Source organism: Streptomyces sp. NPDC104367 (genome assembly GCF_055583825.1).
Map to the genome: position 1 here is coordinate 115,344 of NZ_JBVJND010000011.1, position 111,390 is coordinate 226,733.

At 72.5% G+C, this 111,390-nt stretch carries 105 protein-coding genes and 1 tRNA gene (2 of these 106 running past the window's edge); 54 read left to right on the forward strand and 52 right to left on the reverse strand.

The genetic code is table 11. The features are described from left to right. Positions 1–277, forward strand: partial view of an SCO2400 family protein gene (locus tag ACZ619_RS18550; protein ID WP_469599881.1) — the final stretch only. 653 nt of this gene lie to the left of the window's left edge; only the last 277 of its 930 coding nucleotides appear in the window; the start codon falls outside the window, past its left edge; its stop codon occupies positions 275–277. 106 nt (positions 278–383) lie between these two features. On the opposite strand, the gene ACZ619_RS18555 is transcribed toward ACZ619_RS18550, so the two are convergent. Further along, positions 384–833 carry a MarR family winged helix-turn-helix transcriptional regulator gene (locus tag ACZ619_RS18555; RefSeq protein ID WP_469599883.1) on the reverse strand — a complete coding sequence of 150 codons (450 nt, stop codon included), beginning with the start codon at positions 831–833 and terminating at the stop codon, positions 384–386. 91 nt (positions 834–924) lie between these two features. On the opposite strand from ACZ619_RS18555, the gene ACZ619_RS18560 reads away from it, so the two are divergent. Continuing rightward, positions 925–1,923: an NADP-dependent oxidoreductase gene (locus ACZ619_RS18560; RefSeq protein WP_469599885.1), complete on the forward strand. Its 999-nt coding sequence runs from the start codon at positions 925–927 to the stop codon at positions 1,921–1,923. Between the two features lie 65 nt (positions 1,924–1,988). Here the strand turns inward: ACZ619_RS18560 and ACZ619_RS18565 are convergent, their stop codons facing one another. Next, positions 1,989–3,149: a serine hydrolase domain-containing protein gene (locus tag ACZ619_RS18565; RefSeq protein ID WP_469599887.1), complete on the reverse strand. Its 1,161-nt coding sequence runs from the start codon at positions 3,147–3,149 to the stop codon at positions 1,989–1,991. 209 nt (positions 3,150–3,358) lie between these two features. On the opposite strand from ACZ619_RS18565, the gene ACZ619_RS18570 reads away from it, so the two are divergent. Next, entirely contained in the window at positions 3,359–4,150 is a 792-nt protein-coding gene (locus ACZ619_RS18570; RefSeq protein ID WP_469599889.1) for an EI24 domain-containing protein, read from the forward strand. 49 nt (positions 4,151–4,199) lie between these two features. On the opposite strand, the gene ACZ619_RS18575 is transcribed toward ACZ619_RS18570, so the two are convergent. Next, entirely contained in the window at positions 4,200–5,480 is a 1,281-nt protein-coding gene (locus ACZ619_RS18575) for a pyroglutamyl-peptidase I (RefSeq protein WP_469599891.1), read from the reverse strand. 141 nt (positions 5,481–5,621) lie between these two features. After that, on the reverse strand, positions 5,622–6,206 hold the full coding sequence (locus tag ACZ619_RS18580) for a TetR/AcrR family transcriptional regulator (RefSeq protein ID WP_469599893.1): 585 nt from the start codon (positions 6,204–6,206) through the stop codon (positions 5,622–5,624). Between the two features lie 104 nt (positions 6,207–6,310). Here ACZ619_RS18580 and ACZ619_RS18585 point away from each other — a divergent pair, with 104 nt between their 5' ends. Beyond that, positions 6,311–8,737, forward strand: coding sequence for a glycoside hydrolase family 3 protein (locus ACZ619_RS18585; RefSeq protein ID WP_469599895.1), 2,427 nt, complete (start codon positions 6,311–6,313; stop codon positions 8,735–8,737). Positions 8,738–8,827: 90 nt separating this feature from the next. Here the strand turns inward: ACZ619_RS18585 and ACZ619_RS18590 are convergent, their stop codons facing one another. Further along, positions 8,828–9,802, reverse strand: coding sequence for an aldose epimerase family protein (locus tag ACZ619_RS18590; RefSeq protein ID WP_469599897.1), 975 nt, complete (start codon positions 9,800–9,802; stop codon positions 8,828–8,830). Positions 9,803–9,835: 33 nt separating this feature from the next. Beyond that, positions 9,836–10,732 carry an SGNH/GDSL hydrolase family protein gene (locus ACZ619_RS18595; RefSeq protein ID WP_469599899.1) on the reverse strand — a complete coding sequence of 299 codons (897 nt, stop codon included), beginning with the start codon at positions 10,730–10,732 and terminating at the stop codon, positions 9,836–9,838. A 252-nt stretch (positions 10,733–10,984) separates the two neighbouring features. On the opposite strand from ACZ619_RS18595, the gene ACZ619_RS18600 reads away from it, so the two are divergent. Beyond that, positions 10,985–11,479: a DUF3145 domain-containing protein gene (locus tag ACZ619_RS18600; protein WP_123977426.1), complete on the forward strand. Its 495-nt coding sequence runs from the start codon at positions 10,985–10,987 to the stop codon at positions 11,477–11,479. 79 nt (positions 11,480–11,558) lie between these two features. On the opposite strand, the gene fabF is transcribed toward ACZ619_RS18600, so the two are convergent. The 5 genes from fabF to ACZ619_RS18625 all read right to left on the reverse strand — a co-directional run bounded on the left by fabF (position 11,559) and on the right by ACZ619_RS18625 (position 16,501). Then, positions 11,559–12,821, reverse strand: coding sequence for a beta-ketoacyl-ACP synthase II (fabF, locus tag ACZ619_RS18605; RefSeq protein WP_469599901.1), 1,263 nt, complete (start codon positions 12,819–12,821; stop codon positions 11,559–11,561). A gap of 85 nt (positions 12,822–12,906) precedes the next feature. Beyond that, positions 12,907–13,155, reverse strand: a complete 249-nt coding sequence (locus ACZ619_RS18610; protein ID WP_046425089.1) for an acyl carrier protein — start codon at positions 13,153–13,155, stop codon at positions 12,907–12,909. A 90-nt stretch (positions 13,156–13,245) separates the two neighbouring features. Continuing rightward, the gene (locus ACZ619_RS18615; RefSeq protein WP_469599903.1) at positions 13,246–14,277 is read right to left on the reverse strand and encodes a beta-ketoacyl-ACP synthase 3; all 1,032 of its coding nucleotides are present in this window, start codon (positions 14,275–14,277) and stop codon (positions 13,246–13,248) included. Positions 14,278–14,294: 17 nt separating this feature from the next. Next, positions 14,295–15,206 carry an ACP S-malonyltransferase gene (locus ACZ619_RS18620; RefSeq protein WP_469599905.1) on the reverse strand — a complete coding sequence of 304 codons (912 nt, stop codon included), beginning with the start codon at positions 15,204–15,206 and terminating at the stop codon, positions 14,295–14,297. A gap of 89 nt (positions 15,207–15,295) precedes the next feature. Then, positions 15,296–16,501: a PucR family transcriptional regulator gene (locus tag ACZ619_RS18625; protein WP_469599907.1), complete on the reverse strand. Its 1,206-nt coding sequence runs from the start codon at positions 16,499–16,501 to the stop codon at positions 15,296–15,298. 73 nt (positions 16,502–16,574) lie between these two features. Between ACZ619_RS18625 and ACZ619_RS18630 the strand changes: the two genes are divergently transcribed. Continuing rightward, complete coding sequence (locus ACZ619_RS18630) at positions 16,575–17,228, forward strand: pirin family protein (protein ID WP_469600091.1); 654 nt, start codon at positions 16,575–16,577, stop codon at positions 17,226–17,228. A 69-nt stretch (positions 17,229–17,297) separates the two neighbouring features. Here ACZ619_RS18630 and ACZ619_RS18635 read toward each other — a convergent pair whose 3' ends face one another. Next, positions 17,298–18,122, reverse strand: coding sequence for a serine hydrolase domain-containing protein (locus ACZ619_RS18635; RefSeq protein WP_469599909.1), 825 nt, complete (start codon positions 18,120–18,122; stop codon positions 17,298–17,300). Between the two features lie 19 nt (positions 18,123–18,141). After that, positions 18,142–18,612, reverse strand: coding sequence for a GNAT family N-acetyltransferase (locus ACZ619_RS18640; protein WP_469599911.1), 471 nt, complete (start codon positions 18,610–18,612; stop codon positions 18,142–18,144). A 97-nt stretch (positions 18,613–18,709) separates the two neighbouring features. Here ACZ619_RS18640 and ACZ619_RS18645 point away from each other — a divergent pair, with 97 nt between their 5' ends. Beyond that, positions 18,710–19,231: a MerR family transcriptional regulator gene (locus ACZ619_RS18645; protein ID WP_469599913.1), complete on the forward strand. Its 522-nt coding sequence runs from the start codon at positions 18,710–18,712 to the stop codon at positions 19,229–19,231. A 15-nt stretch (positions 19,232–19,246) separates the two neighbouring features. Here ACZ619_RS18645 and ACZ619_RS18650 read toward each other — a convergent pair whose 3' ends face one another. The 3 genes from ACZ619_RS18650 to ACZ619_RS18660 form a co-directional block, all read right to left on the reverse strand. After that, positions 19,247–20,095, reverse strand: coding sequence for a DUF4429 domain-containing protein (locus ACZ619_RS18650; RefSeq protein ID WP_469599915.1), 849 nt, complete (start codon positions 20,093–20,095; stop codon positions 19,247–19,249). 67 nt (positions 20,096–20,162) lie between these two features. Continuing rightward, positions 20,163–21,380, reverse strand: coding sequence for an alpha/beta hydrolase (locus tag ACZ619_RS18655; RefSeq protein ID WP_469599917.1), 1,218 nt, complete (start codon positions 21,378–21,380; stop codon positions 20,163–20,165). 103 nt (positions 21,381–21,483) lie between these two features. Continuing rightward, positions 21,484–22,110 carry a TetR family transcriptional regulator gene (locus tag ACZ619_RS18660; protein ID WP_469599919.1) on the reverse strand — a complete coding sequence of 209 codons (627 nt, stop codon included), beginning with the start codon at positions 22,108–22,110 and terminating at the stop codon, positions 21,484–21,486. A gap of 66 nt (positions 22,111–22,176) precedes the next feature. Between ACZ619_RS18660 and ACZ619_RS18665 the strand changes: the two genes are divergently transcribed. Then, positions 22,177–23,796: an MFS transporter gene (locus tag ACZ619_RS18665; RefSeq protein WP_469599921.1), complete on the forward strand. Its 1,620-nt coding sequence runs from the start codon at positions 22,177–22,179 to the stop codon at positions 23,794–23,796. 296 nt (positions 23,797–24,092) lie between these two features. Here ACZ619_RS18665 and ACZ619_RS18670 read toward each other — a convergent pair whose 3' ends face one another. Continuing rightward, positions 24,093–24,914 carry a potassium channel family protein gene (locus ACZ619_RS18670; protein ID WP_469599923.1) on the reverse strand — a complete coding sequence of 274 codons (822 nt, stop codon included), beginning with the start codon at positions 24,912–24,914 and terminating at the stop codon, positions 24,093–24,095. A 115-nt stretch (positions 24,915–25,029) separates the two neighbouring features. Further along, on the reverse strand, positions 25,030–27,777 hold the full coding sequence (gene aceE, locus ACZ619_RS18675; RefSeq protein ID WP_469599925.1) for a pyruvate dehydrogenase (acetyl-transferring), homodimeric type: 2,748 nt from the start codon (positions 27,775–27,777) through the stop codon (positions 25,030–25,032). Positions 27,778–28,191: 414 nt separating this feature from the next. On the opposite strand from aceE, the gene ACZ619_RS18680 reads away from it, so the two are divergent. The 6 genes from ACZ619_RS18680 to ACZ619_RS18705 all read left to right on the forward strand — a co-directional run bounded on the left by ACZ619_RS18680 (position 28,192) and on the right by ACZ619_RS18705 (position 32,821). After that, positions 28,192–28,629, forward strand: a complete 438-nt coding sequence (locus ACZ619_RS18680; RefSeq protein ID WP_469599927.1) for a DUF3052 domain-containing protein — start codon at positions 28,192–28,194, stop codon at positions 28,627–28,629. A 121-nt stretch (positions 28,630–28,750) separates the two neighbouring features. Then, positions 28,751–29,209: a peroxiredoxin gene (locus ACZ619_RS18685; protein WP_469599929.1), complete on the forward strand. Its 459-nt coding sequence runs from the start codon at positions 28,751–28,753 to the stop codon at positions 29,207–29,209. A 152-nt stretch (positions 29,210–29,361) separates the two neighbouring features. Next, the gene (locus tag ACZ619_RS18690; RefSeq protein WP_469599930.1) at positions 29,362–29,937 is read left to right on the forward strand and encodes a TerD family protein; all 576 of its coding nucleotides are present in this window, start codon (positions 29,362–29,364) and stop codon (positions 29,935–29,937) included. 141 nt (positions 29,938–30,078) lie between these two features. Continuing rightward, positions 30,079–30,654 carry a TerD family protein gene (locus ACZ619_RS18695; RefSeq protein ID WP_469599932.1) on the forward strand — a complete coding sequence of 192 codons (576 nt, stop codon included), beginning with the start codon at positions 30,079–30,081 and terminating at the stop codon, positions 30,652–30,654. Positions 30,655–30,807: 153 nt separating this feature from the next. Then, positions 30,808–31,953: a DUF475 domain-containing protein gene (locus ACZ619_RS18700; RefSeq protein ID WP_469599934.1), complete on the forward strand. Its 1,146-nt coding sequence runs from the start codon at positions 30,808–30,810 to the stop codon at positions 31,951–31,953. Between the two features lie 130 nt (positions 31,954–32,083). Next, positions 32,084–32,821: a TerD family protein gene (locus ACZ619_RS18705; RefSeq protein WP_469599936.1), complete on the forward strand. Its 738-nt coding sequence runs from the start codon at positions 32,084–32,086 to the stop codon at positions 32,819–32,821. Positions 32,822–32,843: 22 nt separating this feature from the next. Here ACZ619_RS18705 and ACZ619_RS18710 read toward each other — a convergent pair whose 3' ends face one another. Continuing rightward, positions 32,844–33,629, reverse strand: a complete 786-nt coding sequence (locus ACZ619_RS18710; protein ID WP_469599938.1) for a TerD family protein — start codon at positions 33,627–33,629, stop codon at positions 32,844–32,846. Positions 33,630–33,805: 176 nt separating this feature from the next. Between ACZ619_RS18710 and ACZ619_RS18715 the strand changes: the two genes are divergently transcribed. From ACZ619_RS18715 to ACZ619_RS18725, 3 genes are read left to right on the forward strand one after another with little or no spacing between them, the layout of a single operon-like run. After that, a complete protein-coding gene (locus ACZ619_RS18715) occupies positions 33,806–34,978 on the forward strand; it encodes an HpcH/HpaI aldolase/citrate lyase family protein (RefSeq protein ID WP_469599940.1) in 1,173 nt (390 codons plus the stop codon). Positions 34,979–35,007: 29 nt separating this feature from the next. Further along, the gene (locus tag ACZ619_RS18720) at positions 35,008–37,488 is read left to right on the forward strand and encodes a phosphoribosyltransferase (protein ID WP_469599942.1); all 2,481 of its coding nucleotides are present in this window, start codon (positions 35,008–35,010) and stop codon (positions 37,486–37,488) included. Next, complete coding sequence (locus tag ACZ619_RS18725; RefSeq protein WP_469599944.1) at positions 37,488–38,303, forward strand: HAD family hydrolase; 816 nt, start codon at positions 37,488–37,490, stop codon at positions 38,301–38,303. Before ACZ619_RS18720 ends, ACZ619_RS18725 begins: the two co-directional genes overlap by 1 nt. A 21-nt stretch (positions 38,304–38,324) precedes the next feature. Here the strand turns inward: ACZ619_RS18725 and ACZ619_RS18730 are convergent, their stop codons facing one another. Further along, a complete protein-coding gene (locus ACZ619_RS18730; RefSeq protein WP_469599945.1) occupies positions 38,325–38,561 on the reverse strand; it encodes an FmdB family zinc ribbon protein in 237 nt (78 codons plus the stop codon). A 592-nt stretch (positions 38,562–39,153) separates the two neighbouring features. Between ACZ619_RS18730 and ACZ619_RS18735 the strand changes: the two genes are divergently transcribed. The 3 genes from ACZ619_RS18735 to ACZ619_RS18745 all read left to right on the forward strand — a co-directional run bounded on the left by ACZ619_RS18735 (position 39,154) and on the right by ACZ619_RS18745 (position 43,892). Continuing rightward, on the forward strand, positions 39,154–41,262 hold the full coding sequence (locus tag ACZ619_RS18735; RefSeq protein WP_469600093.1) for a transglycosylase domain-containing protein: 2,109 nt from the start codon (positions 39,154–39,156) through the stop codon (positions 41,260–41,262). A gap of 52 nt (positions 41,263–41,314) precedes the next feature. Beyond that, on the forward strand, positions 41,315–42,610 hold the full coding sequence (locus tag ACZ619_RS18740; RefSeq protein WP_469599947.1) for a polysaccharide deacetylase family protein: 1,296 nt from the start codon (positions 41,315–41,317) through the stop codon (positions 42,608–42,610). Between the two features lie 109 nt (positions 42,611–42,719). After that, complete coding sequence (locus ACZ619_RS18745) at positions 42,720–43,892, forward strand: amidase domain-containing protein (protein WP_469599949.1); 1,173 nt, start codon at positions 42,720–42,722, stop codon at positions 43,890–43,892. On the opposite strand, the gene ACZ619_RS18750 is transcribed toward ACZ619_RS18745, so the two are convergent. Together ACZ619_RS18750 and ACZ619_RS18755 are read right to left on the reverse strand one after the other, a co-directional pair. Next, positions 43,880–44,422 (reverse strand): DUF4383 domain-containing protein, encoded by a 543-nt coding sequence (locus ACZ619_RS18750; RefSeq protein WP_469599951.1) that lies wholly within the window; start codon positions 44,420–44,422, stop codon positions 43,880–43,882. The two genes, ACZ619_RS18745 and ACZ619_RS18750, sit on opposite strands and share 13 nt — an antisense overlap. A 79-nt stretch (positions 44,423–44,501) precedes the next feature. Beyond that, positions 44,502–45,815: a hypothetical protein gene (locus ACZ619_RS18755; protein ID WP_469600095.1), complete on the reverse strand. Its 1,314-nt coding sequence runs from the start codon at positions 45,813–45,815 to the stop codon at positions 44,502–44,504. A 267-nt stretch (positions 45,816–46,082) separates the two neighbouring features. Here ACZ619_RS18755 and ACZ619_RS18760 point away from each other — a divergent pair. Continuing rightward, a tRNA-Val gene (locus ACZ619_RS18760) sits at positions 46,083–46,154 on the forward strand. 98 nt (positions 46,155–46,252) lie between these two features. Here the strand turns inward: ACZ619_RS18760 and ACZ619_RS18765 are convergent. Both ACZ619_RS18765 and ACZ619_RS18770 read right to left on the reverse strand, forming a co-directional pair. Next, positions 46,253–46,504 (reverse strand): hypothetical protein, encoded by a 252-nt coding sequence (locus tag ACZ619_RS18765; protein ID WP_469599953.1) that lies wholly within the window; start codon positions 46,502–46,504, stop codon positions 46,253–46,255. A gap of 98 nt (positions 46,505–46,602) precedes the next feature. Beyond that, complete coding sequence (locus ACZ619_RS18770) at positions 46,603–47,052, reverse strand: winged helix-turn-helix transcriptional regulator (RefSeq protein ID WP_469599955.1); 450 nt, start codon at positions 47,050–47,052, stop codon at positions 46,603–46,605. Between the two features lie 270 nt (positions 47,053–47,322). Here ACZ619_RS18770 and ACZ619_RS18775 point away from each other — a divergent pair, with 270 nt between their 5' ends. After that, the gene (locus ACZ619_RS18775) at positions 47,323–48,522 is read left to right on the forward strand and encodes an MFS transporter (RefSeq protein WP_469599957.1); all 1,200 of its coding nucleotides are present in this window, start codon (positions 47,323–47,325) and stop codon (positions 48,520–48,522) included. A 6-nt stretch (positions 48,523–48,528) separates the two neighbouring features. Here the strand turns inward: ACZ619_RS18775 and ACZ619_RS18780 are convergent, their stop codons facing one another. Next, a complete protein-coding gene (locus ACZ619_RS18780; RefSeq protein WP_469599959.1) occupies positions 48,529–48,858 on the reverse strand; it encodes a hypothetical protein in 330 nt (109 codons plus the stop codon). A gap of 242 nt (positions 48,859–49,100) precedes the next feature. Here ACZ619_RS18780 and ACZ619_RS18785 point away from each other — a divergent pair, with 242 nt between their 5' ends. Continuing rightward, complete coding sequence (locus tag ACZ619_RS18785; RefSeq protein ID WP_469599961.1) at positions 49,101–49,685, forward strand: phosphoribosylanthranilate isomerase; 585 nt, start codon at positions 49,101–49,103, stop codon at positions 49,683–49,685. Between the two features lie 109 nt (positions 49,686–49,794). On the opposite strand, the gene ACZ619_RS18790 is transcribed toward ACZ619_RS18785, so the two are convergent. Beyond that, positions 49,795–50,742: a ketopantoate reductase family protein gene (locus tag ACZ619_RS18790; protein ID WP_469599963.1), complete on the reverse strand. Its 948-nt coding sequence runs from the start codon at positions 50,740–50,742 to the stop codon at positions 49,795–49,797. 90 nt (positions 50,743–50,832) lie between these two features. Between ACZ619_RS18790 and ACZ619_RS18795 the strand changes: the two genes are divergently transcribed. Beyond that, entirely contained in the window at positions 50,833–51,063 is a 231-nt protein-coding gene (locus ACZ619_RS18795) for a DUF2277 domain-containing protein (RefSeq protein WP_469599965.1), read from the forward strand. Between the two features lie 55 nt (positions 51,064–51,118). Here ACZ619_RS18795 and ACZ619_RS18800 read toward each other — a convergent pair whose 3' ends face one another. The 4 genes from ACZ619_RS18800 to ACZ619_RS18815 form a co-directional block, all read right to left on the reverse strand. Further along, positions 51,119–51,730 (reverse strand): DedA family protein, encoded by a 612-nt coding sequence (locus tag ACZ619_RS18800; RefSeq protein WP_469599967.1) that lies wholly within the window; start codon positions 51,728–51,730, stop codon positions 51,119–51,121. A gap of 505 nt (positions 51,731–52,235) precedes the next feature. Beyond that, positions 52,236–54,146 carry an FAD/NAD(P)-binding protein gene (locus ACZ619_RS18805; RefSeq protein WP_469599969.1) on the reverse strand — a complete coding sequence of 637 codons (1,911 nt, stop codon included), beginning with the start codon at positions 54,144–54,146 and terminating at the stop codon, positions 52,236–52,238. Between the two features lie 104 nt (positions 54,147–54,250). Continuing rightward, positions 54,251–55,876 carry an alkaline phosphatase D family protein gene (locus tag ACZ619_RS18810; RefSeq protein WP_469599971.1) on the reverse strand — a complete coding sequence of 542 codons (1,626 nt, stop codon included), beginning with the start codon at positions 55,874–55,876 and terminating at the stop codon, positions 54,251–54,253. Positions 55,877–56,037: 161 nt separating this feature from the next. Next, positions 56,038–56,682, reverse strand: coding sequence for an HNH endonuclease family protein (locus ACZ619_RS18815; RefSeq protein ID WP_469599973.1), 645 nt, complete (start codon positions 56,680–56,682; stop codon positions 56,038–56,040). Between the two features lie 413 nt (positions 56,683–57,095). On the opposite strand from ACZ619_RS18815, the gene ACZ619_RS18820 reads away from it, so the two are divergent. From ACZ619_RS18820 to ACZ619_RS18835, 4 genes are all read left to right on the forward strand, one after another. Further along, entirely contained in the window at positions 57,096–57,677 is a 582-nt protein-coding gene (locus ACZ619_RS18820; RefSeq protein WP_469599975.1) for a TMEM165/GDT1 family protein, read from the forward strand. Positions 57,678–57,820: 143 nt separating this feature from the next. Beyond that, positions 57,821–58,477: an HAD-IA family hydrolase gene (locus ACZ619_RS18825; protein WP_469599977.1), complete on the forward strand. Its 657-nt coding sequence runs from the start codon at positions 57,821–57,823 to the stop codon at positions 58,475–58,477. Between the two features lie 184 nt (positions 58,478–58,661). After that, on the forward strand, positions 58,662–59,825 hold the full coding sequence (locus tag ACZ619_RS18830) for a DUF2330 domain-containing protein (protein WP_469599979.1): 1,164 nt from the start codon (positions 58,662–58,664) through the stop codon (positions 59,823–59,825). A gap of 110 nt (positions 59,826–59,935) precedes the next feature. Then, positions 59,936–60,607 carry an O-methyltransferase gene (locus ACZ619_RS18835; RefSeq protein WP_469599980.1) on the forward strand — a complete coding sequence of 224 codons (672 nt, stop codon included), beginning with the start codon at positions 59,936–59,938 and terminating at the stop codon, positions 60,605–60,607. A gap of 25 nt (positions 60,608–60,632) precedes the next feature. Here the strand turns inward: ACZ619_RS18835 and ACZ619_RS18840 are convergent, their stop codons facing one another. Beyond that, a complete protein-coding gene (locus tag ACZ619_RS18840; RefSeq protein ID WP_469599982.1) occupies positions 60,633–61,022 on the reverse strand; it encodes a hypothetical protein in 390 nt (129 codons plus the stop codon). A 101-nt stretch (positions 61,023–61,123) separates the two neighbouring features. On the opposite strand from ACZ619_RS18840, the gene ACZ619_RS18845 reads away from it, so the two are divergent. Both ACZ619_RS18845 and ACZ619_RS18850 read left to right on the forward strand, forming a co-directional pair. Continuing rightward, a complete protein-coding gene (locus ACZ619_RS18845) occupies positions 61,124–61,555 on the forward strand; it encodes a DnaJ family domain-containing protein (protein WP_469599984.1) in 432 nt (143 codons plus the stop codon). Between the two features lie 68 nt (positions 61,556–61,623). Further along, a complete protein-coding gene (locus ACZ619_RS18850) occupies positions 61,624–62,121 on the forward strand; it encodes a GNAT family N-acetyltransferase (protein ID WP_469599986.1) in 498 nt (165 codons plus the stop codon). Here ACZ619_RS18850 and ACZ619_RS18855 read toward each other — a convergent pair. Next, positions 62,114–64,159 carry a DHA2 family efflux MFS transporter permease subunit gene (locus ACZ619_RS18855; RefSeq protein WP_469600097.1) on the reverse strand — a complete coding sequence of 682 codons (2,046 nt, stop codon included), beginning with the start codon at positions 64,157–64,159 and terminating at the stop codon, positions 62,114–62,116. The genes ACZ619_RS18850 and ACZ619_RS18855 overlap by 8 nt on opposite strands. A 162-nt stretch (positions 64,160–64,321) precedes the next feature. Here ACZ619_RS18855 and ACZ619_RS18860 point away from each other — a divergent pair, with 162 nt between their 5' ends. Beyond that, entirely contained in the window at positions 64,322–65,350 is a 1,029-nt protein-coding gene (locus ACZ619_RS18860) for a peptidoglycan-binding domain-containing protein (protein ID WP_469599988.1), read from the forward strand. Positions 65,351–65,405: 55 nt separating this feature from the next. On the opposite strand, the gene proP is transcribed toward ACZ619_RS18860, so the two are convergent. Further along, positions 65,406–66,785 (reverse strand): glycine betaine/L-proline transporter ProP, encoded by a 1,380-nt coding sequence (gene proP / locus ACZ619_RS18865; protein WP_469599990.1) that lies wholly within the window; start codon positions 66,783–66,785, stop codon positions 65,406–65,408. A gap of 359 nt (positions 66,786–67,144) precedes the next feature. On the opposite strand from proP, the gene ACZ619_RS18870 reads away from it, so the two are divergent. Then, positions 67,145–69,181 (forward strand): bifunctional glycosyltransferase 87/phosphatase PAP2 family protein, encoded by a 2,037-nt coding sequence (locus ACZ619_RS18870; protein ID WP_469599992.1) that lies wholly within the window; start codon positions 67,145–67,147, stop codon positions 69,179–69,181. A gap of 34 nt (positions 69,182–69,215) precedes the next feature. Here ACZ619_RS18870 and ACZ619_RS18875 read toward each other — a convergent pair whose 3' ends face one another. After that, a complete protein-coding gene (locus tag ACZ619_RS18875; protein WP_469599993.1) occupies positions 69,216–70,385 on the reverse strand; it encodes a steroid 3-ketoacyl-CoA thiolase in 1,170 nt (389 codons plus the stop codon). A gap of 262 nt (positions 70,386–70,647) precedes the next feature. Between ACZ619_RS18875 and ACZ619_RS18880 the strand changes: the two genes are divergently transcribed. Continuing rightward, complete coding sequence (locus ACZ619_RS18880; protein WP_469599994.1) at positions 70,648–71,883, forward strand: cytochrome P450; 1,236 nt, start codon at positions 70,648–70,650, stop codon at positions 71,881–71,883. A gap of 114 nt (positions 71,884–71,997) precedes the next feature. Here ACZ619_RS18880 and ACZ619_RS18885 read toward each other — a convergent pair whose 3' ends face one another. The 3 genes from ACZ619_RS18885 to ACZ619_RS18895 form a co-directional block, all read right to left on the reverse strand. Continuing rightward, complete coding sequence (locus ACZ619_RS18885) at positions 71,998–72,681, reverse strand: YoaK family protein (RefSeq protein WP_469599995.1); 684 nt, start codon at positions 72,679–72,681, stop codon at positions 71,998–72,000. Between the two features lie 161 nt (positions 72,682–72,842). Beyond that, entirely contained in the window at positions 72,843–73,256 is a 414-nt protein-coding gene (locus ACZ619_RS18890; RefSeq protein ID WP_469599996.1) for an aggregation-promoting factor C-terminal-like domain-containing protein, read from the reverse strand. Between the two features lie 432 nt (positions 73,257–73,688). Then, entirely contained in the window at positions 73,689–74,765 is a 1,077-nt protein-coding gene (locus ACZ619_RS18895) for a hypothetical protein (RefSeq protein ID WP_469599997.1), read from the reverse strand. Positions 74,766–75,022: 257 nt separating this feature from the next. On the opposite strand from ACZ619_RS18895, the gene ACZ619_RS18900 reads away from it, so the two are divergent. From ACZ619_RS18900 to ACZ619_RS18915, 4 genes are all read left to right on the forward strand, one after another. Further along, positions 75,023–75,604: a helix-turn-helix domain-containing protein gene (locus tag ACZ619_RS18900; RefSeq protein ID WP_469599998.1), complete on the forward strand. Its 582-nt coding sequence runs from the start codon at positions 75,023–75,025 to the stop codon at positions 75,602–75,604. A 106-nt stretch (positions 75,605–75,710) separates the two neighbouring features. After that, entirely contained in the window at positions 75,711–76,283 is a 573-nt protein-coding gene (locus ACZ619_RS18905) for a hypothetical protein (protein ID WP_469599999.1), read from the forward strand. After that, positions 76,283–77,680: a DUF6545 domain-containing protein gene (locus tag ACZ619_RS18910; protein WP_469600000.1), complete on the forward strand. Its 1,398-nt coding sequence runs from the start codon at positions 76,283–76,285 to the stop codon at positions 77,678–77,680. The genes ACZ619_RS18905 and ACZ619_RS18910 overlap by 1 nt, the downstream gene beginning before the upstream one ends. Beyond that, on the forward strand, positions 77,673–79,178 hold the full coding sequence (locus ACZ619_RS18915; protein ID WP_469600001.1) for an NAD(P)/FAD-dependent oxidoreductase: 1,506 nt from the start codon (positions 77,673–77,675) through the stop codon (positions 79,176–79,178). The genes ACZ619_RS18910 and ACZ619_RS18915 overlap by 8 nt, the downstream gene beginning before the upstream one ends. 49 nt (positions 79,179–79,227) lie before the next feature. Here the strand turns inward: ACZ619_RS18915 and ACZ619_RS18920 are convergent, their stop codons facing one another. Continuing rightward, entirely contained in the window at positions 79,228–80,304 is a 1,077-nt protein-coding gene (locus ACZ619_RS18920; RefSeq protein WP_469600002.1) for an MBL fold metallo-hydrolase, read from the reverse strand. Between the two features lie 192 nt (positions 80,305–80,496). On the opposite strand from ACZ619_RS18920, the gene ACZ619_RS18925 reads away from it, so the two are divergent. Both ACZ619_RS18925 and ACZ619_RS18930 read left to right on the forward strand, forming a co-directional pair. Next, entirely contained in the window at positions 80,497–81,954 is a 1,458-nt protein-coding gene (locus ACZ619_RS18925) for an aldehyde dehydrogenase (RefSeq protein ID WP_469600003.1), read from the forward strand. A gap of 6 nt (positions 81,955–81,960) precedes the next feature. Continuing rightward, entirely contained in the window at positions 81,961–82,194 is a 234-nt protein-coding gene (locus ACZ619_RS18930; protein WP_469600004.1) for a ferredoxin, read from the forward strand. Positions 82,195–82,253: 59 nt separating this feature from the next. Here ACZ619_RS18930 and ACZ619_RS18935 read toward each other — a convergent pair whose 3' ends face one another. Together ACZ619_RS18935 and ACZ619_RS18940 are read right to left on the reverse strand one after the other, a co-directional pair. Continuing rightward, the gene (locus tag ACZ619_RS18935) at positions 82,254–82,880 is read right to left on the reverse strand and encodes a maltokinase N-terminal cap-like domain-containing protein (protein WP_469600005.1); all 627 of its coding nucleotides are present in this window, start codon (positions 82,878–82,880) and stop codon (positions 82,254–82,256) included. A 354-nt stretch (positions 82,881–83,234) separates the two neighbouring features. Then, a complete protein-coding gene (locus ACZ619_RS18940) occupies positions 83,235–83,876 on the reverse strand; it encodes a TetR family transcriptional regulator (RefSeq protein ID WP_469600007.1) in 642 nt (213 codons plus the stop codon). Between the two features lie 220 nt (positions 83,877–84,096). Here ACZ619_RS18940 and ACZ619_RS18945 point away from each other — a divergent pair, with 220 nt between their 5' ends. From ACZ619_RS18945 to ACZ619_RS18955, 3 genes are read left to right on the forward strand one after another with little or no spacing between them, the layout of a single operon-like run. Beyond that, a complete protein-coding gene (locus ACZ619_RS18945; protein WP_469600008.1) occupies positions 84,097–85,518 on the forward strand; it encodes a glycosyltransferase family 4 protein in 1,422 nt (473 codons plus the stop codon). Beyond that, positions 85,512–86,336 carry a class I SAM-dependent methyltransferase gene (locus ACZ619_RS18950; protein ID WP_469600009.1) on the forward strand — a complete coding sequence of 275 codons (825 nt, stop codon included), beginning with the start codon at positions 85,512–85,514 and terminating at the stop codon, positions 86,334–86,336. Before ACZ619_RS18945 ends, ACZ619_RS18950 begins: the two co-directional genes overlap by 7 nt. Beyond that, the gene (locus ACZ619_RS18955; protein WP_469600010.1) at positions 86,333–87,403 is read left to right on the forward strand and encodes a prenyltransferase/squalene oxidase repeat-containing protein; all 1,071 of its coding nucleotides are present in this window, start codon (positions 86,333–86,335) and stop codon (positions 87,401–87,403) included. Before ACZ619_RS18950 ends, ACZ619_RS18955 begins: the two co-directional genes overlap by 4 nt. Before the next feature lie 5 nt (positions 87,404–87,408). Here the strand turns inward: ACZ619_RS18955 and ACZ619_RS18960 are convergent, their stop codons facing one another. Beyond that, entirely contained in the window at positions 87,409–87,702 is a 294-nt protein-coding gene (locus ACZ619_RS18960; protein WP_469600011.1) for a hypothetical protein, read from the reverse strand. Positions 87,703–87,851: 149 nt separating this feature from the next. Between ACZ619_RS18960 and ACZ619_RS18965 the strand changes: the two genes are divergently transcribed. Then, entirely contained in the window at positions 87,852–88,418 is a 567-nt protein-coding gene (locus ACZ619_RS18965; RefSeq protein ID WP_469600012.1) for a hypothetical protein, read from the forward strand. Here ACZ619_RS18965 and ACZ619_RS18970 read toward each other — a convergent pair. From ACZ619_RS18970 to ACZ619_RS18990, 5 genes are all read right to left on the reverse strand, one after another. Beyond that, positions 88,415–89,425, reverse strand: a complete 1,011-nt coding sequence (locus ACZ619_RS18970) for an LLM class F420-dependent oxidoreductase (protein ID WP_469600013.1) — start codon at positions 89,423–89,425, stop codon at positions 88,415–88,417. The genes ACZ619_RS18965 and ACZ619_RS18970 overlap by 4 nt on opposite strands. 99 nt (positions 89,426–89,524) lie before the next feature. After that, positions 89,525–90,325 (reverse strand): hypothetical protein, encoded by an 801-nt coding sequence (locus ACZ619_RS18975; protein WP_469600014.1) that lies wholly within the window; start codon positions 90,323–90,325, stop codon positions 89,525–89,527. Positions 90,326–90,477: 152 nt separating this feature from the next. Beyond that, on the reverse strand, positions 90,478–91,398 hold the full coding sequence (locus ACZ619_RS18980) for an N-acetylmuramoyl-L-alanine amidase (RefSeq protein ID WP_469600015.1): 921 nt from the start codon (positions 91,396–91,398) through the stop codon (positions 90,478–90,480). 22 nt (positions 91,399–91,420) lie between these two features. Then, positions 91,421–92,068, reverse strand: coding sequence for a class I SAM-dependent methyltransferase (locus ACZ619_RS18985; RefSeq protein WP_469600016.1), 648 nt, complete (start codon positions 92,066–92,068; stop codon positions 91,421–91,423). Between the two features lie 114 nt (positions 92,069–92,182). Next, positions 92,183–93,937 carry an MFS transporter gene (locus tag ACZ619_RS18990; RefSeq protein WP_469600017.1) on the reverse strand — a complete coding sequence of 585 codons (1,755 nt, stop codon included), beginning with the start codon at positions 93,935–93,937 and terminating at the stop codon, positions 92,183–92,185. A 215-nt stretch (positions 93,938–94,152) separates the two neighbouring features. Here ACZ619_RS18990 and ACZ619_RS18995 point away from each other — a divergent pair, with 215 nt between their 5' ends. The 3 genes from ACZ619_RS18995 (at position 94,153) to ACZ619_RS19005 (ending at position 96,887) form a co-directional block, all read left to right on the forward strand. Then, entirely contained in the window at positions 94,153–95,343 is a 1,191-nt protein-coding gene (locus tag ACZ619_RS18995; RefSeq protein WP_469600098.1) for a lipid-transfer protein, read from the forward strand. 186 nt (positions 95,344–95,529) lie between these two features. Continuing rightward, positions 95,530–96,069, forward strand: a complete 540-nt coding sequence (locus ACZ619_RS19000; protein ID WP_469600019.1) for a SigE family RNA polymerase sigma factor — start codon at positions 95,530–95,532, stop codon at positions 96,067–96,069. Next, the gene (locus ACZ619_RS19005) at positions 96,069–96,887 is read left to right on the forward strand and encodes a hypothetical protein (protein WP_469600021.1); all 819 of its coding nucleotides are present in this window, start codon (positions 96,069–96,071) and stop codon (positions 96,885–96,887) included. Before ACZ619_RS19000 ends, ACZ619_RS19005 begins: the two co-directional genes overlap by 1 nt. 25 nt (positions 96,888–96,912) lie before the next feature. On the opposite strand, the gene ACZ619_RS19010 is transcribed toward ACZ619_RS19005, so the two are convergent. Then, complete coding sequence (locus ACZ619_RS19010) at positions 96,913–97,545, reverse strand: response regulator (protein ID WP_469600100.1); 633 nt, start codon at positions 97,543–97,545, stop codon at positions 96,913–96,915. A gap of 245 nt (positions 97,546–97,790) precedes the next feature. On the opposite strand from ACZ619_RS19010, the gene ACZ619_RS19015 reads away from it, so the two are divergent. Next, complete coding sequence (locus tag ACZ619_RS19015) at positions 97,791–99,362, forward strand: alpha-L-arabinofuranosidase B (RefSeq protein ID WP_469600023.1); 1,572 nt, start codon at positions 97,791–97,793, stop codon at positions 99,360–99,362. Here ACZ619_RS19015 and ACZ619_RS19020 read toward each other — a convergent pair. Beyond that, entirely contained in the window at positions 99,340–100,554 is a 1,215-nt protein-coding gene (locus ACZ619_RS19020; RefSeq protein WP_469600025.1) for a sensor histidine kinase, read from the reverse strand. The two genes, ACZ619_RS19015 and ACZ619_RS19020, sit on opposite strands and share 23 nt — an antisense overlap. 386 nt (positions 100,555–100,940) lie before the next feature. Between ACZ619_RS19020 and ACZ619_RS19025 the strand changes: the two genes are divergently transcribed. Genes ACZ619_RS19025 through ACZ619_RS19035 form a run of 3 tightly spaced genes read left to right on the forward strand, consistent with a single transcriptional unit; the run spans position 100,941 to position 103,859 of the window. Continuing rightward, entirely contained in the window at positions 100,941–101,798 is an 858-nt protein-coding gene (locus ACZ619_RS19025; protein ID WP_469600027.1) for a MaoC/PaaZ C-terminal domain-containing protein, read from the forward strand. 29 nt (positions 101,799–101,827) lie between these two features. Next, positions 101,828–102,904: a Zn-dependent alcohol dehydrogenase gene (locus tag ACZ619_RS19030; protein ID WP_469600028.1), complete on the forward strand. Its 1,077-nt coding sequence runs from the start codon at positions 101,828–101,830 to the stop codon at positions 102,902–102,904. Positions 102,905–102,914: 10 nt separating this feature from the next. Continuing rightward, positions 102,915–103,859 (forward strand): 3-oxoacyl-ACP reductase, encoded by a 945-nt coding sequence (locus ACZ619_RS19035; protein WP_469600030.1) that lies wholly within the window; start codon positions 102,915–102,917, stop codon positions 103,857–103,859. A gap of 94 nt (positions 103,860–103,953) precedes the next feature. Here the strand turns inward: ACZ619_RS19035 and ACZ619_RS19040 are convergent, their stop codons facing one another. Both ACZ619_RS19040 and ACZ619_RS19045 read right to left on the reverse strand, forming a co-directional pair. Beyond that, positions 103,954–104,106, reverse strand: coding sequence for a hypothetical protein (locus ACZ619_RS19040; protein WP_469600032.1), 153 nt, complete (start codon positions 104,104–104,106; stop codon positions 103,954–103,956). A 96-nt stretch (positions 104,107–104,202) separates the two neighbouring features. Then, complete coding sequence (locus ACZ619_RS19045; protein ID WP_469600034.1) at positions 104,203–105,444, reverse strand: hypothetical protein; 1,242 nt, start codon at positions 105,442–105,444, stop codon at positions 104,203–104,205. A 188-nt stretch (positions 105,445–105,632) separates the two neighbouring features. Between ACZ619_RS19045 and ACZ619_RS19050 the strand changes: the two genes are divergently transcribed. The 3 genes from ACZ619_RS19050 to ACZ619_RS19060 are packed head-to-tail and all read left to right on the forward strand — an operon-like array spanning position 105,633 to position 108,662. Further along, positions 105,633–106,472: a Nif3-like dinuclear metal center hexameric protein gene (locus ACZ619_RS19050; protein ID WP_469600036.1), complete on the forward strand. Its 840-nt coding sequence runs from the start codon at positions 105,633–105,635 to the stop codon at positions 106,470–106,472. Then, positions 106,469–107,212 carry a zinc ribbon domain-containing protein gene (locus ACZ619_RS19055; RefSeq protein WP_469600102.1) on the forward strand — a complete coding sequence of 248 codons (744 nt, stop codon included), beginning with the start codon at positions 106,469–106,471 and terminating at the stop codon, positions 107,210–107,212. Before ACZ619_RS19050 ends, ACZ619_RS19055 begins: the two co-directional genes overlap by 4 nt. A gap of 19 nt (positions 107,213–107,231) precedes the next feature. Then, positions 107,232–108,662 carry a bifunctional RNase H/acid phosphatase gene (locus ACZ619_RS19060; protein WP_469600037.1) on the forward strand — a complete coding sequence of 477 codons (1,431 nt, stop codon included), beginning with the start codon at positions 107,232–107,234 and terminating at the stop codon, positions 108,660–108,662. Here the strand turns inward: ACZ619_RS19060 and eda are convergent. After that, positions 108,634–109,281, reverse strand: coding sequence for a bifunctional 4-hydroxy-2-oxoglutarate aldolase/2-dehydro-3-deoxy-phosphogluconate aldolase (gene eda, locus ACZ619_RS19065; protein ID WP_469600104.1), 648 nt, complete (start codon positions 109,279–109,281; stop codon positions 108,634–108,636). The two genes, ACZ619_RS19060 and eda, sit on opposite strands and share 29 nt — an antisense overlap. An 87-nt stretch (positions 109,282–109,368) precedes the next feature. Then, a complete protein-coding gene (gene yaaA, locus ACZ619_RS19070; protein ID WP_469600039.1) occupies positions 109,369–110,151 on the reverse strand; it encodes a peroxide stress protein YaaA in 783 nt (260 codons plus the stop codon). Positions 110,152–110,286: 135 nt separating this feature from the next. On the opposite strand from yaaA, the gene ACZ619_RS19075 reads away from it, so the two are divergent. Beyond that, a protein-coding gene (locus ACZ619_RS19075; RefSeq protein ID WP_469600041.1) for an RNB domain-containing ribonuclease crosses the window boundary here: on the forward strand, positions 110,287–111,390 show its 5' portion. It continues 333 nt past the right edge of the window; only the first 1,104 of its 1,437 coding nucleotides appear in the window; the start codon lies at positions 110,287–110,289; the stop codon falls past the right edge of the window.

Here is a 111,390-nt window from a genome sequence, read left to right on the forward strand (position 1 = left end):
CCCGTCCGGCACCGCGGGCCCCGCCTCGGCGGACCCCTCCGCGTCCCCGTCCCCCTCCTCGTCCGAGGACAAGGCGTCCGGCTCCCCGTCGGCGTCCCCGAAGGACACCTCGGCGCAGTCGGCCACCACGGGCGCGGGCGCGGCCACCGGGGCCCCCGCGGCGACGGCGACGGGCACGGCCGGCTCCACCCCGACCGCCACCCCGACGGCCGGGGACCCCGCCCCGGAGCCGTCCCCGACCCGGACGTGCAGCAGGTTCCTGTGGTGGTGCACGTAAGGGGCGTCGCGTCTCCCGTGGCTCCGCCCATGCAAATCCAGCAAACGCGACGCCTGTGGTGCGCGCCGGCGGGCGACCGTCGTCCCGGCCGGTCCGCCCCGCGCGTTCACGCCGTCAGCATCCTCCGCAGCAGGTCCCGCAGGGACTGCCGCTCCTTCTCCGACAGCCCCGCCAGCGGCTCCCGCGCGAAGCGCAGCCCGTCGCGCAGGTCGCGTGCGACCCGGCGGCCCTCGTCCGTCGCCGCGGCCAGCTTCACCCGGCGGTCGCCCGGGTCCGGCCGCCGCTCCACGAGCCCGCGCGCCTCCAGCCGGTCCACGATCCCGGTCACGTTCGACGGCTCGCACTTCAGCTTCTGCGCCAGTTTCCGCATCGGCAGCGGCTCCAGCGAGAGCAGGCTGAGCAGCCGCGCCTGCGCCCCGGTGAGCGTGTGCTCGCCCGCCGCCTCCTCGTAGTCCGCGTAGAAGCGGGCCACGACGTCCCCGATCAGCTCGACGACCTCCAGGGTCAGGGCGTCCGGTCGGCGGGTCTTCGCGGTGCTGGACTGTGAGGTGGACATGGACTCCAGGATACCCCGTTACTTGACATCCTGAAATATTCAGGCGCATGGTTGTTTCAGATACTGAAGTAATTCGGAAAGGCGCACTGTCATGATCAACCGCGAGTGGCACCTGCTCAGCCGTCCCGTCGGCTGGCCGAAGCCCGAGGACTTCGCGCTGGTGGAGGCGGAGGTTCCGACGCCGGGTGAGGGACAGGTGCTGGTACGGAACAAGTACCTCTCCGTCGACCCGTACATGCGGGGCCGGATGAGTGCCGCGAAGTCCTACGTCGCCCCCTTCGAGCTGGGCAAGGTCATGCAGGGCGGCGCGGTCGGCGAGGTCGTCGAGTCCCACGCCGAGGGCATCGCGGCCGGCGACCACGTCCTGCACTTCTTCGGCTGGCGCGAGTACGCCGTCGTGGACGCGAAGAACGCGGTCAAGGTCGACGCCGGCGCCGCGCCCCTGTCGACGTACCTCGGCGTCCTCGGCATGACCGGCCTCACCGCCTACGCGGGCCTGCTGCGCACCGCCTCCTTCAAGGAGGGCGACTCCGTCTTCGTGTCCGGCGCGGCCGGCGCGGTCGGCAGTCAGGTCGGCCAGATCGCGAAGCTCAAGGGCGCCTCGCGGGTGATCGGCTCGGCCGGCTCCGACGAGAAGGTCAAGCTGCTGGTCGAGGAGTACGGCTTCGACGCCGCGTTCAACTACCGGAACGGCCCGGTCGGCGAGCAGCTCCGGGCGGCCGCGCCCGACGGTGTCGACGTGTACTTCGACAACGTCGGCGGGGAGCACCTGGAGGCCGCGATCGGGCAGCTGAACCGGGACGGCCGGATCGCCGTCTGCGGCATGATCTCCGTCTACAACAGCACCGAGCCGGTCCCCGGCCCGAAGAACCTCGCCCGGCTCATCCAGACCCGCGGCCGGATCGAGGGCTTCCTGGTCGGCGACCACTACGACCTCCAGCCGCAGTTCGTCGCCGAGGTCGGCCCGTGGGTCGCCTCCGGGCGGCTCAAGTACCGCGAGACGGTCGCCGAGGGCATCGAGAACAACCTGGAGGCGTTCCTCGGGGTGCTGCGCGGCGACAACACCGGCAAGATGATCGTCAAGCTGTAGGACCGGCGGGCGAAGGCCGCACCTCCCGACGCGGGGTGCGGCCTTCGGGCCGCGGGCCGGTCCGCCTAGCGGGTGCCGAGGGCCGCCCCGTGCACCGCCCGCACCAGCCGGTCGTTCTCCGGCGCCGCCCCGCCCGGGAACGCGAAGCGGCGCCTGGTGTAGCCGTAGGCAACCCCGCTCCTCGGGTCGGCGAAGCCCTGGGAGCCCGCCGCGCCGCTGTGGCCGATCGTGCCCGCGCCCAGGACCGGGTGCCAGGTGTCCGCGGTGGCCTGGAAACCGAGGCCGTACGACTTGTGGGCGCGGGCCACCAGGTCGTACCCGACCGAGTGGATCTGGCCGAACTCCGCCACCGTGTCCTCCTTCAGCAGCGGCGCCTCGCCGTCGATCTCGCTGAGCAGCGCCGCGTACATCCCGGCCAGCCCGCGCGCCGACGCCACCCCGCCGAACGAGGCCGGACCCCTGGCGCGGACCCGCGGGTCGTTGGGCAGGGCCGCCAGGTCCGTCGGCTCGGCCGTGTGCTCGTTGAAGGCGATCCCCGCGAGGGTCTGCGGGCCGGACGGGGCGGAGTCGAGGAGCGCCCGCTGCCCGGGGGTCGGCAGCAGGGGCAGCGTGCTCCGGAAGCGGGGCTCGTGCGCGGCCGGCAGGCCCAGGAAGAAGCCGAGGCCGTACGGCGCCCGGACCCGCTCCTCGTACACGTCCTGGAGCGTGCGGCCGGTCGCGCGCCGGACCACCTCGCCGGTGAGGGCGCCGATGACGAGCGCGTGGTAGCCGAAGGCCGTGCCGGGGCGCCAGAACGGCCGCTGGTCGGCGAGGCGTTCGGCCATCGCCCGGTCGTCGGCCAGCTCCTGCGGGCTGAACCCGGTGTCGGTGCCGATCAGGCCCGCCCGGTGCGCGATCAGGTCCCGCAGGGTCAGCGCGCCCTTGCCCTCCGCGCCGAACTCCGGCCAGTAGTAGGTGACTTTGCGGTCCAGTTCCAGTGTGCCGTCCTGGACCAGCATCGCCACGACGAGATGCGCGGCGCCCTTGGTGGACGAGAAGACGCCGTAGAGGGAGTCGCCGTCGGCCCCCTCGCCGGCCCACAGGTCGACGACCCGCCGGCCGTGCACGTACGCGCACAACTGCCCCTCGTAGTCGGCCGGTTCGCCGGCGACGAAGGCGGCGAACTCCTCGCGCACCGCTTCGAAGCCCTCCGCGACCGTGCCCCGGACGGTGATCTGCTGCGTCATCCGCTCTCCTCAACCGAGCCGCCGTGAGCGGCTCCCATCGTGAACAACGCCCTACCCACCTGGGCGAACTGCCTGCAGGTTCCTGGGATCGGTACGGCGGGACGTACCCGTTCGACTCAACAACGGCTCGACGACCGCTCGACGGCGCCGGGCGGGTCCCGGCGCCGGGGTCGCCCCGGACGGCCGAGGCCGCCGGTAAAGTTTTCGCCATGCGTGATCTCGGGGCGGGTTTCGGATATCTCCTCAAGGGCCAGCGGTGGGTCGGCAGGCACGGCAGGCAGTTCGGTTTCGGCCTGCTGCCGGGCCTGATAGCCCTGTTCCTCTACCTGGCGGCGCTGGTCTCGCTGGGCATATGGGGCGAGGACTTCGTCGGCTGGGCCACCCCGTTCGCCGACGACTGGTCCAGCCCCTGGCTCGGCCTGTTCCGCGGCCTGCTCACCGTGGTGCTGTTCGCCCTCGGCCTCCTCCTCGCCGTCCTCACCTTCACCGCCGTGACCCTGCTCATCGGCCAGCCCTTCTACGAGAACCTCTCCGAGAAGGTCGACGAGGACGTCTCGCCCGACGGCACCGCGCCCGAGTCCGGGCTGCCGTTCTGGCGCGAGCTGTGGATCTCGGCCCGCGACAGCGCGCGCATCCTGGTCCGCGCCCTGCTCTGGGGCGTCCTGCTCTTCGCCCTCGGCTTCCTGCCGTTCGTCGGGCAGACCGTCGTACCGGTCGTCGGCTTCTTCGTGACCGGCTTCTTCCTCACCGAGGAACTGACCGCCGTGGCCCTCCAGCGCCGGGGCGTCGACCTGCGCGCCCGGCTCGCCCTGCTGCGCGCCCGCAAGACCCTGGTGTGGGGCTTCGGCACCCCCCTGGGACTGGCCTTCCTGGTCCCCTTCGTCGCGGTGTTCCTGATGCCGGGCGCGGTCGCCGGCGCCACCCTCCTCGCCCGCGACCTGCTGGACGAGGAGACGGCGACGGAGCGCGACGAGCGGGACGGCGAACCGGTCACCCCCTGACGCGGCCGGTCACCCCCTGACGCGGCCGGTCACCCCCTGACGCGGCCGGTCACCTCCCGAGGCCCGCGTCCGCCGCGACCGTCAGGATCGCCCGCACCTGCTCGATGATGTCCACCCGGTTGCGCTCGAACTCCGGGTCGGTCACCTCGGTGGTGTTGCCGGCGCCGAACTCCAGCACCGGTGTGTGCACATGGCCGCCCGGGAGCGTGTCGTGCAGCCCGAGCCGGTCGCGCAGCAGGGTGGCCCGGTAGGCGATCTCGTTGGAGAGGTAGTTCCCGCCGCCCCCGGCCCGGGCCGTCGACCCCGCACTCGGCCCGTCCGCCCGGACGACGGGACCGGTGCCGCCCGCCGGGATCTCGGTCACCTCGGTGTGGTCGTACACCGGGAAACGCCCCGTCCGCGCCGCGACGATCGCCGCGTACGGGAGTGTGGTGACCGTCCACTGCGGCTGCGAGGCCGGGTCGGCGACCGGGACGGTCTCCGTACGGCTCAGGTTCTCGTTGTCCGGGTAGCCGCCCCGCCAGGCCCCGTTGGTCCGCTCCACGTCGAACCGCCCGGCCCGGCCCTGGCTCACCGTCACGAACAGGTCCGCCCTCCGCAGGTACGGCCGCAGCGTCCGCTCCACGGTCCCGGCCGCGAAGTCGTCCCAGCGGACGGGGAAGACGGCCGTCTCCACCCGCGCCGGCCCCGCGGCCGTCCGCACCACCGTCCCGTCCAGCGCCAGTGCGCTCGCCCCCGAGGGATTGGAGATCCGGATGTCGCGGTCGAGCGTGAACGGGTCGAACCCGGTGACGAGGATGCGCCGCAGGCGCCCGCCGGACCGGTGCAGGTCCGTCTGCCCCCGCGAGGTCCGCTCCAGCACATCGAGCAGACCGGCCCGCTGGGTGTCGCTCAGCCCGAACTCCGGCACCCAGGTGCGTACTTCGCGGGTCATGCCGAGCCGCGCCCAGTACAGCGGCCGATCGTCGTCCCGGCTCAGGCCCGCCCGTCGCCCACCGCCCCCACGAGGAAGCGCTTCGTGCCTTCCTGATGCGGCCGGCCCGCGCCCCTGTGCCCGGTCCACGGCCCGCCGCCACAGCGCGGACCCCTGCCGCAGGACGATCCGCCGGGCCTGTGCGTAGGAGTGCGCGCCGCCGAGCGCCCGCGCGAACTCCGTTGCCACGGTGTCGAATCCGGACCGCCGCAGGATCTCCCGCGGGACCGCCCTGTCGAGCCGCTGCTCCTCGACGGTGGGGGAGGGGGCGGCCTCGGCGTGCGCCGCGGTGGGCGCGAGCGCCCCGGCCATGAGGGCGATCCCGAGGACGCCGATCCGAACACGCAGGGAATGCAAGGGAGTTGGCCTTCCGTCGCCGTGGGGTGCGTGGTGCCGTCCGGGGCGCAGTATCGCGTGCGCGGCCGGTGGGCGCCATGGGCCCTTGCGGCGGGCGGCGGGCGGCGGGCGTCGGTGGCGGCGGCCGGGCGGCCGGGCCGCTCAGTCGACCGGTTCGCCGAGCAGGCGCAGGAAGTCGCGGAACGCCCCCGGCATGTCCACCGATTCGGGGTCCAGCAGCCACTGGTACTGGAGGCCGTCCATCACGGCGATCAGCAGCGGGGCGGTGCGCTCGGGCGTGAGGCCGTTGGGGAGGCGGTCGCCGTACTCGGTGCGCAGGGCCGTCGCCATGGACCGCCGCACCTCGCGGTACCGCTCGGTGAAGTAGTCCCGCGCCGGGTGACCCTCCGTCACGCTCTCGCCGAGCAGCGCGGAGAAGGTCTGGATGACGCCCGGCCGCATCGCGTTGTACTCGACGAGCGAGGTGAGCAGGTCGATCCGCCACCGCTCGCCCGCCGGCATCGCGTCCCAGCGGTCCCGGTCCTGGAGCACCGCGACCAGCAGCGCGTCCTTCGTCGGGAAGTGGTGCAGCAGCCCCTGCTGGGTGAGCCCGACGCGCTCCGCGACCGCGGCCAGACTCGCGCCCCGGTAGCCGCGCTCGGCGATCACCTCCAGTGCGGCCCGCACGATCTCGGTCCGCCGCTCCGCACTTCTGACCCGCTCGCCCATGACGTCACCGTACGACATCACCGGACGCCAATTATAACGGCGATATAACGAAACCTACCGGTCTACAGGTAATCGGTGCAGGATGGGGAGTGCCCAGGAGGCTTCGACGAGGAGGTATCGCGGTGACGGAGACGGATCGGACCAGGGACGCACGCGAGGCGGCGGTGGAGGCGGCGCTCGCGCGGCTCGACCTCGACGCCAAGACCCGGCTGCTGGCCGGACAGGACATGTGGAGCCTGCCCGCCCTGCCGGAGATCGGCCTGGGGTCCCTCGTGATGTCGGACGGCCCGATCGGGGTGCGCGGCGTCCACTGGACCGCCGAGGACCCCTCCGTCGCGCTGCCGTCGCCGACCGCCCTCGCCGCCGCCTGGGACCCCGCGCTCGCCCACCGCGCCGGTGTGCTGCTCGCCCAGGAGGCCCGCCGCAAGGGCGTCCACGTGCTGCTCGCCCCCACCGTCAACCTGCACCGCTCCCCGCTCGGCGGCCGCCACTTCGAGGCCTACAGCGAGGACCCGTACCTGACGGGGGCGATCGGCTCCGGCTACGTGTCCGGCGTCCAGTCCGGCGGCGTCGGCACCACGGTCAAGCACTTCGTCGCCAACGACGCCGAGACCGACCGCTTCACCGTCGACAACCTGGTCTCCGAACGCGCCCTGCGCGAGCTGTACCTGGCGCCCTTCGAGGCGATCGTCCGGAACGCCCACCCGTGGGGCATCATGACCGCCTACAACCAGGTCAACGGCACCACGATGACCGAGCACCACTACCTGGTCAACGAGGTGCTGCGCGGGGAGTGGGGCTTCGACGGCTTCAACGTCTCCGACTGGATGGCCGCCCGGGACACCGTCGGCGCCCTCGACGGCGGACTGGACGTCGCGATGCCCGGCCCGCGCACCGTCTACGGCCCCGCGCTCGCCCAGGCCGTCCGCGACGGCAAGGCCGAGGAGTCCACGGTGGACGCGGCCGTACGGAACGTACTGCGGCTCGCCGCCCGCGTCGGCATCCTCGACGGCGCCGAACCCGCCGTCACCGAACCGCCCGCGGCCGTCGACGGCACCGCGCTCGCCCGCGAGATCGCCCACCGCTCCTTCGTGCTGGTGAAGAACGACGGCGCCCTTCCCCTGCGGCCCGGCACGGTCGCCCTCTCCGGCGCCGCCGCCCGCGACGCCCGGATCCTCGGCGGCGGCTCCGCCACCGTCTTCCCGGCCCGGGTCGTCTCCCCGCTGGACGGCCTCACCGCGGCCCTGCCCGAAGGCGCCCTCGGCTACTGCCTGGGCGCCGACCCGAACACCGAACTCGTCGTCGGCGACCGGGGCTTCGACCTGCGGGCCGTCTGCCGCGACGCCTCCGGCACGGTCATCGGCACCGGCTCCGCGCCCGGCGGCCAGGTCCAGTGGCTGGGCTCCGACCTGCCCGACGGCGTCAGCCACGACACCCTGCACACCGTCGAGCTGACCGGCACCTTCACCCCGCGCGAGACCGGCACGCACACCTTCGGCATCCGGGGCGTGGGCGCGTTCACACTCGCCATCGGCGGCACGACGTACTTCGACGACACCCAGCGGCCCGAGGGCGACGACCCGTTCGCCGCCTTCTTCGGCGCCCCCGTGCCCGTCGCCGCCCCCGCGCTCACGGCCGGCGAGCCCGTGGAGATCACCTTCACCCATGTGGTGGAGGCCCCGAAGGACACCTTCCTGGAGAACGTGATCTTCGCCCTCGCCCACCAGGACCCGCAGCGCGACCCGGACGAGCTGATCGCCGAGGCCGTCGAGGCCGCCCGCGCCGCCGACACGGCGGTCGTCGTGGTCGCCACCACCGACCGCGTCGAGTCCGAGGGCTTCGACCGCACCGGTCTGCGGCTGCCCGGCCGCCAGGACGACCTGGTCCGCGCCGTCGCCGCCGCCAACCCGAACACGGTCGTCGTGGTGAACTCCGGCTCCCCGGTCGAACTGCCCTGGCGCGACGAGGTCGCCGCCGTGCTGCTGTCCTGGTTCCCCGGCCAGGAGGGCGGCGCCGCCCTCGCCGACGTCCTCACCGGCGCCGAGGAGCCGGGCGGCCGCCTCCCCACCACCTGGGGCGACCTCGCCGACGCCCCGGTCACCCAGGTCGTCCCCGAGGACGGCACCCTGCCCTACACCGAGGACCTCCTCATCGGCTACGCCGCCTGGGACCGGGCCGGCCGCACCCCCGCCTACCCCTTCGGCCACGGCCTCGGCTACACCACCTGGAAGTACGAGTACCTGGAGGTCGAGGGCGACACCGTGCGGGTGCGGGTGCGCAACACCGGCGACCGGCCCGGCCGCGAGGTCGTCCAGCTCTACCTGGCCCCGGTGGACCCCACGGCCGGCACCGACCGCCCGGCCCGCCGGCTGGCCGGCTTCGCGGGCGCCACGGCGGCCCCCGGCGAGAGCGTCGAGGTCACCATCGAGATCCCGCGCCGCGCCTTCGAGATCTGGGACGGCTCGTGGGTGTTTGTGAAGGGTTCGTACGAGATCGCTGTGGGCCGCTCGATCACGGACCGCCGCCTCACGGCCACGACTAAGGTCTGATCCGGGACAAGTCCCCCCTGAGCAGCCCCGGTCCGAGACCTGACCCTCGGACCGGGGCTCGTCCGTGCCGGGACCGGCCCGGCGCCCGCGTCAGTCGCGCACGCCGAAGCCGTAGACCGTCTCGGAGCGATACACCTCGCCCGGCTCCAGACGGGTGCTCGGGAACTCCGGGCGGTTGGGGGAGTCCGGGAAGTGCTGGGTCTCCAGGGCGATGCCGTCCCCGGGGGAGAAGGGGCCGTCGAGGTGGTCGGCGGTGTAGAGCTGGATGCCGGGCTCGGTGGTGGCCACCGTGAGGGTGCGGCCCGAGGACGGCTCGTACAGCTCGGCGATCTCCACCGCGGCCGGGGTGACGCCCTTGTCGAGGACGAAGTTGTGGTCGTAACCGGAGCCGACCTTGCGGGCCGTACGGAAGTCGAAGCGGGAGCCGGAGACGTCCGCCGGCTCACCGGTCGGGATCAGGTCGCCGTCCACCGGGGTGTACCGCGAGGCGGCGAGCCGCAGTTCGTGGCCGCCCGCGTTCCCGGAGCCCGCCAGGTTGAAGTAGCTGTGGTTGGTGAGGTTCACCACGGTCGGCGCGTCGGTGACCGCCTCGTAGGAGATCCGCAGCGCCCCGGACGCGTCCAGCGCGTACGTCACGGCGGCCTCCAGCCGCCCCGGGAAGCCCTCCTCGCCGTGCGGGCTCACCCGCGTCAGCCGCACCCCGTGCTCGACGCCCTCCACGTCCCACACGCGCTTGTCGAAGCCCCGGGAGCCGCCGTGCAGGGAGTTGGGCGCGTTGTTGGGCTCCAGGGCGTAGGTGACACCGTCCAGCGGGAAGCGGGCCCCCGCGATCCGGTTGGCGTACCGGCCGACCAGAGCGCCCAGGAACGGGCCCGGATGCTCCAGGTAGCCGTCCAGAGCGGCGAACCCCAGCACCACGTCCGCCGTCCGCCCGTCCCGGTCCGGGACCTCGGCGGACTGCACGATCCCGCCGTACGACAGGATCCGCACCCGGGTGCCCGCGCGCTCCAGCGTCCAGCGGTGCACCTCGGTGCCGTCGGAAAGTGTGCCGAAAAGTTCGCTCATGTGGGAAACCCTAGGTCACGCCCCGTGGAATCCCTAGGTGACCGGGTCCTTCGCGGTGATGGCCCGGTAGGCGATCGCCGCCAGCCTGGACTGGCCGTCGGTGCTCGGGTGGAACCAGTCCCAGCGGCTGAGCTGATCGGCGCCGAAGCGGTAGTCGTACACCGCGCCGCCGTCGAACCGGCACCGCCGGTCCTTGGCGCAGACCTGCTCCAGCACCCTGTTGTAGTCCTCCACCCGCCGCTGCACCCTGTCCCGGCGCAGGGTCGCCGCGCCCGTCAGGTCGTCCGCGTCGGCCAGCATGGACGGGCAGATGCCCAGCTTCCACACCTGCTTGCCCAGCGGGTTGGTCCGCCCCTCGGACCACAGCCGCTTCAGGTTCGGCACGCTCGCCACGTACACCTGCGTCTTCGGCAGCGCCTCGCGCAGGGTGCTCATCGCCTCCTCGAACTGGGTGCGGAACCCGGCCACCGAGGTCATCGCCCGCACCGACGTCCGACAGGCGTCGTTCGCGCCCACCATCACCGTCACCAACTGCGGCCTGCGCACGGCCGCGTCGGCCATCTGCCCGGACAGATCGGCCATCCGGGCGCCGGTCTGCGCGTAGTTCCAGCTGTTGTCGGCCGCCTTCGCCCGCCCCAGCAGCCGTACCGCCAGACTGTCCACCGCCTCGCTGGTGCCGGTCGCCCAGGACACCTCCGGGCAGTCCGAGAGCACCGTGCAGGCGTCGAAGCCGCGCGTGATGGAGTCGCCCACGGCCGCGATCGAGGCCGGACTGCGGTCCCACACCTGCACGGCCCGCGAGGCGCGGGAGCTGTCACCGCCGGGCGCGGCCGAACCCCCCACCACGTCGCACCCGGCCAGCGCCAGCGCGGCCGCGGCGGCGACGACACCGGCCAGGGCACGCGAACGCCGGCGCCGCTGCTCGCTCATACCCCGCTGGTCCTCTCCGTCGGTCCGAATCGTCCCCCCTCATGACAACGCACGGGAGTTCCCACCCCGCGCCGTGCAACGGACCGGCCCGTACAAGCGTCCCCCTGGGTGAATGGCGGGGTTTCCTGGCACCGGGACCGACGGTACGTCACACTCCTTGCGCCACCTCACGGTAGCCTCGCCATCAGCGCGGCCGTCGTGCCACTGCCGCCAGCCAGTCCGCAAGATGTCCCGCTCTGCCCGGAGGTTCCGGTGACGACACGTGGAGTTCTGTACGTGCACTCCGCGCCGCGCGCGCTGTGCCCGCACGTCGAGTGGGCCGTCGCCGGGGTGCTCGGCACGCGCGTCAACCTCGACTGGATCCGCCAGCCGGCGGCGCCCGGCACCTGGCGCTCCGAGTTCTCCTGGCAGGGCGAGGTCGGCACGGCCTCCAAACTCGCCTCCGCGCTGCGCGGCTGGCACCTGCTGCGCTTCGAGGTCACGGCCGAACCGTGCGCCAAGGCCGAGGGCGAGCGCTACAGCTGCACCCCGGACCTCGGCATCTTCCACGCGGTCACCGGGATCCACGGCGACATCCTCATCCCGGAGGACCGTCTGCGGGCCGCCATGACCCGCTCACAGCGCGGCGAGACCGACCTGGAGGCCGAGATCGCCAAGCTCCTCGGAAAGCCCTGGGACGACGAACTGGAGCCTTTCCGCTACGCGGGCGAGGGCGCCCCGGTCCGCTGGCTCCACCAGGTGGTGTGACCGGCCCGCCCCCGGACATGCGCAAGGGCCCCCGCCGACCGGCGGGGGCCCTTGCGTCTCACGTCTGCCGGAGCGTTCCTCAGATGGTCCGGAACGCCAGCACCACGTTGTGTCCGCCGAAGCCGAACGAGTCGTTCAGCGCGGCGATCCGGCCCTCGGGCAGCTGCCGGGCCTCACCGCGCACCACGTCCGCGTTGACCTCGGGGTCGAGGTCGTCCAGGTTGATGGTCGGCGGAGCCGTCCGGTTCACCAGCGCCAGGATCGACGCGACGGTCTCGATGCCGCCGGCCCCGCCCAGCAGGTGACCCGTCATCGACTTGGTCGCCGAGACGGCCATGTGGTCGACGTCGTCGCCGAACACCTTGCGCAGCGCCTTGATCTCGGCGACATCGCCCTGCGGCGTCGACGTGGCGTGCGCGTTGACGTGCACGATCTCCGCCGGCTTCAGGTCCGAGTTGTCCAGCAGGTTCTGCAGCGCGTGCGCGATGCCGTTGCCCGACGGCTCCGGCTGCGTGATGTGGTGCGCGTCGGCCGAGATGCCCTGGCCGACCGCCTCGACGTAGATCCGGGCCCCGCGCGCCTTCGCGTGCTCCTCGGACTCCAGGACGATCACGCCCGCGCCCTCACCGAGGACGAAGCCGTCACGGCCCGAGTCGTAGGGACGCGACGCGCCCTCGGGGTCGTCGTTGTTCTTGGACATCGCCATCATGTTGCCGAACGCGGCGATCGGCAGCGGGTGGATCGCCGCCTCCGTGCCGCCGGCCACGACGACGTCCGCACGGCCGGTGCGGATCATCTCGATGGCGTACCCGATGGCCTCGGCGCCGGAGGCGCAGGCCGACACGGGGGTGTGCACACCGGCCCGCGCACCCAGCTCGATACCGACGTTCGCGGCCGGCGAGTTGGGCATCAGCATCGGCACGGTGTGCGGGGAGACACGGCGTACGCCCTTCTCCTTGAGCACGTCGTACTGGTCGAGCAGGGTCGTCACACCGCCGATGCCGGAGGCGATGACGGAACCGACCCGGTCGGGGTCGGCGGACGCGTCCTCACCGGCCCTGGCGGTGAATCCGGCGTCCTTCCAGGCCTCGCGCGCCGCGATCAGCGCGAACTGCGCGGACCGGTCCAGCTTGCGGGCCTGCGGACGCGGGATGATCTCGCCGGGCTCGACGGCGACCCGCGCCGCGATACGGACGGGCAGCTCGGCCGCCCAGTCCTCCTCCAGGAGGCGGACGCCGGACTTACCGGCGACCAGGGCCTCCCAGAACGAAGCTACGTCGCCACCCAGCGGTGTGGTTGCGCCGATACCGGTGACGACCACGGTGCGATTGGTCGGGCTCATCGGGAATTCTTTCTCCAACGGATACGGGATTCGACGGCGCCACCGCCGGGTGGCGGGGCAGTGCAGCCGGAGGCTGCCTAGGGCCTCAGGCCTGGTGCTTGAGGATGTAGTCGGTCGCGTCGCCGACGGTCTTGAGGTTCTTGACGTCCTCGTCCGGGATCTTGACGTCGAAGCGCTCTTCAGCGGCGACGACGACCTCGACCATGGACAGCGAGTCGACGTCCAGGTCGTCGGTGAAGGACTTGTCCAGCTGGACGTCCTCAACCGGGATGCCGGCGATCTCGTTCACGATCTCGGCGAGACCTTCGACGATCTCTTCCTGAGTGGCGGCCATGTCAGGCGCTCCTTCTTAGATGTTCCAGACGGTTGCTGCGGTGTTGCAGTCGGCGTTCCCGCACCGGATGCATGATCCGGCACGGAGTGCCTAGGGGAGGGTAACGACAGTGGCGGCGTAGACGAGACCCGCCCCGAACCCGATGACGAGCGCGGTGTCACCGCTCTTCGCCTCGCCGGTCGCCAGGAGCCGCTCCATAGCGAGCGGGATCGAGGCGGCCGAGGTGTTGCCGGTGGTGCGGATGTCACGGGCGACCGTGACGTGCTCCGGCAGCTTGAGAGTCTTCACCATCGAGTCGATGATGCGCACATTGGCCTGGTGCGGGATGAAGACGTCCAGGTCGTCCGCAGTGAGTCCGGCGGCTTCCAGCGCCTCCTTGGCGACCTTCGCCATCTCGAACACGGCCCAGCGGAACACCGCCTGGCCCTCCTGCGTGATCGCCGGGAACTTGATGTTCCCCGCGCTGTCCAGGGGCAGGTTCGTCACGTCACCGACGTGGAACCGGTCCCAGGGCACGGTCTGCTTGATGGTCTCGGACTTGTCGCCCTCGGAACCCCACACGGTCGGGCCGATCGCCGGCTCCTGCGAGGGGCCGACCACGACCGCGCCCGCGCCGTCCCCGAACAGGAAGGCGGTGGCCCGGTCCTCCAGGTCGGTGAGGTCGCTGAGCCGCTCCACGCCGATCACCAGCACGTACTCGGCGGAGCCCTCCACGACCATGCCCTTGGCGAGCGTGAGGCCGTAGCCGAAGCCCGCGCAGCCGGCCGAGATGTCGAAGGCGGCGGCCTTGTCCGTGCCGAGCTTGTCGGCGATCTCGGTGGCGACGGCCGGGGTCTGGCTGAAGTGCGAGACGGTGGAGACGACCACGGCGCCGACCTGCTCGGCGGAGATGCCCGCGTCCGCGATCGCCTTGCCCGCGGCCTCGACCGACATCGCCGCGACCGTCTCGTCGGGGCCCGCCCAGTGCCGGGTCTCGATGCCGGAGCGCGACCGGATCCACTCGTCGGACGAGTCGATCTTCTCGAGGATCACCTCGTTCGGCACCACACGGGTCGGGCGGTAGCCGCCGACACCGAGGATGCGCGCGTACGGGGCACCCTTGCTGGGCTTGATCTTCGACATCGCAGTGCGCTCCTAAATCAGCTGTGCTCGGCGATGAGCTCGCGGGCCGCGTCGAGGTCGTCGGGGGTCTTCAGGGCCAGCGTCCGCACGCCCGGCAGGGCGCGCTTGGCCAGACCGGTCAGGGTGCCGCCCGGGCACACCTCCAGGAGGGCGGTGACGCCGAGCTCCTGGAAGGTCTCCATGCACAGGTCCCAGCGGACCGGGTTGGCCACCTGGCCGACCAGCCGCTCGACGATCTCGCCGCCGGCGGCGACGGTCCGCCCGTCCTTGTTGGAGACGTAGACGACCTTCGGGTCGGCGGGCGAGAGCTCCTTGGCCGCCTCGGCCAGCTTGTCGACGGCCGGGCCCATGTGGTGCGTGTGGAAGGCGCCGGCGACCTTGAGGGCGATGACCTTGCGGACGCCCTCCGGCTTGTCCTCGGCGAGCACGGCGAGCTGCTCCAGGGTGCCGGCCGCGACGATCTGCCCCGCGCCGTTGATGTTCGCCGGGGTCAGGCCCAGCTTCTCCAGGTGCGCGACGGAGACCTCCGGGTCGCCGCCGAGCAGCGCCGACATGCCGGTCTCGGTGATCGCGGCGGCCTCGGCCATCGCCAGACCCCGCCGCCGTACGAGGCGGAGCGCGTCGGTGTCCTCCAGGACGCCCGCGAAGGCGGCCGCGGTGAACTCGCCGACGCTGTGCCCGGCGACCGCGCCGGGCACGAAGTCACCCAGTGCCGCGCCGGAGACGAGCCCGGCGGCGACGAGCAGCGGCTGCGCGACCGCGGTGTCCCGGATCTCGTCCGCGTCCGCGTTCGTGCCGTAGTGCACCAGATCGAGACCGATGGCGTCCGACCAGGCACGCAGACGGTCCTCGACACCGGGAAGGTCGAGCCAGGGGGTCAGGAAGCCAGGCGTCTGGGCGCCCTGGCCGGGAGCGACGAGTACGAGCACTCTCACACTCTCTCTTGGGGACGGCCACGGCCGCCCGTGGGGACAGGGACGAAGAACACGAAGGGGTTTTGTGGACCCCCGACAAAACGCTATGCCTGGGGATCTCCATCGACCAGACGCCCCAGGATCAGCGCGATCCGCAGCGTGAAGGCGGATCGTACATCGGACGGTGACCATCCGGTGACGTCAGTCACACGTCGAAGCCGGTAGCGCACGGTGTTCGGGTGGACGAAGAGCATCCGGGCGGCGCCCTCCAGACTGCTCGCCTGCTCCAGATAGACGCTCAGTGTTTCCAGGAGCGCCGAACCCGCTTCTTCCAGTGGTCTGTAGATCTCCTCCACCAGCTGCTCGCGCGCGCTCGGATCGCCCGCGATGGCGCGTTCCGGCAGCAGATCGTCCGCCAGTACCGGGCGCGGCGCGTCCTGCCAGGCGGAACACGCCTTGAGGCCCGCGGCGGCGGCCTGCGCGGACCGCGTGGCGGCCAGCAGATCGGGTACGACGGGCCCGGCGACGACCGGTCCGGCGGCATAGGGCCCGATCAGCGATTTGGCGACGGCCAGCGGGTTGTCGTTGCCGCCCGCGATGACGACGAGCCGGTTCCCGAGCACGCCCGTCAGCACCTGGAGCTTGGCGTGCCGGGCGGCCCGCCGGATGGCCTCGACGGTCAGCTCGCTGTCCCCGTCCGGCGCGGTCCCGAGCACCACGCACACGTTGTCCGGCGAGTTCCAGCCGAGGGCCGCGGCCCGGCTCACCGCGCCCTCGTCGGCCTCGCCGCTCAGCACGGCGTTGACGACCAGCGACTCCAGCCGGGCGTCCCAGGCCCCCCGTGCCTCGGCGGCCTGGGCGTACACCTGGGCGGTGGCGAAGGCGATCTCCCGGGCGTACACCAGCAGTGCCTCGCGCAGCACGCTCTCGTCCCCGGGGGCGGCCACCTCGTCGATGGCGCTCTCCATGACCTCGATGGTGGTCCGCACCATCTCCACGGTCTGCCGCAGCGTGATCGCCCGCGTCAGCTCCCGCGGCGCGGTCCCGAACACGTCCGTCGAGATCGCCTGCGGGGCGTCGGGGTGCCGGAACCACTCGGTGAAGGCCGCGATGCCCGCCTGGGCCACCAGTCCGATCCAGGAGCGGTTCTCCGGGGGCATGGCCCGGTACCACGACAGGGTCTCGTCCATGCGCGCGATGGCCTGGGCGGCGAGACTGCCGGACGACCTCTCCAGTCGCCGCAGGGTCGCGGAGTGCGGGTGGACCTCATGAGCCGAGGGGTCGGACTTGCGCGTTACGGGTTCGGGCACGTGGACAAGACTGCCTTATCGGGACGGCGGTCTGCGCCGCCGGGTGCCGACTGCGGTCTACGGTGGGGCGGTGATGGACGTCAGGCGCGCGGCGGAGCGCTACCCCGGGGGAGACCCGGCGGCCGGGATCGAGTCCCGGCACGCCTTCTCCTTCGGCCCGCACTACGACCCCGGCAACCTGCGCTTCGGCGCGGTCATCGCCTGCAACGAGGAGCGGCTGGCACCGGGTGCCGGCTTCGACGAGCATCCGCACAGCCACACCGAGATCGTGACGTGGGTGGCCGAGGGGGAGCTGACCCACCGCGACTCCGAGGGCAACGAGACGGTGGTCCGCCGCGGGGACGTGCAGCGCCTCAGCTCGGCGGGGGGCGTCCGGCACGTGGAGCGCAACGACGGCGAACTGCCCCTGGTCTTCGTCCAGATGTGGCTGGCGCCGGTACGCCCCGGCGGCGAGCCGGCGTACGAGATCGTGCGCGGCATCGCCGACTCGACGCCGTACGCCGTCCCGGAGGCGGGCGCGATGCTGCACGTCCGCCGGCTGGCGGCGGGGGAGCGGACGGCGGTACCGGACGGGGCGTACGTCTACGCGCACGTGGTGCGCGGCGAAGTACGGCTGGGCGGAGAGCCGTTGGGGCCCGGGGACGCGGTGCGGATCACGGCGGCCGAGGACGTGTCGGCGCACGCGCTGACGGCGGCCGAGCTGCTGATGTGGGAGATGACCGGGTAGCCGCGCCTCGCGGCCGGCCGCGGGCCGGTGGGGGCGGGCCGCGCGGTTCCCCGCGCCCCCGGCGCGGCACTAGTTCCGTGACTCCTTCAGTACCGCGTCCGTGAACGCCGGCCATGCCCCGGTCGCCCAGGGGCCGAAGGGGCGGTCCGTCAGCGCCGCGCAGGCCACGCCCGCGTCGGGGTCCACCCAGAGGAACGTGCCGGACTGGCCGAAGTGGCCGAACGTCCGGGGCGAGGACGAAGCGCCCGTCCAGTGCGGCGACTTGGAGTCCCGGATCTCGAAGCCGAGCCCCCAGTCGTTGGGGTTCTGGTGGCCGTAGCCCGGCAGCACGCCCTTCGTGCCGGGGTAGTGGACGGTCAGCGTCGCCTCCGCCACCGTCCGCGGGTCCAGCAGCCTCGGCGCCTGGAGCTCCGCCGCGAAGCGGAGCAGGTCGGAGACCGAGGACACGCCGTCCTTCGCCGGGGAGCCGTCGAGCGACGTGGACGTCATGCCGAGGGGCTCCAGCACCGCCTGGCGCAGGTACTCGGCGAAGGGGATCTCCGTCGCCCTGGCGACATGGTCCCCGAGCACCTCGAACCCGGCGTTGGAGTACAGCCGCCGCTCCCCGGGCGGCGCGGTCACCCGGTGCTCGTCGAAGGCCAGCCCCGAGGTGTGCGCGAGCAGATGCCGTACCGTCGCCCCCGCGGGCCCGGCCGGCTCGTCCAGCTCGACCGCGCCCTCCTCGTACGCGACGAGCACCGCGTACGCGGCGAGCGGCTTGGTGACGGAGGCCAGCGGGAAGCGGTGACCGACCGGTCCGTGGCCGCCCAGGACGGTTCCGTCGGCCCGCACGGCACCCGCCGCGGCGGTGGGCACGGGCCAGTTCTCGATCAGCGCGAGGCTCTGCAAGGACATGCCCACGACCCTAAGCGGCTCAGAGCGGCAGGATCATCGTGGGGTCCGGCTTGTGGACGAAGCCGAGCGCCGTATAGAGGGGCTCGGCCTCGGCGGACGCGGTCAGCATGACCTGGCCCGCGCCCCGCTCCCGGAACCAGGCCAGCAGCTCCTCCATGCACGCGCGGGCGTACCCGCGACGGCGCGCGGCCGGGTCGGTGGCCACGCTGAAGACGTACCCGGCCCGCCCGTGCGGGCTGCCCGCCCTGCCGATCCGGTAGTCGACCGTCCCGGCGACCAGCGCCGCCAGCGCCCCCGGCCGGTCCGGATGGTCCACGACGAACGCGGCGAAGTCGCCGTCCGCCCCGCCCAGCCGCTCCACGAGCCCCGGCAGCGCCTCGGCGTGCCACCGGGTGGAGACGTCCCCGCCGGGGAGCGCGTCGATCATGACCTGGCGCAGACGCAGCACTTCCGGTGCGTCCTCGGGGGTGGCACGGCGTACGAGGCTCATGTCCGTGCACGCTAGCCAGCGGCCGTCACCCGCGTCGCGGTATTTCTTACCGGGTTCCGCTTGCTTGGAGTGCACTCGAAGGTCATAGCGTTGGTGCATGACGGTGATGCAGACCACGACCGCGGCTCCCACCGAGCGGCAGACCCCCGCCCCCGCCGACATCTGCTCCGCCCCACCCCGGCGGCACCCGCGTCCCGAGGGCCAGGACCGCTACACGATCAGCGAGGTCGTCGCCTTCACCGGCCTGACCGCCCACACCCTGCGCTGGTACGAGCGGATCGGGCTGATGTCCCACATCGACCGCTCCCACACCGGCCAGCGCCGCTACACCAACCGCGACCTGGACTGGCTGGACTTCGTGACCAAGCTCCGGCTGACCGGCATGCCGGTGGCGGACATGGTGAGGTACGCGGAACTGGTGCGGGAGGGCGAGACGACCTACGGCGAGCGCCGGGAACTGCTGGAGCAGACCCGCCGGGACGTCGTGTCGAGGATCGCGGAGCTGCACGACACCTTGTCGGTCCTGGACCGCAAGATCAGTTTCTATGAGACGGGCGGTGACCGCAGCGGCCCGTCGGGGGCGCGGGGAACCGCGCGGCCGGCCCCCACCGGCGGGTAGCCGGAGTACGGCCCGTCACAACTCCGCCAGCAACTCCGCCTTCTTCGCGGAGAACTCCTCGTCGGTGACCAGCCCCGCCTGGTGCAGCTCCCCCAGATGGCGGATCCGCTCGGCGATGTCGGCCGGGTCGCGGCGCCCGGCGGGCGCCGGCAGCGCCGCCGCCCCCTTCGCCCGCACCGCCTCCAGCACCGCCGCCGCGAACGGCAGCGACTCGTGCACGGGTCCGTACCCCAGCCCGAACACCACCGTCGCCGGGTCCTGGTCGGGCTGCGCCGGCTGCGCCCCCGCGGGGTCCCGCCGCAGCAGCCGCAGATGCCCCTCGAAGACCTCCGGCGAGCGCCACTGCACGCCCCCGAGGTCGGCGACCGCGAAGCTCTGGTCGCCGGCCCTCCACTTGGCCGTGGACGCGCCCGTCCAGGACCACCGGAAGTGCACGGCGCCGCCGTCGAAGCTCGCCTTCCCGTCGTAGGCCTTGAACTGCCGGGGTGCCTCGGGGGCGGCCACCAGGAACCGCTCCACCGGGCCGGACCCGGTGAGCAGGGGGCGCAGTTCGTCGGCGTAGTACTCCGCGAGCGTCTCGTGCTCGGCCGGCAGGACCAGACGGTAGGGGTCGCTGCCCTCCTTCAGCTGTCCGGCCGCCGCCTCCACGAGCGGGTCCGCGCCGGGACGCGGCTCGGCACGCAGAACGACCGTGCCCCGTTTCCCGGCCGTCAGCGTCACGCCCGCCAGCGCGGCCAGCGGCACCCGGCGTTCACCCAGCGTCTGGAACAGCTTGGGTGTTCGAATCCCCTGTTCGTAACGGATGAGCACGGAGTCGGACTCGAACTCCCAGGCGGCATGAAATCCGGCCAGTACGTCACCCATGCGGCTCATCGTATGTGGCACGTGCTCGTCAGTCCCATCCCCGTGCGCACCGCACTTCCTGCTGTCTCTACGCGCGTCCGGCCGTCGACGTGCCGGACAAACCCGTCCGGCACCCGTCATCGTCGTGGGCGCACGTCACCGCGCCGTACTCGCCGACCCCGATGTCGGCGAGGTTGCGCAGACTGTCCGTGCCCGGCTCGAAGTAGCCGGCGTGTCCCTGTGCGTCGCGTGCCGACAGCACGCGTGCCCCGAAGGAGGCGGAGACCGGGTCGGCGCCGTGGCCGAGCCCGCCGAGCTCCAGGTAGGGGACGTCCTGGATCCAGTCGGTGGCGTCCCGCATCGCCCACACCCGGGCCGAGGTGTCCAGGTGGGAGGCCTTCTCGACCCGCATCCCGGGGCTCGCGGCCACCGCTATGTCGGCCACCCGGCGCGGCATGCCGTGCGCGGCGACCCCGCAGACCACCGAGCCGTAGCTGTGGCAGAACACCGACACCGGCGTGATCCCGGGCAGCGCCCGCAGCAGCGCGTTCAGGCGTACGGCGCCCTCCCCGGCCGCCATGCCCGTCGCCGCGCCCACCCCGAGGCCGTCCGGCGCGGTGTAGTCGGCCCAGGCGATCACCGCCGTACGGGTCGCCGGGCTCGCCGTGCGCTCCGCCGCGTACAGCGCCCTGGCCATGCCGACCGGCGCGGTGTACTTGCGGTTCGTCTTCTGGAAGGTGAGCAGGTCGGTGTCGACGCCGGGGACGACGACGGAGATCCGATCGGCCCGGTTCAGGTCGCCGAGGACCTCCGCGACCCGGCCGTCGCCGTCGGGGTCGAAGGCGAGGATCTGCCGGCCCTTGGCCAGCAGCGCCTCGTAACGGTGCATCCGGCGGCCCGCGTCCTGCTGCCCGGCCGCGGTGAGCCGCGGGTCGTGCATGCGTTTCCGCTCCAGCCGGCGCTGCTGGTCGAGGGCGATGCGGTTGGCGCGGTAGCGCAGTCCGACCGGGGCGCCGTTCAGGTTGCCGACCACGAGGGGGTAGCGGTGCGCCAGCCGGTCGCGCTCCTGCGCGCCGAGCGAGGCGAAGAAGCGGGCGAGCCGCGCGGGGGACTCCACCGGGTCCGGCAGGTGCAGCCCGTGGACGACGCCGTGGCCCCACTTGTCCAGGGAGGCCTGTAGCGCACTGGTCTCACGGTGGCTGCGCAGGGCGGTCCAGCCGGTGGTCGCGAGCATCACGAACACCACGGCCAGAGCGAGCAGCGCGCGCCAGACGTTGAGCGGCGGGGAGGTGTCGAAGGAAGTCACTGGGAGGACACACTAGGAGAACGAAGGGGTCTCGCGGTAACCGAGTGACGGTTATCACGTTTCGGCAAAGGTGAGGCTCGTCCCAGGCCGCCGACGACCTGTGTCAGCCCTTGCGCCAGGTGTCGGCGAGCGCCGGTCCCAGCTGATCGAGGCAGGCCGCGGTGAGTTCGCGGATCGCCGTGGCGCTGAAGTCCTCACCGACCGACCACTGGCGCTCCGTCACCCGGATCACCGCCCCGAAGACGGCGACCACGAGCCGGGGCCGGGGGTCGCTCTCCGGGTCGACGCCCTCCCGTTCGGCGACGATCCGGGCGATCTCCTCCTCGGTCTCGGACTGGCGCCGCAGATGGGCCGCGTGCAGCGCCGGGGTCGCCTCGATCATCTTGTACGTGCGCATCAGCAGCTCGACCGGGACGTACCGCTCGACGGCCTCCTCGATGCTGTCCCAGCCGTCCATGACGGACCGGCGCAGCGCCTGGAGCGGTGTCTCCTCGGGCGGCCGGCCGCGCACCGCCTCGACGTAGTGCGCCTCCGCGAGCCGGGGCACGAAGAAGGCCACGTCCTCCTTGCTGGCGAAGTAACGGAAGAACGTGCGCTGCGAGACGTCCACGGCCCCCACGATCTCGTCGACGGTGGTCCGCTCGTAGCCCTGGGTGACGAACAGTTCGAGCGCGGAGCGCAGCAGCGCGTCCCGGGTGCGCTGCTTCTTGCGTTCGCGCAACGTTTCCATGCCTGACAGTTACTGACTTGTGAATTTGTTTGTCAACTGTCAGAGGCTGTCACTAGCCTCGCGGGCATGACTAGTCAGACCACGATCGACGCGGCGGGGTCGGGGGACGGGGCCTCGGCGGCCGCACCGCAGCGGCCGCCGGCCTCCGGCCTGCGCGGCCACCCCTGGTTCACCCTGATAACGGTCGCCGTCGGGGTCATGATGGTGGCCCTCGACGGCACCATCGTGGCCATCGCCAACCCGGCGATCCAGAAGGACCTCGGCGCCACCTTCGCCCAGGTGCAGTGGATCACCAACGGCTACTTCCTCGCCCTCGCGGTCTCCCTGATCACCGCGGGCAAGCTCGGTGACCGCTTCGGCCACCGGCAGACCTTCCTGATCGGCGTCGTCGGCTTCGCCGCCGCCTCCGGCGCCATCGGCCTGTCCGACAGCATCGGCCTGGTCGTCACCTTCCGGGTCTTCCAGGGCCTGTTCGGCGCGCTGCTGATGCCGGCCGCGCTCGGTCTGCTGCGGGCCACCTTCCCGGCCGAGAAGCTCAACATGGCGATCGGCATCTGGGGCATGGTCATCGGCGCCTCCACCGCGGGCGGCCCGATCCTCGGCGGTGTGCTGGTGCAGCACGTCAGCTGGCAGTCGGTGTTCTTCATCAACGTCCCGGTGGGCGCGCTCGCCCTGGTCCTCGGCGTCGTGATGCTGCTCGATCACCGCGCCGAGAACGCCCCGCGCTCCTTCGACCTCCTCGGCATCGCCCTGCTCTCCGGCGCGATGTTCTGCCTGGTCTGGGCCCTCATCAAGGCGCCGACCTGGGGCTGGGGCGACGGCAAGACATGGGCCTTCATCGCCGTCTCCGTCCTCGGCTTCGCCCTCTTCTGCCTGTGGGAGACGAAGGTCGGGGAGCCGCTGATCCCGCTCGGCCTGTTCCGCTCGGTCCCGCTGTCGGCGGGCGTGGTGCTCATGGTGCTGATGGCCATCGCCTTCATGGGCGGCCTGTTCTTCGTGACGTTCTACCTCCAGAACGTCCACGGCATGGACCCGGTCGACGCCGGCCTCCACCTCCTGCCGCTCACCGGCATGATGATCGTCGGCTCCCCGCTGGCCGGCGCCGCGATCACCAGGCTCGGCCCGCGCGTCCCGCTGGCCGGCGGCATGGCGGCCACCGCGATCGCCATGTACGGCATGTCCACGCTCAAGGCGGACACCGGCAGCGCGATCATGTCCCTCTGGTTCGTGCTGCTCGGCCTCGGCCTCGCGCCGGTCATGGTCGGCGCCACCGAGGTCATCGTCGGCAACGCGCCGATGGAGCTCTCCGGTGTGGCCGGCGGCCTCCAGCAGGCCGGGATGCAGATCGGCGGCAGCCTCGGTACGGCCGTCCTCGGCGCCGTGATGGCCTCCAGGGTCGACAACGACCTGCCGGGCAACTGGACCGACGCGGGGCTGCCGAAGCTGACCCCGGCCCAGCTCGCCCAGGCCTCCGAGGCGGTCCAGGTCGGGGTCGCGCCGGTCGCCCAGGGCACGCCCGCGCAGATCGCCGCGAAGATCACCGGCGTCGCCCACGACACGTTCATCTCCGGCATGAGCCTCGCCTCGCTGGTCGCGGCGGGGGTGGCGGCGGTCGCCATCCTGGTCGCGCTGCTGACGAAGCGCGGCGAGAACGCGGACGCCGGTGCGGGTGTGGGGCACATCTGACGCCGCATCAGACTTCGGCGTCGGACGCCGACATCTGACGCCGACATCTGACGCCGACATCTGACGCCGACATCTGACGGCGGTATCTGACGCCGATTCGGGCGGAGTTCACCTATCAGGGTGACTCCGCTAAAGATTCCTCGCCCTCGGCACGCGCCGCAGGTCACAGTTAGTCAAGTCCTCCGCAGGGCATGGGGACGGGCTGTCCGGGTTGCGGCGCGCTGCTGGAGGGGGGTGGCGCGCCGTCGCCCGGCCGCGGACCGGTGGGGGCCGGTCGCGCCGCGCCCCTGACGGGGCTACTCGGCTGCCGGCAGCCGAGTAGCCCGGGCGGTCCGGGCGGCGCAGCGGCACCCCGCAGGCGCCGGTGGGCGCGACGCCGTGACCTCGGCTCGGACGCCCTCGCACAGGCCGGTCACCTCGGCCCTGAGCGCCCGTACCTCCTCGGCCAGCAGCTCGATCGCCTCGGTCTGCCGCCGTTCCTCCACGTCGTCCTTCTCGAACCGCGCGATGAACCAGGTCGCGATGTTCGCCGTGACCACACCGAGCAGCGCGATCCCCGACAGCATCAGGCCCACCGCGATCATCCGGCCCAGCCCGGTCGTCGGCGCGTGGTCGCCGTATCCCACCGTCGTCATCGTCGTGAACGACCACCACAGCGCGTCACCCAGCGTGCGGATGTTCCCGTTCGGCGAGTCGCGTTCCACCGACAGCACGGCCAGCGACCCGAACATCAGCAGGCCGACGACCGCGCCCACGACGTACGTCGTCAGCCGGATCTGCGAGGCCATCCGCGCCCGCCGCCCCACCAGGGTCAGCGTCGCCACGAGCCGCAGCAGCCGCAGCGGCTGGAGCAGCGGCAGCACCACCGCGCACAGGTCTATCCAGTGCGTCCGCACGAACTCCCTGCGGCGGGGCGCCAGGCCCAGCCGGACCAGGTAGTCCAGGGCGAAGGAACCCCACACCACCCACTCCGCGCCCGTGCACGCGGCGGTGAGGACGTGCCCCGCGGAACCGTCCACGATCGGCAGCGCGTAGGCGACGGCGAAGGCCACCGCGAGCGCCAGCAGCGGACGTTGGGTGTGCTGCTCCCAACGCGCCTGCGCCGTTTGTTGCTTCATGCGGGCATCGTAAGGAGACAGCCGAGGCCGGCGGGGGCGCGTCCGCGCCCCGAAAGGGGCGCGGGGAACTGCGCGACCGGCCCCCACCGGCCCCCGCCGGCCTCCTCGCGGAGCGCTATGCGTCGCCGCCCGCCGCGCCCGGGTGAGCCGCCGTCACGTCGAGCAGCTGGTACCGGTCGATGGCCTGCTTCAGCACCGAGCGGTCCAGCCTGCCCTCGCGGGCCAGCTCGGTCAGCACCGCGACCACGATCGACTGCGCGTCGATGTGGAAGAAGCGGCGCGCCGCGCCCCGGGTGTCGGCGAAGCCGAAGCCGTCGGCGCCCAGCGACTGGTACGTGCCCGGCACCCAGCGCGCGATCTGGTCCGGAACCGATCGCATCCAGTCGGACACGGCCACGAACGGACCCTCGGCGCCGCTCAGCTTCCGCGTCACGTACGGGGTGCGCTGCTCCTCCTCCGGGTGGAGCAGGTTGTGCTCCTCGCAGGCCACGGCCTCGCGGCGCAGCTCGTTCCAGGAGGTGGCGGACCAGACGTCGGCCTTCACGTTCCAGTCCTCGGCGAGGATCCGCTGCGCCTCCACGGCCCACGGGACCGCCACGCCGGACGCCATGATCTGCGCCGGGAGCGTGCCCGCCGTGCCCGCGCTGATCCGGTGGACGCCCTTGAGGATGCCCTCGACGTCCACGTCGGCCGGCTCGGCCGGGTGCTGGATCGGCTCGTTGTAGACGGTCAGGTAGTAGAAGACGTCCTCGCCGTGGGGGTGCTCGGCGTCGCCGCCGTACATACGGCGCAGGCCGTCCTGGACGATGTGCGCGATCTCGTACGCGTACGCCGGGTCGTAGGCGACGCAGGCCGGGTTCGTCGAGGCCAGCAGCTGGGAGTGGCCGTCCGCGTGCTGGAGGCCCTCGCCGGTCAGGGTCGTACGGCCGGCGGTCGCGCCCAGTACGAAACCGCGCGCCAGCTGGTCGGCCATCTGCCAGAACTGGTCACCGGTGCGCTGGAAACCGAACATCGAGTAGAAGACGTAGACCGGGATGAGCGGCTCGCCGTGCGTGGCGTAGGCCGAGCCCGCCGCGATCAGGGAGGCCGTGCAGCCCGCCTCCGAGATGCCGTCGTGCAGCATCTGGCCGGTCGGCGACTCCTTGTAGGCGAGCAGCAGGTCGCGGTCGACCGCCTCGTACTGCTGGCCGAGCGGGTTGTAGATCTTCGCGCTCGGGAAGAAGGAGTCCATGCCGAACGTGCGGTACTCGTCCGGCGCGATCAGCACGAAGCGACGGCCGATCTCCTTGTCCCGCATGAGGTCCTTGAGAAGGCGCACAAAGGCCATCGTCGTCGCGATGGACTGCTGGCCGGTGCCCTTCTTCACGGTCGCGTACGTCTTGTCGTCCGGCAGCGCGAGCGGCTGGGAGCGCACCACGCGCGTCGGGACGTACCCGCCGCACTTGCTGCGCTGGTCGTGCATGTACTGGATCTCCTCCGAGTTCCGGCCCGGGTGGTAGTACGGCGGCGGGCCGGACTCCAGCTCCTTGTCGGAGATCGGCAGGTGCAGGCGGTCGCGGAAGCCCTTGAGGTCGTCGACCGTCAGCTTCTTCATCTGGTGCGTGGCGTTGCGGCCCTCGAAGTTCGGGCCCAGCGTCCAGCCCTTGATCGTCTTGGCCAGGATGACCGTCGGCTGGCCCCTGTGCTCCGTGGCCGCCTTGAACGCCGCGTAGATCTTGCGGTGGTCGTGGCCGCCGCGGCCCAGGTGCAGGATCTGGTCGTCGGTCATGTTCGCGACCATCGCGCGCAGCCGGTGGTCGTCGCCGAAGAAGTGCTCGCGGATGTACGCGCCGGACTCGGTGGCGTAGGTCTGGAACTGGCCGTCGGGGGTCGTGTTCATCCGGTTGACGAGGACGCCGTCGCGGTCCTGGGCGAGCAGCGGGTCCCAGGTGCGGTCCCAGACCAGCTTGATCACGTTCCAGCCGGCGCCGCGGAACTGCGACTCCAGCTCCTGGATGATCTTGCCGTTGCCGCGCACCGGGCCGTCCAGCCGCTGCAGGTTGCAGTTGACGACGAAGGTCAGGTTGTCCAGGCCCTCGCGGGCGGCGATGGACAGCTGGCCGAGCGACTCGGGCTCGTCCATCTCGCCGTCGCCGAGGAACGCCCAGACGTGCGACTTGGAGGTGTCGGCGATGCCGCGCGCCTGCATGTAGCGGTTCATCCGGGCCTGGTAGATCGCGCCCAGGGGGCCGAGGCCCATGGAGACCGTCGGGAACTCCCAGAAGTCCGGCATGGAGCGCGGGTGCGGGTAGCTGGAGAGGCCGTCCGGGTACTTCGACTTCTCCTGGCGGAAGCCGTCCAGCTGCTGCGCGGTGAGCCGGTCCAGGAGGAACGCGCGGGCGTAGATGCCGGGGGAGGCGTGACCCTGGAAGAAGACCTGGTCGCCGCCGTCGCCCCCGTCCTTGCCGCGGAAGAAGTGGTTGAAGCCGACGTCGTAGAGGGAGGCGGAGGAGGCGAAGGTGGCGATGTGGCCGCCGACCCCGATGCCCGGCCGCTGGGCCCGGGAGACCATCACGGCCGCGTTCCAGCGGGTCGCGTTCAGGACCTTGCGCTCGATCTCCTCGTTGCCCGGGAAGAAGGGCTCGGCGCGGGTCGGGATCGTGTTCACGTAGTCCGTGCTGCGCATCTCGGGTACCGCCACCCGCCGCTCGCGGGCGCGCTCGATCAGGCGGAGCATCAGATAGCGGGCCCGCTCCCGGCCGCGCTCGTCCACGGCGGCGTCGAGCGAGTCGAGCCACTCCTGGGTTTCCTCGGGGTCGAAGTCAGGAACCTGACTCGGAAGGCCGCCAATGATGATCGGGTTGCGATCGGATCCGGAAGCCACGCTGTTCCTTACCTGTCAGAGGGGCACTGATTCCCTGCTTTTCCCTGCGTTTCCCCGCACCGCTGTCCATCGTCCACCCCGGGACAGCACGCGTCATCTCTACCGCGAGGTAACTCGGGACCGGCCAAAACGCAACGATACGCCCGAGGTGTGACGCGCTTGGCAAACTCGTTCGACCGTCGTATGTGAGGATGATTCCGAAAGGCGCATTGCGGGCAAAAGGGAGTGGTGTGCGCCACACCCTTCCGCGATACGGTGCCGGGAGTTGCGGCGACACGGCCGGGATCGTCACCGTTTCGGCGGTCTGAACGGCCGGGTACTTGCGCGATCCGTCCCGCCCGTGTGGACTACGGCCAATGCTTCGCGCACGCGCGTGGCTGAGTTCATCACCAAGACATGATCAGGAGGCAACCCGTGAGCGCGACCGCGGACCACGCGGAGGAGCGGACCACCCCTGCCGTCAGGCTGGGGTTCCAGCCAGACCAGGTGGTCCAGGAGATCGGCTACGACGACGACGTCGACCAGGAACTCCGCGAGTCCATCGAAGAGACCATCGGCGGCGAGCTGATGGACGAGGACTACGACGACGTGGCCGACGCCGTGGTGCTCTGGTTCCGTGAGGACGACGGCGACCTGACGGACGCGCTGGTCGACGCCCTCGGCTACCTCGAAGAGGGTGGCTCGATCCTGCTGCTGACGCCGAAGACCGGCCGCGACGGCTACGTCGAGCCGAGCGACATCGGCGAGGCGGTCACGACCGCCGGCCTCTCGCAGACCAAGAGCGTCAGCGTCGGCAAGGACTGGAACGCCAGCCGCCTGAACACGCCGAAGGGCGCGGCCAAGAAGCGCTGACCGCCCCACCCGTGGACGGACCGGACTCCCGGTCCGTCCACGGGCCCGCCGTGATCGCCCCCGAGGGTCGCCGCATAGGGTGGTCTCACCCGAACAGGCCCTTACGAAGGGATGCACCACGATGGCGATCCAGGTCGGCGACAAGGCACCCGACTTCGAGCTCAAGGACAACCACGGCCGGACCGTGAGGCTGTCCGACTTCCGGGGCGAGAAGAACGTGGTGCTCCTCTTCTACCCCTTCGCCTTCACCGGCGTCTGCACCGGTGAGCTGTGCGAGCTGCGCGACAACCTCCCGAAGTTCGCGGACCGCGACACCCAGCTGCTCGCCGTCTCGAACGACTCCGTCCACACCCTGCGCGTCTTCGCCGAGCAGGAGGGTCTGGAGTACCCGCTGCTGAGCGACTTCTGGCCGCACGGCGAGGTCTCGCGCGCCTACGGCGTCTTCGCCGAGGACAAGGGCTGCGCCGTCCGCGGCACCTTCGTCATCGACAAGGAGGGCGTCGTGCGCTGGACCGTGGTCAACGCGCTCCCGGACGCCCGCGATCTCGGCGCGTACGTGACGGCGCTCGACGCCCTGTAGGCCGGGTGGGTCCCCTAGGGGGCGACACCCGGTGATTCTTCGGGGTCCAGGGCCTGCGGGGTGCGGGAACCCGTCACTAGGATCGAGACGTTGATCCGGTATCCGAAGCACCACTGGGGCTCCCCGCCCCTGGACACCACATGGGAGGACTCGTGGGAGTCAGTCTCAGCAAGGGCGGCAACGTATCGCTGACGAAGGAGGCCCCCGGCCTGACCGCGGTCCTCGTCGGTCTCGGGTGGGACGTCCGGACCACCACCGGCACCGACTTCGACCTGGACGCCAGCGCGCTGCTGCTGAACTCGGCGGGCAAGGTCGCCAGCGACCAGAACTTCGTCTTCTTCAACAACCTCAAGAGCCCCGACGGCTCGGTGGAGCACACCGGCGACAACCTCACCGGTGAGGGCGAGGGCGACGACGAGGCGATCAAGGTCAACCTGGCCGCGGTCCCCGCCGACGTCGACAAGATCGTGTTCCCGGTGTCGATCTACGACGCCGACAACCGCCAGCAGTCCTTCGGGCAGGTCCGCAACGCGTTCATCCGTGTGGTGAACCAGGCCGGCGGTGCCGAGATCGCCCGCTACGACCTGTCCGAGGACGCCTCGACGGAGACCGCCATGGTCTTCGGCGAGCTGTACCGCAACGGCGCCGAGTGGAAGTTCCGCGCCATCGGCCAGGGCTACGCCTCGGGCCTGCGCGGCATCGCCCAGGACTTCGGCGTCAACGTCTGAGCCGTCCGGACGCCCCGGCCGCCCCCGAGGACCGGCGTCCGGGCCGTTCGAAAGTCCGCTCTGTCCGGCGCCGCACCGTTTACGGTCGGCGCCGGACGCGCAGGACAACCGGAGAAGCACCGCTAGGGGAGGACCAGCACAATGGGCGTCACACTCGCCAAGGGAGGCAATGTCTCCCTCTCCAAGGCCGCACCGAACCTCACCAACGTCATGATCGGACTCGGCTGGGACGCCCGCTCCACCACCGGCGCCCCCTTCGACCTGGACGCCAGCGCCCTGCTGTGCCAGGGCGGACGGGTGCTCGGCGACGAGTGGTTCGTTTTCTACAACCAGCTCACGAGCCCGGACGGCTCGGTGGAGCACACCGGCGACAACCTCACCGGTGAGGGCGAGGGCGACGACGAATCGATTCTGGTCGATCTGCCCAAGGTCCCGGAGGGCTGCGACAAGATCGTCTTCCCGGTCTCCATCCACATGGCCGACGAGCGCGGCCAGACCTTCGGCCAGGTCTCCAACGCGTTCATCCGGGTGGTCAACCAGGCCGACGGCCAGGAGCTCGCCCGCTACGACCTCAGCGAAGACGCCTCCACCGAGACCGCCATGATCTTCGGCGAGCTCTACCGCTACCAGGGCGAGTGGAAGTTCCGCGCCGTCGGCCAGGGCTACGCCTCCGGGCTGCGGGGCATCGCGCTCGACTTCGGCGTGAACGTCTCATAGGACCTTCACAGCCGGATGTGGGGGCCACCCCACCCACAGGACGCCCGGGCCCTCTAGAATCCGGTCAACAGTGAGTAAAGCCGAGTACGGCGCGGGGGAGAGCATCCCCGGACTCCGTCGGGGCGGTACCCCCAAAAAACGATTGGGTAGCCAGTGCTTCTGAAAACCTTCGGCTGGTCGTTCGCGATCACCGCGCTCGGCCTGGTCGCCGCGGTCTTCTACGGGGGGTGGGAGGCCTTCGGCATCGTGGCCATCCTCGCCGTCCTCGAGATCTCCCTGTCGTTCGACAACGCGGTCGTCAACGCCGGGATCCTGAAGAAGATGAACGCCTTCTGGCAGAAGATCTTCCTCACGGTCGGCGTGCTCATCGCGGTCTTCGGCATGCGGCTGGTCTTCCCGGTCGTCATCGTCGCGGTCACCGCGAAGATGGGCCCCGTCGAGGCCGTCGACCTCGCGCTCAACAACAAGGACCGCTACCAGGAGCTCGTCACCGACGCGCACCCGGCGATCGCCGCCTTCGGTGGCATGTTCCTGCTGATGATCTTCCTCGACTTCATCTTCGAGGACCGTGACATCCAGTGGCTGCGCTGGATCGAGCGCCCGCTCGCCAAGCTCGGCAAGGTCGACATGCTGGCGGTCTGCATCGCGCTGATCGTCCTGCTGATCACCTCCTTCACCTTCGCCACCCATGCCCACCAGCACGGCGGCGGCCACGTCGACAAGGCGCAGACGGTCCTGATCGCCGGTATCGCCGGCCTGATCACCTACATGATCGTCGGCGGTCTCTCCGGGTTCTTCGAGGACCGCCTCGAAGCCGAGGAGGAGCGCGAGCACGAGGAGGAGGAAGAGGCCGAGCGCACCGGCAGGCAGAAGTCGCCCGTCCTGCTGGCCGGCCAGGCCGCGTTCTTCATGTTCCTCTACCTGGAGGTCCTGGACGCGTCCTTCTCCTTCGACGGCGTGATCGGCGCCTTCGCCATCACCAACGACATCGTGCTGATGGCGCTGGGCCTGGGCATCGGCGCGATGTACGTCCGCTCGCTCACCGTCTACCTGGTCCGCCAGGGCACCCTCGACGACTACGTGTACCTGGAGCACGGTGCCCACTACGCGATCGGCGCCCTGGCCGTCATCCTGATGGTCACCATCCGGTACGAGATCAACGAGGTCATCACCGGCCTGGTCGGCGTCGTCCTGATCGCCTGGTCGTTCTGGTCCTCCGTGCGGCGCAACCAGCGGCTGGAGGCCGCCGAGGGAAAAGCGGGAGCGGACGAGAGGGCTGAGGTCTCGTCCGGCGTCTGACGGGCGGCCCGGAGACGCGACCGGGCCGAAAAGGAGGGTGTGACACCCTCCAGGTTGAGGAACGCTTCGTTCGGGGCGGCCGACTCGGTCGGCCGCCCCGTGGCGTCGGGAAGAGTCTCTGGGGGCGGGAATGGGTTTCTTCGACGGGCTGCGGGGCGGGAAGGCGGCCGAGTTCGACTCGGGCAGCGCCGCGTCCAACGCCATAGAGCTCACCAAGCGGCACCAGCAGGTGTCCCTCACCAAGCAGGGCGCGGCCACCGGCAACCTGCGCGTCAACCTGACCTGGCGGATGCGGACGCCGGACTTCGACGGCGCGCAGCGCACGAGCCTGTTCCGGCACCCCTTCAAGGCGCTCCGGCCGCCGGAGGTGCTCGGGCACGGGCAGAGCATGGTCAACGTCGACCTCGACCTCGGCGCGCTGTACGAGCTGTCCGACGGGACCAAGGGGGTCGTCCAGCCGCTCGGCGGCCTGCTCGGGGACGTGAACGCACCGCCGTACGTCAAGCTCAGCGGCGACGACCGGTTCGGGTCCGCGTCCGGCGAGACGATGTACGTCAACCTCGATCACCGGGACGACATCAAGCGGCTGCTGGTCTTCGTGTACATCTACGACCAGACACCGGCCTTCGACCGTACGCACGCGATCGTCACGCTCTACCCGAGCAACGGGCCGCGGATCGAGATCGGCCTGGACGAACGGCATCCGCAGGCGCGGTCCTGCGCGGTGGTGATGATCGAGAACGTGAAGGGCGAACTGGTCGTCCGGCGCGAGGTGAAGTTCGTCTACGGCTTCCAGGGCGAGCTGGACCGGCTGTACGGGTGGGGGCTCCAGTGGGGGCGGGGGTACAAGGCGAAGGCGGACAAGTAGTCCGCCTCCGGGCCCGGGAGGGTCACCGCCCGATGAACTGCGGCCCCTGCGGCGGCAGCCGGAAGTCCGTGTTCGGGACCGTCGTCACCGGGACGGGGGCCGGGGGCGGGTAGCCGTAGCCCGACGGGGCCTGCGGCTGGGGATAGCCGTAGGCCGGCTGGGCCGCCGAGGTGGGCTGGGGGTAGCCGTAGGCGGGCTGGGCGGGGACCGAGGTCGGCTGTTCCGGCGGCAGGGGCTGGGAGGGCGGGGGCTCCTCCATCGGCTCCGACTCGTCCACCGAGATGCCGAAGTCCGTCGCCAGGCCCTTGAGGCCGTTGGAGTAGCCCTCGCCGAGCGCGCGGAACTTCCAGCTCTCGCCCCTGCGGTACAGCTCGCCGCAGATCAGGGCCGTCTCGGCGCCGGTCTCCGGCTTGACGTCGAAATGGGCCAGCGGCTCGCCGTCGGGCACCGTGGCGTCGTACAGCAGGATGCGCAGGGAGGGTACGTGCTCGAACGGGATGCCGTCCGCCGACGCGACCAGGAGGATTCGGCCGACGCTGGGCTCGACACCGGGGAGATCTGTCTGGATCGTGTCGGTGAGGCCCTCGGCCACCCGCTTCTTGCCGAGCCGCCAGACCTTCCCGGAGGGGTGCCGGGGCTGGTTGTAGAAAACGAAGTCCTCGTCGGAGCGCACACGACCGTCGGGGCCGAGGAGCAGCGCCGAGGCGTCGACGTCAGGGACCCCCTGCCCGGGTGTCCAGTGCAGCACGGCCCGGACCGTGGTGACATCCAGCGGGACGTTCGACCCCTTCAGCATCGCGTGCGTCATGCGGTCATCCTGCCCTCTAGGTGCTGGTCACGACAATGCGGGGGCCCCCGCGACCGACACGGGCGGGTTACCTGAAATTCATGCCCGGCGGGAACCCTCGACATGGCTTTGTACGTACTATTACCGGCCACCCTTTACCCATTTCACAGGCTCGGCCCACGCCATGGGGGAGTTTTATGCGTCATTTCGGGCACATCGCCTCTGAGGTGCGACAGCGTCTCTTCCACCAGGAGCCGTGCGAGTTCACCGCCGACTCCCCGGCCCGGCTCCTCGCCGCGGCCCTGGGGGCCACGCTGTACAGCCCGGCCACCCGGCCGAAGCTCGCCGACGACATCGTCAAGCAGGCCGGGCTCGGCGTGGTCTCGATGGTGCTGTGCCTGGAGGACTCCATCGGCGACGAGGACGTGCCGGCCGGCGAGGAGAACCTCGTCCGGCAGTTCGCGGACCTCGCCGGGCGCGAGCGGGCCGGCGCGGAGCTCCCGCTGCTCTTCATCCGGGTGCGCGCACCCGAGCAGATCCCCGACCTGGTGCGGCGGCTGGGCGCGAGCGTGTCGCTGCTGTCCGGCTTCGTGTTCCCGAAGTTCACCGAGGAGCGCGGCATCCCCTTCCTCCAGGCACTGGACGGCGCCTCGGTGAGCAGCGGTCGCCGGCTCTTCGGGATGCCCGTCCTGGAGACACCGGAGCTGATGTACCGCGAGACGCGCGTCGACGCCCTGGAGGGCATCGCCCGCGCCGTCGACAAGTACCGCGACAAGGTGCTGGCGCTGCGCCTCGGGGTCACCGACTTCTGCTCCTCCTACGGGCTGCGGCGGGCCCCCGACATGACCGCCTACGACGTCCAGATCATCGCGTCCGTCATCGCCGACGTGGTGAACATGCTGGGGCGGGCCGACGGCACCGGATTCACGGTGACCGGGCCGGTGTGGGAGTACTTCCGGGTCCCCGAGCGCATGTTCAAGCCGATGCTGCGGTCCAGCCCCTTCCTGGAGGGCGAGGCCGTGGAGCTGCGCGAGCGGCTGATCGAGCACGCCATGGACGGGCTGCTGCGGGAGATCTCCCTGGACCAGGCCAACGGGCTGCTCGGCAAGACGTGCATCCACCCGTCCCACGTCATCCCCGTGCACGCGCTGTCGGTCGTCAGTCACGAGGAGTTCTCCGACGCCCAGGACATCCTGAGGCCGGAACGCGGCGGCGGGGGTGTACTCCGGTCGGCCTACACGAACAAGATGAACGAGGTGAAGCCGCACCGGGCCTGGGCCGAGCGGACCATGCTCCGTGCCGAGGTGTTCGGCGTCGCCAACGAGGACGTCGGCTTCGTGGAGCTGCTCGCCGCCGGGATACCCGGGTGACGAGCCCTAGGGGACGACACGAGGAACCCATGAACATCGCAGTGAACCAAGGGGTCTGGTCCGGCAGCTGGGTCGCCGAGCGCCTCGGCGTCGAACTGGTGGGCGACGACGGCCTCACGGCCCTGCTGGGCCTCGCCCTGCGCCGCAACCCCAAGCGGGCCCACCTGCTGGTCTCCAACGTGCTCGGCAAGCACGTCCCGCAGTCCCCGTCCGTGGTCTACGGCCACGGCTTCGCCCTGGGCCGCCGGGTCCGCGACCTGCTCGGGGAGCGGGAGGCGGGGCGGGCCGTCGTCCTCGGGTACGCCGAGACGGCCACGGGCCTGGGCCACTCGGTGGCGGACGGGGTCGGTCTCGCCCCGTACCTGCACTCCACGCGCCGCCCGGTCGCCGGGGTCGAGCCCGCGGGCGGCTTCGAGGAGTCTCACTCGCACGCGACCTCGCACCTGCTGCTGCCGGAGGACCCCGCCCTGCTCTGCGGCGAGGGCCCGCTGATCCTCGTCGACGACGAGTTCTCCACCGGCAACACGGTCCTGAACACGATCCGCGACCTCCACGCCCGCTATCCGCGGAAACGTTACGTCGTGGTGGCTCTGGTCGATATGCGCTCACCGGCCGACGCGGAGCGGCTGACGTCGTTCGCCGCGGAGATCGGCGCCCGGGTGGACCTGGTGGCGGCGGCGTCGGGGACGGTGAAGCTGCCGGAGGGCGTCCTGGAAAAGGGACAGGAACTGGTGGCCCGGTACGAGGAGGGCGGCGGGGCGGGTGCGGCGCCGTCCGGCCCGCGCGCGACCGGCGACCGCACGACCCCCCACGCGCCGCACCTCACCCGCGTCGACCTGCACTGGCCCCACGGCCTTCCCGACGGCGGCCGGCACGGCTTCACCCCGGCCCACCGGATGCGCCTGGAGTCGGCCCTGCCCACCATGGCCGCGAGGCTCGCCGAGGCGCTGCCGCCCGGCACCCGCCGGGTCCTGACGCTCGGCTTCGAAGAGCTGATGTACGCCCCCCTCCGGGTCGCCCGCGAGCTGGAGGCGCTGGTGGCCGCCGAGGTGCGGTACTCCACCACCACCCGCTCGCCCGTCCTGGCCGTCGACGACCCCGGCTACGCCATCCGCACCCGCCTCGTCTTCCCGGCCCACGACGACCCCGCCGACGGCCCCGGCGACCGCTACGCGTACAACGTCGCCGGCGCCGGCTTCGACGCGGTCGTCCTGTTCGTCGACTCGGCCGGCGACACCCCCGAACTGCATGCCCCCGACGGTCTGCTGGCCCGGCTCGGCGAGCATGCCCCGCACGTCCTGCTCGCGGTCGTACCGTCGTACGCTCCCGCACCGACCGAAGAGAGCCCCGCCATGCTGCCCGAGCCCCTCCGCGGCCCCGCCTTCTCCTCGTACCCGCCGGAGGACGTCGGCTGGCTGCTCCAGGACCTCTCGGACGTCACGCTGGAGGCGCCCACCGAGGAGCGCGAGGAGGCGATCCAGAGCGGCGGCGCGCACTACGCCGAGTCGCTGCCGGTGGAGTACCAGCCGAGCGAGCGGTACCAGGCCCTCTTCCACGCGGCCCTGGAGACCTCGGCCGCGCGGATCGCGCGGGCCGTCGGCGTCGTCACCGAGACCGTGATGGCCGAGCGGTCGCCGCGCCCCGTCCTGGTGTCGCTGGCCCGGGCCGGGACCCCGGTGGGCGTGCTGATGCGCCGCTGGGCGCAGTTCCGCTACGGCACCGACCTGCCGCACTACGCCGTGTCCATCGTGCGCGGCCGCGGCATCGACGCCAACGCGCTGCGCTGGCTGGCCGCGCACCACGACCCGCGGGACGTCGTCTTCGTGGACGGCTGGACCGGCAAGGGCGCCATCACCCGGGAACTCGCCGACGCGATCGAGGAGTTCCAGGAGCGGGAGGGCGTCTCCGGTTTCGACCCGGAGATCGCGGTGCTCGCCGACCCCGGCTCGTGCGTGCGGACGTACGGCACCCGGGAGGACTTCCTGATCCCCTCCGCCTGCCTCAACTCGACCGTCTCCGGGCTGATCTCGCGGACCGTGCTGCGGACCGACCTGGTGGGGCCGCACGACTTCCACGGCGCCAAGTTCTACCGCGAGCTGGCCGGGGCCGATGTGTCGGTGGCCTTCCTGGACGCGGTCGCCGCCCGGTTCGGCGAGGTCGTGGACGCGGTGGACGCGGCCGTGAAGGAACTCGTCGTCGCCGACCGCACGCCGACCTGGGAGGGCTGGGCGGCCGTCGAGCGGATCAGCGAGGAGTACGGCATCCACGACGTGAACCTCGTCAAGCCGGGCGTCGGCGAGACCACCCGGGTGCTGCTGCGCCGGGTGCCCTGGAAGATCCTGGCCCGGGCCGGGGCGGGGGCCGACCTCGACCATGTGCGGCTGCTGGCGGAGCAGAGAGGGGTACCGGTGGAGGAGGTCGGCGAACTGCCGTACACCTGTGTCGGGTTGATCCACCCGAAGTACACGCGCGGCGCGACCGGGGCCGACGGCCGGGCGGTGAACGTCTGATGCCGGTGCTGGTGGCGAGCGACCTCGACCGGACGCTGATCTACTCCTCGGCGGCCCTCGCGCTGACCATGCCGGACCCGCGGGCGCCCCGGCTGCTCTGCGTCGAGGTGCACGAGAGCAGGCCGCTGTCGTACATGACGGAGACGGCGGCGCGGCTGCTGACCGAACTCGGGGACGAGGCGGTCTTCGTGCCGACGACCACCCGGACGCGCAAGCAGTACCAGCGGATCAACCTGCCGGGTCCGCAGCCGGAGTTCGCGATCTGTGCCAACGGCGGGCACCTGCTGGTGGACGGGGTCACCGACGCGGACTGGCACGCCGGGGTGCAGGCGCGGCTGGCCGCGGAGTGCGCGCCGCTGGCGGAGGTCCAGGACCACCTGCTGCGGACGGCCGACCCGGTGTGGCTGCGCAAGCACCGGGTCGCCGAGGACCTGTTCGCCTACCTCGTGGTGGAGCGGGAGCTGCTGCCGGAGGAGTGGGTGAAGGCCCTGGCGGTGTGGGCCGAGAACCGCGGGTGGACGGTGTCGTTGCAGGGGCGGAAGATCTACGCCGTGCCGAAGCCGCTGACCAAGAGCGCGGCGATGCGCGAGGTCGCGCGCCGGACCGGGGCCGAACTGACCCTGGCGGCGGGGGACTCGCTGCTCGACGCCGATCTGCTGCTCGCCGCGGACCGGGGGTGGCGGCCGGGGCACGGGGAGCTGGCCGACGTCGAGTGGACCGGCCCGGCGATCGGCGCGCTGCCCGAGCGGGGGGTGCTCGCGGGGGAGCGGATCCTGCGGGAGTTCCTCAAGGGGGTGCGGGGAGCGGGGGCCTAGCGCGCGTCCCCGCACCGCGGGTCAGCCGCAGCAGCCTCCGCCGCAGCAGCCGCCGCCTGCGCTCGGGGCACCGCCTGCGCTCGCGGCGCCGCCGGGCGAGGAGGCCGAAGCGGTCCCTCCCACCGCCACCGTCGACAGCAGCTTGACCGTGTCGTCGTGGCCCTCGGGGCAGGACGCCGGGGCCGCGGACTCGGCCATGGGGCGGGACAGTTCGAAGGTGTCGCCGCAGGTGCGGCAGCGGTACTCGTAGCGGGGCATGAGGACAGGCTAACGGCTGTCACGTCGAAGTGATGGGCATCACTGCACCTCAGAATTTCATGAGTGTTCCATTCTGTCCGATACTTGTGAGGAGATATTGAAAAGAACGCTGATAATTTAAGCTGGCCGCGAGGGAGCTGAAAGACCGGGGAAGTGGGGGGCTCGCAGCGCCGCGTTCACCGCGGCCGACGCCGCCCACTGTGTCTCACCGCGCGCGCAAGACCGAGTCGCGAGGGGAGACACAGTCGTGACGGACGCGAAGGGGCGGCCGAACGACCCGGAGGACGGCCGTGACCAGGCCGGGCCTCGGGGCGAGAAGCCGTTCGAACCGGACGCCACCCTGCATCTGAAGGTCGACGGCCTGCGGGCGGAGCACGCTCCGCGGCAGAAGGGCGACGACGCTCAGCGTGCCCAGGAGGCCGCACGCCGGAAGGCGGAAGCTCTGTGGCGCGAGCGGCGCGCCGGGCGGACCGAGGGGGCCGACGGCGCCAAGTCGGCTGCGGACAAGGGGGGTCGGCGCAAGAAGCCGGAGCCGCCACGGCATGACGAGACGCTGCATCTGAAGGTCGCCGAGCTGCGGTCGGACGTCACGATGCAGATCCGGGTGCTCGAACAGCCGCTTCCGGAACCGGAGTCGGCGGCCGCGGGCAGCAGGGCCGAGCGGCGGCGCAGCGCGCGGCCGACGCCGCGGGAGCGGGCCGCCGGTGTCCGCGAACGCCTCGGGGCCCTCGTGGGGCCCCGGTTGGAACCGCTGCTGCCGTACCTGCGGAAGCTGAGACCCGCCTACCCGCGGCCCGGCCGGACCGGCTGGCGGCGCTGGCTGCCGTCCTGGCGGCAGTGGCTGGGGGCCTGGCTCGGCGGCGTCGGGCTGACGGGGCTCTTCCTCGTCGCCGCCTATGCGGCCACGGACATTCCTTCCAATCTCAACACCTATGCCACCCAGCAGGACAATGTCTACTTCTGGTCCGACGGCACCCCGATGGCCCGGACCGGATGGGTGCAGCGCCAGGACATGCCGCTGAAGGACATCCCCACCGACGTGCGCTGGGCGGTGCTCGCGGCGGAGAACGAGAGTTTCTACTCCGACCCCGGCATCTCGGTGAAAGGCATAACCCGCGCCCTGTGGCGGACGGTCGGACAGGGGGACACCGAAGGTGGCTCCACTATTACCCAGCAATACGTGAAAAACGTCTATCTCACGCAGAATCAGACCGTTAGTCGTAAATTCACCGAAGCCATGATCTCCCTCAAGCTCGACAACAAGATGAGCAAGGACCAGATCCTGGAGGGCTACCTCAACACCAGCTGGTTCGGCCGGGGGACCTACGGCATCCAGCGCGCCGCGCAGGCCTACTACGGCAAGGACGTCGGCAAGCTGAACGCCAGCCAGGCCGCCATGCTCGCCTCGCTGCTGAAGGGCGCCGGGCTCTACGATCCGACGCTCAGCCAGGCCAACCACCAGCGGGCGGTGGAGCGCTGGTCCTGGATCCTGGACCGGATGGTCAAGATCGGCAAGCTCTCGCCGGCCGAGCGGGCCAAGTACAAGACGTTCCCCGAGCCGCTGTCGACCAACAAGGTCTACGACACCGGCAGCCAGAGCGACTACCTCGTGGAACTGGCGCAGCAGTACGCCAAGAAGGCCGCGCACATCTCCGACAAGCAGTTCGACCTGGGCGGCTACCAGATCTACACGACCTTCGACCGCAAGAAGGAGGCCACGCTCACCAAGGCCGTCACCCAGGCCCGCAAGGCGGCCCAGGAGAGCGACCCCGGGCTCGCGAAGGCCGCGCACTACGGCGCCGCCTCGGTCGACACCTCCGGACGGATCGTCGCCGTCTACGGCGGCCCGGACCACCGCACGCAGGGCTACAACGAGTCCAACGCGACCACCGTCCCGGCCGGCACCGCCTTCCTGCCGTTCGTGTACGCGGCCGGACTGCAGAACGGCGTCCACAAGGAGCGCGGCGGCGCCGTCACCGACGTCCTGCCCGGAACGCTCTACGACGGGGACGACAAGGTGTCGGTCACGACACCGGACGGGCCGTACTGGGACCGCAGCGGCAAACAGGTCCACGCCGACAACGACGACGGGAAGTCGTACGGGCAGATCAGCCTCTTCCAGGCCCTCGCGCAGTCGGTGAACACGCCGTTCATGCAGCTCGGCATGGACACCGGGCTCGACAAGGTGCGGTCCACCGCGGTGGCCTCCGGGCTGCTCTCCGAGAGCATGGGGGCACAGGTGCCCGCGCTGTCCATGGGCAGCTCCACCCCCAGCGCGATCCGGATGGCGAACGGGTACGCCACCTTCGCCGCCGGCGGCAGCCACACCGAGCCGTACTCGGTCTCCAAGATCACCCGCAACGGCGCGAAGGTCGCCCTGGACACCCCGAAGCCGACCCGAGCCGTCCGCGACGACGTGGCCCGGGACGTCGAGCTGGCGCTCACCGAGTCGTTCCGGCTGGCCCATCCGGCCGCCGCGGGCGGCACCCAGGCGGCCGGGAAGGCCGGCACCACCCACGCGACCGGAAAGGACACCGCCTCCTGGTACACCGGCACGGTCTCCTCCGTGACGACGTCGGTCGTCCTCTACCGCATCGACCTGAACAAGTCCCTGGAGCCGCTCCCGCTCAAGGGACTGGACGGAACCGGCGCCGACAACGTCCCGTACACGGTCTGGGCACAGGCCATGGGCCTTGGCTGACCTCCGAGGCCCCGACGCTCCCCATGCCACCCACCCGCAGAATGAGCCCCGCATGAAGCCCCGCACGAAGTCGACAACCGGCGGCCGTCGCCGCAAGGCGCGAGCCCGTGGCCGCCGTCCCGCCCGTCCGGAGTTCCTGACCCTGGCCGCCTTCCTGGTCGTGGCCTCCCTCGTCGCGGGTTATCTGGTGCTCACCAGACAGGACGAGACCACCCCCACCGCCTCCGGCACCAGGAAGGCCAGCCCGTCGGCGTCCGCGTCACCGAAGTGGGACGGCAAGACCAAGGTCCTCGGCGACGGCTCCACCTCGTACACCGGGCCGCAGAAGGGCCAGTTGAAGCCGGAGAAGCTCAAGCCCGGTGAGAAGCCGCCCCAGTTCGTGGTCTTCTCCTGGGACGGCGCCCTGGAGGGCGACGACCATCTCTTCTCGCACTACCGGGAGATGGCCAAGGAGTACAACGCCCACATGACCTTCTTCCTCACCGGCATCTACCTGCTGCCCAAGAGCAAGAAGAGCCTCTACACCGGGCCGATGCACCAGCCCGGCGACGCCGCCATCGACTACGCCACCGACGAGCACATCCGCACCACGCTGGAGCAGCTGCGCGAGGCGTACGACCAGGGCAACGAGATCGGCACCCACTTCAACGGCCACTTCTGCGAGGCCAAGGGCGGCGGCGACTGGAGCGTCGCCCAGTGGAAGAGCGAGATCGACCAGTTCTACAAGTTCACCGAGAACTGGAAGACCAACACCGGCTTCACGGACATCCCCGCCCTGCCCTTCGACTTCAAGCAGGAGGTCGCCGGCGGCCGCGCCCCCTGCCTGGAGGGCCAGCCCAACCTGCTCAAGGCCCTGAAGAAGTACGGCTACAACTGGAAGTACGACGCCAGTTCCCCCGGCGACCTGCAGATCTGGCCCTCGAAGAAGGACGGCGTCTGGAACTTCCCGCTCCAGATGCTGCCGTACGGCGACAAGATCCAGTCCCTCTCGATGGACTTCAACTTCCTCTACAACCAGTCCGACGGCGAGACCGACGGCGACCCGGCCCAGTACGCCACCTGGCAACAGCAGACCGTCGACGCCTACATGAACGGCTTCAACCGCGTCTACTACGGCAGCCGCGCCCCGCTGTTCATCGGCAACCACTTCGAGAGCTGGAACGGCGGCATCTACATGAAGGCCATCGACCAGATCATCCCGAAGATATGCACCAAGAAGGGCGTCAAGTGCGTTTCCTTCAAGGAGCTTTCCGACTGGCTCGACGCCCAGGACCCGGAGACCCTGACCCGGCTGCGCAGCCTGGACCCGGCGCAGGCACCGGCGGACTGGTCGACCGTCGTCAAGTGAGGCGCGCGGAGGGCAGGTTCCGGTTCCATAACCCTCTTCACAGCAGTCTCACACGCCGTGCGAAGATGCCGTCGCCCGGTTAGGTGTACCGGCGTAGAGGGGAACAGCATTGAAATCCAGAAAACTGAGCCGTAAGAGGAGCCGTGCGGCCATAGTCACGGCGGCGGCCGCGTCGGTCGTCGCCGGCGTCGCCCTCGTGCCCAACTGGAGCGCGGGCGCGGCCGTCGTCGACGACCCGACCGTGGACGCCGCGACCAAGGCGACCTTCCAGAAGCTGGCCGACGCGGTCTTCACCGACCGCACCCAGGCCCTTGTCTCCGGGGGCACGAAGAAGCAGACCACTTCTCGCTTCTCCGGAGACGTACGGCTCTCCAGCAAGCAGTCCCGCGCGGAGAGTTCCGCGCTGAACCAGCTGCGCGGCCGTCAGAACAGCATCGCCGAGCTCGGCGAGAAGTACAGCGCCGGCAGCACCCGGGTCACGCTCGACGCGACCCGGGTCACCGGCCGCACCGCCAAGGCCGACGTCACCGAGACCACGACGCTGACCTACGCGAAGGCCGCCGGCAACGAGCCGAAGAGCACCGGCTTCCAGTCCCACCACGAGCTGACCTTCAAGGCGGACCGGCAGGGCACCTGGCAGCTGACCGCGATCAAGGACACCGACGACGGCGGCCTCGCCGTCAACACGCTGTCCAAGCCGTCCGTGAAGGCGCCGACCACCGCCGACGACGGCAACACCACGCCGGACGCCCCGCGCGCGGCCACCACCCGCAACCCGGCGGCCGTGCCGAAGACGCTGACCGGCGGCACGTACGACTACAAGGCCATGGCGGCCTACGCCGAGAAGTACTGGAACAACTACAACGCGGACTACCCGGACTTCAACGGCCACGGGGCGGGCGGCGACTGCACCAACTTCGTCAGCCAGTCCCTCAAGGCCGGCGGCTGGAAGCACGTCCCGGGCTACGTCTACGACTACACGAAGTGGTTCGGCAACGCCGACATCCAGTCGGACTCGTTCGTCGGCGTCAACGAGTGGTCCTGGTTCGCCCAGAACTCCAAGCGCACGACGGCGCTCGCCAACGTCTACCAGGCGGAGGTCGGCGACGTCATCCAGGTCGACTTCGACCGGGACGGGTCGAAGGACCACACGATGATCGTGACGTACAAGAGCAACGGCATCCCGTACGTCACGTACCACTCGAACAACACCTACCGCAGGTCGCTGGCGAGCCTCGTCGCGTCGTACCCGAACGCGTACTACTACGCCTACCGCACCTGACCGTCGGCCGCCGGTGTGGCCCGCTGCTCCGCCTCGGGGTGGCGGGCCCGCCAGTACGGGTTGTCGTGCGGCAGGTTGGTGCTGACCCGGCCGTACATCCCGAACACCATCAGCACGAGCCCGACGACGAAGCTGAACAGCACGTTCTGGATCCTGAAGGCCAGGAAGTTCGAGTCCGTGTCGAGCAGGCCGAGGAACAGGAAGCCGTTCAGGATGAACAGCACGCCGAGCACCATGTTCAGCGTGGACGCGAAGTTCCCGCCGATCACCATTCCGACGAAGAGCAGCAGCCCGACGCAGATCGACAGCACGCTCAGCGCGCCGTTGGTGTTCAGGCCGATCGCGGTGTTCCCGCCCGTGTCGAAGAAGCCGATGTTGTCGGTGAGCCCGAGGATCCCGAAGGCCAGCAGAAACAGGCCCATCAGGCCGGCCCCGATCCGGTAGACCTGGTTCAGACGGTGGTCGACGGGCAGCGCCTCGTCGAAGCTGATCTTCCGCCGCGTCCCCGAGTGCGTGACGTGTGAGGCCATCTCCGCCTCCTGGTGTCGAATGCGGACGAATGCGCTGGCCTACCCAATATCCGCCCGGAACGGCTCCGCGGCAAACGCCTCAGGCGCCGGTGCCGCGCTCCTCGCGGATCTGCGCGACCACCCGCGCCGCCGACTGCCGTACCGCTTCCGTCTCCGTCAGGAAGTGCCAGTAGTCCGGATGCCGCCCCTGCAACGACCCCACCGCCCGGTCCAGCCGCGCCACCGCGTCGTCCAGCGGCCGCGCGTGCCGCGGGTCGGGGCTGGCCCGCCCCGACATCGCCAGCCGCTGCGCGTCCCGGATCGCGAACCGGGTCCGCTCGGTCTCCGCCTGCGGATCCTTCTGCACGGCGTTCAGCCGGGTCAGCCGGTCACCGGCCGCCGACACCGCCTCGTCGGTGGTGCCCAGCAGCGCCCGCACGGTGGACAGCAGCGACGTCGCGTCCGCCCACTTCTGGGCGTCCCGCGCGGCCTGCGCCTCCCGCAGCTTCAGCTCGGCCTGCCCGACGTTCTCGGCGGCCTGCCGCGGCACCTGCTGGAGGTCCTGCCAGCAGGCCGCGGCGAACCGCCGCCGCAGCTCGCTGAGGACCGGGTCGACCTGCCCGGCCCGGGTGGTCAGCGCCTGCGCCCGGGTCCGCAGGCTCACCAGCCGGTGGTCGATCTCGGCGGCCTGCTCCGGCAGCCGCTCGGCCTCGACCCGGATCGCCTCGGCCTCCCGCTGCACCCGCCCGGCGCGCTCCAGGGTGGCCTGCGCGCCGTGCTGCCCGGCGCCCTGGTTGAGCCTGGTCAGCTCCGGGGCCAGGGCGGCGAGCCGGGCGGCCAGGTCGTCGGCCCTGAGCTGTGTCCGCCGTACGGCGTCCAGGGCGTTGCTGGCCGCCAGCAGCGCCTGCCGGGCCCGTTCCACGGCGGGCGCCAGCCGCGCCAGCTGCGTCTCCGCCTTGCCGAGCAGCGGCCCGAGGGACTCCCCGAACCGGTCCAGCTCCCGCTTGACGGTCACGAGCTCGTCCTTGGCGCGGGTGATCTCCGCCCGGGCCCGCGACGCGACGGCGGCCTCCAGGTCGTCCCGGTCCAGGTCGTGCGCGTCGATGGCCTGGATGTACCGGTCGCTCGTCTCGTCGATCCGGCGCCCCAGCGCCTCGAAGTCGGAGACGGCGCGGCGGGCCGCGGGCGAGTCGTCGACGGCGGAGATCGTCTCTATCGAGATCCGCAGATCCCGCTGGGCGGTGTCCAGCTCGTAGAACGCGGCCGCGGCGGCGTCCTTCGCCGCCTGCGCCTCGGCCCGCTGCCCCTCGGCCCGCCCCCCGAACCAGCGCCGGGTCCCGCCGCCCGCGAACGCCGCGGGCACGGCCAGCGCGGCCAGCAGCGGGAGCCCCACCAGGGTGAGGGCGTCCCGCAGGGCGGTGCCGCGCCGGGGCGGCGGGGGAGGCGCACACGACTGTCCGGGTGCCGTCGTTCTCGCCGTCACATCCCTCTCCCCGTGCCGCGGTCGCGCGCCCTGTGCTCTGGTGGTGCGTTCATTCTCCCACCCGGTAAGGACGAACACACGGGCCGGTCAGTTCGCGGCCGGTGTGATCATTTCCTCGCGGCGGCACGGCGGGCGGCGGCCCCCGGAAACGCAATTGCGGTACGGAGTCCGGGACAATGTAGGCTGTCGACTCGTCTCGGGTGCGTAGCTCAGGGGTAGAGCGCCTGCCTTACAAGCAGGATGTCGGCGGTTCGAAACCGTCCGCGCCCACACCGGTCGGAGGCCCTCCGCGTGATCGCGGGGGGCCTCCGTGCATCAGGACACCGGCCGGCCCCGCAGGAGCCGTCGGGCACGGGCGGAGACGGCTCTCACCGACGCGCGAACCGGGTGCCGTACGCCGCGAACCAGGCCCCGGGCCCGTAGACCACGATCTCCTCGAACGCCGGCTCACTCACGGGCTCACCCTTCTTGTTCACGAGGTGAGTCGCCCGGTACACGGCGAGGGCGCCGTGGGGGAGCAGCTCGTAGCAGTGCGTCTCCCGCTGCGTCTTGCTGACCTGGCGGTCCTCGAACTGGGCCACGGGGCGGCTGTGGTCGACGAACTCGATCTGTACGGTCATCCCGCGAACCTAGCGTCCGCCGCCGGGCGCGGGCGGGGGTTCGGGAGGCCCGGGTCGCGGTCCCGCGGTACGGGGGTGTGCCCGTCCGGCTCGGGTCGTCACCGGGCGACCTTGTGGACGGTGGTGTCCTCGGGGTCCAGCCGCCGTCCGTCCTCGGACAGCACTTCCAGCGGACGCAGGCGTCGTCCCTGACGGCGGTCGACCAGCTGTGAGTGGGATTCGCCGGGGGCGAAGAAGTTCTGCTCCCCCCACTGCCGCAGCGCCACGACGACGGGGAAGAGCGCCTCGCCCTTCGGGGTCAGCACGTACTCGCGGTAGGCGCTGCCGTCCGAGGCGGGCACGGATTCGAGGACGCCGCCGGCGACCAGGGTGCGCAGGCGTGCGGTGAGGATGTTCTTCGCCACGCCGAGGCTGCGCTGGAACTCCCCGAAGCGCCGGCTTCCGTCGAAGGCGTCCCGCACGATCAGCAGGGACCACCAGTCGCCGATCGCGTCCACCGACCGGGCGACCGGACAGTCGCTGTCGTCGAAGCGCGTCCTGGTCACCATGGCGTCCCTCTCTCACGACGGTTGCAACATGCTACCAAGGCGGTTACCGTCCCGCTGGTAGCAAGATGAAACCAGGTGTGCGGAGGAACGCTGATGCCCGGCAATGGTGAGGGCGAGTCGCGAGGGGTTGTGGCCCGAGGGGGCGAGTCGCGAGGGGGCGAGACACGCGGGATTGAGGCCCGAGGGGGCGAGGTCCGGAGCGGGGGTGGGGCCGCGTTCGTCCTGTCCCGCGGCACCGTCGTCCTGTTCGCCGTCGCCTGCGGGGCCGCGGTGGCCAACGTCTACCTCTCCCAGCCGCTCCTGGTGACCATGGGCCACGACCTCGCCATGAGCCCGGCGCTCGTCGGCGGGGTCGTCACCCTCACCCAGGTCGGATACGCGCTGGGACTCCTCTTCCTCGTGCCGCTGGGCGACGTGGCCGACCGCGGACGGATCGTCGTGGCCCAGCTGCTGCTCCTGGTGGCGGCGCTGGCCGTGGTGGCCGCCGCCCGCACGGCGGCGGTCCTGCTCGCGGGCATGGCCGCGGTGGGGCTCCTCGCGGTCGTCGCGCAGACGCTGGTGGCGTTCGCGGCCTCGCTCGCCCCTCCCCGCGAGCGCGGCCGGGTCGTCGGTCTGGTCACCAGCGGCGTGGTCGCCGGGATCCTGCTCGCCCGCACCGCGTCCGGCCTCATGGCCGATCTCGCGGGCTGGCGCTCCGTCTACCTCGCCTCGGCGTCGCTCACCGCCCTGCTCGCCCTGGTCCTGTACCGGGCTCTGCCGCGCCGCGGTGCCGCCCCTGCGCCGACCCTGCGCTACGGAAAACTGCTGCGCTCCACGGTCACCCTGTTCGCACGGGAGCGACTGCTGCGGATCCGGGCCCTGTTCGGACTGCTGGTCTTCGCCGCCTTCAGCACCCTCTGGAGCAGCGTCGCGCTGCCGCTCAGCGAGGCCCCGTACTTCCTGTCCCACGGCGCGATCGGGGCGCTGGGGCTGATCGGTGTCGCCGGAGCCCTGGCCGCGGCCGTGGCGGGCCGCCTGAACGACCGCGGACTCTCCCGGCGGACCACCGGCATCGCCCTGGCGCTGCTCGCCGCCTCGTGGCTGCCCCTGGCCTTCGCCCGCAGCTCGCTCTGGGCCCTGGCCCTCGGAGTGGTCCTTCTCGACCTCGCCGTGCAGGCGGTCCACGTCACCAACCAGACCCTGATCCACGCGCTGCACCCGGACGCGGGCGGCAGGCTGATCGGCGGGTACATGGTCTTCTACTCGATCGGCAGCGCCACCGGCGCCCTCGCCGCGACCTCCCTCTACGCCCTGGCCGGCTGGGGCGCCGTATGCGCCCTCGGCGCCGGGTTCAGCTGTCTCGGGCTCGTGCTGTGGGTCCTCACCCGGCGCGACGCCCCTGACCCCGCCGCCGAGGTCACCGCTCGCGGCACGGACCTGAGTCCCGTCGTCCGCCGAGTCCCGCCCGTTGTCGGCGCGCCGTCCGCGTGAGCGGGGTCATTGCTCGGCGTGGGCGTGCTTGAGGCTGCTGCGGGCGTCCGTGCGGTCCGGTGCCGTGACCGCGGCCCAGAAGCGGTGCCCGCTGACGAACACCGCGAGTTCGTGTTCGCGGCGGCGCAGTTTCTCCACCTCGGCCTGCTCGTCCTCGGTCCAGCCCGGGGAGGCGGGCCGCTCCACCTTGCGCCAGCCGCCGTCGTCGCTGAATCCGTCCAGCGGCTCGACCGACCAGGGAAGCCGCTTCAGCAGGGCCGACAGCTCGGCCCGGACCTGATGCAGCTCCTCCTGGCCGGCGAGGAGGTCACTCGGGAAGTCATAGGTCGCAGCCACCCGGCAATGGTACGCCTGTTCGATTTTGGGTGGCGAGTCCGTTCGCGAGGCCCACGCGACGAGTCGTGGACCCCGGTTCCCGTGCGCCGTCACCGGCAGGCGACCCGTGGCTCCCCATGGTGAAGCGATGACTGCCACGACAACGCTTCCGCGACTGCGCGGCGGGCGACCGCGCCCGGGAATGAGAGTCTGGACGGCACGATCGCCTTCCCGCTCTGCGGGAGAACGGAGCAGGGGACAGGATGAGCGGGCAGCGGCGGACCTTCGTGAAGGTGTGCGGTCTCACCCAGGAGGAGCAGATCGACTGGGCCGTCGAGCTGGGGTACGACGCGATCGGGATCGTGGTCACCCCGAGGAGCAGGCGGTACTGCCCGCCCGAGCGTGCCGTCGCGCTCGCCGCGTACGCCCGCGGCCGGGTCCCGGTCTTCGCGGTGGCCCTCGAACACGCCGAGACGGCCGGGGTCGCCGAACACGTCGACACGATCCAGATCTACGAGCCGGCCGACATCCCGAACCTGGCGCTCGCCTCCGGCACCCCGCCCGGGAAGCCGGAGGGGCTGAGCTACTTCTTCTACGACGCCAGCGCCGGCAGCGGCGTCTTCGAGGCCATCCCCGCGTGGGTCGCGGACGTGCCCGGCAGGGTCGTGATCGCCGGCGGCCTCGACGAGCACAACGTGGCCGCCGTCATCGCGGACTTCGCCCCCTACGGCGTCGACGTCTCCAGCAGCGTCGAGACCGCGCCGGGAATCAAGAGCCGCGAGAAGATGGCCGCCTTCGTCACCGCCGCCCGGACCCCCGCACGGGAAGAGCGGGCCACCGGCGCCTAGAACCGCCGTCCGCCCTCGGCTCCCGGGCGGGGCCCGGCACGGACCGGCCACGGCAGCGATGCCGAGGCCGGGCGCGCCGGACCCCGTCGGCCCGGGCCGCCGGGTGGGGTCAGTGTCCGGGTGCGCGCAGTTCCCGCACGAGGCGGGCCGTCACCGGGACCGGTACTCCGTGGCGGTCCGCCGCTCGGAGCAACGCGCCTCCGATCGCGTCGAGTTCGAGGGTGCGCCCGGCCTCCGCGTCGCGCTGCATCGAGGACTTGGTGGCGGGCGGGAACGCGTCGTAGCGGGCGAGCGCCTGGGCCGGGTCCACGGGGGCGCCGCAGGCCCGGCTGACCGCGGCCGTCTCCGCGACCAGCGAGGCCAGTTCGTCCCGGTGCCGGGTGCGGGCCTCGCCGAGGGGGAGGCCGTAGCGGGTGGTGAGCAGGGCGAAGGGGGCGAGGAACGCCATCTTCGCCCACAGGACCGCCGTCTCGTCGTCCAGCACCCGGGTGACCGGGCCCGCTTCGGTGAGCGCCGCGGCGAGGGCGTCCAGACGGGGACGGGGCACCTCGGCACCGGTCAGGTCGATCTCCGTGAACGGGCTGCCGTGCTCGATCACACCGGGGGCGACCCGGGTCGACTCGACACGGATCACGGACGGTGCCACGGCGTCGGGCGAGTAGCGGGCGCGCAGGGCGGCGGGGTGCTCCACGCCGTTCAGGAACGGTACGACGAGGGCGTCGCCCAGCACCGCGGGCGGGACGCGGGTGAGGGCCGCGTCCAGGGCGGTGGCCTTGACGGCGATCAGGCAGACGTCGACCGGCTCGCGCAGGACCGTGTCCGCCTCGACCGGTGCCGTGAAGTCACCGAACAGCTTGCTGCGGACCTGGATGCCGCCGGTGCGCAGGGCGTCCGCCGTCGCCTCGCCGGCCAGGCACAGGACGCGGTGTCCGGCCCGGGAGAGCAGCGCGGCGAGCAGTCCGCCGACCCCGCCCGGGCCGAGGACGGCGACGGTGGGCCGGGGGCCCGGCGGGTCGGACGGGCCCGACGGGTGGGTCGCCCGCGTGGTGTTCGACATGGAGTTGTCCTCTCGTCGGTCGGCCCCGGGAACGGTGGCCGCCTCGGGAAGATCTTCGCAGGCGAGAGGAGCCTGCGGGAGACTGGGGCCATGTGCCGGAGTATCAAGACCCTGCGTCCGCCCCAGCTGGCCGAGGAGGCCACCGAGGACGAGATCCGTGCTGCCGCGTTGCAGTACGTCCGGAAGGTGTCCGGCTTCCGGGCGCCGGCCGCGCACAACCAGGAGGTGTTCGAGCGGGCGGTGGACGCGGTCGCCGCCGCGACCGCCGAACTGCTCGGGGGACTGGAGGTACGGGGCCAGGCCGTGCGGGGGACCGCGTAGGCGGCCGTGAGCCGGTGCTGGTGCTGGTGCTGGTGCCTGTGCGTGCGGCCGGAGGTCAGACCGGTCGGCGGCGCATCAGCAGACCCGCTCCCGCTCCCGCCCCGAACAGCGCCGCCACCGATATCGCCGTCGTCACCCAGGTCGCGCCGAGCCACTGCGCGCCCAGGTAGCCGAGGGCGACGCTGTAGACGGCCCAGGTCAGGCCCGCGAGGGCGGACCAGGGGAGGAACTCGCGGATACGGCGGTGGGTCGCGCCGGCGCCGAGCGAGACGAGGGAGCGGCCGGCCGGGGCGAAACGGGCCAGGACGACCAGGGCGCCGCCGCCCCGGGACAGGGCGTCGCCGATGCGTTCCTGCGCCTTGCTGAGCCTTCGGGAGCGGGCGATGGCGCGGTCCAGGCGGGCGCCGCCGCGCCAGGCCAGCCGGTAGGCGACCAGGTCACCGAGGACCGAGGCGGTCGCCGCGCAGAACGTCAGCACCAGGATGTCGGGCACGGCGTGCGGGACCTCCCCGGTCGACGCGCCGGAGCCCGCCGCCGCTGCCGTGGCCGCGGTGATGACCAGCACCCCGCTCGGCAGCACCGGCAGGAACACGTCGAGCAGCACGGAGAGCGCGACCAGGGCGTAGACCCATGGCCCGGCCTCCAGCGAGCCCATGCTTTCCCACACCGCGGTTCCCCCGTGACTGTCCGATCGGCCGCCCCCCGGACGACAGCCATACAGCGTACGCGGAGGGTGTGACAGGAGTTTCACGGGGGGCTCACGAGACCCACAAGGCTCCCGACCGCCCCAGACCCGTCCCAGCAACTCGCCCACCCCGCCCGCCGCCACCCCGCTGCCGCCCCACCACCCAGCGCCGCGCCTCCCTTCGTGCGCTGCCGCCCCGCCCGTGCCCGGCCCCGCCGCCGCCCTCGCGCTGGCTCCCCGCCCCGCGCTGCTCGCTGTGGCTCCCCGCCCCGCTGCCGCCCGGCTCCGGCTCTGCACCTCCCCGCTGCCTCGCTCCAGCTCCTCGCCCCGCTGCCGCCCGGCCGCCGCCCCGCTCCGGCTCTGCACCCCGCGCTGCCTCGCTCTGGCTCCCTGCCCCGCGCCGCCTCGCATCGCCTGGCTCTGGCTCCCCGCCCCCCTTGCCGCCCCGCTCCGGCCCCCTCCCCGCTCCGCCGCGGGTCGGGCAGGGCTAGGCGATGCCTGCGAGTTCGGTGTGGGGGGCGGGGTCCGTGCTCGGCGGTTCGGTCGCGGCTGTGCGGAGGAGGGCTCGGGCGATCGCGTCGGCGTCCGAGAGGGTCACGGAGTCCACGCCCGGCCGGGTCCCCGCCGCGGTCACCCAGTGCACGCCCTCCGTGGGCACCCCGAAGGCCAGCCTCCTGGGGTGCGCCCGGCCCCGGCGGTCGACGAGGCGGTAGGGGCGGGGCGTCACGTCCAGGCCGCCCGTCTCGTGGCCGTCCACCGTGTGCGGGCGGCACGCCCCCTCGCGCACCAGCCCGGCCAGCAGGTCGTCGGCGGTGCGGCGCAGGTCCGGCTCCGGCAGCCGGGCCTCCACGAGCGTGCCGACCCGCACCTCCCGGCCGGGGACCCGCGGCGAGCGCGCCACCCAGGCGCCGTCCTCGCGCCCGACCTCCAGCCCCGGGCCCAGCACCTCCACCACCCCCGCCTCCAGCAGCGCGGTCAGCTCCTCGATCCGGCGGCGCGGCGGGCCGATGGACAGGAACGCGTTGAGCGGGGTGTACCAGCCGTCCAGGTGGGCGCGGCGGGAGCCGCCGGTCAGGCCGCCGTGGTCGACCACGAGCCGTATCTCGTTGCGCAGGTCCCGCAGCACGTCCAGGGCCGCCTTCAGCGGGCCGCGCACGTTGCCGAGGGCGGCCTGCGCCGCGTCCTCGCGCAGATGGCCCAGCAGCCAGCCGCGCCAGTCCGCCGCGTCCGCGAACCGCCGCTCCCCGTACGGGCGCTGGAGCCGCTCCCAGGACCAGCGGCCGTCCTCCGGGACGCCGGCCCGGTCCAGCACGGCGGCCTCCGCGCCGCGGCCGTCGGCGGCCAGGTAGCGCTCCGCGGTGTCCGGGTCGCCGGTCAGGGCCGCGTAGTAGACCGTCTCCACCTCCTTCGCCACCAGCGGCCATATCTCCGCGAGGAAGTCGGGCGCCTCGCCGGAGTCCGCGTGCTTGCGGAAGCCCGCGATCACCTCGGGGGTGAGCAGCCGGGGGGTGTGGCGGCCGTAGGGGCCCTTGGCGTTGTCGCCGCGCGCCTGGTACGGGACGCCCCGCCGGGAGCCCGCGTACAGGCGGGGCTCGCGGCCCGAGGGCGTGTAGCGCAGCCCGCCGTCGCCGGTGCGGGCGAAGCGGCCGCCGCGGCCGGTGGTCAGCAGGGCGAGGTGGTCGAAGAAGTTGAGGCCGAGGCCGCGCAGCAGCACCGGTTCGCCGGGCGCGACCGGGTCGAGGTCGACGTCGGCGGGGTTGGCGGGCGGGACGTGCCGCAGCCCGTGGCGGGCCGCGTGGGCGCGGTGGCTGAGGTCCTCGGGGGACGCCGTCGCCGGGAGGTGGCCCTGGGCCAGCACCACCGCCGCCAGGCCGGGCAGGGTGCGCCCGTCGTCGAGGGTCAGGCTCTGGCGTCCGTCGGGGCCGTCGGCCAGCCGTACGGCACGGGCGCGGTGCGTGTGGACGCTGACCGCCGCCGGGGCCCGCTCCACCGTCCGCGCGAACACCCACTCCAGGTAGCGGCCGTAGTGGGCGCGGGTCGGGTAGTCGTCCGGGCCCAGCGCGCCGGCCGCCCACTCGTGCAGGCTGGGGCCGGGCAGGACCGGTCCCGAGCAGTCCACGCTGTCGTCGGTGAACAGGGTGACCTGGCTCGCCACGGTGTTCATCAGCAGCTCGGCCGACTGCGCCGTGCGCCAGACCCGGCCCGGTCCCGGTGGCGCCGGGTCGATCACATGGACCGTGAGGCGCAGGCCCGGCGGGAGCAGCTCGGGGGCGGAGGCGCACAGACGTTCCAGGACGCTGGTGCCGCGCGGGCCCGCGCCGACCAGGGCGACGGAGACCGGCACGGATTCCTGGGGCAAGGAGGACAAGGACGTGACTCCCGGGCAGTGGGGGCGCATGGCTGGCTCGCCGCCCGCGGCACATCGGGAAGCGGACGGTCCACCTCATCATGCCGCCGTGGTTAGCAGAAGCCAACGCGCGTCCCACACGCCACAGTTGTCCCTCATGGGGTGGTGAGGGTGGACTCCTCCACGGTCCGCAGGGTTCCGTCCCGGTGGGCCCGTTCCAGCCGCAGCCGGGCCGAACGGCCGTGCAGCGTCAGCGTCATGAGCTGGTTGCCGAACCAGGGACCGCCCCGCTTCCGCCATGTCACCGCCCCTCGGGCGCAGCGCCCGTGCCGGGCGAACCGCCGCCCGAGGAGGCGGGCCGGGGCGCTCCAGCCGAACCGGAAGCCGGCCCGCATGGACGCGGGTACGGAGTTGTGGACGGGGGAGCAGGTGAGTTGCAGCACACGGGAGTCGAGTGCGGCTCCATCCGGCCACGAGGGCTCGGCGACGTACGCGTGGTGGACGTCCCCGGAGAGCACGCAGACCGACGCCGGCGCCCCGGGGCCCGTGCCCACCCGGGCGAACAGGGAGGCCAGTTCGGCGAAGGAGGCCGGGAAGGCCGCCCAGTGCTCCAGGTCGGCCGCGCGGCGCAGCCGCTCTGCGAACCGGGCCCAGCGCGAGCCCCGTTCGCCCCGGCACAGCGCCGCGTCCCAGGTCTCGACGTCGTGCACGAGGTGCGGCAGCAGCCAGGGCAGCGAGGTGCCGACCAGGAGGTGGTCGTACGACTCCCGTTCGGCCAGAGCCTGTTCGCGTAGCCACTGGGCCTCGCCCGGGTCGAGCATCGCGCGGTTCTGCTCGTCGAGGACCCGTGCCGCCCTGGTGTCCACCATCAGCAGCCGCACCCGCCCGAGGTCCCGCCGGTAGCTCCAGCGCACCGAGGCCGGGTCGGCGTCGGCCCCGGCGGCGAAGGCGCGCAGCACGTCGGTGCCGTCGGGGACGGCGCACACGGCGGCGTAGAGCGGGTCGGCGGCCAGTTCGTCCGGCGCGAGGTTGCCCAGGTGCTGGTGGACCCAGTACGCCATCAGGCCGCTCAGCAGCCGTTCCTGCCACCAGGGCGTGGCCCGCATGTCGGCCAGCCAGGCGGCCGAGGTGTTCCAGTCGTCGACGACGTCGTGGTCGTCGAAGATCATGCAGCTGGGCACGGTGGACAGCAGCCGGCGCACCTCCGGGTCGAGCCAGGACTCGTGGTAGAGGCGGGTGTACTCCTCGTAGTCCGCGACCTCGGCGCCGGGCGCCTCGGCCGGGTCGCGGCGGGCGGCGAGCCAGCGGCGGGTCGCCTCCGAGGTCTCGTCGGCGTACACCTGGTCGCCCAACAGCAGCAGCACGTCCGGCCGTTCACCGCCGGCGGCGACCCGCGCGGCCAGGCTGCCGAGGGCGTCGGGGCCGGCCGGGTCGTGGCCGTCGGCCGGGGGCGCGGCCCAGCGGCAGGAGCCGAAGACCACGCGCAGCGGATCGCCCTCGGCCCGGGTCCGGATCTCCGGCGGCGGGAACCGGGAGCCGGCCGGCGGCCACACCCGCGCGCCGTCCAGGAGCACCTCGTAGGGCGAGGAGGTCCCCGGTGCCAGCCCGGTCACCGGGACCAGGGCGTAGTGGTGGCCCGCCACCTGGAAGGTGCGCGCGGTGCCGCCGGCCCCGTCCGCGCAGCGCACCCCGGCGGTACCCGGACGGCTCGTCTCGACCCATACGGTCGCCGACGAGCCGTCGGTGTACCTCAGCAGCGGTCCCAGGCGCAGTCCGGCCACGATCGCCCCGCCCTCTTCCTCGGTCGGTTCGCCTCTGTAGCCCCGTACGGTACGGAACGACGGAGGTCGGCGGGGAGGTTACGGCCCGGGAGGAGGGCGGGAGGGCGTGCGGTGCGTGGCCGGAACGCGGGGGAAGCGGGACCTTTCGGCCGCCGGGTGGTTCAGCAGCTGCTCAGGTAGCTGGTGAGCGCGCTCTTCTCGGCGGAGTCGACCGAGAGGCCGTAGTAGTACTTCACCTGGACCCAGGCGCGGACGTAGGTGCAGTAGTACGAGGAGAGCGGCGGCATCCACTCGGCCGGGTCCTTGTCGCCCTTGGACTGGTTCACGTTGTCCGTGACGGCGAGGAGCTGCGGGCGGGTGACGTCGTTGGCGAACGCCTGGCGCTGGGCGGTGGTCCAGGCGCTGGCGCCGGAGTCCCAGGCCTCGGCGAGCGGGACGAGGTGGTCGATGTCGACGTCGGAGGCGGCGGTCCAGGTGGCGCCGTCGTAGACGGAGTACCAGCTGCCGCTGGTGGCGGTGCAGGCGGAGTTGGTGACCACGTTCGTACCGTCGCGCTTGAGGATGTACTCGCGGGTGTTGCAGGTGCCCTCGATGGTGATCCAGGTCGGGAACAGGTCGCGGTCGTAGCCGGTGCGGCTCTCGGTCGCGACGGTCAGCGAGGCGAGGTAGGTGCGGGCGGTGGACGCGCTGACCGGTGTGGGGAGGGCGGCGGAGGCGCTCGGCGGGTTGAGAAGTCCGACGGCGGCTATGAGTCCGGTGAGGGCCGCGAGTATGCTGAGGCGTCGACGCGCGTAGATCTTCGGCATGCGAACTCCCTTGTGGGGGTGGGATGTTGGAGCGCGAGCTAGGGAATGCTCGCGCCGCGGTGTTGCCGGCGGGTGAGCTTTCGGTAAGAAGCTAATGACGCGTCCATGACACGACAAGACGTGCGACGTGACTCACAGCTGGGACGTCCGGTCTTGGGATTGTTTGAACCGTCACGTACTGTGGTGTGTGTTGAAGGGGAGTAGCTCTTCGCCGGACCGTCGACATACTGCTCAGCCCGTCTGAGCCGGCGCCCGGAGGCGGATCTCGGCCACGAGTCCGCCAGCGAGACCTTCGGCAAGCAGTGCACGCCCGTGCCGTACGGCAGGGGTGACGTTGTGTGCTGCCATGCCGAGGCGTCCGCTTTCAGGAATGCAGCACTCTCGGCGGGGCGGCCCCGACCGATTGAGGACCCTTGATCAGCATCACCGTGACGGCGCTCGTCTTCGGCGTCATCTTCCTCGCCGAACTGCCCGACAAGACCGCGCTCGCCGGTCTCGTCCTGGGCACGCGCTACCGGGCGTCGTACGTCTTCGCCGGTGTCGCCGCGGCCTTCCTCCTGCACGTCGTGCTGGCCGTCGCGGCCGGCAGCGTGCTCACCCTGCTGCCGCAGCAGATCGTGCACGCGCTCACCGGCGTGCTCTTCCTCGGCGGCGCGGCCATGCTCCTGCTGAAGAAGGACGAGGAAGAGGAGGAGGTCCGCAAGCCCTCCGACCAGTCCTTCTGGAAGGTCGCCGGCACCGGCTTCATGCTCATCCTGGTCGCCGAGTTCGGGGACCTCACCCAGATCATGACGGCGAACCTCGCGGCCCGCTACGACGACCCGGTCTCCGTGGGCCTGGGCGCGGTGCTGGGCCTGTGGGCCGTGGCCGGACTGGGCATCGTCGGCGGCAAGGCGCTGATGAAGAAGGTGCCGCTGCGGCTGATCACGCAGATCGCCGCCGTGCTGATGCTGGCGCTGGGCGTGTGGAGCCTGTACGAGGCGATCGCGGCCTGAGCCGAAGACTCGGTGAACGGTCGGCGAAGACGGTGGCGGGAACGCCGTTCTGTTTTGTACCGTGGAGAAACAAAGTGGCTCCCGCCCGTTTTCCCTGACCGGCGGGCGGGGCCGCCTTGTTCCCACGCACTAGGAGCTGCCCGATGACGGCCACCGTCCTTTCCGCCCGCGCCCTCCTGCTCGACATGGACGGCACCCTCGTCGACTCGGACGCCGTCGTGGAACGCATCTGGCGGCGCTGGTCCGAGCGGCACGGGCTGGACGGCGACGAGGTCGTGAAGGTCGTCCACGGGCGGCAGGGGCACGCCTCCATGGCGGTGCTGCTGCCGGACCGGCCGGTCCGGCAGAACCTCGCGGACAACGCGCGGATGCTTGCGGAGGAGACCGCCGACATGGACGGCGTGGTGGAGGTCCCGGGCGCCGCGGCCTTCCTCGCCTCGCTGGCCGGCCTGCCGCACGCGCTGGTGACCTCGGCGGACGTGACCCTGTCCACCGCGCGGATGGCCGCCGCCGGACTGCCCCTCCCGGACGTGCGCGTCACCGCGGAGTCGGTCGGCGCGAGCAAGCCCGACCCCGAGGGCTTCCTGAAGGCGGCGGCCGAACTGGGCGTCGCCCCCGCCGACTGCCTCGTCTTCGAGGACTCCGGCGCGGGCATCGCGGCCGGCCGCGCGGCGGGCATGCGGGTCGTGGGCGTCGGCCCGCGCGCCGGATCGCACGGCCCGGACGCGGCCGTACGCGACCTGACCGGGGTGCGGGTGGCGGCCGCGGGGGACGGGACCGTACGGGTCCACCTCGGCTGACCGCCCGGCGCGGCCCCGGGGAACTGCGCAAATCCCCCATCCACCTGCGCCTTTCGAACCAACCGGCCGCACCGTCCGTACTGTCGGTCGACAGGCGGTAGCTGTCCGGAACGGTCCTACGAACCGTGGCCCGCGCTATACCGTCTGTAGTCCTGAACGGCGGTAGGACGGAGGGCATCGGCTCATGATCGGCCAGCGGCGACCACGCCGGCGCGCACGTCTGCTCGCGGTCCTCCTGATCCTCGTCGGCATCCAGCTCGGCGGGCTCGCGGCCCCCGCCTACGCCTGCGCCTGCGGTGCCCTCGTCCCCGGCGGCCAACAGCAGGTCGCGGTCGGCCGGGAGGAGTCGGTCCTGCGCTGGGACGGCACCCGCGAGCAGATCGTGATGCGCCTGACGGTCAGCGGCGACGCCGACAGCGCCGCCTGGATCATGCCCGTACCGCACCGCGCCACCGTCGCCCTCGCCGACCCCGCCCTCTTCGACCAGCTGCACACCGTCACCGCGCCGGCGCACCGCACCCGCTACCACTTCTGGCCCGAGGACGGCGACTGGCCCCTCACCAGCGGCGGCACGGCCGGATCCGGCCCGCCCGGCGTCGGCGCCCCGGCCCCCGGCGTCGGCGTGGTCGACCGCCAGCGGCTCGGCCCCTTCGACGTGGCCCAGCTGACCGCCACCGACCCCGACGCCCTCGACGCCTGGCTGCGGAGCAACGGCTTCCCCTTCCCGCCCCGTCTGAACACCGCCCTGCGGCCGTACGTCCAGCACCGCTGGGAGTACGTCGCGGTCCGGCTCGCCCCCGACAGCGCGGACACCGCCCTGAACGGCGCCCTCGACCCCCTGCGCCTCGCCTTCGCCAGCGACCGCCCGGTCTACCCGATGCGGCTGTCCAGGCTCGCGGCCACCCCGCAGTCGCTCGGCCTGTACGTCCTCGCCGCGCACCGCATGGAGCCGAGCGCGGCGATCGGCGGCGACCGCCCGAGGGTCGTCTACGCCGGCCGGCTCGCCCGTCCCTCCGGCGCGCTCGGCGAACTCGCCGCGGGCGCCCCCTACCTGACGGCGATCGCCCAGGAGTTCCCGTACCCGTCCCGGATCTCCGACGACCACGTGCTGCGGCGGGCCGCCTCGGACACCCCGTTCCAGCAGGTCGTCTACGAGGACCGGCTGCGCTCGGTGGCCGGGATCCCGGCCTGGCTGCTGACGACCGTCGGCGGGCTGCTGCTGGCCGCCACGGCCGCCTCCCTGGCCGCCGTACGGCGCTCCCGCCGCCCGGTCCTGCCGCCCCCGCCGACGCAGCCCCCGCCGCCCGTGGGGCCCCCGCCGGCCGGGCCCCCTGCGCCGATCGGCTGAGTTCAGGACCGCGCCGGGGCGGTGGACCGGCGACGGGCGGGTCGTCTGAGTAGTGCTAAGCGGGTAGCTGTCAGCGGACAGCTCCGGGACACCCGAAAGGCAGCGGACGCATGAGCGGCTCTCAGCTCTGGGACGACGTCGACTTCTACTTCACCAGCCACCTCTCACCGGACGACGAGGCGCTCCAGGCGGCCCTGCGCGAGAGCGAGGCCAACGACCTCCCGCACGTCAACGTCACCGCCAACCAGGGCAAGCTGCTCCAGCTCCTCGCGCAGATGCAGGACGCCCGCAACATTCTGGAGATCGGCACGCTCGGCGGGTACAGCACGATCTGGCTGGCCCGCGCGCTGCCCGCCGACGGCCGGCTGATCTCGCTGGAGTACAGCGCCCGGCACGCCGAGGTCGCGCTCCGCAACATCGCCCGCGCGGAGCTGGAGCGGATCGTCGAGGTGCGCGTCGGCCCCGCCCTGGAGTCGCTGCCGAAGCTCGCGGACGAGAACCCGGCCCCCTTCGACCTGGTCTTCATCGACGCGGACAAGGCCAACAACCCGCACTACGTGGAGTGGGCGCTCAAGCTCACCCGGGCCGGCAGCCTGATCGTCATCGACAACGTGGTGCGCGGCGGCCGGGTCGCCGACGCCGACAGCACCGAGCCGGACGTGCTCGGCACCCGCGCCGCGATCGAGCTGATCGCCGCCCACCCGAGGCTGAGCGGCACGGCGATCCAGACGGTCGGCAGCAAGGGCTACGACGGCTTCGCCCTGGCCCGGGTGCTCGCCTGACGGGCGGCGCCCGGGCCGGTGTCACTCAACCCTCGTGGTAGAAGCCCACGTTGACGCTGCGCGGCGCGGTGCGGTCCCGGACGACGATCTCGCCGGAGCCGCCCCGGGGCAGCGCGACGGTCCCGCCGTAGGTGATGGTCTGGGCGTACTCCCCGACCTTCAGCAGCACCTCGGAGGACGGTTCGGCCTGGGAGCCGCGCAGCCAGGTGACCTGCCAGCCGCCCTCGGGCCCGCACAGGAACTCCAGATGCACTCTGGAGACGAACAGCCAGTCGTCGGGCGTCGCGAGCCGGCACACGGACCCGTCGCGGCCCACCCGCAGCACGGCACCCGGGTCGCTGGGCGCGTCGGCCATGAGCATGCCGGCCGTCTCGCCCGCGTCTCCGGACACGGAGGCCATGGTGAGTTCGAGCACGTGTGTTCCCCCTGCTTTTCCTGGGTCTTTCCCGAAATCCCTCGTGGATCTCGGCCGCATGATAAAACGCCCGGCCCGGTCACGTCCGGCACAATGGAGTCATGACCGAGCGAAAGCCACCCGGGGTGCCGTTCGAGTCCTGGGTCGACAAGCAGATCGGGGACGCGCAGCGGCGCGGCGAGTTCGATCAACTGCCCGGCACCGGCGAGCCGTTGCCCGCCGCGCTGGAGTCGCCGTACGACGAGCTGTGGTGGGTCAGGCGGAAGATGGCCCGGGAGGGCCTCGCGATGCTGCCGCCGACGCTCGCCCTGCGCAAGGAGGCCGAGGACGCCCTCGCCGCCGCCTGGGCCGCCCCCACCGAGCAACTCGTCCGCCGGATCATCACGGACGTCAACGCGAAGATCCGCGACATGATGTTCAAGCCCCCGCCCGGCCCCCCGCTGGGCAGGAAGCCGTACGACGTCGAGGCGGTCGTACGCGAGTGGCGGGAGCGCCGGGAGGCGGCCGGCCCGGAACCCGGCCCGCGGGCGTAGCGGCCGGCGCCCGGGGCCGCGCGAATCCGGTTGCGCGGACACCCCGCCCCCGGTCGAGACTACGGTCCATGGCCTCCTGGACCCTCGCCCCGGAACACCCCGGCTCCCCGGCCGCCCTCGCCCTGTGGCGGGCGTACTACACCGAGGTCAGCGACCGCTGGTACCTCCTCCACGAGGGCCGCCGCACCGACCCGGCCGAGCTGGAACGGGAGATCGCCGCCCGGCCGGGCACCGAACTGGCCCCGCCCACCGGAGGGCTGCTCCTCGCCCGGTACGACGGTGAGCCGGGCGGCTGCGCGGGCGTACGGCTCCTCGGGCCCGGGACCGCCGAACTCACCCGGGTCTTCGTGCGCGAGGGGCTGCGCGGCAGGGGAGGCGCCGCGCTCCTCGTCGCGGCCGCCGAGGAGGCGGCCCGCGCCCTGGGCGCCCGCCGGATCGTCCTGGACACCCGCACCGACCTGGTGGAGGCCCGCGCCCTGTACGCGCGGCTCGGCTACGCGGAGACCGAACGGCACAACGACGACGCCCACGCCGAGCACTGGTTCCGCAAGGACCTGCTCAGCTGACCCGCCGCGCCCCGGGCGGCTGTGGCTGCGGCTGCGGCTGCTCGCGCTCGGTGCCGCACAGCTCGTCGGTCAGCTCCCGCACCAGGCGGTCCAGGTCGGTGGGCCGGTTCGGGCCCCACCAGTCGCCGAGCAGTTCGGCCAGCGACTCCTCGCGGGCCCCGGCCAGCCGTTCGGCGACCTCGCGGCCCCGCTCGGTCAGCGTCAGGTCGAGGCCCAGGCGGTCGGCCAGGTGCCGCTCCTCCAGCTGTCGGGCACCCTCCAGGACGACCTTCAGCGGGACGGGCCCGCGCTCGGCGAGCCGCCCCGGCTCCACCGAGCCGTACCGGCGGATGCGCAGCAGCAGCCAGCCGGCCGCCGGCAGCAGGTCGTACCCGGCCCGTTCGTTGATCTTCCGGTAGATCTCGCGGCGCCCCTCGCGGCTGCCGAGCACGGACAGCGCCCGGCAGCACTCGTCGTAGGAGGACCGCTGGACCGGGTTGGGCGGGATGGTCTCCGAGGCCTCCGGAGCGGTCACCGAGCCGCGCAGCGGGTCCTCCCTGAAGAACCAGGCGAGGACGAAGCCGAGGGCGGCCACCGGAGCGGCGTACAGGAAGACGTCGGTGATCGACGACGCGTACGCGTGCAGCGCCGCCGGGCGCAGCTGGGCCGGCAGCGCCGCGATGCCGCGCGGGTCGGCCTTGAGGGCGTCCGGGGTGGCGCCGGCCGGCAGCCGGACGCCACGGAAGGCGTCGGCGAGCTTGTCGGCGAGACGGCTCGCGAAGACGGAACCGAAGATCGCCACGCCGAAGGAGGCCCCGATCGAGCGGAAGAAGGTCGCCCCGGAGGTCGCGACGCCGAGGTCCTCGTAGGAGACCGCGTTCTGCACGATCAGCACCAGCACCTGCATGACCAGGCCGAGACCGAGTCCGAAGACGAAGAAGTAGCTGCTCATCTCGACGGTCGAGCTGAACTCGTCGAGCTGGTGGAGCAGCAGCAGGCCGAAGGCGGTCACGGCCGTCCCCGCGACCGGGAACACCTTCCAGCGGCCGGTGTGGCTGACGATCTGGCCGGAGAGCGTGGAGGACAGCAGCAGGCCGATCACCATCGGCAGCATGTGCACCCCGGACATGGTCGGCGATATGCCGTGCACGACCTGGAGGAAGGTCGGCAGGTAGGTCATCGCGCCGAACATCGCGAAGCCGACGATGAAGCTGATCACGGCGGCGAGCGTGAAGGTGCGGACGCGGAACAGCTTCAGGGGCAGGACGGGTTCGGCGGCCCGCCGCTCCACGGCCACGAACGCCACGGCGAGCACGGCCCCGATCACCGCGAGCCCGACGATCTGCGGCGAGTCCCAGCCCCAGGTGGTGCCGCCCAGCGAGGCGACCAGCACCAGGCAGGTGGCGACGGCGGCGATCAGGAAGGTGCCGAGGTAGTCGATGACGTGGTGGGCGGTCCGGCGCGGGATGTGCAGCGCGGCGGCGATCACGGCGAGCGCGACGATGCCCACGGGCAGGTTGACGTAGAACACCCAGCGCCAGCTCAGATGCTCGGTGAGCAGCCCGCCGAGCAGTGGCCCGAGCACGCTGGTCGCGCCGAAGACGGCACCGAACAGCCCCTGGTAGCGACCGCGTTCACGCGGCGGCACGAGGTCGCCGACGATCGCCATCGACAGCACGATCAGCCCGCCGCCGCCCAGGCCCTGCAGTGCGCGGAAGCCGATCAGCTCGCCCATGTTCCGGGCCATCCCGCACAGCGCCGACCCGATCAGGAAGATCACGATCGCGGTCTGGAAGAGCCGCTTGCGCCCGTACTGGTCGCCGAGCTTGCCCCACAGCGGGGTGGCGGCCGTGGAGGCCAGCAGATAGGCGGTGACCACCCACGACAGGTGCTCCAGACCGCCCAGGTCGCTGACGATCGTCGGCAGCGCCGTCGACACGATGGTCTGGTCCAGCGCGGCCAGCAGCAGGCCGAGCAGCAGCGCGCCGATCGGGACGAGCACGTTGCCGGGAACGTGCTCCGCGTCCTTCGCCGGGGTGTGCGTCGTGTCCAGGGCCATGGAGACCTCCCGGGGTTCTGCGGCCACCTTCCATCGTGGACGGTGTCACCCGTTATGGCCCGTCGAGTCCCCTTCGCGGCTCCTGAGACATGGGGCTCCGGCGAACGTACGTGTGGATGCTCCGCATAATCTGTGGAGTTCGTGAGGGGAGGGACGAACGCTGTGACGGATACGACCGGGGGCCATCGGTGCCCTGAGTGCGGGGAGCCGAGGGGGCCGGACAACACTCCGGCCTGCGACTGCAACCAGCGGACGTCCGACGCCCTGCGCGACGCGCGGACCGCCGAGCAGGCGGCCGCGGAGGACTTCGACCCGCTGCGGATACGGCCGTACATCGACCTGGAGAACGCGGCAGCCGGTGCCGGGGCAGGAGATGCCGGGCCAGGCGCCGGTGCCGGTGCCGGTGCCGGCGCGGACGCCGATGCCGAGGGTGGGGACGACGGCGGGGCGACCGCGCCGATGCCGGTCGTGACGGAGCCTGCCGTGCCGGTTCCGGTGCCGGTCGTGACGGCGGCCGCCGTGCCGGTGCCGGGTGCGGAGGCGGCGCGGTCCGGGGACGGTGCGGAGTCCTGCGGCGAGCCCGGTGAGGACGGCGGGGAGACTCCGCGGCGGCGTTCCCGGCGGGTGGTGCTGCTGTCCGTCGCCGGGGCGGTGGTGGCGATCATCGCCGTGGCCGGGTTCGTCGGCGGTCTCTTCGCCCATCTGACGCCGGCACGGGACACGGCGGCTCCGGAGGACGTGCGGGAGAGCGTCCCGGACGTGACCCCCAGCTCGGGGTCGCCCTCGGTCACGGCGTCGGCGACCTCGGCGAAGCCCTCGCCGTCGGCCTCACGGTCCGCGTCGGCCGGTGCGAGCCCCTCCGCCACGCCGTCGAGCGCGTCCCCGTCCCCGACGCCCTCCCGCTCGGCGAGCCCGACCCGCTCGGCGCCGGTGACCGGCACGTCCGCCTCCGCGCAGCCCACCACGCCACCGGTCCTGCGTCCCGGGGACAGCGGCGCCGAGGTCACCGAGCTCCAGCTCCGCCTGAAGCAGGTGAGCCTCTACTCCGGGGACGCGAGTGGCGAGTACGACGACCGGACCGAGAGCGCGGTCCGCACGTACCAGCTGTCGCGGGGCATCCTCACCGACGACTCGGGGGTGTACGGGGCGGCCACCCGGGCGGCGCTGGAGGCGGAGACCGACGAGCCCTGAGGCGCTCCGGACACGTCCGGAGCGCCTCAGGTGCCGCGCGGGACCCGGGGGAGGGTCAGTGCGGTGCCTCGACCGAGGGCGCCGAGCCCGGCAGGGGCCTGCCCGCGGTCTCCGTCATGCGCCAGACCGCGAAGCCGCCGACGACCGCCGCGGCCATCATGTAGTAGGCGGGCATCATCAGGTTGCCGGTCGCCCCGATCAGGGCCGTCACCACCAGCGGGGTGGTGCCGCCGAAGAGGGAGACCGAGACGTTGAAGCCGATCGACAGGGAGCCGTAGCGGACCCGGGTCGGGAACAGGGCGGGCAGGGCCGCCGGCATCGCCGCCGTGAAGCAGACCAGCAGCAGGCCGAGGGCGCCCATGCCCAGGGCGACCGCCAGCAGGCTGCCCTGGCGGATCAGGAGCAGCGCCGGGACGGAGAGCAGCAGGAAGCCCGCGCAGCCCGCGGCGATCACCGGGCGGCGCCCGACGCGGTCGGTCAGCGCTCCGGCGAACGGCTGGACGATCATCATCAGCGCCATCACGCCGAGGACGACGAGGAGGCCGTGCGTCTCGTCGTACTTCAGCTCGCTCGTCAGGTAGCTCGGCATGTACGACAGCAGCATGTAGTCGGTGACGTTGAAGACCAGCACCAGCGCCATGCACAGGAGGAGCGCCCGCCACTGGCCGGTGACCATCTCGCGCAGCGGGACCTTGGGGCGGGACCGCTCGGACTTCTCGACCTCCGCCGCGAACGCCGGGGTCTCCTCCAGGCGCATCCGCAGGTAGAGGCCGACGATGCCCATCGGGCCCGCGATCAGGAACGGGATCCGCCAGCCCCAGGAGAGCAGGTCGTCCGAGCTGAGCAGGGCGGTCATCAGGGTGACCAGGCCCGCGCCGCCGATGTAGCCGGCCAGCGTGCCGAACTCCAGCCAGCTGCCGAGGAAGCCGCGCTTCTTGTCCGGGGCGTACTCGGCGATGAAGGTGGAGGCGCCGGCGTACTCGCCGCCGGTGGAGAAGCCCTGCACCAGCCGGGCGGCGAGCAGCAGGAGGGGCGCGCCGACACCGATCGCCGAGTACGACGGGATCAGGCCGATCGCGAAGGTGCCCGCGGCCATCATGATCATGGTGAGGGCGAGGACCTTCTGGCGGCCCACGCGGTCGCCGAGCGGGCCGAAGACCATGCCGCCGAGCGGGCGGACCAGGAAGGCCGCGGCGAAGGCGCCGAACGTGGACAGCAGCTGGGCGGTCGGGTTGCCGGACGGGAAGAAGACCTTGCCCAGGGTCACCGCGATGTAGCTGTAGACGCCGAAGTCGAACCACTCCATGGCGTTGCCGAGCGCCGCCGCCTTCACGGCTCGCCGCACCAGCGCGGGGTCGGTGACCATGGGCGCGGGGGCGGCCGTGCGGGGTCCGGGGATCTTCAGGGACGGGGTGACGGCTGCTGCGGTCGCCAAAACGGGGCTCGCCTACCTTTCGACGGGGACAGGTACGCGGCCCGCACGGCGGCGGACGGGCCGAAAAGCGACCATAGGACCGGTTCGGTCGGTTACGTCGCGTACGCAAGTCGATGCATAGTGCAGCTAAATGCGCCGTACGCAGGGACGTATGCCCGCTCACCCCGGCGTACGCGGACCGCGCACTGTGATCCTTGTCGCGCTCCGTGGGCGCAACCGCGCCCCCGCCGACTGTCGACTTCCGGACAAATCGGAGGAGGACATCGGATGACGAGGGGGTGCCCGCGTCTCTTTCAGGAGGGAATGGGAGCCTCGTAGGGTTCTCGGAACGAGCGAGCGGGGCGGGAGGCCGACGGGGCGTGGCGAACCTGGGGCACAGAGGACGACCGGCGGACGCGTTCGGCGGCGACGAGGCCGGAGCCCGGCTGAGAGCGGCCCGGCTCGGCCTGTGGGCGGTGGCCGCGATCCTCGCCGTACGGCAGATGACCACCGTCCTCGGCTCTCCCGGCGGCGAACGGCTCACCGACCTGGAGACCTGGGTCGGCCCGGACGGGGTGCTCCACGTCAAGGGCTCCCTGTACGACTCGACCCGGTTCACCGGCACCCCCTTCGGCGGGCTCGTGCTCAAGCCGCTCACCAGAGCCGCCGAGCAGGCCCTCGGCTGGGGCTGGACCTTCGGCACGCTGCTGCTGGTGGTCGCCCTCGGCCTGGTCGTCGCCCGCGCGCTGCCCAAGCCCGTGGGCCGCCGCACCTCGCTGCTGGCCGCCCCGGTCGCCATCAGCCTGCTGATGCTCTCGCTGCCGGTCCGCAACACCCTCTGGCTCGGCCAGACCAGCGTCATCCCGGTACTCCTCGTGCTGCTCGGCTGCTGCGCCGTGCGCGGGGAGCGGACCGCCGGGCTGTGCGTCGGGCTGGCCGCCGCGCTCCAGCCGGCCGTGCTGCTGTTCGCCCCGCTGCTCTGGTTCACCGGCCGCCGCCGGGCCGCCCTCGCCACCGGCGCGGCCTTCGCCGCCTGCACGGTGCTGGCCTGGGCGGCGCTGCCGCACGACTCGTCCACCTACTGGGTCCACCACATGGCGGGCGTGGGGCTCGGCGGCGAGGCCGACGCGCTCGACAACCAGTCGCTGCACGGCGCCCTGCTGCGGGCCGGGCTGAGCGGCCCGCCGGAGATCGTGCTGTTCCTGGTGCTCGCCGCGACCGTGGCCGCGGTCGCGCTGCGGCGCGCGGTGCGCTACGCCCGGGACGGCCAGCCGCTGCTCGCGGTGGCGATCACCGGCTGCGCGGTCGTCGCGGTGTCACCGGCCGCCTGGCAGCACCAGCTGCTGTGGGTGCTGCTCGCGGTGGTCGGGCGGCCCGGCCGGCGCGCCTCCGACCGGACGGTGTGGCCGGTCGTGGTGGTGCTGGTGATGACCCTGCCCGCTCAGGCGCTGCTCCCCGACAAGCCGCTGTTCCTGCCCGTCCGGGACAACGTCGTGCTGCTCGCCGCCCTCGCCGCGGCCCTGGCCGTGCCCTTCCTGCCGCGCACCGCCCCGGAGTTCGCGCGCCCGGTGCCCACGGACCACGCGCGCCCCGTGCCCGCCCGCTTCCGGCTCGTCCCGCGGGCCCCCGCCCTGCGCCGGGTCCTGAGCCGCCCGAACCTCTTCCTCGAACTGGTCGCGATACGGCTGGTCTACTACGCCTACGCGCAGATCCGGCTCGCCGCGGCCGGCGACGGCGACGGCACGTCCGGGCGGGCCCGGGCCGAACTGCACGGGTACCAGGTGTACGACGCCGAGCGGTTCCTGGGCATCGACATCGAGCACTGGGCCAACCACACGGTCCACGGCATCGGCTGGCTGCGGGACTTCCTCGACTTCTACTACGAGTCCTTCCACTTCGCCGTCCCGCTGACCGTCCTCGCGGTCCTGTACGCGCGCCGTCCGGTCGACTACCGCTGGGCGCGCACCGCCCTCGGCTTCGCCACCTGCTTCGCCCTGATCGGCTTCTGGCTCTACCCGCTGGCCCCGCCCCGGCTGATGCCGGGTCTCGGCATCATCGACACGGTCCACGGCCCGCAGGACTTCTCCAGGCCGGACTACGGCACCCTCACCGAGCTGACCAACCAGTACGCGGCGATGCCCTCGCTGCACTTCGGCTGGTCGCTGTGGTGCGGGATCGTGATCGCCGTGGCCGCCCCGAGGAAGTGGATGAAGGCCCTCGGCCTCCTCCACCCCCTCTTCACGGTCTCGGCGATCATCGCCACCGGCAACCACTGGGTCCTGGACGCGCTCGGCGGCGCGGCGGTGGTCGCCGCGGGCTTCGCCGTCGGCCGTCTCCTCCAGGGCCCGCGCGCCCGCCCTGCCCGGCCGGCGGTGGTCGCCGCGGGGGACCGGGAGCCGGCGCCGGCCCGTGGCTGACACCGGCCCGCGCCCGCGTCCGGCCGCGCCCCGCCTACAGGCGCTGGATGATGGTGCCGGTGGCCAGGGCGCCGCCCGCGCACATGGTGATGAGGGCGAACTCCTTGTCGGTGCGCTCCAGTTCGTGCAGGGCCGTGGCGATGAGGCGGGCCCCGGTGGCGCCCACCGGGTGGCCCAGGGCGATCGCGCCGCCGTTGACGTTGACCTTGTCCAGGTTCTGCCCGAAGACCTGGGCCCAGCTCAGCACCACCGACGCGAAGGCCTCGTTGATCTCGACGAGGTCGATGTCCTTCAGGGTCATCCCGGCCTTGCCGAGCACGGCCCGGGTCGCGTCGACCGGCCCGTCCAGGTGGAAGTGCGGGTCCGCGCCGACCAGGGCCTGGGCGACGATCCGGGCCCGGGGCCGCAGCTTCAGCGCCCGCGCCATCCGCTTCGACGCCCACATCACCGCGGCCGCCCCGTCGGAGATCTGCGAGGAGTTGCCCGCGGTGTGCACGGCGGTGGGCATGACCGGCTTCAGGCCCGCCAGCCCCTCCGCCGACGTGTCCCGCAGCCCCTCGTCCCTGTCGACCAGGCGCCACATGCCCTGCCCGGCGTGCTGCTCCTCCTCGGTCGTCGGCACCTGCACCGCGAACGTCTCCCGCTTGAAGCGCTCCTCGGCCCAGGCGTGCGCCGCCCGCTCCTGCGAGAGCACCCCGAGCGAGTCGACGTCCCGCCGGGTCAGGCCCCGGCGGCGGGCGATGCGCTCGGCGGCCTCGAACTGGTTGGGCAGGTCGACGTTCCACTCGTCGGGGAAGGGCTTGCCCGGCCCGTGCTTGGAGCCGGAGCCCAGCGGCACGCGGGACATCGCCTCGACCCCGCAGCTGATCCCGACGTCGACGACCCCGGCGGCGATCATGTTGGCGGCCATGTGCGAGGCCTGCTGCGAGGAGCCGCACTGGCAGTCGACGGTCGTCGCCGCCGTCTCGTACGGCAGCCCCATGGCCAGCCAGGCCGTGCGCGCGGGGTTCATGGACTGCTCGCCGGCGTGGGTCACGGTGCCGCCGACGATCTGCTCGACCGCGTCGGCGGGGATGCCGGTGCGGCCGAGGAGTTCACGGTAGGTCTCGCCCAGGAGGTAGGCGGGATGGAGGTTGGCGAGCGCGCCACCGCGCTTGCCGATGGGGGTGCGTACGGCTTCGACGATCACGGGTTCCGCGGCCATGGGGGCTCGGTCCTCTCCTCGGTCACCCGCGCGGCGCAGGGGCGTCCCGGCCCGGCCCGCCACGCAGAACTAGAACGCGTACTAGTTCTGTGTGCAGTCTGCTGACAGCCTGTCCGCAACCGCAAGGGGGTTGCATGCAATTGGGGCGACCGCGCCTCTTGCGACTTGTAGAACCCGTTACTACCTTCACGGACAACCGGCCATTTCTGATGGACCGTCAGAACACATGTCCAGGCTCGTACACGGTGGGAGTGAGTCGCTCATGCCCTGTCCCGCGCTGCCCGACGGGTTCGACCTCACCGACCCCGATCTGCTCCACCAGAGGGTGCCGCTGCCGGAGTTCGCCGAACTGCGCCGGGCCGAACCGGTCCGCTGGATCGAACAGCCGCACGGCATCGCCGGCTTCGCGGACGACGGCTACTGGGCCGTCACCCGGCACGCCGACGTCAAGTACGTCTCCACGCACCCCGAGATCTTCTCGTCCTGGCTCAACACGGCGATCATCCGCTTCGGCGAGCACATGCAGCGGGACGCGATCGACGCCCAGCGGCTGATCCTGCTGAACATGGACCCGCCGGAGCACACCCGGGTCCGCCAGATCATCCAGCGCGGCTTCACCCCGCGCTCCATCCGCGCCCTGGAGGAACGCCTGCGCGCCAGGGCCGGGGCGATCGTCGAGGCGGCCCGCGCCCACGCGGGACCCTTCGACTTCGTCACCGAGGTCGCCTGTGAGCTCCCCCTCCAGGCGATCGCCGAACTGATCGGCATCCCGCAGGACGACCGGGCCAAGATCTTCGACTGGTCCAACAGGATGATCTCGTACGACGACCCGGAGTACGCGATCACCGAGGAGGTGGGCGCCGAGTCGGCCGCGGAGCTGATCGCCTACGCGATGAACATGTCCGCCGACCGCAAGCAGTGCCCGGCCCAGGACATCGTCTCCAAGCTGGTGGCGGCCGAGGACGAGGGCAACCTGAACTCCGACGAGTTCGGCTTCTTCGTGCTGATGCTCGCGGTGGCCGGCAACGAGACCACCCGCAACGCCATCACCCACGGCATGCACGCCTTCCTGACCCACCCCGATGCCTGGGACCTCTACAAGCGCGAGCGTCCCGCGACCGCCGCCGAGGAGATCGTCCGCTGGGCCACCCCGGTCAACTCCTTCCAGCGCACAGCCACCCAGGACACCGAACTGGGCGGCAAGCTGATCCGCAAGGGCGACCGGGTCGGCGTCTTCTACGCCTCCGCCAACCGCGACCCCGAGGTCTTCGCCGACCCCGACAGCTTCGACATCACCCGCGACCCCAACCCCCACCTCGGCTTCGGCGGCGGCGGCCCGCACTACTGCCTCGGCAAGTCCCTCGCCGTCCTGGAGATCGACCTGATCTTCAACGCGATCGCCGACGCGATGCCCGGCCTGCGCCTGGTCGGAGATCCGGACCGGCTGCGCTCGGCGTGGATCAACGGCGTGAAGCACCTGCGGGTCACCACGTCGTAGCACCCCGTGAACCCGGGCCGACGGCTCCCGGCGCCGCCGGCCCGTCCCGAGGGAGGCAGGAGCACCCCCCGTCCCGACGCCCCGTTCCTGCCTCCCCCGAGGCGTCCCCCGGTGTCACTCCCGCCCGGACGCGGCCACCGCCAGCACCCCGGACACCACGGCCGCGACGAGCAGCGGGACGCCCAGGTCGTGGTGGACCACCAGCCAGGCGCCGAGGGCCGCGCCGGCGAACATCGCCACGACCGAGGCCGTGCGGCGCGGCGAGCGGTGCCCGGTGCCGTCGCCGAAGCGGGACTCGGAGGCGAGGCCGGTCAGGGTCATCGTCAGCACCGTGGTCGTCAGGTCGGCGACGCCCAGCTTGCGCACGGTCGCGTTGCGCAGCCCCATCGCGAAGGCCGTCAGCGCGATCAGGGCGTACGTCGTCCCCTCCGCGCCCGGCCACAGGAAGGCGGCCACCGCGCAGACCCCCACCAGCAGCGCCTCCGCCGCCAGGGTCAGCCGCGTCCACGTCCGGCGGGAACCGCCACCGAGGCGGGCCGCCACCCGGCCGCCCACCGCCGCGCCCAGCAGGAAGCAGACCAGCGAGGTCGCCGTGTGCGGGACGGAGAAGCCCGGTGCGCCGGCCGCGGCGAAGCCCAGCACGACCACGTTCCCGGTCATGTTCGCCGTGAAGACGTGACCGAGGCCCAGATAGCTGACCGCGTCGATGAGACCGCTCACCACGGTCAGCGCGAGCAGGACGACCACCAGCCGCACACCGCGGCTCTCGGGGTCGCGGATCGGTGCGGCCGTCGTCATCGTTCCTCCGGCGGGTCGGACCGGCTGGGTGGACCGGCGGGTCGGGCCGGCGGGTCGGGCCGGCTCCGGGCAAGTCCACCACGTCCGGACATACGTCGGCACCCTCGCCCGGGGGAACGGGGCGAGGGTGCCGGAAAGTCTGCCGGAGCGGGGCGGGCGGCTCAGTACCAGCCGTTGGCCTGCCAGAAGCTCCAGGCGGCGGCCGGGCTGCCGTAGCGGGAGTTCATGTAGTCCAGACCCCACTTGATCTGGGTGGCCGGGTTCGTCTTCCAGTCGGCACCGGCGGAGGCCATCTTCGAGCCGGGCAGCGCCTGGACCAGGCCGTACGCGCCGGACGAGGAGTTGGTGGCGGAGATGTTCCAGCCGCTCTCGTGGGAGACGATGTTGCTGAACGCGTTGTACTGCGCGGCGTCCGGGATCATCCGGTGCGCGATCGACTGCGCGGAGGAGGCCGAGGTGGTGGCGGCCTGGGCGGGCGCCGCGCTCAGTGCCATACCGGCGGTGGCGGCGGCCACGGCGGCGGCGGTGAGGGCCTTCTTCGGGGAAGCGATGCGGCGGACGAAGGACACGGACACGGAGAACCTCGTTCATCGGGGACAGGGAGTCGCCGTGCTCCGGAACCCGTGCGAAGCGGTGTCCGTGTGCGTCGGTGCCGCGGCCCTGACGGGCTCGTGGTGCCTGGCGACGTCGTCCAGACAAGCAGGCCGGAACCCCGTCCGCAATCACCCCTTTTACTAGTTGTGGTCGCATGCGGGGGAAAAGCCCGCTGTGTGGCGTGGCTCTCAAAGTGCAGGTCAGTGGCGCTGTCGAAACGGACAAAGCGGAAAACTCTTACTACTGCCCCGGATCGTAGGTGACCTGCGTCATGTGGGGTGCTTCACCGGTCGCGTCACCGGCCGCGTACGGCGCCTCACGCCCCGGCGCCGCCGGATGTGACCCCGCTCTCGGACCCGGCGCCGACGCGAGGCCCGACGGCCCGCGGGGACGGCCCGCGGGCCGCGCGTCGGCTAGGCCACGTGTGTGCGGTGGGCCGGGGGGTCCAGGGCCGCGGTGGGGGTGAGGGCGGTGGTGAGGTGGCGGGGCATGCGGCGGAGGGTGTCGTCGCAGGCGGCGGGGGTGTCGCCGACCGCCACCCACAGGGCCAGGCGGTCGGTGGTGGTGACGTGGTCGCCGGCCTGCCGGATGAGGATCATGCGGTCGGCGCCGGGCTCCCGGGTGACGTCGGGGGAGAGGTCCAGCCGGTCGAGGCGGCCGGCGGCCTCCGGGTAGGCGAACCGGACCGCGGCCGTCCGCTGCCGGGTCGGCGCCGCGTCCGGCACCCCGCCGGTGGCCAGCACGGCGGCGGCCTGCACGAGGTCGACACCGGTGGCCCGCCGGACCAGCAGCGGGATCAGGTCCCCCGGCAGGTGCGGGGTGACGTCGGTGACCCGGGGGCCGCGCTCGGTCATCCGCAGCCCGATGTGCAGGACACCCCGGGTCAGGCCCAGGGCGCGCACGGTGCGGTCCACGGCCAGGCGCAGGAAACGGTTGTGCAGCAGCCCGTCGTGGGCGTGCACGGTGTGCCGCAGCGGCCGCCGCGCGGGCTCCGGGCCCAGGGTCGTACGGGTGAGCGCGGCGATCCGGATCTCGCCGTCCAGCACGATCGTCTCGGCGGAGACGCGGTCCGGGGCCGGGCTGTCGGCGGACGCCTCGGCGAGGCCCGCGACGGGGTCCTCGGCCGGGACCTTGTGGCCGGCCAGCAGGGCGCGCAGCGCGGGCGGGTCGGCGCAGGCGGCGGCGGTGGCGACGGAGGTGCCGGGCAGCCCCAACTGCCCGGCGATCCGTGCGGCGGCGACCGCGTACTCGCCCGTGAAGGTCAGCACACCGCGGACCCGGTGCCGGACCGCGAACCGCATCACCGCCGACGCCGTGGCCCCGTCCTTGCCGGGGTCCGCCGCGAGATGACCGGCCAGGCACGGATGTGCCCAGGCGGGCGGCGCGGCGTCCACCAGCACCACGGGACGGGCGGCGGCGAGACGGGTCAGCACGAACTCGTCGTACGCGCACCGGCGACCGGCGCCGAGGAGCAGGAGGGGCTCAGGCATCGGTTCGCCTCACTTTTACGGGGACGAGGCGGGCGGCTGGTCGCCCCGGGTGCCACTCCCCCATAGGCGGCACCCGGGGCGGGTCGGTTCGACCGTGGCCTGGCGACGTGATCCTTTCCTGTTTGACCGTCATATGTCAACAATTGCTGCCCAGTTGTGCAGTGGTCCTTGCCATGTCTGGTGGGCGGCAGAGCGATTCGATAGCCTCGCGTCTGGTCGGCCGACCGACCGACGAACACGCGTCCTGGGGGACCTTGGTGAGTGACGCCCACGCCCCGTTGACCGGTGTACTGATACGGCTCGGGGAGCTGACCGGACGCCCCGGCAGGCTGTCCGAGGTGCTGGACGTGGCCGATCTGTCGTACCGCACCGGGATTCCCGTCGGGGTCGTCGCCGAACTCCTCGCCGGCGGGGCCGCACCCGAGGCCGGGCTCGCCGAACGGGTGCGCCAGCGGCTGGACTTCATCCGCGAGAACCGGCGCCGGCCGGACGGCAAGCGGTACTCGCTGGGCGAACTGGCCGCGATCGCCGGCACCAGCAGGCAGTGGCTCAGCGAGTGGCGCAAGAGCGGGCTGCCGAGCCTCGAACACACCGACCGGCTGCGGAGGTTCTTCGGCCTGCCGCCCGGCTTCTTCACCGCCGACGAGCCCGAGGCGCTGCACGAGGCGCTCCAGCCGGTGCTGCAGGGGCTGGAGGCACAGGCCGACCCGCTGTCCCGGCTGCGCGAGTGCGGCCTGGGCCGGCTGGCCGCCCGCGCACCGCAGATGAACGCCCGTCAGCTCACCACGCTCGCCGACCTGGCGGAGATGATCATCACCTCCGGGGGCGCCGCCCACTGAACACCGCCCGCCGGGCGCACCGCCGCACACCTTCAGGCACCGCACCACGACTCCGAGGACGCCGAATGCCGTCAGGAACGCCGACCGCACGCGAGGGCGCCGGCGCATGAGCCCGAGACGATCGCCCAAGCGGTTCGTCGACCGGCTCGTCCGGGACACCGCCCGCACGCTGGACCCGCCGACGGAACCCGAGGCGTTCCTGCACGCGCTGTGCGCCACGCTCGGCCCGGAGCTGGACCGCCCGGTCAGGCTCAGGTTCGTCGCCTTCCCGCCCGGACTCGGCGTCTCCGGGATCACCCTCGCCATGGACGACGAGTACATCGTCGTGGTCGAGGAACGGGCCGCCGCCGCCCACAAGTTCGTGATCACCGGGCACGAGGCCGGCCACATCCGCTTCGGCACGCTCGACGTGCACCACCCGTCCGGCGTGCCCGCCGCCGCGCGCGTCCTCCTCGCCCGTGCCGAGGAGGACGTCCCCTGGGGCCGGGTCGTCGCGCTGGCCACCCGCTCGCCCGCCGCCCCCGCCGAGCGCGCCGAGTGGGAGGCCGAGGAGTGCGGGCTGCGGCTCGCCGCCAAGTTCCGCAAGGTCGTCGGGCCGTACGCGGCGACCGGCCGCACCACCCAGGACACCCTGACCGACCGGCTGTCGTCCTCGTTGGGCAACATCGGCGGTCCGTGATGGCCGTGGACGCGAACCGGCACTGGGACATGGCGGGCTGCCTCGCCGCCTACGCGGTCCCGGCCGCGCTGATGGCCGTCGCCTTCGCGATCAAGCTGCCGCTGCTCCGGCGTGCCTGGCAGGACCAGATCCTGCGCGCCACCGCGCTGCTGCTCGGCATCGGGGCGGTCGTCTTCGCGTCGCTCCCGCCGGCCAACCTGCACCGCATCAACGAGCTCACCGGCGTGCCCAACTTCGCCGGGTTATGGGTCTACTCACTGCTCACCGCCTACTGCGGCGCCTGCCTCTGGCTGATCATCACCTGGCGCGAGCCGCCGTCCGCCGCCCGCCGCCGCAGGACCCGGCTGGTGTGGGCGGGGTACGGCGTCATCATCGTCGGCCTCTGGGTGACCTTCGCGCTCGGCGACCACCATGTCGAACGGCTCCGGGACCTGGACACGTACTACGCCGACACCCCCTGGATGCGCGAGCACATCATGCTCTACCTCCTCGCGCACATGGTGTCGGCCGTGGTCGCCGCGGCCATCCTGTGGGCCTGGCTCAAGGAGATCGCCGACACCTGGCTGCGCCGCGCGGTGGTCTGCCTCCAGGTCGCCTACGCGCTCGGGTTCGTCTTCGACATCGCCAAGACGACCGCCGTGGCGGCCCGTTGGGCGGGCCGCGACTGGGACTGGCTCTCCACCTACGTGGCCCCGCCGTTCGCCATCGCCGAGGCGTTCCTGGTCTCGGTGGGCTTCATCGCCGGCCAGGCCGGACCGTACGCCGACGAACAGCGGCGGCTGCGGCGCAGTCACCGCCGGCTGGAGCCGCTGTGGCGGGTCATGCTGACGGTGGGCGCGCCACCGGCCCCGGCCACCTGCCGCGTCTTTGGTGCCGCGCTCCGGCTGGAACTGCGCCGGGCGGCCATCAACGACGGCCTGCTCGGGCTCGCCCCCCACCTCAGCGCGGCACGCCGTGAGCGGGTCCGGCGCGCGGCCGAGGCCGCCGGCCACAGCGGGGCCGCTGCGCGGGGGATCGCGGGCGCGGTGGACATCCTGGTCGCCACGGACGCGGCCCGCGCCGCCACCTCCGCCGACCGGGCCACAGACCCCGCCCCGCACACCGCCCCGCACACCGCCCCGGCCACAGACCCTGCCCAGCACACCGCCCCGGCCCCGGCCCCGGCCACAGACCCTGCCCCGCACACCGCCCTGGACGCCACCTCGCCCGGCACCGCGCCCACCGCCGTGCATCGCACCTCGCCCGGCACCCCGCCCCCCGCCCGTCACAGCGCCCGCACCGATGTCCCCGATGGCGAGCTGGAGTCCGTGGCGTACGCGCTGCGGGCGCACTCGCCGGTCATCGAAACGTTCCGCCGGCAGGCGGCCGCCACAGAAGGTCTCCGCATCCATGTCTGACCTCATGCCCGACAGCGCAACCGCAGCGGGCCGCCGCACCGCGATCGTCATCGGCGGCAGCACCGCCGGACTGCTCACCGCCTCGGTGCTCGCCACCCGCTTCCACGAGGTCGTCGTGGTCGAGGCCGACCGGCTGCCCGAGGGCCCCGAGCACCGCAAGGGCCTGCCGCAGGCCCGGCACGCCCACCTCCTGTGGTCCGGGGGCGTGGCCGCGCTGGAGGACCTGCTCCCCGGCCTCACCGGCGAACTCGTCGGACGCGGCGCCGGGCTGATCGACGTGATGCGGGACCTGGTCAGCAAGGCGCCGACGGGCCAGTGGTTCCGGCGGTTCACCGACGCCCGGCACAGCATGATCGTGTGCAGCCGGGACCTGCTGGACGCGGCGGTCCGCGCCGACGTCCTGGGCCGGCGCCGGGTCGCCCTGCGGGACGGCACCCGGGTGGCGGGCCTGGTCGGCGACCGCCACCGGGTGACCGGAGTCCGGCTCTCCCGCACCGACGGCAACGGCGGCAACGGCGGTACTGACGGCAACGGTGGCACCAACGGCGTTGACTGCGGTGGTGACGGCGGCGGCGAGCCCGGTGTCCTGTACGCCGACCTGGTGATCGACGCGAGCGGCCGCGCCTCCCGGACCCCGCAGTGGCTGACGGAACTGGGCCTGCCGCCGGTCGTGGAACGCGTCGTGGACGCCGGGGTGGCCTACGCCAGCCGCGTCTACGAGGCCCCGCCCGCCACCACCGCCGTGCCCCGCTACCCCGTCGTGAACGTCCAGGCCGACCCGCGCCAGGCCCCCGGCCGCGGCGGGGTCCTCGTCCCCGTCGAGGGCGGCCGCTGGCTGGTCACCCTCTCCGGCACGCGCGGCGGCCGGCCGAGCGCCGATCCTGGCGAGTTCGAGCGGTTCGCGCTGCGCGGTCTGGCGGACCCGGTGATCGGCCGGCTGATCGCCGGCGCCAAGCCGCTGACCGACCCGGTGACCACCCGCAGCACGGCCAACCGCCGCCGCTACTACGAGAACGCGCCGGTCTGGCCGGAGGGCTTCGCGGTGGTCGGCGACGCGGTCGCCGGCTACAACCCGGTCTACGGCCACGGCCTTTCGGTCGCCGCCCAGAGCGCGATCGCGATCCGCGAGGTCCTCGACCGGCACGGCGCCCGTACGCCCGGCACGGGCCGCCGTATCCAGCGCGCGGTGGCCCGGCCGGTGGGCAACGCGTGGAACCTGGCGGTGGGACAGGACGCGAACTACCCCGGCGCGGCCCCGCAGCCGCCCACGGCGGTGGAACGGCTGCTCTCGGCGTACGTCGACAGGGCGGTGGCGGCCGGCGCGGAGAACCCGCGCGCGCTGCACGGCCTGCTGGACGTGATGAGCCTGAGGACCCCGCCGACCCGGCTCTTCGCCCCCGACATGCTCTGGAACGTCCTCGCCGGCCCCCGCAAGGGCCCCCTGGCCGAAGCCCCCCTGTCGGCGGCGGAACGGAAGGCGGCCGGCCTGGAGGGCTAGTCCGTGCACGCGGCGGCCCGGCCGCGCCGTCCACCGCCGCCCGCGCCTTCTACCGCACCGCCACGTACGTCACCGGATCGGTGCCCGTCACCGCCTCGGCGCGGCCCAGCTTCACCAGGCGCCGCAGATGGGCCTCCGCCTCCGAGACGGCGATGTTCCGTGAACCGTAGGGGATCTGCTCCCAGGGCCGGTTCCACTCCATCCGTACCGCCAACTCCCATGCGGTGAGCGGCTGTTCGAGGAGAAGCAGCAGTCCGGCGAGGCGTTCCTCGTGGTGGGCCAGCAACTCCCTTACCCGTCCCGGCGCGTCGGTGAAGGCGTACTGGTGGGCCGGGAGGACCTCCGCGGGGCCGAGCCGCCCGACGCGTTCCAGTGAGTCGAGGTAGTCGCCGAGCGGGTCGGTCACCGTCGCGTCGTCGGGGTCCTCGTAGAGGCCGATGTGCGGGGTGATCTCGGGCAGCAGGTGGTCGCCGGAGAACAGCCTTCCGTGGCCCGGGAGTTCACCCGGATGCGTCTCCTCCAGGTGCAGGCAGACATGGCCGGGGGTGTGTCCGGGCGTCCATACGGCACGCAGCCGACGCCCCGGCAGGTCGAGCAGTTCGCCGGGCACGATCTCGCGGTCGGGGAGGGCGGGGGAGAGCCCCGGCAGGGAGGCGCGGCGACGCCCGCCGCGCAGCGGTGCCACGTGCTCCTCGGGCGCCCCGGCGGCCGTCAGCTTCGCCGCCATGTAGCCGAACCACCGCTCGGACCTGGTCTCCCGGGTCCGCCGTACGATCGCCGCGTCGGCCGCGTGCATCGCCACCCAGGCCCCGGACGCCTCCCGCACCCGCCCCGACAGCCCGTGGTGGTCCGGGTGGTGGTGGGTGATGACGACCCCGGCGACCTCCCGCACGCCCGTACCGCAGGCGTCGAGGCCCGCCACCAGCACGTCCCACGACCCGGGGTCGTCCCACCCGGTGTCGACCAGCACCGGCCCCCGGTCCGTGTCCACGACGTACACCAGCGTGTACCCGAGGGGGTTGTCCGGGATGGGCACCTCGACGGAGCGCACACCCCCGCCGTGGTCGTGCACGACCGCTCCCGCTCCCGCACCCGCCGAAGCCGACCCGCCCTGACTGTTCGCCATCCTGCCGCCCTCCGCCCCCGCACCGCCGCACGGCCATCGCTCACTATAACTAGAACTGGTTTCACATCGGACGGCCCGCCGGAAAGTTCCCCCGCGGACTCCCCGTCCGGCGCCGGAGCGCACCGCCCTGGCTTAGTTCAACTAGAACTGGTATCAGTTCTGAGACATCGTCAGGAAGGGTGGCGGGGCGCCATGACCGAGTTCCTGGAACACGGACAGCTGTTCATCGGCGGGGAGTTGACCGACCCCCTGGGCAAGGACGTCATCGAGGTGATCTCGCCGCACACCGAGGAGGTGTTCGGGCGGGTGCCGCACGCCTCGCGGGAGGACGTGGACCGGGCGGTCGCGGTCGCGCGGCAGGCCTTCGACGAGGGGCCCTGGCCGCGGATGACCCTCGACGAGCGGATCGAGGTCGTCACCCGGATCAAGGACGCGATCGCCGTGCGGCACGAGGAGATCGCCCGGGTCATCTCCTCCGAGAACGGCTCCCCGTACTCCTGGAGCGTCCTCGCGCAGGCGCTCGGCGCGATGATGGTCTGGGACGCGGCGATCAGGGTCGCGCGCGACTTCACCTACGAGCAGACCCGCGACGGGGTGCTGGGCAGGATCCTGGTGCGGCGGGAGCCGGTCGGGGTGGTGGCGGCCGTGGTGCCGTGGAACGTGCCCCAGTTCGTGGCCGCCGCCAAGCTCGCCCCCGCGCTGCTCACCGGCTGCACGGTGGTGCTGAAGCCGTCCCCGGAATCGCCGCTGGACGCGTACATCCTCGGCGAGATCACCAAGGAGGCCGGCCTGCCGGACGGGGTGCTCTCGATCCTCCCGGCGGACCGCGAGGTGAGCGAGTACCTCGTCGGGCACCCCGGCGTGGACAAGGTCTCCTTCACCGGGTCGGTCGCGGCCGGCCGGCGTGTGATGGAGGTCGCCGCCAGGAACCTCACCCGCGTCACCCTGGAGCTGGGCGGCAAGTCGGCGGCGGTCGTGCTGCCGGACGCGGACGTGGCCACCGCCGTCGCCGGGATCGTCCCGGCGGCCTGGATGAACAACGGCCAGGCGTGCGTCGCCCAGACCCGCATCCTGCTGCCGCGCTCGCGCTACGACGAGTTCGCCGACGCCTTCGCGGCCGCGGCCGGCGCCCTGAAGGTCGGCGACCCGCTGGACCCGGCCACCCAGGTGGGCCCGCTCGTCGCCCGCCGCCAGCAGCGGCGGAACCTGGACTACATCCGGATCGGCCAGGAGGAGGGCGCCAAGATCCTCACCGGCGGCGGCCGCCCGCCGGGCCTGGACAGGGGCTGGTACGTCGAGCCCACCCTCTTCGGCGGCGTCGACAACTCCATGCGGATCGCCCGCGAGGAGATCTTCGGCCCGGTGATCTGCCTCCTGCCCTACGGCGACGAGTCCGAGGCGCTGAAGATCGCGAACGACTCGGACTACGGGCTGAGCGGAAGCGTGTGGACGGCGGACGTGGCGCACGGCATCGAGATCGCGCGCCAGGTCCGGACCGGGACGTACTCCGTGAACACCTTCAGCCTGGACATGCTCGGCCCGTTCGGCGGCTACAAGAACTCCGGTCTGGGCCGGGAGTTCGGGCCGGAGGGCTACGGCGAGTTCCTGGAACACAAGATGATCCACCTGCCGGCCGGCTGGGAGGCGTGAGCCGCCATGGGTGACCGCTGGCACGTCGAGGTCGACCGCGCCGTCTGCATCGGCTCGGCCCAGTGCGTCCACCGCGCCACCGGGGCCTTCCGCCTCGACTCCGCCATGCAGTCGCACCCCGTGGAGCCGGAGACCGACGCCAACGGCAGGGTCCTGGACGCGGCGGAGAACTGCCCGGTGGAAGCCATCACGATCACCCTGCTGGACACCGGGGAGCCGGTCTTCCCGCCCGAGGACTAGGCGCTCGTGATGGATCTCCGCGGCGTCGCGGCGTTCCGCGGAGATCCGTCACAGGCGCCCTAACCCCTCGCCAGGCTGACGAACAGGGCCCGGGCGCGGGTGCCGTCCGGCTGTTCCCAGGCGCCGGAGACGTGTCCCACCGTGCCGTCCGGCGGTGTCGAACCGGCGCTCAGCACGCGCCGCAGCCGCAGCACCAGCCCGCCGCCCGGTACGGCGAACTCGGTGCTCCCGTCGGTGTCGGCGGGCGCACCGAGGCCGGCGACCGGTCCCGCCCCGGCGTAGGCGCGGACGACCTCCCGGTCGGGGGTGTCGGTCAGGCTCTGCGCCTGCGCCCGGGCGCGGCCCTCGACCAGCGCGAGCAGCTCCGCCGTCAGCACCGGGTCGTGGCAGCCGTCGTACACCCAGCGCGGTCCGAGCACCCCGTGCTCCATGGTGCCGACGAGCGCGTGCCCGGCGCCGTCGAGCGGGGCGCCGCGGTAGGTGAGCGGCACGAGGTAGGCCTCCGGCCCCTCGGTGACGACCATGAACTCGATCCCGACCTCGCCCGCCGGGTCGTCGAGCCGGAACCCGCCCGCCTTCACCGGCTCCGGTGCGGCGGAGCCGCGGTACCAGGGGCGGGTGGGCAGCCAGGCGGCGAGGAGTTCGAGCTTGGTGGGCTTGAGCGTGGTGCGGTGGATGATTGCCATGGGGCGATTCTCGGACCGCGCGGACGGGCCCGGCCAGGGACTTTCCGACTCGGCGCGGCGAGTGTGCCCGGCAGGGCGCGACACATGCGCACACTTAGCAGAAAAAGTCCAGAAAATCCAGCTTTGGGGGTTCCCTTCTCGCCCGGGCGTTCTATGCTGGGAACAGCCTGCGAGGCGAGTGAGGGAGTCCGAGCGCAGTAGCCGACTCTGGCGTGACGCAGATGCAGAAGCATCCGCCGGTGCCGACGTCGACGGTCGGGCTGAGAGGTCGGAAGGCAGTGGTCGGGCCGGACGGCGACCCCCATCACCTGATCCGGACCATGCCGGCGAAGGGAACCCGTCTCGTAGGTCTTCTCATGCCCGGCGGCCCGCGGGCGCCTCCGGCTCCGTCAGGTCGATCAGGCGGCACACCGTCTCGATGTCGATCTTCACCTGGGCGATGGAGGCGCGGCCGGAGAGCCAGGTGATCAGGGCCGAGTGCCAGGTGTGCTCGATCACCCGGACGGCGGAGAGCTGGGCCGGGGTGGGGTCGGTCAGGCCCATCGCGTCCAGGATGATCACCGTCGTCTGGCGGGAGACCTGGTCGACCTCGGGGGAGACGCTGCGGTCGGCGAAGGTGAGGGCGCGGACCATCGCGTCGGCGAGGTGGGGCTCGCGCTGGAGGGCGCGGAAGGCGCGCATCAGGGTCTCGGCGACCCGCTGGGACGCCGTGTCGCCCGCCGGGGGCTTCTTGCGGAGCGTGCCGTGCATGTGCTCCAGCTGGTCCTGCATGGTGGCCACCAGCAGATGGACCTTGGACGGGAAGTAGCGGTACAGCGTGCCCAGGGCGACCTGTGAGGACTCGGCCACCTCGCGCATCTGCACCGCGTCGAAACCGCCCCGGCTGGCCAGCTGGGCGCTCGCGTGCAGGATCCGGCGGCGCCGGGCCTCCTGCCGCTCGGTGAGCGGCGGGGTGGCCGATCTGGCGCCGATGTCCACCTTGGCTTCCGCAGGCATGGGTCCCGTCCGTGACAGTCGGTGAGGGCAGTGCTCGGGGCGAGTGATCAGACAGCATGGCAGGGGTTCGCGCCGTGGCGCGAATCACCTGATCCACTGCTCACTCCACCCCTACCTGCCGGTAGATTCAGAGCCTCCTGAACGATCAAGTCTGTAACTTGTTCTAGATTAGCGTCCCGGCGTACTCTCGCGGGAAAGTGCAGGGAGAAGGGGGCCCGGAGTGACCGCTGAGGCCAGGCGGGCGGGTGTCAGGAAGGACCCCGCCGCCGACGGCGAGCGACCGCTCGACATCGCGCTCCTCACCTATAAAGGGAACCCGTTCTGCGGCGGCCAGGGCGTCTACGTACGGCACCTGTCGCGGGAACTGGCCCGGCTCGGCCACCGCGTCGAGGTGATCGGCTCACAGCCGTATCCCGTCCTCGACGAGGGCTACCCCGGCCTCACCCTCACCGAGCTGCCCAGCCTCGACCTGTACCGGTCCCCGGACCCCTTCCGCACCCCGAAACGGGACGAGTACCGGGACTGGGTCGACGCCCTCGAAGTCGCGACCATGTGGACGGGCGGCTTCCCCGAGCCGCTGACCTTCTCGCTGCGCGCCCGCCGCCATCTGCGCGCCCGCGCCGGTGAGTTCGACGTCGTCCACGACAACCAGACGCTCGGGTACGGCCTGTTGGGCGACGTCGGCGCGCCACTGGTCACCACCATCCACCACCCCATCACCGTCGACCGGCAGTTGGAGCTCGACGCGGCCGGGGGATGGCAGCGGCGGTACTCCGTACGGCGCTGGTACGCCTTCACCCGGATGCAGAAGCGGGTCGCCCGCAGGCTGCCCTCCGTGCTCACCGTCTCCGGCACCTCCCGCCAGGAGATCGTCGACCACCTCGGGGTCCGGGACGACCGCGTCCACGTCGTCCACATCGGCGCCGACACCGATCTCTTCTCGCCGGATCCCGCCGTGCCCCGGGTACCCGGGCGGATCGTCACCACCTCCAGCGCCGACGTGCCGCTCAAGGGGCTGGTGTACCTCGTCGAGGCCCTCGCCAAGGTGCGGACCGAGCACCCGGCCGCCCACCTGGTCGTCGTCGGCAAGCAGCCCACCGAGGGGCCCGTCGCGCAGGCCGTGGAGCGCTACGGCCTCGACGGCGCCGTCGAGTTCGTGAAGGGCATCTCCGACGCCGAACTCGTCGACCTGGTCCGCTCGGCCGAGGTCGCCTGCGTGCCCTCGCTCTACGAGGGGTTCTCGCTGCCCGCCGCCGAGGCCATGGCCACCGGCACCCCGCTGGTCGCCACCACCGGCGGCGCGATCCCCGAGGTCGCCGGCCGCGACGGCGAGACCTGTCTGGCCGTACCGCCGGGCGACCCCGGAGCACTGGCCGCCGCGCTGAACCGGCTGCTGGGCGACGCCGACCTGCGCACCCGCCTCGGCGCGGCCGGCCGCGCCCGGGTCCTCGCCAACTTCACCTGGGCCCGGGCCGCCGAGGGCACCGTCTCCCACTACCGGGAGTCGATCGCCCGCGCCGCGGGCGACGGCTCCGCGTCACCCCGGACCGCGGGCCGCCCCGCGCCCCGGCACCCCGGCCGCCCCGCGGCCGCCCCCCTCGCAGACGTTGCATCCACTCCCGAAGGCAGGGCCACGTGCTGACCGTCGACTTCTCCCGGTTCCCGCTCGCGCCGGGCGACCGCGTCCTGGACCTCGGGTGCGGGGCCGGCCGGCACGCGTTCGAGTGCTACCGGCGCGGCGCCCAGGTCGTGGCCCTCGACCAGAACGCCGAGGAGATCCGCGAGGTCGCCAAGTGGTTCGCGGCGATGAAGGAGGCCGGCGAGGCCCCGGCCGGCGCCACGGCCACCGCCATGGAGGGCGACGCGCTGGCCCTGCCCTTCCCCGACGAGTCCTTCGACGTCGTCATCATCTCCGAGGTCATGGAGCACATCCCCGACGACAAGGGCGTGCTCGCCGAGATGGTGCGCGTGCTCAGGCCCGGCGGCCGGATCGCCGTCACCGTGCCCCGCTACGGCCCCGAGAAGGTCTGCTGGGCCCTCTCCGACGCCTACCACGAGGTCGAGGGCGGTCACATCCGCATCTACAAGGCCGACGAACTGGTCGGCAAGATCAAGGAAGCCGGTCTGCGGCCCTACGGCAGCCACCACGCGCACGCCCTGCACGCGCCGTACTGGTGGCTCAAGTGCGCCTTCGGCGTCGACAACGACAAGGCGCTGCCGGTACGGGCGTACCACAAGCTGCTGGTCTGGGACATCATGAAGAAGCCGCTGGCCACCCGGGTCGCCGAGCAGGCGCTGAACCCGGTCATGGGCAAGAGCTTCGTCGTCTACGCCACCAAGCCGCACCTGCCCGCGGTCCCCGACAAGGCCGACAAGGCCGACAAGGCCGACAAGGCCGGGACGACCGACAAGGCGGCGAAGACCGGGACGACCGCGAAGACCGGGGCGGCCGCCAAGTGACCACCCCCCGGACAGAACACCTCGTCCTGCCCGGGGTCCTCACCGCCGAGCAGGCCGCCGCGACCGTCCGCGGCATCCTCGCCGTGCAGCGGGAGGACGGCGCGATCCCGTGGTTCCGCGGACACCACCTCGACCCCTGGGACCACACCGAGGCCGCGATGGCCCTGGACGCGGCCGGCGAGCACGAGGCCGCCGAGCGGGCGTACACCTGGCTCGCCCGGCACCAGAACGAGGACGGCTCCTGGTACGCGGCCTACGCCGACGGCGCCCACGACGACGTCACCGACCGCGCCCGCGAGTCCAACTTCGTCGCCTACATAGCCGTCGGCGTCTGGCACCACTACCTCTCCACCGGCGACGACACCTTCCTCGACCGGATGTGGCCCGCCGTCCACGCGGCCGTCGAGTGGGTGCTCGGGCTCCAGCAGCCGGGCGGCGAGATCGGCTGGCGCCGCGAGGACGACGGCACCCCCGCCGCCGACGCGCTGCTGACCGGGAGCTCGTCGGTCCACCACGCGCTGCGCTGCGCGCTCGCCATCGCCGAGCAGCGTGAAGAGGCCCAGCCGGACTGGGAGCTGGCCGTCGGCACGCTGCGGCACGCGATCCGGCGCCACCCGGAGCGGTTCCTCGACAAGGACCGCTACTCGATGGACTGGTACTACCCGGTCCTGGGCGGCGCGCTGACCGGCGCGGAGGCGGGCGACCGGATCCGCAAGGGCTGGGACCGGTTCGTCGTGCCCGGCTTCGGGGTGCGGTGCGTGGTCCCCAACCCGTGGGTGACGGGCGGCGAGTCGGCCGAGCTGGCCCTGGCCCTGTGGGCGGTCGGCGAGTCCGACCGGGCGCTGGAGATCCTCCAGTCCATCCAGCACCTGCGGGACGCGGAGTCGGGGCTGTACTGGACCGGGTACGTCTTCGAGGACGACGCGATCTGGCCCCGGGAGCTGACCACCTGGACCGCGGGGTCGCTGCTGCTGGCCGTGGCCGCGCTGGGCGGGCACGACGCCACGTGCGCGGTGTTCGGCGGGGAGCAGCTGCCGTCCGGGCTGGAGGCGGACTGCTGCGCCTAGGGCACTCAGTGCCGGTGCATGCGGTTGGCTATCGCGTGTCCCACGAACAGGTAGACGACGGCGGCCAGGCCGTAGCCCGCCACCACCCTCGCCCACGCCCTGTCGAACGTGAACAGGTCGTACGACCAGCCGGCCAGCCAGGCGGCCGCGTCGTGGACGAACCGCACCAGGCTGTTCGCGCGGTTCGCGTCCAGCAGGTACATCAGGATCCAGAGGCCCAGGATCAGGGCCATGACGTCGGCGACGGCCGCGACGACCGTTCCTGCCTGATTGGCACCCTTGCGAGATTCAGCGGACATGCCTTTCCGGATTGCCGCCGAACGCCGCTTGAAACCCGGACGGCGCCGGTCTCGCGGACCGCCCCGAGTGGCGGAGTACGCCCATCTGGGTGAGGCTGCCGGAGGAAGCACCCGCTCGGGGAGGACACCGAGACACACGGGAGGTCCCCGTGCCCGTACCGATACGGCGCCTCGTCGTCGCGCTGACCCTGTGCTGCGCCCTGGTCGCAGGCGCCACCGCCTGTGCCGGCAGCGCCCAGAGCAAGTCCACGGACACCGGCCTGATGGCCGTCCCCGTGGCCGACACGCCAAGTCCGAGTACGTCCGCGGAGAAACAGAAGTTCGCCAAGACCAGGTTCGTCGCCAACGCGAGTCTCGCCGCGGGCGCCACCTACCAGTGGATCGTCAAGCCGTGGAAGGCGGGCAAGTTCAAGAAGGGCGCCCACGGACGCACCTTCACCCTGATCAAGGCCGCCGCCGCGGGCGCCTTCGCCTACAACCGGCTCAAGGCCGCCAAGACGAACGCCCAGGGCGACCCGCTGCTCTCCAAGGCGATCGCGCCGCTCACCGCGGGCATCGACGCCCTGAAGGACCTGCCGTCCAAGCTCCGCAAGGGCGACGGGAACGCGGCCGGTGCCTTCGACGACATCATCAACAAGGTCAAGGAGGCAGGGCAGAACGCCGGCGCCCCGGTGCACAACCAGGTGCCGTCGGCCGGCCAGCTCGCCGGAGGCTAGGAGTTCAGCTCCGCGAGCACCCGCAGCGTGTGAGGGTCCGGTGCCAGGGCCAGCAGGTCCGTCACCGGCCCCTTGCGCCACAACTCCAGCCGCTCGGCGATGCGTTCGCGCGGGCCGACCAGTGAGATCTCGTCGGCGAACGCGTCCGGCACCGCCAGCACGGCCTCCTCGCGGCGACCGGACAGGAACAGCTCCTGGATCCGCCGGGCCTCCTCCTCGTACCCCATGCGCGCCATCAGGTCGGCGTGGAAGTTGCGGGCCGCGTGGCCCATCCCGCCGATGTAGAAGCCGAGCATGGCCTTCACGGGCAGCAGCCCCGCCGCGACGTCGTCGCAGACCCTGACCTGGGCCAGCGGGGCGACGCGGAACCCCTGCGGCAGGTCGGCCACCGCCGGGCCGTACACCTCGGGCCGGCTCGGCGCCCAGTACAGCGGCAGCCAGCCGTCGGCGATCCGGACCGTCTGGGCGACGTTCTTCGGCCCCTCCGCGCCGAGCAGGACCGGCAGGTCCGGGCGGAGCGGGTGGGTGATCGGCTTCAGTGCCCTGCCCAGCCCGGTGGCGTCCGGTCCCCGGTACGGATGCGGGTGGAAGCGCCCGGCGGCCTCGACCGGCCCCTCCCGCCGCAGCACCTGCCGTACGACGTCCACGTACTCCCGGGTCGCGGTCAGCGGCGACTTCGGGAACGGGCGGCCGTACCAGCCCTCGACGACCTGCGGCCCGGACAGCCCGAGCCCCAGCAGCACCCGGCCGCCCGACAGGTGGTCCAGGGTCAGCGCGTGCATCGCGGTGGTGGTCGGCGACCGGGCCGCCATCTGGGCGACGGCCGTGCCCAGTTCGATGGTCGAGGTCCGCGCCGCGATCCAGGTCAGCGGGGTGAAGACGTCCGAGCCCCAGGACTCCGCCGTCCACACCGACGCGTACCCGAGCCGCTCCGCCTCCCGGGCCAGCTCCACATGGTCGGGCGAGGGACCGCGCCCCCAGTAGCCGAGAGCCAACCCGAGCCGCATCACGACCTCCTGACGGAACATCAGACCGCCGAACGGCGACCGACTGTACGACAACGGCCCCTCACCCGGAAGGGCAAGGGGCCGTGCGTACGGGCCGGTTCAGCCGCGCTGGATCCCGGAGGTGTCCTGCAGCACGCCACGACGGCCGTCCTGCGTCTGCGCCACCAGGGCACTGCCGCGCTGCTCCACCGCCAGGTACCAGGTGCCGGGCGCCAGTTCGGCGATCGGCGCGGACGCGCCGTCCTCCGAGAACAGCGGCCGGGCCACCGGGACGGCGAACCAGAACGGCGAGAAGTCGGGCGCCGGCGGCTGCTGCACGGCGGCCGGGGGCTGCTGCGGGTTCTGCTGGCCGAACGGCTGGCCGGGCTGCGGCTGGCCGCCGTAGGGCTGGCCGGGCTGCGGGGCGCCGGCGCCCGGGTAGCCGTAGCCGCCGGGGGGCTGGGCGCCGTAGGGCTGCGGGGCGGGCGGCGCGGGGGCCGGGACCAGGGCCGTCTGGAGAGCGGGGACCAGCGGGGTGGCGACGGCGGCCCCGGCGATGGCCAGGGCCGCGAGCAGGCCGAGGAACAGGCCGGCGCCGGCGTCCACGCCGTCGGAGAGGTCCACCAGCGACCAGAACAGGGTCCAGGCGGAGAGGATCGCGAAGCCCGTGCCGACCATGCCGAGGTCCAGGCCGAGCACCTTGCGCTGCTGGGGCAGGGCGCGATGGAGAACGATCAGCGCGCCGCCGATGACGGCCCCCATGTACGTGCCCAGGCCCGTTCCGAGGTCGTCCCATGCGTTCCGGCTGATGGAGTAGCCGGAGCCGGAGTACGAGTAGGCATCGAGGAACGACGCGATGAACAGCAACACCGCTGCTCCGATCACCACGCCGTCGCCTCTAGTGAGGGAGCGGATATTCACTTCAGGTCCTTCGTAGGTCGTCTCGTCGGCGGAGGAGGCGTCGCGGGGGTGTGCCCCTCATCCCAGGAACCGATTGCGGAAATCGTAGGAATCTTAGAAGGACAATATCGCCCGTGTGCCCGGGGTGTCCGCCCGGACCTGTCCGCCGATGCCTACCCGCGCAGGAAACTCACGATTCCCTCAGAGATTCCCTCCGCCGCCTTCTGCCGCCAGGCACCGCTGGTCAACAGTGCCGCGTCCTTGCTGTCGCGCATGTTGCCGCATTCGATGAACACCTTGGGAACCGTTGACAGATTGAGACCGCCGAGATCCTTGCGTACGTCGAGACCGGTGCCGTTGCCCACGTAGTTGGAGGGGGCACTGCCGGTGGACTTCGCGAAGCCGGTCTCCACGTGTTCGCCGAGGGTGCGCGAGGGGGCGACGATCGGGCGGGTGTCGGCGGCGCCGGAGTGCACGGACGCGGGCAGGATCACATGGAAGCCGCGGTCGCCCTCGGGCGCCCCGTCGGCGTGGATGGAGACGGCGGCGTCGGCGTGCGCCGCGTTCCCGATCTCGGCGCGCTTCGTCACGCACGGCCCCCACGCGGGCCGGTCCCCGTCATGGGTCAGCTTCACCGTGGCGCCCTGCTTCTCCAGCAGCGCGCGCAGCCGGTGCGCGACGTCCAGGGTGAACCGGGCCTCGCTGTAACCGGCGTTGGTCGAGGTCCCCGTCGTGTCGCACTCCTTCCAGTTCGTCCCGATGTCCACCTTCTGGTTGATCTCGGACGTGTGCTGGAAGTTGCCCGGGTTGTGCCCCGGGTCGATGACGACGACCTTGCCCGCGAGCGAGCCGGCGGGCGTCGGGCTCGCCGCCTTGGCGTCGCCACCGGCCGGCGTCCCCGCCGACGCCGGCGCCGACCCGGGTGTGGCCGCGTCCGCCTGCCCGGTGCCGTCGCCGCCGGGGCCGCCCACCTGCTCGTACACCACCCAGCCGAGCAGTGCGCCGGGCACCAGCGCGGCGAGGGCGACGGTCAGCGGTGTCCGCCGGGAGCGGCGCTGCTGCGGGGCGGGGAATTCCGGTCCTGTGTACGACACGTCAGCGACTCTAACCGCGCCCTCAGATCCCCGCCCCCGTTCGCCGCAGCACGCGCAGCGAGTCGTGGGCGGAGACCTCCGTGAACGCGCCGGACTCCAGCGCGCGGAGGTAGACGCGGTAGGGGGCCTGCCCGGTGAACTCGTCCTCGGGCTCGGGGAAGACGTCGTGGATGACGAGGAACCCGCCTTGCGCCACATGGGGGGCCCAGCCCTCGTAGTCGGCGGTGGCGTGCTCGTCGGTGTGCCCGCCGTCGACGAACACCAGGCCGAGGGGGGAGTTCCAGAACGCGGCGACCCGGGGCGAGCGGCCGACGACCGCGACGACGTGCTCCTCCAGGCCCGCCCGGTGCAGGGTCCGCCGGAACGTCGGCAGCGTGTCCATCAGCCCGATCTCCGGGTCCACCGTCTCCGGGTCGTGGTAGTCCCACCCCGGCTGCTGCTCCTCGCTGCCCCGGTGGTGGTCGACGGTGACCGCGACCACCCCGGCCGCGCGCGCGGCGTCGGCGAGCAGGAGCGTGGAGCGCCCGCAGTACGTCCCGACCTCCAGGAGCGGGAGCCCCAGCGTCCCGGCCTCGACGGCGGCCGCGTGCAGCGCCAGCCCCTCGTGCGGGGGCATGAAGCCCTTGGCCTCCTCGAACGCGGCGAGAGTCCTGGGCTCGGGCGCTGCCATCGGGGTCCCTTCGGTCGTACGACGGTCTCGGCGCCCCATGCTGCCGCACCCCCCGCCGGCGAACCGACAGGGGGTGCGGATGTCACGCTCCGGACCCGCTCGGGGCGCGCCCCGTCAGGCGCTGACCGTCTTCCCGGGCAGCGCGAGGTCCAGGTCCACGGCCCGCGCGTTCCCCGCGTGCGTCGCCGAGGACGCCAGCGGTTCGTGGCCGGCCGCCTTCGCGGCGAGCACGTACGCCCCCTCGGCCGGCACGGCGAGCGCGTAGGAGCCGTCCTCGCCGGACAGCGTGGCCCCCGCCTGCCGGCCCCGCCGGTCGATCAGGGTGACCTTCGCGCGGGCGACCGGCGCGCCGTCGGCGGACAGGACGCGTCCGCGGAAGCCCCGCAGGACCTCCTCGGCCCGCTCCAGGTTCGCGTCCTCCTCGCTGCTGGCCCGCAGCCGCGTGTGCCGGACGGCCTCCGCCGCCGCCCTGCTGCGCCCGGGCAGGAAGACCGCGAACAGCAGGCCCACCGCCACCGCGGCCGTCGCGATGAGGAAGGAGACCCGGAAGCCGTGCATGGTCGGGACGGCGACCCCGCCCACGTCGTTGGCCGTGTTCGCCAGCACCATGCCGATGACGGCGCTGGAGACGGAGGTGCCGATGGACCGCATCAGCGTGTTGAGGCCGTTCGCCGCACCCGTCTCCGACGCCGGGACGGCGCCGACGATGAGCGCGGGCAGGGAGGAGTAGGCGAGGCCGATGCCGGCGCCGAGGACGACCGCGATGACCAGGCTCTGCCAGGCCGCGCTCATCAGGCCGAGGCCGGCGCCGTAGCCGATCGCGATGATCAGCATGCCGATGATGAGGGTGGTCTTGGGGCCGTACTTGGCGGACAGCCGCGCGTACACGGGGGCCGTGAACATCATCGTCAGGCCCAGCGGGGCGACCAGCAGGCCCGCGCCGACCATGGACTGGCCCAGGCCGTAGCCCGTGGCCTTCGGGAGCTGGAGCAGCTGGGGGAGGACCAGCGAGACGACGTAGAAGCTGACGCCGACCATGATCGAGGCGAGGTTGGTGAACAGCACCGCGGGGCGGGCCGTGGTGCGCAGGTCGACCAGCGGGGCCCGGTGGCGCAGCTCGAAGAGGCCCCACAGCAGCAGGACGGTGACGGAGGCGGCGAACAGGCCGAGCGTGGTCCCGGACGCCCAGCCCCAGTCGCTGCCCTTGGTGACGGGGAGCAGGAGCAGCACCAGACCGGCGGACAGGCCGAGCGCGCCGGCCACGTCGAACGAGCCCTCCGCGCGCATCGGGGACTCCGGGACGGTCAGGAGGGTCAGGACTATGGAGAGCACGCCGAGGCCGGCGGCGCCGTAGAACAGGGCGTGCCAGTCGGTGTGCTGGGCGACCAGGGCCGCGGCGGGCAGCGCGAGGCCGCCGCCGACGCCGATCGAGGAGCTCATCAGGGCCATCGCCGAGCCGAGCTTCTCGCGCGGCAGCATGTCGCGCATCAGACCGATGCCCAGCGGGATCGCGCCCATGGCGAAGCCCTGGAGGGTGCGGCCGACGATCATCGTGACCAGATCGCTGGTGAGCGCGCTGACGAGGGCGCCCACCACCATCACGGCGAGGCTGAGGATCAGCATCCGCCGCTTGCCGTACAGGTCGCCGAGGCGGCCCATGATCGGGGTGGCCACGGCACCCGACAGGAGCGTCGAGGTGAGGACCCAGGTGGCGTTGCTGGGCTCGGTGCCCAGCAGCTGCGGGAGGTCCTTGATGACCGGGACGAGCAGGGTCTGCATCACCGCGACCACGATGCCCGCGAAGGCGAGGACCGGGACCACGGCCCCGCTCGCGCCCCGGGCGGGCTGGTCGGTCGTCGTGTGCGTCATTGAGTGAGGCCTCCGGGCCAGGAGAGTGACGGGAAGTGCGGCATCCGTGCGGGATAAGTGCCCGGTAAACCTCGTATGCGCAGGCAACTATTCCGTTGCTTCGAGCTGCTAACGAATTCTTGACCGTCCCATGGGTTTCTGATCTGCCGTCAGGGGCTGGCTTGTTGGTGGAACGTGTTCTAGTCTCACGCGCCATGGATGCCGCCACGAGGGTCATGAAGGCGTATGTCGCCGGGGTCGGGATGACGAAGTTCGAGAAGCCCGAGACCCGTGACTGGCAGTACTGGGACATGGTCCGGGAAGCCGGCGGCTCCGCCCTCGCGGACGCGGGGATCTCGTACGGCGATGTGGAACAGGTTCCCGTCGGCTACTGCTTCCAGCCCTCCACGGCCGGTCAGCGCGCCGCCTACGAACTGGGTCTCACCGGCGTCCCCGTCTACAACGTCAACAACAACTGCGCCACCGGCGCGACCGCCCTGATGCTGGCCCGCCAGCTGGTCGAGGGCGGGGCGGCCGACTGCGTGCTCGCCCTCGGCTTCGAGAAGATGAAGAAGGGCGCGCTGGGCGGCGGTGCCGACGGAGGGGACTTCGCCACGTCCCCGGTCGCCCGGCACTACGGGATCATGGCGGCCCGGCACGGCTTCGAGATGACCCCGCCCACCGCGCAGATCTTCGGCAACGCGGCCCGCGAGCACATGGAGCGGTACGGCACGACCGAGGCCCAGCTCGCCGCGGTGGCCGCGAAGAACCACCGGCACTCCGCGCTCAACCCGTACGCCCAGTTCCAGGACGTGTACGAGGTCGACGAGATCCTCGCCGCGCGCACGGTCCACCGGCCGCTCACCAAGCTCCAGTGCTCGCCCACTTCCGACGGCGCGGCGGCGGCCGTGGTCGTCTCGGAGCGGTTCGCCGAGCGGCGCGGGCTCACCGGGCTCGTCGAGATCGTCGCCCAGGCGATGACGACCGACACGGAGGAGTCCTTCGCCTCCGGCTCGTGCATCGACGTCGTCGGGCAGCCGGTGTGCCGGGCGGCGGCGCGGCAGGTGTACGACCGCTCCGGCCTCGGTATCGAGGACGTCGACGTCGTGGAGCTGCACGACTGCTTCTCCGTCAACGAGTTGCTGACGTACGAGGCGCTCGGCATGTGTCCCGCCGGGGAGTCCGGCAAGCTCGTCGAGTCCGGTGCGACCACGTACGGCGGGCGCTGGGTGGTGAACCCCTCGGGCGGGCTCATCTCCAAGGGGCATCCGCTGGGCGCGACCGGGCTCGCGCAGACCGCGGAACTGGTGTGGCAGCTGCGGGGTGCGGCGGGGGACCGGCAGGTGCCGGGCGCGCGCGTCGGCCTCGCCCACAACATCGGCCTGGGCGGGGCGGCCGTGGTGACGCTGCTGCGCGGGGCGGTGTAGGCCGTAGGACGGCGCGGAGTGGTGCAGGCCGTACGACGGCGCTGAGTGGTGCAGGCCGACGGGGTGGGCCGGAGAGCCGTCGCGGGGTGGGCCGGAGAGTCCTTGCGGGGTGGGCCGGAGAGTTCTGGCGCGGCAGGCAACGGTCCGGGGGGCTCGTGGACTCCTCTTTACATCTAGGAGGTGTCCATGGGGGAGCGGAAGGACGCTCGGAACGAGGAGTTCCAGAGCTTCGTGATCGGCCGCTGGCCGCGGCTGATGCGTACGGCATTTCTTCTCACGGGGGAGCAGCACGCCGCCGAGGACCTGGTCCAGTCGACGCTCGAACAGGTCTTCGTGGCCTGGCGGAAGGTCGGCTCGGCCGACGACCCGGAGGCGTACGTACGGCGCGTGATGATCAACGCGCACGCGCGCCGGCACAGAAGGAAACTCAAGGAGTTCCTGGCGCCCAGGGACGACTCGGGCCTGGTGCGCGAGGTGCCGGACACGGGGGACCGGATCGCCCAGGCCGACGACCGCAGCGCGCTGCTCAAGGCGCTCGCCCAACTGCCGCCGCGGCAGCGGGAGGCGGTGGTGCTGCGCTACTGGGAGGACCTGACGGAGACCCAGACGGCGGAGGCGATGGGCTGTTCGGTCGGCACGGTGAAGAGCAACGCGGCCAAGGGGATCGCGAAACTCCGTGCCATACCGGGGCTGGCCGACATGGTGGCGCAGGGAGGGCGTAACTGATGAGCGCGGACTGGGAGAACCACGACATGACACAGGCGGAAGCGGACATCGCACTCCTCCTCGCGGACGCCACGGACGAGGTCGAGATCGGTATAGCCCCCGTGCAGGCGGTGATGCGCGGCGGCAGGCGGCGCCGGGCCCGGCGGTGGGCGGTGGCGGCGGCCACGGCGGTGGTGGTGCTGGGCGGGTCGGCGGGTGTCACGCTGGCGTTCGCCGGGCTGCCCGGGGAGCACCGGACGCAGGTGGCGGCACCGCCTGCCTCACCCGAGGCGCGGCATGTGTACGAGCCGCAGCGGACCGAGGTCTCACGGGGCACGTACCACGGCGAGGAGTGGGACGTCAGTGTCCAGGTGTGGGGAGCGCCGCGCAACGAGACCGAGGCGGACCGGCAGTTCGACGCCATGGCCGAACTGGGCATGAAGCCGGCGGACGTCCGCGGGCCCGCCGATCTGATCGGCAAGATCTCCTACTTCGCGACCCGGGGCTGGGGTCAGGAGCACGTCCAGCAGGTCATGTTCAACACCGTCCGCACACCGGAGCCCTACGCGGGCACGGACCTGGAGGCCATCGCGACCCGGTTCTCGTCCGACTCCGTGAGCTCGGGGCGGCTGGTGATCGGCATGGTCGCCAAGACCGCCCAGGAGGTCACCTGCCGCTGGAAGGACGGCCGGACCAGCGTGGCCCGCCCCGCCGACGGCTTCTCGGCGCACGACGACGGCAACGCGATCCGCACGGTCGACGGCTTCCCGACGGCGAACTGGTTCGTCTGCGTGGCCCCGCAGGGCACGGTCTACCAGGCGGCGGAGGTGACGAAGTAGCCCCGTCGGCGAACCTGCCGGGAGGTCAGAGCCAGCCCCGCTGCCGGGCCTCCCGTACCGCCTCCGTGCGGTTGCGGGTGCTGGTCTTGCCGATCGCGGCGGAGAGGTAGTTGCGGACCGTCGACTCCGACAGGTGCAGCTTCGCCGCGATGTCGGCGACGGTCGCGCCGTCCGCCGACGCCCTGAGCGCGTCGCACTCGCGGGCGGTGAGCGGGTTGGGTCCGGCGCTGAGCGCGGCCGCGGCCAGCGCCGGGTCGACCACGGTCTCCCCGGTGAGCACCCGCCGGATCGCCTGGGCCAGCTCCTCCACCGGGCCGTCCTTGACGAGGAAGCCGGCCGCCCCGGCCTCCATGGCCCGGCGCAGATAGCCGGGCCGGCCGAAGGTGGTGAGGATCAGCACCCGGCAGTCCGGCGCCTGGTCGCGCAGCTCCGCCGCCGCGTCCAGCCCGCTCATGCCCGGCAGTTCGATGTCGAGGAGCGCCACGTCGGGCCGGTGGAGCAGCGCCGCGTCCACGATCGCGTCACCCCTGCCGACCTGTGCGACGACCTCGATGTCCGGTTCCATCCCGAGCAGTAAGGCGAGGGCTCCGCGCATCATCCCCTGGTCCTCGGCGAGCAGCACCCTGACGGACTTGGCGGGCCGGTGGGACCTGGGCATCTCGTTCACAGCCCAAGCGTAGCTTCGGGGGCGGCAATTAAAGACTCGTCATTGTTCCGCTCCGCAGGGCTTGACGGCGCTTGACCGTGCTCAAACAATCGCCTCTGCAATTCCCCGAATGGCCGGCGAACGGTCGGCATTTCGACCGCCGAATAGGTTCGGTATTTCGGTCGAACGTCGTTCGGTATACCGACCAGAACCCGCACCGCCCTACGAGGAACAGGAAGAGGTGCACCGTGTTCTCAGTGATCCCAAGAGCCGCACGCCCAGGTCCGGGGCGAATCAGGAGAGCCGTCCTGTCCGCGCTCGCCGCGTTCGCGACCGTCGCCGCGCTCGTCGTCGGGGCCGGCGCCCCCGATGCCGCCGCCGCCAGTTCGCTGCCCTGTGACGTCTACGCCGCCGCCGGCACCCCGTGCGTCGCCGCGCACAGCATGGTCCGGGCGCTGTACTCGTCCTACAGCGGCTCGCTCTACCAGGTGCAGCGCGCCTCGGACAGCACCACCGCGAACATCGGCCTGCTGGCCACCGGCGGGTACGCCAACGCGGCCGCCCAGGACTCCTTCTGCGCTGGTACGACCTGCATCATCACGAAGATCTACGACCAGTCCAGCAAGCACAACGACCTCACCGTCGAGGGCGCGGGCGGGGCCGGCGCGGCCGACGTCGGCGCCCCGGCGGACGCGCTGCCGGTGACCGTCGGCGGGCACCAGGTCTACGGCCTGGAGATCTCGGCCGGCATGGGCTACCGGGACAACGCCACCTCGGGGGTCGCCACCGGCGGCGCCGCCGAGGGGATGTACATGGTCACCTCCGGCACCCATGTGAACGGCAGCTGCTGCTTCGACTACGGCAACGCCGAGACCAACAACAAGGACACCGGCAACGGCCACATGGACGCCATCAACTTCGGCACCGAGTGCTGGTTCTCGCCCTGCTACGGCTCGGGCCCCTGGGTGCAGGCGGACCTGGAGAACGGGCTGTTCCAGTCCAACCTCGGCTACAGCACGAACTCGTCCAACACGGGCACCGGGGCGATACCGTTCGTCACCGCCCTGTTGAAGAACAACGGTCAGGACCATTTCGCACTGAAATGGGGAAACGCGCAATCGGGCGGCCTGACGACCACGTATTCCGGCAGTGAACCCACCACCAGCAGCGGTTACTCGCCGATGCAGCAGGAGGGCGCGATCGTCCTCGGCACCGGCGGCGACAACAGCAACGGCTCGATCGGCTCGTTCTTCGAGGGCGTGATGACGTCCGGCATCCCGACCGACGCCGCCGACGACAGCGTCCAGTCCAACATCGTCTCCGTCGGCTACGGCGGCGCGACCGGCTCCACCGGCAGCCTCGGCGCCGCCTCGGAGATCTCCCTCCAGGCCACCACGTCCTGCTGCACGACGGACTACGTCCGCCACCAGAACAACGCCGGCGTCCTGTCCGCCGTCACCTCCAGCAGCTCCACCCTCGACAAGAACGACGCCACCTGGATCGTCCGCCCCGGTCTGGCGAGCAGCTCCTGCGTGTCCTTCGAGTCCCGGAACTACCCCGGCGACTACCTGCGCCACTACAACTACAAGATCTACCGGCAGCCCATGGACGGCACCACCACGTTCCGGCAGGACGCCACCTTCTGTCCGACGACCGGCAAGAGCGGCACGGGCACCTCGTTCGCGTCGTACAACTACCCGACGAAATACCTGCGCCACTACGACTACAACCTCTACATAGCGAGCGACGGCGGCTCCAACGCCTGGGACAGCGCCACGTCGTGGACCGACGACGTGAGCTGGGCCGTCAGCTCGCCCTGGGCGCCGTAACGGCCGCCGCCGGGGCCGGTGAGCCGGGGACCTCGGCGGGGAGTTCCGCGGTGACCGTGAAGCCGCCGCGCGGCGACGGGCCGGCCCTGAGGGAGCCGCCCGCCGCCGCGAGGCGCTCGGTCAGCCCCGTCAGTCCGGTGCCGCCGACCCCCTCGCGGCGCGGCTCGGCGGCCGCCGCCGTACCCGGGCCGTCGTCGGCCACCGTCAGCCGGACCAGGTCGGCGCCGCCGCCGACGGAGATCTCGCAGCGCGCGGCGGCGCTGTGCCGGACCACGTTGGTGACGGCCTCGCGCACCACCCAGCCGAGCAGTGCCTCCGTCTGCGGGGCGAGCGGCGTCCCGGACCGCCGGACCACCGGCTCGATGCCCGCCGCCGCGAGGACCGAGCGGGCCCGGGTGAGCTCCGTGGTCAGGCTGCCCTCCCGGTAGCCGGTCACCGCCTCGCGGATCTCGGTGAGCGCCTGGCGGCCGACCGACTCGATGTCGCGGACCTGCGCCAGCGCCGCGTCCATGTCGCGGGGCGCGATCCGCCGGGCCGCCTCCGACTTCACCACGATCACCGAGAGCGTGTGCCCCAGCAGGTCGTGCAGGTCCCGGGAGAAGCGCAGCCGCTCCTCCTCCACCGCGCGCCGGGCCAGCTCCTCGCGGGCGGCGCGCAGGTCCCGCACGGCCTCGGAGAGGGAGAGGATCGCCGCGGTGACCATCGTCGACAGGAAGGTGCCGTAGGCGATCGTGACGGCGTCCGGGCCGTCCCGGTGCCAGGAGACCGCGCACGCGAAGGCGGCCAGCAGGATCCCGGTCCGGCCCAGCCAGGGGCCGCGCAGCACCGCGCCCGTGGCCAGGCCCAGCAGCGGGAAGAACATCAGCCAGTCGCCGCCGTAGCCGAGCGCCAGTCCCGTGGTCAGCAGGCCCATCAGCAGCAGGGCGACCCGGGTGGAGAGGGACTCGCGGGCCTCGCGGCGGAAGGAGCGGAAGGTCACGTAGACGTACAGGGAGTTGAAGGCGAGCAGGCCCAGGCCGCCGATCCACGGGTTGGGGGTCCTGCCCTGGAGGAGGTTGGCGAAGGAGCCCAGTCCCATCAGCAGCCAGGGCAGCAGGGAGAAGCCGGTGGCCGGCGGGCCCGGGTGCCCGGGTGAGGTGCGTGCCGTTTGCCGGGCGTCCGCCCGGCACTCCGCCTTCCGCCGCCACGACATGTCCAGGTTCCCCCGATCCGCGTGTTCCGCCCGATCCGTGTGCTCCGTCGGTACGACCCTACGGAAGGCGGCCCGCGCGGGGCAGGGGCGGACGTACGGTCCCGGGCAGGACAAATGTCACGGCCGCAGACGGTCCGGGCGGCGACACATCTGACACTACGTCAGGAGACTTCACAACTGCGGAGCGCTGGGCTATACAAGGGGCGCTGGACTGGAACGCGTTCTAGGCAGGGTCCGGCGGATCAGGCCGGCGGACCGGGACGGTGCCAGGGCCCGCGACGCCGGCGGGATCCGACGGGCACCCCCTGGAACCGCCCGTGGACGACCTCGGTGCGGTCGACGGTGCGGACGGCCGTGCCGAGGTCTTGAGACATCTCAGGAGCGGTATGCCCATCGACGCAGCCAAGGCCCTCGCCGCCGAACCCCGGTCCGGGGAGATCGGCTGGGAGCGCAGGGACGTCCAGCTCTACCACCTCGGCATCGGCGCGGGCCGGCCCGCCACCGACCCCGACGAGCTGCGCTACACCCTGGAGTCCCGGCTCCATGTGCTGCCCAGTTTCGCCACCGTCGCGGGCGCCGGCTCGCCCGGGGTGATCAGCGGACTGTCCATGCCCGGCATCGACGTCGACCTCGCCAGGGTGCTGCACGGCGGCCAGTCCCTCACCCTGCACCGCCCGATCCCCGTCGCGGGCACCGCCACCGCCACCGGCCGTATCGCCGCCGTCTACGACAAGGGCAAGGCGGCCGTCCTGGTGATGCGCACCGAGGTGGCGGACGCCGACGGCCCGCTGTGGACCAACGACGCCCAGATCTTCGTACGGGGCGAGGGCGGCTGGGGCGGCGACCGAGGCCCCGCCACCCGCCTGGAGCCGCCCGCCGGCGAACCCGGCCGGACCGTCGAACGGCCGGTCCGCGAGGACCAGGCCCTGCTGTACCGCCTCTCCGGCGACTACAACCCGCTGCACGCCGACCCCGAGTTCGCCAAGCTCGCCGGCTTCGACCGGCCCATCCTGCACGGGCTGTGCACCTACGGCATCACCCTCAAGGCGGTCGTGGACACGCTGCTCGGCGGGGACGTGACCCGGGTGCGGTCGTACGCGACCCGGTTCGCCGGGGTGGTGTACCCGGGGGAGACCCTGCGGATCCGGATGTGGCGCGGCGACGGCGAGGTCCGCGTCGAGGTGAGCGCGGCCGAGCGCGACGACGCTGCCGTCCTCACCGACACGATCGTCGAACACTCTTGAACCAGTGAGCAGTTGAGGGGAGCCGCACCATGCGCGCAGCCGTACTGCACGAGATCGGCCAGGAGAAGCTGGAGGTCCTCGACGACGTCGAGGCGGTGGGGTTCGGGCCCGGCAGGGTGCGGATCAGGGTGCGCGCCACGGGGCTGTGCCACTCGGACCTGTCGGCGATGAGCGGGGTGCTGCCGCAGCCGGGGCCGTTCGTGCCGGGCCACGAGGGCGCGGGCGAGGTCCTGGAGGTGGGGGAGGGCGTCACCCGGGTGAAGCCCGGCGACCGGGTGGTCGTCTGCTGGCTCCCGGCCTGCGGGGCGTGTCCGGCCTGCCGGCGCGGCCAGACCGAGCTGTGCCTGGCCGGCTTCATGAACGCCGGCACCCCCAACTTCCGGCGCCCCGCCGGTGACGTCTTCGGCTTCGCGGGCACCGGCACCTTCGCCGAGGAGGTCGTGGTCGACGCCGGGTGCGCGGTCCCGATCCCCGACGACGTGCCCTTCGACATCGCCGCGCTGATCGGCTGCGGGGTGACGACGGGACTCGGCGCGGCCCTCAACACGGCCGACGTGGAGGCCGGTTCGTCGGTCGCCGTCATCGGGTGCGGGGGCGTCGGCATCTCGGCGATCCAGGGGGCGCGGCTCAAGGGCGCCGCCGAGATCGTCGCCGTCGACCCGGTCGCCTCCCGGCGCGAGTCGGCGCTCGGGTTCGGCGCCACCAGGGCCGTCGCACCGGACGAGCTGCCCGGCGCCAAGCAGGAGGTCACCGCAGGCGAGGGCTTCGACTACGTCTTCGAGGTCGTCGGCAGGTCCGCCACCGCCCGCACCGCGTACGAGAACACCCGGCGCGGCGGCACCCTCGTGGTCGTCGGCGCCGGTGCCATGGACGACTTCCTCCAGCTCAACATGTTCGAGCTGTTCTTCGACGAGAAGCGCATCCTGCCGTCCATGTACGGCGGCGGCGACGTGGTGCGCTCCTACGAGCGGACCATCGCCCTGTGGCGGGCGGGCCGCATCGACCTGGAGGGACTGATCACCCACCGGGTACCGCTCGCCGGGATCAACGAGGCACTGGACCAGATGCGCACGGGCACCGCCCTGCGCACCTGCATAGAGATCTGAGGGCCGCCGGATGCCGGACAGGCCACTGGAAGGGCTCAGCGCGATCGTCACCGGCGCCGGCCGCGGGCTCGGCCGCGGCGAGGCGCTCGAACTGGCCCGGCTCGGCGCTGCCGTCGTCGTCAACGACTTCGGGCAGCCGGGCCGGGACGGATCGGGCGGGGCGTCTACCGGCCCCGCCGAACAGGTCGCCGAGGAGATCCGCGCCGAGGGCGGCCGGGCCGTCGCCCACACCGGGGACGTCGCCGACTTCTCGCAGGCGCGAGACCTTGTCGCGCTGGCGACAACCCATTTCGGCAAGCTGGACATCCTCGTCAACAACGCGGGCATCCTCCGCGACCGCATGGTCTTCTCGATGACCGAGGACGAGTGGGACTCGGTGATCCGGGTCCACCTCAAGGGCCACTTCAACACCACCCGCTTCGCGGCCGCGCACTGGCGGGAGCGGTCCAAGGCGGCGGGCGGCGCGAAGGTCTACGGCCGGATCGTCAACACCTCCTCCGAGGCCTTCCTCGCGGGCTCCGCCGGACAGCCCAACTACGCCGCGGCCAAGGGCGGGATCGTCGGGCTGACCACCTCCACCGCCCTCGCGCTCGCCAAGTACGGGGTCACCGCCAACGTCATCTGCCCGCGCGCCCGCACCCGGATGACCGAGGACGTCTTCGCCGGGTTCGCGCAGCCCGCCGAGGGCCTCGACCCGCTGGCGCCCGAGCATGTCGCCCCGCTCGTCGGCTATCTGGCCTCACCGGCCGCCGAACGGATCAACGGCCAGCTCCTCGTCGTCCACGGCGGCATGGTCGCGATCGTCGAACGACCGCGCGTCCAGGCGAAGTTCGACAGCAAGCAGGACACCTTCGACTACGACGAACTGGACGCCCTGATCACCCCGCACTACGCGGACCGCCCGGAGGGGGAGACGTTCGCCGCGGCGGAGGTACTGGGACTGAAGCGCCAGTAGCCGCGGTCCCGGGAGAACGACAGCGGGCCCGGCCCCGGGAGAACGACAGCGGCTCCGCCCCCCCGAGGGGGCGGAGCCGCCGCTGTACGTACCGTCAGGCCGCCGACTCGGCCGGCTCCTGCTTGCGGTGCCGGCCGCTGGGGGCCGTTTCGCTCTCCTGGCCCGAGACCTGACCACGGTGCCTGCCGTGGCCGTCAGGCTCCGGAAGGCCGGCGGACGGCTGCTGGGACGTGCTGGCGTCGCTCATCGGAAGAATTCACCCCGTCAACATGATCTTTCTTACAGCGCGGCGAGTTTAGCCAACCCACCACGGGGCGGATCCAGGCGGGCGCGCCGACCGCGGCTACTTCGTTACAAGCCCGCGCCCGTTCGTTACGAGCCGGGCCAGCGGCGCCTGCTGAAGGGGCACCGGCCGGGCCACGGCGGGCTCCGGGGGATCCGGTTCCGACGGCTCCCCGGGCGCCCCCGACACCCCGGCAGCAGTCCCGCCCCGCTCCGGATCCCCCGCACCCCCGTGCTCCCCCGCGCCCCCCTTCTCCCCCCAGGGCACCACCACCGCCGCCACCCCGCACGGGACCTCCCCCGTGGCGTACGGCAGCCGCAGCACCCCGTCCTGCGTCCACACCCCGGCGCCGCTCAACCACCCCTCCGGCGCCGGGAGATGGCGCACCCCGCGCTGCCCGGGCCGCCAGGCGCCCAGCCAGCTGCCGGACGCGCCCTCGATCCGCAGCGCGACCCCGCAGCCCTCCGGCGTCAGCACCTGCCCCGGCTGGATCGCGAACGGCGTCACCGTGCAGTCCGGGACCTCCGGCACCCGCAGGCTCTCCGGGAAGCGCACCGGCAGCGTGCTGCCGAGAACGCCCCAGCCCAATCGTTCCTGCCCCGGGCAGGGCGCGTCCGAGCCGACCAGGATCAGCCCGCTGTCCGGATCGGCGAGCAGCAGCCGGTCGTCGCTGTGCGCCGCGATCTGGAGCAGCGGCGACACCTCGCCGGCCCGCTCCAGATCGACCACGACCGCCTTGGTCCGCCCGCCCAGCTCCCGGTCCAGCGCCAGCATCCGCCCGGTCCGGTCCAGCCAGACCCCGCCCGAGCACCGCCCCGGGACCACCGCGAGCTGCTCCGGCCCGAAGGCCCCGCCCGCCACCAGCCAGACCGCCGAGGAACGCGGGCCCACGGCGAGCGCGTACGCCTCCCGGCCCCCCGGCGCGGGCGGCAGCAGCCGCAGCGAGGCACCCTCGTCCGGGCACTCCACCGCGCCCAGCGGCAGCTCACCCGTGCCCGGTCCGGTCGGGTACAGCAGGGCGAAGTGGTGCCGCCCGTCCGCCAGCCGGCGGATCAGCACCCGCCCGTCGCCCATCGGCTGCACCTCCGTCTCCGGCTCCTCCGGCTGGTTTCCCGGGAGCGGCACGGCGTAGGGCTCCGGGCCGTCCAGCGTCCACCGCTCCGGAAAGCAGGAACCATCCTGCTGAGCCAGCCGGGCCGCGTACGCCCCGTCCACCGTGATGGCGCACGTGATGGCGCAGCCCGCCCCCGGCGCGCTGTCTTCCTCGTCCGTCACCGAGGGTTCGATCGCACAGGCCGTCATCGTTCGGTCACCTCCGGCCACGAAGCTAGTTTTCGCACGCACAGGCGGGGGACCGGCCACCCATGGCTTCACACATACGGATGCACGCCCGGCGATTCACCTGAGGAAACCGGGACGGATGTGCTGAGCGCCGTCTCCCGCGGGCGAGCAGGTACAGCCCCGCGGAACAGGCAGGTAGCCTTTTCCCCGTGCCCCGTCTGTCAGAAGTCATCGCCGCGCTGGACAACCTGTGGCCCGCCGAGCGGGCCGAGTCCTGGGACGCGGTCGGCACGGTCGCGGGCGATCCCGACCAGGAGGTCGGCCGGGTCCTGTTCGCCGTCGACCCGGTCCAGGAGATCGTCGACGAGGCGGTGAAACTGGGCGCCGACCTGCTCGTCACCCACCACCCGCTCTATCTGCGCGGTACGACGACGGTCGCGGCCTCCCACTTCAAGGGCCGGGTCGTGCACACCCTCATCAGGAACGACATCGCGCTGCACGTCGCCCACACCAACGCCGACTCCGCCGACCCGGGCGTCTCCGACGCGCTCGCGGGAGCCCTCGACCTGCGCGTCGTGGGCCCCCTCGTCCCGGACCCCACCGACCCGGAGGGCCGCCGGGGCCTCGGCCGCGTCTGCGAACTGGACCACCCGGTCACCGTCCGCGAACTCGCCGCCCTGGCCGCCGCCCGGCTGCCCGCCACCGCGCAGGGCATCCGCGTCGCCGGCGACCCCGAGGCCGTCGTCCGTACCGTCGCCGTCAGCGGCGGCAGCGGCGACAGCCTCTTCGACGCCGTGCGCGCCGCCGGTGCCGACGCCTTCCTCACCGCCGACCTGCGCCACCACCCGGCCTCCGAAGCGGTCGCCCGAAGCCCCCTCGCGCTGCTCGACGCGGCGCACTGGGCCACCGAATGGCCCTGGTGCGAGCTGGCCGCGGCCCAGCTCGACGAAATCTCCGACCGCCACGGCTGGGACCTGCGCGTGCACGTCTCCAGGACGGTCACCGACCCCTGGACCAGCCACTCACCGTCCCTTGGAGCCCCCAACTGAACGCAGCGCCCGCCGACCAGATCCGACTTCTCGACGTCCAGTCGCTGGACGTACGCCTCCAGCAGCTGGCGCACAAGCGGAAGTCACTGCCCGAGCACGCCGAGCTGGACTCGCTGACCAAGGACCTCACGCAGCTGCGCGACCTGCTCGTGGCCGCGCAGACCGAGGAGAGCGACACCTCCCGCGAGCAGACCAAGGCCGAGCAGGACGTGGACCAGGTGCGCCAGCGCGCCGCCCGCGACCAGCAGCGCCTGGACTCCGGCAAGGTCACCTCCCCGAAGGACCTGGAGAACCTCCAGAAGGAGATCGTCTCCCTCGCCAAGCGTCAGGGCGACCTCGAGGACGTCGTCCTGGAGGTCATGGAGCGCCGCGAGTCCGTCCAGGAGCGGGTCGCCGAACTGACCGAACGGGTCGGCGCCGTCCAGGGCAAGATCGACGACGCCACCGCCCGCCGCGCCACCGCCTTCGAGGAGATCGACGGCGAGGCGGCCACGGTCACCAAGGAGCGCGAGGTCGTCGCCGCCTCGGTCCCCGCGGACCTGCTGGCCCTCTACGACAAGCTCCGTGGGCAGCAGGGCGGCATCGGCGCGGCCAAGCTGTACGCCCGCACCTGCCAGGGCTGCCGCCAGGAGCTCGCCATCACCGAGCTGGCAGAGGTCCGCAAGGCCGCGCCCGACACCGTGGTCCGCTGCGAGAACTGCCGTCGCATTCTCGTACGCACCACCGAGTCGGGCCTGTAGGAACACGTAAGGGGCGCACGTGGCAAGGGAGTTCATCGTCGAGGCGGACGGCGGCTCCCGGGGCAACCCGGGTCCCGCCGGCTACGGTGCGGTGGTGGTCGACGCGGCGAGCGGCGAGACGCTGACGGAGGCGGCCGAGTACCTCGGCGTCGTCACCAACAACGTCGCCGAGTACCGCGGCCTGCTGGCGGGCCTGCGTGCGGCGCACGCCCTCGACCCGGCCGCCGCGGTCCACGTCCGCATGGACTCCAAGCTGGTCGTCGAGCAGATGTCCGGCCGCTGGAAGATCAAGCACCCCGACATGAAGCCGCTCGCCCTGGAGGCGGGCCGGGTGTTCCCGGCGGACCAGGTCACCTACGAGTGGATCCCCCGGGCCGAGAACAAACACGCGGACCGCCTGGCCAACGAGGCGATGGACGCGGGCACCCGCGGCGAACAGTGGTCACCTCCCCTCCCCGCGACGGAACCGGCCGCGGACGGCAGGGGCGGGCACCCGCCCCTCAAGGGGCGCGGGGCCGAGACATGTGCGGCTCCGCCGCGCGGACGCGACCAGCCCCCACGCACCGGCACCGCGACGACAACGCGCACCGGCACCGCGACGACAACGCGCACCGGCACCGCGACGACAACGCGCACCGGCACCGCGACGACAACGCGCACCGGCACCGCGACGACAGCACGGACCGGCACCGCGACGACAGCACGGACCGGCACCGCGACGACAACGCGCACCGGCACTGCGACGACGACCGCCGAACCCGCCGCCGACACCCGCGCCGCCCGCAATGTCGCGAGCCCCGGCTGGAGCGCGGCCCCCGACATGGGCGCCCCCGCCACCTTCGTCCTCCTCCGGCACGGCGAGACCCCGCTCACCCCCCAGAAGCGCTTCTCCGGCAGCGGCGGCACCGACCCCGCTCTCTCCGACGCCGGCCTGGAACAGGCGCGCCGCGTCGCCGAGGCCCTCGCCCGCCGCGGCACCGTCGAGACGATCCTCGCCTCCCCCCTCACCCGCACCCGGCAGACCGCCGGCGCCGTCGCCGACCGCCTCGGCCTCGACGTGACGATCGAGGAGGGCCTCAAGGAGACGGACTTCGGCGCCTGGGAGGGCCTCACCTTCGCCGAGGTCCGCGACCGCCACCCGGACGACCTGAACGCCTGGCTCGCCGACCCGGAGGCCCACCCCACCGGCGGCGGCGAGAGCTTCGCCGAGACGGCCACCCGGATCGCGGCCACCCGCGACAGGCTCGTCGCGGCCTACGCGGGCCGCACGGTCCTCCTCGTCACGCACGTCACCCCGATCAAGACCTTCGTACGGCTCGCCCTCGGCGCCCCGCCGGAGTCCCTGTTCCGCATGGAACTGTCGGCGGCCTCCCTGTCGGCCGTGGCGTACTACGCCGACGGCAACGCGAGCGTACGGCTCTTCAACGACACGTCCCACCTGCGCCCCTGAGCCCCGCCGCCACCCGGGCCAGCGACTCCACCCGGTCCCGGTCCCGCGCCGCCACGGCGTCTGCCGGGACCATCCAGGTGCCGCCGACGCAGCCGACGTTGGGGAGGGCGGGGTACTCCGGCGCGTTCTCCGGGCCGATCCCGCCCGTCGGGCGGAAGCGGGCCTGCGGGAGCGGTCCGGCCAGCGACCGCAGATAGGCCGTGCCGCCCGCGGCCCGGGCCGGGAAGAACTTCATCTCCCGCACCCCGCGCTCCAGCAGCGCCACCACCTCCGAGGTCGTGGACACCCCCGGCAGGTACGGCACCCCGGCCGTGGTCATGGCCCCCAGCAGCCCGTCCGTCCACCCGGGGCTGACCAGGAACCGCGCCCCGGCCGCCACGCACCGCGCGACCTGCTCCGGGGTGAGGACCGTCCCCGCGCCGACCACCGCCCCCGGCACCGTGCCGGCGATCGCCCGGACCGCGTCGAGCGCGGCCGGCGTCCGCAGCGTCACCTCGATGGCGGGCAGCCCGCCGGCCACCAGCGCGCGGGCCAGCGGTACCGCGTCGGCGGCGTCCTCGATCACGACGACGGGGACGACGGGCGCGATATCCAGCACGGAGGTGGGCATGGCGCCCATCCTGACGAGCCGCCACAGGGTGTGCAATCAGCGTTGCGCACCCTGCAACGCCAGGGTGGTGTCAGTGGTGCAGCCGTGTCAGCGGTGTCAGTGGACCTCGGTCACCAGCACGTCCAGCGACCACCCCTGCCCCGCCTTCCCCGGCGCGGCCACCTCCACCTCGTACCCCAGCTCCCGCAGCGCCTCCACCAGCTCCGCCGGCCCGCCCGGCACGGCCCCGGCGGTCAGCAGGCTCCGCACGATCCGCCCCTTGGTCGCCTTGTTGAAGTGGCTCACCACCTTGCGCGTCGGCGCGTGCAGCACCCGCACCGTCGCCGTCCGCGAGGCCACCTCGCCCTTCGGCTTCCACGCGGCCGCGTACGCCGCCGACCTCAGGTCCAGCACCAGCCCGGACCCGGCCGCCTCCGGCAGCACCTCGGCCATCGGCCGCCGCCAGTGCGCCCCGAGCGCGCCCAGCCCCGGCAGCCTCACCCCCATCGAGCAGCGGTACGACGGGATGCGGTCCGTCACCCGGACCGCGCCCCACAGCCCCGAGAACACCAGCAGCGACCGCGCCGCCCGCCGCTTCGCCGCCGCGTCCAGCGAGGCCAGGTCCAGGGCGTCGTACAGCACCCCGGTGTAGATCTCCCCGGCCGGGCGCGCGCCCGCCGTCCGCAGCTCCGCGTTCTTCGCGACCTCGCCGCGCAGCCCCTCGCTCAGCCCGAGCACCTCGCGGGCCTTCTCCTCGTCGCCGGCGCACAGCTCGACCAGTTCGGCGAGCACGGCCTCGCGGGCCCCGGCCAGCCCGGGCAGGGACAGCGACTCCGGCTTCAGCGGGGCACCGCGGCCCGAGGACGCCTTGCCTTCCGAGGGCGGCAGCAGGACCAGCACACGTACTCCTCTTCCTCGGCCCCGCCCCGGCACCGGTCGGCGGCGTCGGGGCGGACGCCGGTCGTCGGCGTCCGTCAGGGGCACTGCGCGCCAGCGTAGAGCGCCGGACCGGCGCGATGTGACTACGCTCGTCGTATGCCCCGCCGCCACATCCGCGTGAAGGGCGCCCCCGAGGCTCCCCTCCGTGCCGCGCTCGCCGCGCTCCGGGCCGACCTCGGCGTCCAGGAGGGCTTCCTGACCGAGGTCCTCGCCGAGGCCGAGAGCGCCGCCCGGTACCCGGCGGTGCCGGGCCACGACGCGACGGACATCCCCTTCCTCACCGTCGACCCGCCCACCGCGAACGACCTCGACCAGGCGATGCACCTCTCCCGGCACGGCACCGGCTACCGCGTCCGGTACGCCATCGCCGACGTGGCCGCCTTCGTCGTACCCGGCGGCGCCCTGGACTCCGAGGCGCACCACCGCGTCAACACGCTGTACTTCCCGGACGAGAAGGTCCCGCTGCACCCCGCCGTGCTGAGCGAGGGCGCCGCCAGCCTGCTGCCGGACCAGACCTGCCCCGCCGTCCTGTGGACCATCGACCTGGACGGGGACGGCCGGACCCTGACCGCCGACGTCCGCCGGGCCCTGGTCCGCAGCCGGGCCAGGCTGGACTACGCGGGCGTACAGCGCCGGATCGACGACGGGACGGCAGAGGAGCCCCTCGCGCTGCTCAGGGAGGTCGGCCTGGCCCGCGAACGCCTGGAGGCGGAACGCGGCGGCATCTCCCTGAACGTGCCGGAGCAGGAGGTCGTCGAGCACGACCACACCTACCGGCTCAGCTACCGCGCCCCGCTGCCCGCCGAGGCCTGGAACGCCCAGATCTCCCTGCTCACCGGCATGACCGCGGCCGATCTGATGCTGGCCCACGGCACCGGCGTGCTCCGCACCCTGCCCACCGCCCCCGACGGCGCCGTCGCCCGCCTGCGCCGTACCGCGGCCGCCCTGCACATCGACTGGCCGCACCACGTCCCGTACTCCGCGCTGATCCGCTCCCTCGACCCGCAGCGCCCCCGCCACGCGGCCTTCCTCCAGGAGTGCACGACCCTGCTGCGCGGCGCCGGGTACACGGTCTTCCGGGAGGGCGCGCTGCCCGCGGTCACCACGCACGCGGCCGTCGCCGCGCCGTACGCCCACTGCACCGCGCCGCTGCGCCGCCTCGCCGACCGCTACGCCTCGGAGCTGTGCCTGGCCGCGGCC

Coding starts and splice junctions, on each gene's coding strand:
- ACZ619_RS18555 (WP_469599883.1), bottom strand. CDS start 833: ATGTCCACCTCACAGTCCAGCACCGCGAAGACCCGCCGACCGGACGCC.
- ACZ619_RS18560 (WP_469599885.1), top strand. CDS start 925: ATGATCAACCGCGAGTGGCACCTGCTCAGCCGTCCCGTCGGCTGGCCG.
- ACZ619_RS18565 (WP_469599887.1), bottom strand. CDS start 3,149: ATGACGCAGCAGATCACCGTCCGGGGCACGGTCGCGGAGGGCTTCGAA.
- ACZ619_RS18570 (WP_469599889.1), top strand. CDS start 3,359: ATGCGTGATCTCGGGGCGGGTTTCGGATATCTCCTCAAGGGCCAGCGG.
- ACZ619_RS18580 (WP_469599893.1), bottom strand. CDS start 6,206: ATGTCGTACGGTGACGTCATGGGCGAGCGGGTCAGAAGTGCGGAGCGG.
- ACZ619_RS18590 (WP_469599897.1), bottom strand. CDS start 9,802: ATGAGCGAACTTTTCGGCACACTTTCCGACGGCACCGAGGTGCACCGC.
- ACZ619_RS18595 (WP_469599899.1), bottom strand. CDS start 10,732: ATGAGCGAGCAGCGGCGCCGGCGTTCGCGTGCCCTGGCCGGTGTCGTC.
- fabF (WP_469599901.1), bottom strand. CDS start 12,821: ATGAGCCCGACCAATCGCACCGTGGTCGTCACCGGTATCGGCGCAACC.
- ACZ619_RS18610 (WP_046425089.1), bottom strand. CDS start 13,155: ATGGCCGCCACTCAGGAAGAGATCGTCGAAGGTCTCGCCGAGATCGTG.
- ACZ619_RS18615 (WP_469599903.1), bottom strand. CDS start 14,277: ATGTCGAAGATCAAGCCCAGCAAGGGTGCCCCGTACGCGCGCATCCTC.
- ACZ619_RS18630 (WP_469600091.1), top strand. CDS start 16,575: ATGGACGTCAGGCGCGCGGCGGAGCGCTACCCCGGGGGAGACCCGGCG.
- ACZ619_RS18635 (WP_469599909.1), bottom strand. CDS start 18,122: ATGTCCTTGCAGAGCCTCGCGCTGATCGAGAACTGGCCCGTGCCCACC.
- ACZ619_RS18640 (WP_469599911.1), bottom strand. CDS start 18,612: ATGAGCCTCGTACGCCGTGCCACCCCCGAGGACGCACCGGAAGTGCTG.
- ACZ619_RS18645 (WP_469599913.1), top strand. CDS start 18,710: ATGACGGTGATGCAGACCACGACCGCGGCTCCCACCGAGCGGCAGACC.
- ACZ619_RS18650 (WP_469599915.1), bottom strand. CDS start 20,095: ATGGGTGACGTACTGGCCGGATTTCATGCCGCCTGGGAGTTCGAGTCC.
- ACZ619_RS18660 (WP_469599919.1), bottom strand. CDS start 22,110: ATGGAAACGTTGCGCGAACGCAAGAAGCAGCGCACCCGGGACGCGCTG.
- ACZ619_RS18665 (WP_469599921.1), top strand. CDS start 22,177: ATGACTAGTCAGACCACGATCGACGCGGCGGGGTCGGGGGACGGGGCC.
- ACZ619_RS18670 (WP_469599923.1), bottom strand. CDS start 24,914: ATGAAGCAACAAACGGCGCAGGCGCGTTGGGAGCAGCACACCCAACGT.
- ACZ619_RS18685 (WP_469599929.1), top strand. CDS start 28,751: ATGGCGATCCAGGTCGGCGACAAGGCACCCGACTTCGAGCTCAAGGAC.
- ACZ619_RS18695 (WP_469599932.1), top strand. CDS start 30,079: ATGGGCGTCACACTCGCCAAGGGAGGCAATGTCTCCCTCTCCAAGGCC.
- ACZ619_RS18705 (WP_469599936.1), top strand. CDS start 32,084: ATGGGTTTCTTCGACGGGCTGCGGGGCGGGAAGGCGGCCGAGTTCGAC.
- ACZ619_RS18710 (WP_469599938.1), bottom strand. CDS start 33,629: ATGACGCACGCGATGCTGAAGGGGTCGAACGTCCCGCTGGATGTCACC.
- ACZ619_RS18715 (WP_469599940.1), top strand. CDS start 33,806: ATGCGTCATTTCGGGCACATCGCCTCTGAGGTGCGACAGCGTCTCTTC.
- ACZ619_RS18720 (WP_469599942.1), top strand. CDS start 35,008: ATGAACATCGCAGTGAACCAAGGGGTCTGGTCCGGCAGCTGGGTCGCC.
- ACZ619_RS18725 (WP_469599944.1), top strand. CDS start 37,488: ATGCCGGTGCTGGTGGCGAGCGACCTCGACCGGACGCTGATCTACTCC.
- ACZ619_RS18730 (WP_469599945.1), bottom strand. CDS start 38,561: ATGCCCCGCTACGAGTACCGCTGCCGCACCTGCGGCGACACCTTCGAA.
- ACZ619_RS18735 (WP_469600093.1), top strand. CDS start 39,154: ATGCAGATCCGGGTGCTCGAACAGCCGCTTCCGGAACCGGAGTCGGCG.
- ACZ619_RS18740 (WP_469599947.1), top strand. CDS start 41,315: ATGAAGCCCCGCACGAAGTCGACAACCGGCGGCCGTCGCCGCAAGGCG.
- ACZ619_RS18750 (WP_469599951.1), bottom strand. CDS start 44,422: ATGGCCTCACACGTCACGCACTCGGGGACGCGGCGGAAGATCAGCTTC.
- ACZ619_RS18765 (WP_469599953.1), bottom strand. CDS start 46,504: ATGACCGTACAGATCGAGTTCGTCGACCACAGCCGCCCCGTGGCCCAG.
- ACZ619_RS18770 (WP_469599955.1), bottom strand. CDS start 47,052: ATGGTGACCAGGACGCGCTTCGACGACAGCGACTGTCCGGTCGCCCGG.
- ACZ619_RS18785 (WP_469599961.1), top strand. CDS start 49,101: ATGAGCGGGCAGCGGCGGACCTTCGTGAAGGTGTGCGGTCTCACCCAG.
- ACZ619_RS18790 (WP_469599963.1), bottom strand. CDS start 50,742: ATGTCGAACACCACGCGGGCGACCCACCCGTCGGGCCCGTCCGACCCG.
- ACZ619_RS18795 (WP_469599965.1), top strand. CDS start 50,833: ATGTGCCGGAGTATCAAGACCCTGCGTCCGCCCCAGCTGGCCGAGGAG.
- ACZ619_RS18805 (WP_469599969.1), bottom strand. CDS start 54,146: ATGCGCCCCCACTGCCCGGGAGTCACGTCCTTGTCCTCCTTGCCCCAG.
- ACZ619_RS18815 (WP_469599973.1), bottom strand. CDS start 56,682: ATGCCGAAGATCTACGCGCGTCGACGCCTCAGCATACTCGCGGCCCTC.
- ACZ619_RS18825 (WP_469599977.1), top strand. CDS start 57,821: ATGACGGCCACCGTCCTTTCCGCCCGCGCCCTCCTGCTCGACATGGAC.
- ACZ619_RS18830 (WP_469599979.1), top strand. CDS start 58,662: ATGATCGGCCAGCGGCGACCACGCCGGCGCGCACGTCTGCTCGCGGTC.
- ACZ619_RS18835 (WP_469599980.1), top strand. CDS start 59,936: ATGAGCGGCTCTCAGCTCTGGGACGACGTCGACTTCTACTTCACCAGC.
- ACZ619_RS18845 (WP_469599984.1), top strand. CDS start 61,124: ATGACCGAGCGAAAGCCACCCGGGGTGCCGTTCGAGTCCTGGGTCGAC.
- ACZ619_RS18850 (WP_469599986.1), top strand. CDS start 61,624: ATGGCCTCCTGGACCCTCGCCCCGGAACACCCCGGCTCCCCGGCCGCC.
- ACZ619_RS18855 (WP_469600097.1), bottom strand. CDS start 64,159: ATGGCCCTGGACACGACGCACACCCCGGCGAAGGACGCGGAGCACGTT.
- ACZ619_RS18875 (WP_469599993.1), bottom strand. CDS start 70,385: ATGGCCGCGGAACCCGTGATCGTCGAAGCCGTACGCACCCCCATCGGC.
- ACZ619_RS18880 (WP_469599994.1), top strand. CDS start 70,648: ATGCCCTGTCCCGCGCTGCCCGACGGGTTCGACCTCACCGACCCCGAT.
- ACZ619_RS18885 (WP_469599995.1), bottom strand. CDS start 72,681: ATGACGACGGCCGCACCGATCCGCGACCCCGAGAGCCGCGGTGTGCGG.
- ACZ619_RS18895 (WP_469599997.1), bottom strand. CDS start 74,765: ATGCCTGAGCCCCTCCTGCTCCTCGGCGCCGGTCGCCGGTGCGCGTAC.
- ACZ619_RS18905 (WP_469599999.1), top strand. CDS start 75,711: ATGAGCCCGAGACGATCGCCCAAGCGGTTCGTCGACCGGCTCGTCCGG.
- ACZ619_RS18910 (WP_469600000.1), top strand. CDS start 76,283: ATGGCCGTGGACGCGAACCGGCACTGGGACATGGCGGGCTGCCTCGCC.
- ACZ619_RS18915 (WP_469600001.1), top strand. CDS start 77,673: ATGTCTGACCTCATGCCCGACAGCGCAACCGCAGCGGGCCGCCGCACC.
- ACZ619_RS18920 (WP_469600002.1), bottom strand. CDS start 80,304: ATGGCGAACAGTCAGGGCGGGTCGGCTTCGGCGGGTGCGGGAGCGGGA.
- ACZ619_RS18925 (WP_469600003.1), top strand. CDS start 80,497: ATGACCGAGTTCCTGGAACACGGACAGCTGTTCATCGGCGGGGAGTTG.
- ACZ619_RS18930 (WP_469600004.1), top strand. CDS start 81,961: ATGGGTGACCGCTGGCACGTCGAGGTCGACCGCGCCGTCTGCATCGGC.
- ACZ619_RS18935 (WP_469600005.1), bottom strand. CDS start 82,880: ATGGCAATCATCCACCGCACCACGCTCAAGCCCACCAAGCTCGAACTC.
- ACZ619_RS18940 (WP_469600007.1), bottom strand. CDS start 83,876: ATGCCTGCGGAAGCCAAGGTGGACATCGGCGCCAGATCGGCCACCCCG.
- ACZ619_RS18960 (WP_469600011.1), bottom strand. CDS start 87,702: ATGTCCGCTGAATCTCGCAAGGGTGCCAATCAGGCAGGAACGGTCGTC.
- ACZ619_RS18970 (WP_469600013.1), bottom strand. CDS start 89,425: ATGCGGCTCGGGTTGGCTCTCGGCTACTGGGGGCGCGGTCCCTCGCCC.
- ACZ619_RS18985 (WP_469600016.1), bottom strand. CDS start 92,068: ATGGCAGCGCCCGAGCCCAGGACTCTCGCCGCGTTCGAGGAGGCCAAG.
- ACZ619_RS18990 (WP_469600017.1), bottom strand. CDS start 93,937: ATGACGCACACGACGACCGACCAGCCCGCCCGGGGCGCGAGCGGGGCC.
- ACZ619_RS18995 (WP_469600098.1), top strand. CDS start 94,153: ATGAAGGCGTATGTCGCCGGGGTCGGGATGACGAAGTTCGAGAAGCCC.
- ACZ619_RS19000 (WP_469600019.1), top strand. CDS start 95,530: ATGGGGGAGCGGAAGGACGCTCGGAACGAGGAGTTCCAGAGCTTCGTG.
- ACZ619_RS19005 (WP_469600021.1), top strand. CDS start 96,069: ATGAGCGCGGACTGGGAGAACCACGACATGACACAGGCGGAAGCGGAC.
- ACZ619_RS19010 (WP_469600100.1), bottom strand. CDS start 97,545: ATGCCCAGGTCCCACCGGCCCGCCAAGTCCGTCAGGGTGCTGCTCGCC.
- ACZ619_RS19020 (WP_469600025.1), bottom strand. CDS start 100,554: ATGTCGTGGCGGCGGAAGGCGGAGTGCCGGGCGGACGCCCGGCAAACG.
- ACZ619_RS19025 (WP_469600027.1), top strand. CDS start 100,941: ATGCCCATCGACGCAGCCAAGGCCCTCGCCGCCGAACCCCGGTCCGGG.
- ACZ619_RS19030 (WP_469600028.1), top strand. CDS start 101,828: ATGCGCGCAGCCGTACTGCACGAGATCGGCCAGGAGAAGCTGGAGGTC.
- ACZ619_RS19035 (WP_469600030.1), top strand. CDS start 102,915: ATGCCGGACAGGCCACTGGAAGGGCTCAGCGCGATCGTCACCGGCGCC.
- ACZ619_RS19040 (WP_469600032.1), bottom strand. CDS start 104,106: ATGAGCGACGCCAGCACGTCCCAGCAGCCGTCCGCCGGCCTTCCGGAG.
- ACZ619_RS19045 (WP_469600034.1), bottom strand. CDS start 105,444: ATGACGGCCTGTGCGATCGAACCCTCGGTGACGGACGAGGAAGACAGC.
- eda (WP_469600104.1), bottom strand. CDS start 109,281: ATGGGCGCCATGCCCACCTCCGTGCTGGATATCGCGCCCGTCGTCCCC.